The 88,161-nt window shown below is 58.7% G+C and carries 82 protein-coding genes and 1 pseudogene; 34 read left to right on the top strand and 49 right to left on the bottom strand.

Features of this window, described 5'->3' with window-relative positions:
- The 28 genes and pseudogenes from H097_RS28480 to rpmH form a co-directional block, all read right to left on the bottom strand.
- Positions 1–275 (bottom strand): hypothetical protein (locus H097_RS28480; protein ID WP_206575967.1); only part of this gene is annotated, 275 nt, incomplete at its 3' end.
- A 45-nt stretch (positions 276–320) separates the two neighbouring features.
- Entirely contained in the window at positions 321–1,994 is a 1,674-nt protein-coding gene (locus H097_RS27475) for a TniQ family protein (RefSeq protein WP_080761983.1), read from the bottom strand.
- Positions 1,995–2,310: 316 nt separating this feature from the next.
- The gene (locus H097_RS02990; protein WP_306108736.1) at positions 2,311–3,468 is read right to left on the bottom strand and encodes a TnsD family Tn7-like transposition protein; all 1,158 of its coding nucleotides are present in this window, start codon (positions 3,466–3,468) and stop codon (positions 2,311–2,313) included.
- A gap of 54 nt (positions 3,469–3,522) precedes the next feature.
- Positions 3,523–3,996 (bottom strand): annotated as a pseudogene (locus H097_RS29070) (TniQ family protein); the annotation flags it as partial.
- Positions 3,997–4,011: 15 nt separating this feature from the next.
- On the bottom strand, positions 4,012–5,481 hold the full coding sequence (locus tag H097_RS02985) for an ATP-binding protein (protein ID WP_032857199.1): 1,470 nt from the start codon (positions 5,479–5,481) through the stop codon (positions 4,012–4,014).
- A complete protein-coding gene (locus tag H097_RS02980) occupies positions 5,478–7,646 on the bottom strand; it encodes a Mu transposase C-terminal domain-containing protein (RefSeq protein WP_032857197.1) in 2,169 nt (722 codons plus the stop codon). The genes H097_RS02985 and H097_RS02980 overlap by 4 nt, the downstream gene beginning before the upstream one ends.
- Positions 7,643–8,500: a TnsA endonuclease N-terminal domain-containing protein gene (locus H097_RS02975; RefSeq protein WP_032857196.1), complete on the bottom strand. Its 858-nt coding sequence runs from the start codon at positions 8,498–8,500 to the stop codon at positions 7,643–7,645. Before H097_RS02975 ends, H097_RS02980 begins: the two co-directional genes overlap by 4 nt.
- Positions 8,501–8,781: 281 nt before the next feature.
- Positions 8,782–10,614: a glutamine--fructose-6-phosphate transaminase (isomerizing) gene (gene glmS / locus H097_RS02970; protein ID WP_032857194.1), complete on the bottom strand. Its 1,833-nt coding sequence runs from the start codon at positions 10,612–10,614 to the stop codon at positions 8,782–8,784.
- A gap of 10 nt (positions 10,615–10,624) precedes the next feature.
- Positions 10,625–11,392: a DeoR family transcriptional regulator gene (locus H097_RS02965; protein ID WP_032857193.1), complete on the bottom strand. Its 768-nt coding sequence runs from the start codon at positions 11,390–11,392 to the stop codon at positions 10,625–10,627.
- Between the two features lie 228 nt (positions 11,393–11,620).
- The gene (glmU, locus tag H097_RS02960) at positions 11,621–12,988 is read right to left on the bottom strand and encodes a bifunctional UDP-N-acetylglucosamine diphosphorylase/glucosamine-1-phosphate N-acetyltransferase GlmU (protein WP_032857191.1); all 1,368 of its coding nucleotides are present in this window, start codon (positions 12,986–12,988) and stop codon (positions 11,621–11,623) included.
- 123 nt (positions 12,989–13,111) lie between these two features.
- Positions 13,112–13,528, bottom strand: a complete 417-nt coding sequence (locus tag H097_RS02955; protein WP_032857189.1) for a F0F1 ATP synthase subunit epsilon — start codon at positions 13,526–13,528, stop codon at positions 13,112–13,114.
- Positions 13,529–13,573: 45 nt separating this feature from the next.
- On the bottom strand, positions 13,574–14,950 hold the full coding sequence (gene atpD, locus H097_RS02950) for a F0F1 ATP synthase subunit beta (RefSeq protein WP_032857187.1): 1,377 nt from the start codon (positions 14,948–14,950) through the stop codon (positions 13,574–13,576).
- A gap of 27 nt (positions 14,951–14,977) precedes the next feature.
- The gene (gene atpG, locus H097_RS02945) at positions 14,978–15,838 is read right to left on the bottom strand and encodes a F0F1 ATP synthase subunit gamma (protein ID WP_010565870.1); all 861 of its coding nucleotides are present in this window, start codon (positions 15,836–15,838) and stop codon (positions 14,978–14,980) included.
- Between the two features lie 50 nt (positions 15,839–15,888).
- A complete protein-coding gene (gene atpA / locus H097_RS02940; RefSeq protein ID WP_029290137.1) occupies positions 15,889–17,433 on the bottom strand; it encodes a F0F1 ATP synthase subunit alpha in 1,545 nt (514 codons plus the stop codon).
- A gap of 21 nt (positions 17,434–17,454) precedes the next feature.
- A complete protein-coding gene (locus H097_RS02935) occupies positions 17,455–17,991 on the bottom strand; it encodes a F0F1 ATP synthase subunit delta (protein ID WP_032857185.1) in 537 nt (178 codons plus the stop codon).
- Positions 17,992–18,003: 12 nt separating this feature from the next.
- Complete coding sequence (locus tag H097_RS02930; RefSeq protein ID WP_008439543.1) at positions 18,004–18,474, bottom strand: F0F1 ATP synthase subunit B; 471 nt, start codon at positions 18,472–18,474, stop codon at positions 18,004–18,006.
- Between the two features lie 56 nt (positions 18,475–18,530).
- A complete protein-coding gene (gene atpE / locus H097_RS02925; protein ID WP_002555987.1) occupies positions 18,531–18,788 on the bottom strand; it encodes a F0F1 ATP synthase subunit C in 258 nt (85 codons plus the stop codon).
- 133 nt (positions 18,789–18,921) lie between these two features.
- On the bottom strand, positions 18,922–19,791 hold the full coding sequence (atpB, locus tag H097_RS02920; RefSeq protein WP_032857183.1) for a F0F1 ATP synthase subunit A: 870 nt from the start codon (positions 19,789–19,791) through the stop codon (positions 18,922–18,924).
- A 16-nt stretch (positions 19,792–19,807) separates the two neighbouring features.
- Complete coding sequence (locus H097_RS02915; protein WP_010565865.1) at positions 19,808–20,215, bottom strand: F0F1 ATP synthase subunit I; 408 nt, start codon at positions 20,213–20,215, stop codon at positions 19,808–19,810.
- A gap of 148 nt (positions 20,216–20,363) precedes the next feature.
- A complete protein-coding gene (locus H097_RS02910) occupies positions 20,364–21,236 on the bottom strand; it encodes a ParB/RepB/Spo0J family partition protein (protein ID WP_032857179.1) in 873 nt (290 codons plus the stop codon).
- Between the two features lie 9 nt (positions 21,237–21,245).
- Positions 21,246–22,043 (bottom strand): ParA family protein, encoded by a 798-nt coding sequence (locus H097_RS02905; protein ID WP_005792605.1) that lies wholly within the window; start codon positions 22,041–22,043, stop codon positions 21,246–21,248.
- Between the two features lie 18 nt (positions 22,044–22,061).
- Positions 22,062–22,706 (bottom strand): 16S rRNA (guanine(527)-N(7))-methyltransferase RsmG, encoded by a 645-nt coding sequence (rsmG, locus tag H097_RS02900; RefSeq protein WP_032857175.1) that lies wholly within the window; start codon positions 22,704–22,706, stop codon positions 22,062–22,064.
- A complete protein-coding gene (mnmG, locus tag H097_RS02895) occupies positions 22,703–24,595 on the bottom strand; it encodes a tRNA uridine-5-carboxymethylaminomethyl(34) synthesis enzyme MnmG (protein ID WP_032857204.1) in 1,893 nt (630 codons plus the stop codon). Before mnmG ends, rsmG begins: the two co-directional genes overlap by 4 nt.
- Positions 24,596–25,134: 539 nt before the next feature.
- Positions 25,135–26,505 carry a tRNA uridine-5-carboxymethylaminomethyl(34) synthesis GTPase MnmE gene (mnmE, locus tag H097_RS02890; protein WP_032857173.1) on the bottom strand — a complete coding sequence of 457 codons (1,371 nt, stop codon included), beginning with the start codon at positions 26,503–26,505 and terminating at the stop codon, positions 25,135–25,137.
- 79 nt (positions 26,506–26,584) lie between these two features.
- A complete protein-coding gene (yidC, locus tag H097_RS02885; RefSeq protein ID WP_032857171.1) occupies positions 26,585–28,267 on the bottom strand; it encodes a membrane protein insertase YidC in 1,683 nt (560 codons plus the stop codon).
- A 2-nt stretch (positions 28,268–28,269) separates the two neighbouring features.
- On the bottom strand, positions 28,270–28,515 hold the full coding sequence (gene yidD, locus H097_RS27465) for a membrane protein insertion efficiency factor YidD (RefSeq protein WP_010465488.1): 246 nt from the start codon (positions 28,513–28,515) through the stop codon (positions 28,270–28,272).
- Positions 28,508–28,912: a ribonuclease P protein component gene (gene rnpA / locus H097_RS27460; protein WP_029290189.1), complete on the bottom strand. Its 405-nt coding sequence runs from the start codon at positions 28,910–28,912 to the stop codon at positions 28,508–28,510. Before rnpA ends, yidD begins: the two co-directional genes overlap by 8 nt.
- Before the next feature lie 16 nt (positions 28,913–28,928).
- A complete protein-coding gene (rpmH, locus tag H097_RS27455) occupies positions 28,929–29,063 on the bottom strand; it encodes a 50S ribosomal protein L34 (RefSeq protein WP_003213577.1) in 135 nt (44 codons plus the stop codon).
- 585 nt (positions 29,064–29,648) lie between these two features.
- Here rpmH and dnaA point away from each other — a divergent pair.
- From dnaA to gyrB, 4 genes are read left to right on the top strand one after another with little or no spacing between them, the layout of a single operon-like run.
- Complete coding sequence (dnaA, locus tag H097_RS02875) at positions 29,649–31,169, top strand: chromosomal replication initiator protein DnaA (RefSeq protein WP_032857169.1); 1,521 nt, start codon at positions 29,649–29,651, stop codon at positions 31,167–31,169.
- A 39-nt stretch (positions 31,170–31,208) separates the two neighbouring features.
- Positions 31,209–32,312 carry a DNA polymerase III subunit beta gene (gene dnaN, locus H097_RS02870; RefSeq protein ID WP_029290193.1) on the top strand — a complete coding sequence of 368 codons (1,104 nt, stop codon included), beginning with the start codon at positions 31,209–31,211 and terminating at the stop codon, positions 32,310–32,312.
- Between the two features lie 20 nt (positions 32,313–32,332).
- Entirely contained in the window at positions 32,333–33,436 is a 1,104-nt protein-coding gene (gene recF, locus H097_RS02865) for a DNA replication/repair protein RecF (protein ID WP_032857167.1), read from the top strand.
- A 4-nt stretch (positions 33,437–33,440) separates the two neighbouring features.
- Positions 33,441–35,858 carry a DNA topoisomerase (ATP-hydrolyzing) subunit B gene (gene gyrB, locus H097_RS02860; protein WP_032857164.1) on the top strand — a complete coding sequence of 806 codons (2,418 nt, stop codon included), beginning with the start codon at positions 33,441–33,443 and terminating at the stop codon, positions 35,856–35,858.
- Between the two features lie 98 nt (positions 35,859–35,956).
- Here the strand turns inward: gyrB and H097_RS02855 are convergent, their stop codons facing one another.
- Positions 35,957–36,676, bottom strand: a complete 720-nt coding sequence (locus H097_RS02855) for a response regulator transcription factor (RefSeq protein WP_032857163.1) — start codon at positions 36,674–36,676, stop codon at positions 35,957–35,959.
- Between the two features lie 199 nt (positions 36,677–36,875).
- Here H097_RS02855 and H097_RS02850 point away from each other — a divergent pair, with 199 nt between their 5' ends.
- From H097_RS02850 to H097_RS02840, 3 genes are all read left to right on the top strand, one after another.
- The gene (locus H097_RS02850) at positions 36,876–37,136 is read left to right on the top strand and encodes a hypothetical protein (RefSeq protein WP_032857161.1); all 261 of its coding nucleotides are present in this window, start codon (positions 36,876–36,878) and stop codon (positions 37,134–37,136) included.
- Between the two features lie 370 nt (positions 37,137–37,506).
- Positions 37,507–38,505, top strand: coding sequence for a FecR domain-containing protein (locus tag H097_RS02845; protein WP_032857159.1), 999 nt, complete (start codon positions 37,507–37,509; stop codon positions 38,503–38,505).
- 18 nt (positions 38,506–38,523) lie between these two features.
- Positions 38,524–40,827 carry a CHASE2 domain-containing protein gene (locus H097_RS02840; RefSeq protein ID WP_032857157.1) on the top strand — a complete coding sequence of 768 codons (2,304 nt, stop codon included), beginning with the start codon at positions 38,524–38,526 and terminating at the stop codon, positions 40,825–40,827.
- A 169-nt stretch (positions 40,828–40,996) separates the two neighbouring features.
- Here the strand turns inward: H097_RS02840 and H097_RS02835 are convergent, their stop codons facing one another.
- The 4 genes from H097_RS02835 to glyQ form a co-directional block, all read right to left on the bottom strand.
- Positions 40,997–41,767, bottom strand: a complete 771-nt coding sequence (locus H097_RS02835; protein ID WP_032857155.1) for a lysophospholipid acyltransferase family protein — start codon at positions 41,765–41,767, stop codon at positions 40,997–40,999.
- Between the two features lie 82 nt (positions 41,768–41,849).
- Positions 41,850–42,389, bottom strand: coding sequence for a D-glycero-beta-D-manno-heptose 1,7-bisphosphate 7-phosphatase (gene gmhB / locus H097_RS02830; RefSeq protein WP_169870889.1), 540 nt, complete (start codon positions 42,387–42,389; stop codon positions 41,850–41,852).
- Positions 42,389–44,443: a glycine--tRNA ligase subunit beta gene (gene glyS / locus H097_RS02825; protein ID WP_032857153.1), complete on the bottom strand. Its 2,055-nt coding sequence runs from the start codon at positions 44,441–44,443 to the stop codon at positions 42,389–42,391. Before glyS ends, gmhB begins: the two co-directional genes overlap by 1 nt.
- Complete coding sequence (glyQ, locus tag H097_RS02820; protein WP_032857150.1) at positions 44,440–45,393, bottom strand: glycine--tRNA ligase subunit alpha; 954 nt, start codon at positions 45,391–45,393, stop codon at positions 44,440–44,442. The genes glyS and glyQ overlap by 4 nt, the downstream gene beginning before the upstream one ends.
- An 81-nt stretch (positions 45,394–45,474) precedes the next feature.
- On the opposite strand from glyQ, the gene tag reads away from it, so the two are divergent.
- The gene (gene tag / locus H097_RS02815) at positions 45,475–46,032 is read left to right on the top strand and encodes a DNA-3-methyladenine glycosylase I (RefSeq protein WP_032857147.1); all 558 of its coding nucleotides are present in this window, start codon (positions 45,475–45,477) and stop codon (positions 46,030–46,032) included.
- 41 nt (positions 46,033–46,073) lie between these two features.
- Positions 46,074–46,961 (top strand): lysophospholipid acyltransferase, encoded by an 888-nt coding sequence (locus H097_RS02810; protein ID WP_032857144.1) that lies wholly within the window; start codon positions 46,074–46,076, stop codon positions 46,959–46,961.
- 62 nt (positions 46,962–47,023) lie between these two features.
- Here the strand turns inward: H097_RS02810 and H097_RS02805 are convergent, their stop codons facing one another.
- Genes H097_RS02805 through def form a run of 5 tightly spaced genes read right to left on the bottom strand, consistent with a single transcriptional unit; the run spans position 47,024 to position 51,575 of the window.
- Positions 47,024–47,335, bottom strand: a complete 312-nt coding sequence (locus tag H097_RS02805) for a hypothetical protein (protein ID WP_032857142.1) — start codon at positions 47,333–47,335, stop codon at positions 47,024–47,026.
- Between the two features lie 18 nt (positions 47,336–47,353).
- Positions 47,354–48,727 (bottom strand): Trk system potassium transporter TrkA, encoded by a 1,374-nt coding sequence (trkA, locus tag H097_RS02800; RefSeq protein WP_032857141.1) that lies wholly within the window; start codon positions 48,725–48,727, stop codon positions 47,354–47,356.
- 23 nt (positions 48,728–48,750) lie between these two features.
- Positions 48,751–50,061 (bottom strand): 16S rRNA (cytosine(967)-C(5))-methyltransferase RsmB, encoded by a 1,311-nt coding sequence (rsmB, locus tag H097_RS02795; RefSeq protein ID WP_032857139.1) that lies wholly within the window; start codon positions 50,059–50,061, stop codon positions 48,751–48,753.
- On the bottom strand, positions 50,061–51,011 hold the full coding sequence (gene fmt, locus H097_RS02790; RefSeq protein WP_032857137.1) for a methionyl-tRNA formyltransferase: 951 nt from the start codon (positions 51,009–51,011) through the stop codon (positions 50,061–50,063). Before fmt ends, rsmB begins: the two co-directional genes overlap by 1 nt.
- Before the next feature lie 57 nt (positions 51,012–51,068).
- Entirely contained in the window at positions 51,069–51,575 is a 507-nt protein-coding gene (gene def / locus H097_RS02785; protein WP_032857135.1) for a peptide deformylase, read from the bottom strand.
- A 267-nt stretch (positions 51,576–51,842) separates the two neighbouring features.
- Here def and dprA point away from each other — a divergent pair, with 267 nt between their 5' ends.
- Both dprA and H097_RS02775 read left to right on the top strand, forming a co-directional pair.
- On the top strand, positions 51,843–52,937 hold the full coding sequence (dprA, locus tag H097_RS02780) for a DNA-processing protein DprA (protein ID WP_032857134.1): 1,095 nt from the start codon (positions 51,843–51,845) through the stop codon (positions 52,935–52,937).
- A 54-nt stretch (positions 52,938–52,991) separates the two neighbouring features.
- A complete protein-coding gene (locus H097_RS02775) occupies positions 52,992–53,549 on the top strand; it encodes an L-threonylcarbamoyladenylate synthase (RefSeq protein WP_032857133.1) in 558 nt (185 codons plus the stop codon).
- 104 nt (positions 53,550–53,653) lie between these two features.
- Here the strand turns inward: H097_RS02775 and H097_RS02770 are convergent, their stop codons facing one another.
- A complete protein-coding gene (locus H097_RS02770; protein WP_032857132.1) occupies positions 53,654–54,631 on the bottom strand; it encodes an NADPH:quinone reductase in 978 nt (325 codons plus the stop codon).
- A gap of 160 nt (positions 54,632–54,791) precedes the next feature.
- Between H097_RS02770 and hemF the strand changes: the two genes are divergently transcribed.
- Positions 54,792–55,724, top strand: coding sequence for an oxygen-dependent coproporphyrinogen oxidase (gene hemF, locus H097_RS02765; protein ID WP_032857131.1), 933 nt, complete (start codon positions 54,792–54,794; stop codon positions 55,722–55,724).
- Positions 55,724–56,548, top strand: a complete 825-nt coding sequence (aroE, locus tag H097_RS02760; protein ID WP_032857130.1) for a shikimate dehydrogenase — start codon at positions 55,724–55,726, stop codon at positions 56,546–56,548. The genes hemF and aroE overlap by 1 nt, the downstream gene beginning before the upstream one ends.
- 108 nt (positions 56,549–56,656) lie before the next feature.
- Here aroE and H097_RS02755 read toward each other — a convergent pair whose 3' ends face one another.
- The 3 genes from H097_RS02755 to betC form a co-directional block, all read right to left on the bottom strand.
- On the bottom strand, positions 56,657–58,219 hold the full coding sequence (locus tag H097_RS02755; protein WP_032857129.1) for a SulP family inorganic anion transporter: 1,563 nt from the start codon (positions 58,217–58,219) through the stop codon (positions 56,657–56,659).
- Between the two features lie 127 nt (positions 58,220–58,346).
- On the bottom strand, positions 58,347–59,264 hold the full coding sequence (gene choX / locus H097_RS02750) for a choline ABC transporter substrate-binding protein (protein ID WP_032857128.1): 918 nt from the start codon (positions 59,262–59,264) through the stop codon (positions 58,347–58,349).
- A gap of 19 nt (positions 59,265–59,283) precedes the next feature.
- Positions 59,284–60,798, bottom strand: coding sequence for a choline-sulfatase (gene betC, locus H097_RS02745; protein WP_032857127.1), 1,515 nt, complete (start codon positions 60,796–60,798; stop codon positions 59,284–59,286).
- Positions 60,799–60,901: 103 nt separating this feature from the next.
- Between betC and H097_RS02740 the strand changes: the two genes are divergently transcribed.
- The 6 genes from H097_RS02740 (at position 60,902) to H097_RS02715 (ending at position 66,588) form a co-directional block, all read left to right on the top strand.
- On the top strand, positions 60,902–61,852 hold the full coding sequence (locus H097_RS02740) for a LysR family transcriptional regulator (RefSeq protein ID WP_032857126.1): 951 nt from the start codon (positions 60,902–60,904) through the stop codon (positions 61,850–61,852).
- A 31-nt stretch (positions 61,853–61,883) separates the two neighbouring features.
- Positions 61,884–62,210 (top strand): DOPA 4,5-dioxygenase family protein, encoded by a 327-nt coding sequence (locus tag H097_RS02735; protein ID WP_032857125.1) that lies wholly within the window; start codon positions 61,884–61,886, stop codon positions 62,208–62,210.
- Between the two features lie 162 nt (positions 62,211–62,372).
- Entirely contained in the window at positions 62,373–63,338 is a 966-nt protein-coding gene (locus H097_RS02730; protein ID WP_032857124.1) for a 2-dehydro-3-deoxygalactonokinase, read from the top strand.
- 1 nt (position 63,339) lies between these two features.
- Positions 63,340–63,960 carry a 2-dehydro-3-deoxy-6-phosphogalactonate aldolase gene (locus tag H097_RS02725; RefSeq protein ID WP_032857123.1) on the top strand — a complete coding sequence of 207 codons (621 nt, stop codon included), beginning with the start codon at positions 63,340–63,342 and terminating at the stop codon, positions 63,958–63,960.
- Between the two features lie 46 nt (positions 63,961–64,006).
- On the top strand, positions 64,007–65,155 hold the full coding sequence (gene dgoD, locus H097_RS02720; RefSeq protein WP_032857121.1) for a galactonate dehydratase: 1,149 nt from the start codon (positions 64,007–64,009) through the stop codon (positions 65,153–65,155).
- A gap of 116 nt (positions 65,156–65,271) precedes the next feature.
- A complete protein-coding gene (locus tag H097_RS02715; RefSeq protein WP_032857120.1) occupies positions 65,272–66,588 on the top strand; it encodes an MFS transporter in 1,317 nt (438 codons plus the stop codon).
- 117 nt (positions 66,589–66,705) lie between these two features.
- Here H097_RS02715 and trpA read toward each other — a convergent pair whose 3' ends face one another.
- Entirely contained in the window at positions 66,706–67,515 is an 810-nt protein-coding gene (trpA, locus tag H097_RS02710) for a tryptophan synthase subunit alpha (protein WP_032857118.1), read from the bottom strand.
- Positions 67,515–68,741 carry a tryptophan synthase subunit beta gene (gene trpB / locus H097_RS02705; RefSeq protein WP_032857117.1) on the bottom strand — a complete coding sequence of 409 codons (1,227 nt, stop codon included), beginning with the start codon at positions 68,739–68,741 and terminating at the stop codon, positions 67,515–67,517. The genes trpA and trpB overlap by 1 nt, the downstream gene beginning before the upstream one ends.
- Before the next feature lie 109 nt (positions 68,742–68,850).
- Here trpB and H097_RS02700 point away from each other — a divergent pair, with 109 nt between their 5' ends.
- Complete coding sequence (locus H097_RS02700; RefSeq protein WP_032857115.1) at positions 68,851–69,747, top strand: LysR family transcriptional regulator; 897 nt, start codon at positions 68,851–68,853, stop codon at positions 69,745–69,747.
- Here the strand turns inward: H097_RS02700 and H097_RS02695 are convergent.
- The gene (locus H097_RS02695; protein ID WP_003170746.1) at positions 69,744–70,070 is read right to left on the bottom strand and encodes a DUF883 family protein; all 327 of its coding nucleotides are present in this window, start codon (positions 70,068–70,070) and stop codon (positions 69,744–69,746) included. The two genes, H097_RS02700 and H097_RS02695, sit on opposite strands and share 4 nt — an antisense overlap.
- A gap of 155 nt (positions 70,071–70,225) precedes the next feature.
- Here H097_RS02695 and H097_RS02690 point away from each other — a divergent pair, with 155 nt between their 5' ends.
- Together H097_RS02690 and H097_RS02685 are read left to right on the top strand one after the other, a co-directional pair.
- Complete coding sequence (locus H097_RS02690) at positions 70,226–70,441, top strand: dodecin (RefSeq protein ID WP_032857113.1); 216 nt, start codon at positions 70,226–70,228, stop codon at positions 70,439–70,441.
- Positions 70,442–70,555: 114 nt separating this feature from the next.
- Positions 70,556–70,780: a DUF1161 domain-containing protein gene (locus H097_RS02685; protein WP_032857111.1), complete on the top strand. Its 225-nt coding sequence runs from the start codon at positions 70,556–70,558 to the stop codon at positions 70,778–70,780.
- Positions 70,781–70,838: 58 nt separating this feature from the next.
- Here the strand turns inward: H097_RS02685 and H097_RS02680 are convergent, their stop codons facing one another.
- Positions 70,839–71,840 (bottom strand): LLM class flavin-dependent oxidoreductase, encoded by a 1,002-nt coding sequence (locus tag H097_RS02680; RefSeq protein WP_032857109.1) that lies wholly within the window; start codon positions 71,838–71,840, stop codon positions 70,839–70,841.
- A 211-nt stretch (positions 71,841–72,051) separates the two neighbouring features.
- On the opposite strand from H097_RS02680, the gene H097_RS02675 reads away from it, so the two are divergent.
- Positions 72,052–72,483: an OsmC family protein gene (locus tag H097_RS02675; RefSeq protein WP_032857107.1), complete on the top strand. Its 432-nt coding sequence runs from the start codon at positions 72,052–72,054 to the stop codon at positions 72,481–72,483.
- Between the two features lie 143 nt (positions 72,484–72,626).
- Complete coding sequence (locus tag H097_RS02670; RefSeq protein WP_032857106.1) at positions 72,627–72,866, top strand: DUF1161 domain-containing protein; 240 nt, start codon at positions 72,627–72,629, stop codon at positions 72,864–72,866.
- Here H097_RS02670 and H097_RS02665 read toward each other — a convergent pair whose 3' ends face one another.
- A complete protein-coding gene (locus H097_RS02665) occupies positions 72,867–73,295 on the bottom strand; it encodes a hypothetical protein (RefSeq protein WP_032857104.1) in 429 nt (142 codons plus the stop codon).
- A gap of 87 nt (positions 73,296–73,382) precedes the next feature.
- On the opposite strand from H097_RS02665, the gene H097_RS02660 reads away from it, so the two are divergent.
- The gene (locus H097_RS02660; protein ID WP_032857102.1) at positions 73,383–74,423 is read left to right on the top strand and encodes an aminopeptidase; all 1,041 of its coding nucleotides are present in this window, start codon (positions 73,383–73,385) and stop codon (positions 74,421–74,423) included.
- Between the two features lie 85 nt (positions 74,424–74,508).
- Here the strand turns inward: H097_RS02660 and H097_RS02655 are convergent, their stop codons facing one another.
- Both H097_RS02655 and H097_RS02650 read right to left on the bottom strand, forming a co-directional pair.
- Positions 74,509–75,168, bottom strand: a complete 660-nt coding sequence (locus H097_RS02655; protein WP_032857100.1) for an HAD family hydrolase — start codon at positions 75,166–75,168, stop codon at positions 74,509–74,511.
- Positions 75,165–75,707: a gamma carbonic anhydrase family protein gene (locus H097_RS02650; protein ID WP_032857099.1), complete on the bottom strand. Its 543-nt coding sequence runs from the start codon at positions 75,705–75,707 to the stop codon at positions 75,165–75,167. Before H097_RS02650 ends, H097_RS02655 begins: the two co-directional genes overlap by 4 nt.
- 101 nt (positions 75,708–75,808) lie before the next feature.
- On the opposite strand from H097_RS02650, the gene prlC reads away from it, so the two are divergent.
- From prlC to H097_RS02605, 9 genes are all read left to right on the top strand, one after another.
- Positions 75,809–77,860: an oligopeptidase A gene (gene prlC, locus H097_RS02645; RefSeq protein ID WP_032857098.1), complete on the top strand. Its 2,052-nt coding sequence runs from the start codon at positions 75,809–75,811 to the stop codon at positions 77,858–77,860.
- Complete coding sequence (locus tag H097_RS02640) at positions 77,857–78,129, top strand: YheV family putative zinc ribbon protein (protein ID WP_032857097.1); 273 nt, start codon at positions 77,857–77,859, stop codon at positions 78,127–78,129. The genes prlC and H097_RS02640 overlap by 4 nt, the downstream gene beginning before the upstream one ends.
- Before the next feature lie 128 nt (positions 78,130–78,257).
- The gene (locus H097_RS02635) at positions 78,258–80,291 is read left to right on the top strand and encodes a M3 family metallopeptidase (protein WP_032857096.1); all 2,034 of its coding nucleotides are present in this window, start codon (positions 78,258–78,260) and stop codon (positions 80,289–80,291) included.
- A gap of 202 nt (positions 80,292–80,493) precedes the next feature.
- A complete protein-coding gene (locus H097_RS02630; RefSeq protein WP_032857094.1) occupies positions 80,494–81,246 on the top strand; it encodes a gluconate 2-dehydrogenase subunit 3 family protein in 753 nt (250 codons plus the stop codon).
- 2 nt (positions 81,247–81,248) lie between these two features.
- Positions 81,249–83,033 carry a GMC family oxidoreductase gene (locus H097_RS02625; protein WP_032857092.1) on the top strand — a complete coding sequence of 595 codons (1,785 nt, stop codon included), beginning with the start codon at positions 81,249–81,251 and terminating at the stop codon, positions 83,031–83,033.
- 12 nt (positions 83,034–83,045) lie between these two features.
- Positions 83,046–84,302 (top strand): cytochrome c, encoded by a 1,257-nt coding sequence (locus H097_RS02620; RefSeq protein WP_032857091.1) that lies wholly within the window; start codon positions 83,046–83,048, stop codon positions 84,300–84,302.
- Positions 84,303–84,397: 95 nt separating this feature from the next.
- Positions 84,398–85,456 carry a PA0069 family radical SAM protein gene (locus H097_RS02615; RefSeq protein ID WP_032857088.1) on the top strand — a complete coding sequence of 353 codons (1,059 nt, stop codon included), beginning with the start codon at positions 84,398–84,400 and terminating at the stop codon, positions 85,454–85,456.
- A gap of 198 nt (positions 85,457–85,654) precedes the next feature.
- Positions 85,655–86,386 (top strand): carbonic anhydrase, encoded by a 732-nt coding sequence (locus H097_RS02610; protein ID WP_032857087.1) that lies wholly within the window; start codon positions 85,655–85,657, stop codon positions 86,384–86,386.
- Positions 86,387–86,471: 85 nt separating this feature from the next.
- Positions 86,472–88,019: a SulP family inorganic anion transporter gene (locus H097_RS02605; protein WP_032857085.1), complete on the top strand. Its 1,548-nt coding sequence runs from the start codon at positions 86,472–86,474 to the stop codon at positions 88,017–88,019.
- The last annotated feature ends 142 nt before the right edge of the window (positions 88,020–88,161 follow it).

Below are 88,161 nucleotides of genomic sequence, written 5' to 3'. Positions count from 1 at the left end.
TATCGTAAGGGGGAAACGGTGTCCTGTCTTTCATGGGGCTCGTTCAAAAAGCTAACGTTTAGCCCTTTAGCTATGGTCTGATTTATGCCATTGCTCATGCTTGAATCCGACGTCAAAATAGATGCCGGTGTCTGCGGTACGTGAGCGATATCTGCTTCTGCGGCATAAATCCCGTATATGCGTAAACCGCTGCTATCGGTGCACATCCAATGCCCGATCAATACGCAATAGGCGTCGGTATTAACAATGACATCCAACGCCCAGCAATAAGCCACAAAAATCACCGGATCCAGAGCAACTGCGCCACGCCATAAAAATATCTACTGGAGCTTTGAATTGGACGCGATCATCTCCATGTATGCATTGCCACCCATGGGAATATCATAACCTGGTGGCCCTTCCCATTGCCGCGAGACACCGGTATTTCTAAGCATAACGTCAACCTTAATGCCGTCCTTAACCATGCTGTCTAAATCCCACTCGAAGTGATTTATGAGAGCCTGGCAGGCCACATGAGGCACTGTTGTCAATAATCTCAAGCTGGAGTTGTTTGGGGGTAACTTAAGCCTCGCGATCTCCGACATCGTCCATATAAATCTCCGTAACCTAAAATGCCAAAGAGACTCAAGATGAAGTTCAAGTTGAGCTGACAGCAATGGGAAAGACTTACGAGTCGCACGCTCCCTACTTACTTTTCGCGGCAAAAGTGCAAGCATGTTACTGATATTTACTCGCACCTGTTTTTGGGTGATGCGGTACAAGTTCTCAACGCCCTCTATAAGAATAGTTGCGTATTTTTCGTCCTCATCATTTACCACCGGCTCGACACTACTCTTCTGCATTAAGTTCCCTGTAATTTTACTCAACAACCAGTCCTTATCGTTTTCGTTGAGCCAACGGGTTACTTGATAAGCACTTACCCAAAGATAGTCCATACCAATGCCTGGCTTCACTTCAAGTAGCATTGAGATTTTTTCTCGATAAGCCTTTTTCTTATGTTCTGGCAAAGTTTTCTCTTTAAGACGGACCGTCGGGTTTGCCGAGCTAGCAAGTAGAGACTCTTCTGCCAAGCATTTCTCAAACTTTTCTGCACATCCAAAAAGATGGAGAGATATTAAAAGATGCCTTGCCAACGGCATATCAATTTGACCTCTTGTTGTCGATAGCCTAATCCATTGACTTCGAATTCCAGCTGCGTATGCCAAATCAATTTTCGAAATAATTTCATCGCTGAACTTATCACGAATACTGCTAAATAATTTAGCTGTGCCAATTAGGTTCCCATGAACAAACCCTTGCTTCTTTGCTTGACGCCGATAACAAGCAGCCAAAACCGTATATTCTATCGATGGCAGATTGCGTTGCAGAATATCATTTACAAAAACTGCAAACTCGCGCTCTTCATTTGAGGCGAGTGAGCGGTTCGTAGGTTTAACAGCGTTCCACCCGCAAGCACAATCATCGGTCAACCCCGGTAACAATCGGTTTTTACGATAGAAAGGGTGAGAGCAATTAGGGCAAGATTTAAGAAGTTCTTCACCGTGTCGCCAGCACGCTGTAACGCCCGGTACATGATGAGCTCGGTGCCAATATGCGTAGCCACACTCTATGAGGTCGGCCTGCACACAGGCCAAGCAAATTTTAGCTCTGCTATTCCTCGTACCTTCTCTCCTAGGCACTCGAGCGACATCAGATAAAACCTTGTCAAATTCCTTAGAGGATTCTTTTGATAATCCTATAAAAGGTTTGTAGGCTGGGAACGTAGTGTTAATCTCAAGCAACTCAGCCAAGTTGCCTTCTTTAACTCCCGGCAATCGAGAAGCAAGGTTTTCTAATTGCTTTGGTATGATAGATAGTTGGAATGGCGCAACGCCAAAAAGATCACGGAAAGTTTCTGCCTCGGTTTTGTTTCCGGACAAAAAATGGTATCTCGTAATACGAGATAATAGTGTCTCGTCTGGCATAGACATTGGGAAAAACAGAATACTGGACATGAGTAGCCGACTTTCTAGCGTGGGTCTGGTAGGACGCGAGTCCTGTGGATGGTGTTCTTTTATCACATATCACCGTGTACCCGGGTAAGGATTTTAAAAATGAACGCCATACAGTAGCGAACAGCCAGCAACTGTTTTATTAGAAAACAGCAGTTTTTACGCCAAAGTCAAAATACAATACACCACACATATAAATACTTTCACTGCACGCCTCGTCAAAATTCACACATCGAATCCACGCACAGCTCATATATATAGAGGCTTGTGCCGACGGCGTTACAGAGCAATATTCATACGCGGATCAGGGTGCCTTCACTCATATTTGGAGTTTTCTGAGACACGCTGTTCGATACAGCGCTGATTGAGTGATTGGCTTGCCGTCAAGTTTTAGCTTCCGCTCGGCCCAGCTCAGGCGCCGCCGATGGAATGCATCAAGGGTTTCGCATTCGGCTGCCAGTGCAGCCGCACAGTGCGGCAGCTTGTTGAGCTGCTTTTCAAACCTAGATAACACATGAAGCTCTCTGCCTATTTTTGTCCGTGAGATGCGGACAGGTTTACCTGGAAGCGCTCGTAACATTTCAGCGCATTGAACCACTTCGTTGGCAAGGTCAAGGTCGAGGTCTTTGAATCTTTCTGCCTGCTGTCCGCGCGGTCTGTGGGCTTTTCCTGGCTCTTGTGTAAGCTCGGACAGCCATTGCCGATCGTTTCGATGAAGCCACACATAATCTCGACACTCATGAGCTAGGCGAGCTCTGTATTCCCCGTCAAATCGGTTCCTCCTATCAACCAGCAGTTTCGAAAGCCTCGCCTCTTTCCATAGGTCAGGTCCATACGAAATCGCGCGTATCATTCGGTAGACGCATGTAACCGAGCTCCTTGTTTCTGACGCTATGGTCTTAGCGTTAGCCCCCATGAGCGCCAGCGTCCAGATCGTTTCAGATGCCTCACTCATATACTCATTGGTGCTTGAGCGATTGGTTGGAGATCTGTTGGCAGCTCGTCCACCAGGAGTTTCGCTATTGGCTGTTCGACTAAGCGACTCGGTAATAGGCCCGTTTGGCCGCAGTATCCTTTCCATATCGACCTTGAGCGCACAGGCCAGCAGGATGAATTTCAGCGGATGATGGGTGCCCCTCGGCTTACGCAAAAGCTTCACAATCCAGGCCGCCGGTATATCCGCAGACGACTTGCTCAGTATCGAGTATTCCCCTGAGGAGGGGAGCGCCTCAAAGAACGCAGACATGTGTCGCGCCAAAATGCCTAAGTGCAGCCGACCAGTATCGGAAGCCATTTTCAAGGCAATAGCGCTATCCAGAAACACCGAGCGAATCGCATCAGGACATAATGGCGGAACATCGGTCTCAAGCACCTGCATCGAACGCTGCGCTATTTCTTGCAGAGCACTTTGTAGATTTTGAGGGATGTCTAGCGAAATGGAGTGAGACTGAACGTCCTCATCGTCCGGTAAATGCATTCTTCGAGAGTTTCTGCTCAACCAGCGGTAATCAAGGAACCTCAACGGGGTTCCATGGTGGGGACAGATCAAAACGCCTGGAAGCTGATGCACACGGTGCCAGTACGCTGCTCCCACACAGGCCATGTCCTGTTGGACACAGTCGAAGCAAAATCGCACTCTCGAAGCAAACTCGAGTCGGCTCGCGATTAACCCCAACCTTAGCATCAACCCCTTGCCGTTTCCCGCCATCAAGATATTGGCGTCGTCCACCTGTTGCGGGGTCAAAAAAGGTTCGTAGTAGGGCAGTTGCGTATGGCGCTTTATAACAGCGGCTAGCGATAAGCCTGTATCACACGGCAGCGCCTCGACAAGCTCAGCTAGTCGACATGGAAAAGCAACGTTCTGCGAAAAGCATTTCGCGGACTGCGCTCCATCGAAAACTGCTGCGCAACTACGTACGCCACAGAGCCGGGCGTATCTTGAGAGAACGCTGTGAAGCGTCTCATCGTGGAAAACGGCCGGAAAGAAATGGAATTTGAGCCCCATTTCGTCACCCTTAATTCACCCCTTCCGATACAACGGAGAAAACTCAAAGAGATCACTGCTTATCCAACCGGCGCTCTTCAACGCCTCAATGGAGTCTTCACTTTCACTTAGCGCCTGTGCCTCTGAGGTCTCAACCGCCACCGCCGCAGGTGACTGCGATTTGACTTGGTTAACGGCCGCCACATTAGGTTTGGTAGCACTATTGTCGCTGCGACTGATGACACTGCGCAGCAATGCCAGTCGCTCCGGCCGAGCCACACCATCGAACGCCATCATGTCGCTTAGTTGGTCTTCAATCGGAAGCAAATCATCGAACTGCCGCATCCGTTTCGGATCTCGGCTTCGCAGAGCGGACAAAGCTGGCTTCAATATCTGCATCTTGGTGTTGCTCACCAACGCAATTGTCTCGGCGGTAACGCATTCCGAACCACTCTGGATCGCATACCTTTGACTGAGCACCAAAAGCTTCACCAAAAAGTCGGTGACCCCTTGTGTATGCTCATACAGCGCATCAAACACATCCTCTGTCAGTTCGACCGGCTGCTGGTACCACTGATAGCTCCAGAGGTTTTCAACAAGCATGCGCCACTCGTCATCGTCCTTCTCAAAACGTTTAAATTCGAGTACCCCGACGCCGCAGCAACGCCTTGCGTTGCGCATGACGTCCGAAAATAGGCTGATCATCGAATTTGTCCCGATGAACACCACAGGAATTCCGATGTTGTTCACTAGATGGAGGAAGAAATTCAGCATGTTGTCCTTGCCCCCAGTTTTCGCGAGGTGCAGGTTCTGAAGTTCGTCGATCAGCAAAGCTCCGATGAAAAATGTACTCGCAACCTGTTCCATTTGTTGCAACGAGTCATTGATGTTCCGAGCCCTATACCGCTTGTAGTAATCCTCATCACCTAAAGCTCGCCCGACCGCATAGAAAAATTGCTGACAGAAGCCTGCCAGCGAACCATCTCGGGGGCAGTCAAGCTTGAGCCAGGTGATCTGGGTATGAACGAACTGCTTTCCTTCATAACGCTCGTGGCGAATCGTTTGAGGGTAGAGACTCAAAATGGCTTCGAGTGCGGTGGACTTTCCAATGCCACTAAGGCCAACCAGACTGAACGTTTCGGCAGTGGACTTAAATCCATCGTGGTAGCGCTGTGCGCCCGAAAGTGAGTGAAGATGTCTGACAGTGTCTGGAGAGGTCGGGTTGCGTCCGACGTACCCACGTCGTACCAGCAATGAAAATACGGACTCCAGATCCATGTGGACCAACAAAGGCTGGACCACCGTTCTCAACCGGTCGATGCAGTGAACCCGAGTCGATCGGTCGAGGGTCAGCTCTTCTGGATCAACAGGACGGGGGAAGTTCGAGATTAGTTGCATTGCCACCTCTTCTGAGAAGATCGGTGGCAGCGCTTCGATGAGTGGATTTCCCGCGTAGTCCGCTATCGCCTGCTTCGTGTAGCTTGCGAAAACTTGGGCGCCTTTCATGAGTTTTGTCCTGGGCGCAGGCGTTTGAGCATATCGATAACCTGAGCGCTGCGAGGGCCGGCAAAGTTTTCTGAGCGATCTTGGGAGATCTCTGTCTTGAGCACAGGCGATTCAATCCTTACACCCTCTGGCACATGGGCGGTCTCACGCTCCTTGAGGCGCTCAACGGCGCGATTCTCACGAATATTTCCAATCATCTCAGCTTTGGTCGCAGGCGCTGGCTCATCATTTCGCTCAGCGATCGCACCGCTGACGACTTGATTAACTTCCTCCAGCAGCGAAATCCGACTCTCCAACTCAGCGCGTTTATGAGTCGGTGGAGTCTGGCGGTAAGCTTCGAGCAGATCGAAAATCTCATCGGATCGATAACCAGCATACTTGCTATCAGACTTACGCAAATCGCAACGGATGAACTGTTTGTTGTCTCCCCGAATCCAGATATGTGCTGAGGAATTTGGGTCATACCAACACTCTATCGACCAAACCCCGCGGCTACGGGCCTTCGCAAACCAGTTGTTCTCGATCGCTACATCACAGACATAGTGCATCCCTCGGAATAGCACACCACCCTTTTGCACCGTCGCTTGCTCGCGCGGAAGCAAATGGAGATAGACCAGCTCGTCGGGATGATTGTTTGGTTCGACATGACCATTTTCTAATGCCCAAGTCCAGATACCTGACGGCGTCGGATCGACACCGTCGTTCATCATCTCTTGAGTGAGCCTGTCGGGCTGCCTGTTGAAGCGGTTATAGTGAAGGACACACTGGATGATAATCTTGGTGAACTCTTTAATGCTCAGCGTTGCATCGAGTCGGTAATCTCGCTCGCCACGTTCCTTCTCCCTAGCAGCTACACCACCAGGAAGCCACCTGATGCCTGTCAGGTTGTTCAGGATACCGAACCGGCTCTCAACCATCGACTTCCAGTCAGGGCGGTAAGGCGGAGCGATTCCCAGCTCGATATTCAGGCCAGTGGCAAGACCCTCAGCTGCTTTCCCCAACATCTCGCCTCGATCAGCGTAGATGTGATGTGGGAGGTGATGACAGGCCCATTCCCCTGAATCGATTGTGACCCCATTGGTAGCGCAAAACTCAACCTTCGAAGTGAAAGCGTTGAAAAGCGCTTGCCTGGCTCCGTTCCAACTCGGGCCCTCTAATCCGATGTAGAGACCGACGATCATGCCGGAAAAGCTATCAATGACGACGTACACAACCGGCCGTCCAATGAGCATTCGCCTGGAGTATCCGTTCACGAGATAAATGTCCGCAATGGTGGCATCGATCTCAAACTGATGGCAGGGGCCACGAAGCCAGTCACGGACGGTTCCAGAAAGGGGGCGGCAATCTTTTAGCCACTTACGCATTCCCTTACGGCCACGTTCAGTTTCAACCTCGTCGAAATATTGCTTTCCCCAATAATCGAACTGTCTAAAGGAAGGAATTTCCGATTCGGGTAGCAAACGACCGCCTGATTCTGGATTTTTCGACAGGTCTTTCGCGGTATAGAACCTCCTGAGCATCTCAACATAGGCGTTGGTTATCGTAGAAGTCTTATCCCCGACAAATAACGAGTAGCCGATACGGATACAGCGCTTATCCACGGCATCGATAACCTTGGTCGGTGAAACGGCAATACCTTGATACCTTGGCTTCCTACCTGGGGGCTTTGCGGGATCATACTTGCGCTCAGGAACTCCGACGCCCGCATAGTTTTTCAAGAGCGCATTTCGAACTTGGCCATTGATCCAGTAACGGTACAGAAGTCGATAGATGCTCTTGCGCTGTATACCGAGCTCAACAGCTCTAGCGCCGACCATTTGACCCATCTCACCAGGAGCGAATATCTGACCTGGATAATCTGAGTCGATCAGGGGTGCGATGATGTTCCACTTTTCATCCCTTTCCCGCTTCTTTTTCTCATCCAAGTCATCCTCTAACACTAAGAGAAACTCAGGCGTAACGACCTTGGCTAGCTTCGTATCACCTGCAATGACGGATCCGCGAAGCTCCTCCAGGCCTAAACCAATCGGCTGGCGGGGCGGATCCGTTAATTGGATCAAAACGACCGCATCGTATCGCTCATTGAGGTACAAGACCCTAACGAAGCCCGGCACGACGGAAAACTCAGTAAGCGGTTCGAAACAATCATTGACTTGGACTTTCATGATAGGCCCTCCGCCGTCAGTGAAATTTTCATTGGTTTCTCAATGATTTCAAATGTTGGTAGTGGCGCAGTCATTTGAATGGGAGTACCAACCAAATCTACCTTGATCGACTTAGCCCATATCAGGTGATGATATAAAGCCCGAGAGTCTTGATAGGAGATAAATAAACGTGCGGCAATCTTTCGCAGAGATTCAGCAGTACTCCACGGGTAGGGACGACAGCTCGCTAAGTGCCCCAGAAAATCTGTGTGTAATGATGGCTCTGCCAAGGCGCGCGGCAGTTGAGCGAACTTCCTGAGTAAGCCTAAATTCTTGATCAAATCGGGGCTGAACATTTCTTCAGTGACAATGGCCCAATCAACGTGTTGGCCAGTCCAGAAACGCTTTTCGATCTCAAATTTTTCCAACGTCCTCCTGGCTTTTTTGCCTTCGAGGTCAGTGCGGTATTTAATTGTTCTGGCTACGGATTTAAAGCTGCCATCGGGCTTTTTTATCGTTAATAAAAAATCCGTGGTCATAACGTAAGGAAGCACTGTCTTCGGATACTTCGGGTATCGCACTCCCATAGAGCTCGCGATTGCTTGAGCACTTTCTCGCGGTAGCAATGGATACTGCTCGCGTATATCCACAACATTTTCCGAAAATTCACATACCAAAAAATAGGCGCGCTCTAGGTCGGAAAAGAGGTGATGGAGGCGATCGATCTTCACACCTTGGATCTTGTGGGAGCGTCCTCTGGAAGGCACGTCTTGGACGCGCAGCCACGGCAGATAACTGGCACCAGCTCCGCTACCGAATCCATTCGAAATATGCCGCTGAATATCTGTCTCAGACGAAAACCTACGACCGCGCAATGCTACCTCCTTCGTCCGCCGGGACCGCCTCTCCTCGCCCTGAAAAATAGTTATAGGAAAAAATCGCCCACCACCTGTTCATGGTACAGCCCTCTTTAGCCTACTCCCGGAGCGGAACGAAGCGGAGAATCTAGACCGATGGCTCAGCCAAAAAATGGAAAACCCCGTAAATACGGGGGTTTCGGCCTTGTGTCAATCTATGTTACGGCGTGTCAATCTTTATTGTTAAGTGTCAATCTTTATTGTTAGTAGCCACCACCCTTTCTCATTCCCGATAGACGTTACTCAACCGTCACCGACTTGGCCAGGTTACGCGGCTGGTCAACGTCGGTGCCCTTGAGCACGGCCACGTAGTACGACAGCAATTGCAGCGGGATGGTGTAGAGGATCGGTGACAGGGTGTCGTGGATGTGCGGCATGTTGATGACGTGGGTGCCTTCACCATTGGTCATGCCGGCCTTTTCATCGGCGAATACGATCAATTGGCCGCCACGGGCGCGAACTTCCTGCAGGTTGGACTTGAGCTTCTCCAGCAGTTCATTGTTCGGCGCAACGGTGACCACCGGCATGTCGTCGTCCACCAGGGCCAATGGGCCGTGCTTGAGTTCACCGGCCGGGTAGGCTTCGGCGTGGATATAGGAGATTTCCTTGAGTTTCAGGGAGCCTTCCATCGCCACGGGGTACTGTGCGCCACGGCCGAGGAACAGGGTGTGGTTCTTGTCGGCAAACAGCTCCGCGACTTTCTCTACAGTGCTATCCATAGCCAGGGCTTCGCCCAGGCGAGTCGGCAGGCGGCGCAGTTCTTCCACCAGGGTGGCTTCGACGCCTGCGCCCAATGTGCCGCGCACCTGGCCCAGGGACAGGGTCAGCAGCAGCAGGCCCACCAGTTGGGTGGTGAAGGCCTTGGTGGAGGCTACGCCGATTTCGCGGCCGGCCTGGGTCAGCAGGGTCAGGTCGGACTCACGCACCAGGGAGCTGATGCTGACGTTGCAGATCGCCAGGCTCGCCAGGTAGCCCAGCTCCTTGGCATTACGCAGGGCGGCCAACGTGTCGGCGGTCTCGCCGGACTGGGAGATGGTCACGAACAGGGTGTCAGGCTGCACCACCACCTTGCGGTAGCGGAACTCGCTGGCGACTTCGACCTGGCACGGGATGCCGGCCAGCTCTTCCAGCCAGTAACGCGCGACCATGCCGGCGTGGTAGCTGGTGCCACAGGCGACGATCTGCACATTGCGCACTTTGGCGAACAACTCGGCGGCTTGTGGGCCGAAGGCGTTGACCAGCACTTGGTTCTGGCTCAGGCGACCTTCCAGGGTGCGCTGCACCACGGAGGGTTGCTCGTGGATTTCCTTGAGCATGAAGTGGCGGAACTCACCCTTGTCGGCGGCTTCAGCGCCATCACGGTACTGCACGGCTTCGCGCTCGACAGAATTGCCGTTGACGTCCCAGATCGCCACGCTTTCACGGCGGATGTCGGCGATATCACCTTCTTCCAGGTACATGAAGCGGTCGGTGACCTGGCGCAGGGCCAGTTGATCGGACGCCAGGAAGTTCTCTCCCAGGCCCAGGCCGATCACCAGTGGGCTGCCACTGCGGGCGGCAACCACACGGTCCGGTTGGCTGGCGCTGATCACGGCCAGGCCGTAGGCGCCATGCAGTTCCTTGACCGTGGCCTTGAGGGCGGTGGTCAGGTCGTTGTGGTCCTTGAGCTTGTGGTTGAGCAGGTGGGCGATGACTTCGGTGTCGGTGTCCGAGGTAAAGACGTAGCCCAGGCCCTTGAGCTGTTCGCGCAGCACTTCGTGGTTCTCGATGATGCCGTTGTGCACCACCGCAATATCACCGGAGAAGTGCGGGTGGGCATTGCGTTCGCACGGCGCGCCGTGGGTCGCCCAGCGGGTGTGGGCAATACCCAGGCGGCCTGCCAGGGGCTCACCGGCCAGGGCCTGCTCCAGTTCGCTGACCTTGCCTGGGCGGCGCATGCGCTCCAGCTTGCCAGCATTACTGAAGACCGCGACACCGGCACTGTCGTAGCCACGGTATTCCAGGCGCTTGAGGCCTTCGAGCAAAATGGCGGTAACGTTTCGTTCAGCGACTGCGCCTACAATTCCACACATGGTTTCTCTCCTAGATGACTGCCGCGCAAATCAGCGTAATGCCGCGGGCTTGAATCTGGTCGCGGGCCTCAAGCGGCAGGCGATCATCAGTAATAAGGGTATGGACGCTGCTCCAGGGCAGTTCCAGGTTGGGGATCTTGCGGCCAATCTTGTCGGACTCGACCATCACCACCACTTCGCGGGCAACTTCGGCCATCACGCGGCTCAAACCCAGCAATTCATTGAAGGTGGTGGTGCCGCGCTGCAGATCGATGCCGTCGGCGCCGATGAACAGTTGGTCGAAGTCGTAGGAGCGCAGCACTTGTTCAGCGACCTGGCCCTGGAACGAGTCCGAGTGCGGGTCCCAGGTACCGCCAGTCATCAACAGCACGGGCTCATGTTCCAACTCACTCAGGGCACTGGCCACATGCAGGGAGTTGGTCATCACCACCAGGCCGGGCTGATGGCCCAGTTCCGGAATCATCGCGGCGGTGGTGCTGCCGCTGTCGATGATGATCCGTGCATGTTCACGCAGGCGTTTGACCGCCGCCCGCGCGATGGCGCGCTTGTGCACAGAAATCGGTTGGGCAGGATCGCCGACCAGTTCCTGGGGCATGGTGATGGCACCACCGTAGCGACGCAGCAACAGGCCGTTGCTTTCCAGCGCGGCGAGGTCCTTGCGGATGGTCACTTCGGAGGTTTCGAAACGCTTGGCCAATTCGTCCACGCTCACTTCACCCTGCTCGGTGAGCAAAGCCAGGATGTTGTGGCGTCGTTGAGGTGTATTTCGTTTCGACATGGTGATGATAAGTTTCGTTTCGAAAGATAACGAAGGCAATCAAAACCTATCGGCGGGAAATCGTCAAGCGGCGGATGCACTTTTTTGAAAACAACATAGATCCAATGTGGGAGCGGGCTTGCTCGCGAAGGCGGTGCATCAGATACACGTTCAGTGACTGGCACTCCGTCTTCGCGAGCAAGCCCGCTCCCACAATGGAATGGCGTTGCTAATGAGGTTGTGGATAATTCAGGTCTTTTTGATTTTGACCGGGCGTTTCCAACCGTCGATGTTGCGCTGGCGGGCGCGGGCCACACCTAGTTGCAAGTTATCCACATCCTGATTAATGGTGGAGCCTGCAGCCGTGCTGGCACCATCACCCACCTTCACAGGGGCAACCAGCGAGTTATTGGAGCCGATGAATACATCTTCACCCAGCACGGTCTGGTGCTTGTTGGCGCCATCGTAGTTGCAGGTGATGGTCCCTGCGCCGATGTTGGTGCGCGCACCGATAACGGCGTCGCCCAGGTAAGTCAGGTGACCCGCCTTGGCGCCCTCGCCCAGGTGGGCGTTTTTCAGTTCGACAAAGTTACCCACATGGGCCTTGGCTCCCAGCACGCTACCCGGACGCAACCGCGCGAACGGCCCGGCATCGCTGCCCTCGCCCATCACTGCACCGTCGATATGGCTGTTAGCCTTGATCACCACGCCTTTGCGCAGGGTGCTGTCCTTGATCACGCAGTTCGGGCCGATGACCACGTCATCTTCAATCACCACGCGGCCTTCGAGGATCACGTTGATATCGATCAGCACGTCGCGGCCCACGGTAACCTCACCGCGTACGTCGAAACGCGCCGGATCGCGCAGCGTCACGCCCTGAGCCATCAAGCGGCGGCCTTCACGTAGTTGGTAGTGACGCTCCAGTTCCGCCAGTTGCTTGCGATCGTTGGCGCCCTGCACTTCCATCGGGTCGTGGGGCTGCTCGGTGGCGACCACCAGGCCATCATTGACGGCCATTTCAATCACGTCGGTGAGGTAGTACTCACCCTGGACGTTGTTGTTCGACAGACGACTCATCCAGTCCGCCAAATGAGTCGCCGGCACCGCGAGAATTCCGGTGTTGCCTTCGGTAATTGCCCGTTGGGCCTCAGTGGCGTCCTTGTGCTCGACGATGGCTGTGACCTTGCCGTCGGCATTGCGCACGATACGGCCGTAACCGGTCGGGTCGTCCAGTTCGACGGTCAGCAGCCCCATCTGGCCAGGCACCACGTGTTTGAGCAGGCGCTGCAGGGTTTCTACTTCGATCAGCGGCACATCACCGTAGAGGATCAGCACGGTGTCAGCCTTGATGAACGGTACGGCTTGCGCCGTGGCATGACCGGTACCCAGTTGCTTGTCCTGCAATACGAAATTCAAGTCGTCGGCGGCCAGACGTTCACGCACCGCATCGGCACCGTGGCCAATCACCACGTGGATACGCTGTGGCGCCAGTTGCCGGGCGCTGTGGATAACATGGCCGAGCATGGAGTTGCCAGCAACCGGGTGCAGCACCTTGGGCAGGGCTGAACGCATGCGAGTGCCCTGGCCTGCGGCGAGAATGACGATTTCAAGAGACATGAATGGCTACCAATCCTGGGCGGTCCGGCTTCAGACCAAAGAAGTGTTTTGCTAAAAAAGAAAAAGGGTAGCCGAGGCTACCCTTTTTAATCAATCACACATGAAGCATGACGGCGAGGCCGCTTACTTCTTGCGGATCTGCTGGAGAGTACGCAGCTGAGCTGCGGCCTCGGCCAGACGTACTGCAGCAGCGCTGTAGTCGAAGTCTGCGCCTTTTTCGTGCAGGGCCTTCTCGGCAGCCTTGACGGCTTCCTGAGCGGAGGCTTCATCCAGGTCGCCAGCACGTTGCACAGTGTCGGCAAGCACCTTGACCATGTTCGGCTGAACCTCAAGGAAACCACTGGAGATGTAAAACACCTCACGTTCCCCGCCTTGCTTGGTCAGCGTGATCGGACCTGGCTTCAAGCTGGTAATCAGCGGCGCGTGCCCCATGGCGATACCAAGATCACCCAGAACGCCGTGCGCTGTTACAAACTCGACCAGACCGGAGAAGATTTCCCCTTCCGCACTGACGATATCGCAATGGACTGTCATAGCCATCTGATTGCCTCAACCTAAATTAGCGCCCGTTGCCGGGCGCTGGGATTACAGTTTCTTGGCTTTCTCGATCGCTTCTTCGATGCCGCCGACCATGTAGAACGCTTGTTCTGGCAGGTGGTCGTAGTCACCGTTGAGGATGCCTTTGAAGCCAGCAATGGTGTCTTTCAGGGAAACGTATTTACCCGAGGCACCGGTGAAGACTTCAGCCACGAAGAACGGCTGCGACAAGAAACGCTGGATCTTACGAGCACGGTTTACCAACTGCTTGTCGGCTTCCGACAGCTCGTCCATACCCAGGATCGCAATGATGTCCTTCAGTTCTTTGTAACGCTGCAGCACGTACTGAACGCCGCGAGCGGTGTCGTAGTGCTCCTGGCCGATCACGTTCGGGTCCAGCTGGCGCGAAGTCGAGTCGAGTGGATCGACCGCTGGGTAGATACCCAGGGAAGCGATGTCACGGGACAGTACGACGGTGGCGTCCAAGTGGGCGAAGGTGGTCGCAGGCGATGGGTCGGTCAAGTCATCCGCAGGTACGTATACCGCTTGGATCGAAGTGATCGAACCTTCCTTGGTCGAAGTGATACGTTCTTGCAGAACGCCCATCTCTTCAGCCAGGGTCGGCTGGTAACCTACTGCCGAAGGCATACGGCCCAGCAGTGCGGATACTTCAGTACCGGCCAGGGTGTAACGGTAGATGTTGTCGACGAACAGCAGAACGTCGTTACCTTCGTCACGGAACTTCTCGGCCATGGTCAGGCCAGTCAGTGCTACGCGCAGACGGTTACCCGGCGGCTCGTTCATCTGACCGTAGACCAGTGCCACTTTGTCCAGAACGTTGGAATCCTTCATCTCGTGGTAGAAGTCGTTACCCTCACGAGTACGCTCACCCACACCCGCGAACACGGAATAACCGCTGTGCTCGATGGCGATGTTACGGATCAGTTCCATCATGTTTACGGTCTTGCCTACACCGGCACCACCGAACAGACCGACTTTACCGCCCTTGGCGAACGGGCAAACCAGGTCGATAACCTTGATGCCGGTTTCCAGCAGGTCGTTACCGCCCGCTTGCTCGGCGAACGAAGGTGCTGGACGGTGAATGCCCCAGCGCTCTTCGGTGGCGATCGGGCCAGCTTCGTCAATCGGGTTGCCCAGTACGTCCATGATCCGGCCCAGGGTCGCTTTACCGACCGGTACGGAGATGGCAGCGCCAGTGTCGACAACGTCCAGACCGCGCTTCAAGCCTTCGGTGGAACCCATCGCAATGGTACGAACTACGCCGTCGCCCAGTTGCTGCTGAACTTCCAGGGTAGTTTCCGCGCCTTGTACTTTCAGCGCGTTGTAGATGCTCGGTACGCTGTCGCGTGGGAATTCCACGTCGATAACGGCGCCGATGATTTGAACGATACGTCCGCTACTCATAGCTGGATCCTCTGAATATTTGAACCGTTAAACCGCGGCAGCGCCGCCGACGATTTCCGAGATCTCTTGGGTGATCGCAGCCTGACGCGCCTTGTTGTAGATCAGCTGCAAATCGCTGATCAGATCACCGGCGTTGTCGGTAGCGTTTTTCATCGCGATCATCCGCGCCGCTTGTTCAGCTGCGTTGTTCTCGACCACCGCCTGGTACACCTGCGACTCCACGTAGCGCACCATCAAGCCGTCAAGCAGCTCTTTGGCGTCTGGTTCGTAGAGGTAGTCCCAGTGGTGCTTGAGTTCCTGATCCGGGGTCGCCACCAGTGGAATCAATTGCTCCACGGTTGGCTGCTGGGTCATGGTGTTGATGAACTTGTTGGATACCACGGACAGGCGGTCAATCCGGCCTTCCAGGTACGCATCCAGCATCACCTTCACACTGCCGATCAAGTCATTGATCGACGGCTCTTCACCCAGGTGGCTGATAGCTGCAACGACGTTACCGCCGAAGTTGCGGAAAAAGGCCGCACCCTTGCTACCAACAACACACAGATCGATCTCGACGCCGTTTTCGCGGTTTACCGCCATGTCCTTGACCAGGGCCTTGAACAGGTTGGTATTCAGACCACCGCACAAACCACGGTCACTGCTCACTACCACATAACCCACACGCTTGACTTCGCGGTCGATCATGAACGGGTGGCGGTATTCCGGGTTGGCGTTGGCCAGATGCCCAATTACCTGGCGGATACGCTCCGCATAAGGACGGCTAGCAGCCATGCGCATTTGTGCCTTGCGCATTTTGCTGACCGCCACTTTCTCCATGGCGCTGGTAATTTTTTGCGTGCTTTTGATGCTCGCAATCTTACTGCGAATCTCTTTTGCGCCTGCCATGTAACACCTATCAGGTTAGCAAGCGGGAGCCTTGCGGCTCCCGCTGCGGCTTACCAGGTTTGGGTGGCCTTGAACTTCTCGATACCGGCCTTCAGGCCAGCGTCGATTTCGTCATTGAAGTCACCCTTCACGTTGATCTTGGCCATCAAATCGGCATGATCTCGGTTGAAGTAAGCAATCAGCGCTTGTTCAAAGCTGCCGACCTTGGCGATTTCGACGTCAGTCAGGAACCCACGCTCAGCGGCATACAGCGACAGCGACATGTCAGCGATCGACATTGGCGCGTATTGCTTCTGCTTCATCAGCTCGGTAACGCGCTGACCATGCTCAAGTTGCTTACGGGTCGCTTCGTCCAGGTCAGAAGCGAACTGGGCGAATGCCGCCAGTTCACGGTACTGAGCCAGAGCGGTACGGATACCACCGGAGAGCTTCTTGATGATCTTGGTCTGAGCGGCACCACCCACACGGGATACCGAAACACCGGCGTTCACAGCAGGACGGATCCCGGAGTTGAACATGGCCGATTCCAGGAAGATCTGACCGTCGGTGATGGAAATCACGTTGGTCGGAACGAACGCGGAAACGTCGCCAGCCTGGGTTTCGATGATCGGCAGTGCGGTCAGGGAACCGGTTTTGCCGGTCACTGCGCCGTTGGTGAACTTCTCTACGTACTCTTCGGATACGCGGGATGCGCGCTCCAGCAGACGGGAGTGGAGATAGAACACGTCGCCTGGGTAGGCTTCACGGCCTGGTGGACGGCGCAGCAGCAGGGAAATCTGGCGGTAAGCCACTGCTTGCTTGGACAGATCGTCATAAACGATCAGCGCGTCTTCACCGCGGTCGCGGAAGAATTCACCCATGGTGCAACCGGAGTACGGTGCCAGGAATTGCAGCGCAGGAGATTCCGAAGCACTGGCAGCCACGATGATCGTGTTGGCCAGGGCGCCGTTTTCTTCCAGCTTGCGAACCACGTTGGCGATGGTCGATTGTTTCTGACCGATCGCTACGTAGACGCAGAAAATGCCGCTGTCTTTCTGGTTGATGATCGCGTCGATCGCCAGAGCGGTCTTGCCGATCTGACGGTCACCGATGATCAGCTCACGCTGGCCACGGCCGACAGGGATCATGGCATCGACAGCCTTGTAGCCAGTCTGTACAGGCTGGTCTACCGACTTACGCCAGATCACGCCTGGAGCAACTTTCTCGACCGCGTCGGTCTCGGTGTTGCCCAGTGGACCTTTACCGTCAACAGGGTTACCCAGTGCGTCGACAACGCGACCCAGCAGTTCCTTACCAACCGGAACTTCGAGGATGCGGCCTGTGCACTTGGCGCTCATGCCTTCAGCCAGACTGGTGTACGCGCCCAATACAACGGCACCTACGGAGTCTTGCTCCAGGTTGAGGGCCATACCGTAGACGCCGCCCGGAAACTCGATCATCTCGCCGTACATTACGTCGGCCAGACCGTGAATCCGCACGATGCCGTCAGATACGCTGACGACAGTGCCTTCGTTACGGGCTTGGGAGGTCACATCGAGCTTGTCGATGCGGCCCTTGATAATTTCACTTATTTCGGAAGGATTGAGTTGCTGCATTGCTCTGCTGCCCCTTCAAACTCAAGATTTCAATGCTTCGGCAAGTTTCGCGATTTTGCCGCGAATCGAGCCATCGATAACCAGGTCGCCGGCACGGATAACAACACCACCAATCAGGGATGCGTCCTCCGAAGCTTGCAGGCGCACTTCCCGATTGAGTCGTGCACTGAGAACCTTGGCGAGTTTGTCTTGCTGTTCTTGGTTCAATGCAAAAGCACTGGTCACTTCAACGTCTACCGACTTCTCTTGCTCGGCCTTGTACAGGTCGAACAGAGCGGCGATCTCCGGCAATAGCGGGAGACGGTCGTTTTCGGCAACGACGTGGATGAAGTTCTGTGCCTTCACATCAAACTTGTCGCCGCACACGTCAATAAACGTGGCGGCCTTGTCTGCGCTCGTCAGTCGCGGGGCCTTGAGCACGCGCTGCATGGTGTCGTCTTGCGACACTGCTGCAGCCAGGCCGAGCATGGCTGACCAAGAGGCCAGCTGCTGGTGGGCCTGGGCGTGCTCGAAGGCTGCCTTAGCGTAAGGTCGGGCCAACGTGGTCAATTCTGCCATGATCGCCCTCGCTTAAATTTCAGCAGCCAGTTTGTTTACCAGCTCCGCGTGCGCGTTTTGATCGATTGTGGCACCCAGGATCTTCTCAGCACCGCCGACGGCCAGAGCACCCAGTTGGGCACGCAGCGCATCTTTGACACCGTTCAATTCCTGTTCGATCTCGGCCTGAGCCTGAACCTTCACACGGTCAGCGTCGATACGGGCTTTTTCAACAGCCTCTTCAACAATCTGGTTACCGCGTTTCTTGGCTTGCTCAATGATTTCAGCTGCCTGAGCCTTCGCTTCGCGCAGTTGCTGACCCGCTTTATCTTGGGCCAACTCCAGGTCGCGAGCTGCTCGTGCGGCAGCGTCCAGTCCATCCGCGATCTTCTTCTGACGTTCGTGCAGAGCCGCGATGACCGGAGGCCATACGAACTTCATGCAGAAAACAACAAAAATCAAGAACGCTAAGGACTGACCAATAATGGTTGCATTAATGTTCACGCCAATACCTCGCTCGTTCGTTGCACAACACACCAATCACTCGAAAAAACGAGTGATTAACCGGCGAGTTGACCAACGAAGGGGTTCGCGAAGGTGAAGAACAGAGCGATACCAACACCGATCATGGTCACGGCGTCGAGCAGGCCGGCAACGATGAACATTTTAACTTGCAGCATTGGAACCATTTCTGGCTGACGCGCTGCGCCTTCCAGGAACTTGCCGCCCAACAGGCCGAAACCAATGGCAGTACCCAGGGCGCCCAGGCCGATCAACAGTGCAACAGCGATAGCGGTTAGACCAACTACAGTTTCCATCTTTCCTCCCGACTTTTACGTCGTATGGTTTAGGTTTTTTAGATTTTAAAGCGGTAAAACAAATCGTTTCATAGCCCTTTGGGGCCACCTTCCCGTTTCACCGGGAAGGACATCAGACTAGTCGAGACTGGTCTTAATGGTTCTCTTCGTGCGCCATCGACAGGTAGACGATGGTCAGCATCATGAAGATAAACGCCTGCAGGGTGATGATCAGGATGTGGAACACAGCCCACGCCCACTGCAGAACAATGCCCAGGCCGCTAAGCCAGAGCAGGCCGCTGCCGAACATCACAGCGATCAGAATGAACACCAGTTCGCCGGCATACATGTTGCCGAACAGTCGCAGAGCCAGGGAAATCGGCTTGGCGATCAGGGTCACGAATTCCAGCAGGAAGTTCACCGGGATCAGCAAGGCTTGAACGAAGATGTTCTTGCTGCCGAACGGGTGCAGGGTCAGTTCGCCGATGAAGCCGCCGATGCCCTTGATCTTGATGCTGTAGAAAATGATCAGCGCGAACACCGACAGGGCCATGCCCAGGGTAGCGTTCGGGTCAGTGGTCGATACCGCACGGAACGGGATGTGCGGGTCGCCGGAGATCGCCATGGCCAACTGAGGAATCCAGTCCACCGGAATCAGGTCGACGGCGTTCATCAGGAACACCCAGACGAAAATGGTCAGTGCCAGCGGTGCAATCACCGGGCTACGGCCATGGAAGCTGTCTTTCACGCTGGTATCGACGAATTCGACCAATACTTCAACGAAGTTCTGCAAAGCACCTGGCTGACCGGAAGTCGCCTTCTTTGCCGCCATGCGGAAAATCAGGACGAAGATCAGACCCAATGCGACCGACCAGCCCAGAGTATCCAGGTGGAAAGCCCAGAAGCCCATTTCTTTGGCTTCTGCTGCGGAGTGGGCAAAGCCCCAGCCGCCGTTGGGAAGCTGACCGAAGGTCAGGTTCTGCAAGTGGTGCTGGATATAGCCCGAAGCGGTTGTTTCTGCCATGGTTGCCTCAAACGCCCTAAGGTTTCGAAAGTCTTGTTTTCATTAGCAGGGGAGCGAACCAGCTGACCAGTTGGGTCAACACGAAGACGCCGAATACAGCTAGCGGCGCCAATGGCTTCACACCTGCAAAGGTCAGTGCAAACAGCACTGCCGTCAAAATCAGTTTCCCTGCCTCGCCGGCATAAAAGGACCGGACGATAGCCTGGGCTGCTCGGGCGCCGGAAAACCGAAAGGCCCTGTGAGCAAAATACATATTGGGCAGCAAGGCTATCAGGCCTCCGCAGAGTCCTGAATATCCGGCTACGACCCCATGCCAATACCAAAGCGCCAATGCGGCGATCAGCAAAATGACAAATTGGGCCAATAAAACCGGAAAAACGGCCAAGCGATGGAACGGCAACGTGTTTGGCGTGCGGGTTTCCATCACTCTTGCTCCTCAATGGTCGGCTGCCGGAAATCAATAACTTGGCATAATTTGTGCCGACAAAATGCGCGCAGAGTATAGGGGCGGTTCAGCCCCTATTCAACTGCCGGGTAGTGATTTCCGACTGCGCGCTACATAAGCAAATGTTTCAGCGGATGTGGGAAAGAACGCCCTGAAGCTCATCAAGGGAGTTATATCCGATAACCAATTGCCCTTTGCCCTTCTTGCCGTGGCGAATTTGCACCGCAGAGCCCAGCCGCTCGGCCAGGCGCTGCTCCAGACGCGCAATATCCGGATCAGTTTTGACTGTTTCGACCGGTGCAGGTTTGCCACTGAGCCACTGGCGAACCAGGGCCTCGGTCTGACGAACGGTGAGACCTCGTGCGACAACGTGTCGCGCCCCTTCAACCTGTTGATTTTCCGGCAAACCGAGCAAAGCCCGGGCATGACCCATTTCCAGGTCGCCGTGGGACAGCATGGTCTTGATCACTTCAGGAAGCGCGATCAGGCGCAGCAGGTTGGAAACCGTGACACGGGATTTGCCCACCGCATCGGCTACTTCCTGCTGGGTCAGCTTGAATTCCTGCTGCAAGCGCTGCAGGGCAATGGCTTCCTCGATGGGATTGAGGTCTTCACGCTGGATATTCTCGATCAGCGCCATGGCGATGGCCGTTTCATCCGGTACATCGCGCACCATCGCCGGGATGGTTTCCTGGCCGGCCTGCTGGCTGGCGCGCCAGCGGCGTTCGCCGGCGATGATTTCAAAGCGACCGCCGCCAATGGGGCGCACGACAATCGGCTGCATCACGCCCTGGGCCTTGATCGAATTCGCCAACTCCTCCAGCGCCTGCGGGTCCATGTCCCGGCGCGGCTGGTACTTGCCACGCTGGATCAGGTCCAGCGGCAAATGTTGCAACTCACGCGAGTCGGCCTGCACCGCCTGTTCTTCCAGCGAAGTGACAGTCGGACCACTCAGCAGTGCATCCAGTCCACGTCCGAGACCTCGTTTCTTGACGGCCATGGGGATTCCTTAAGTTGGCTGGGCTGCAGCGGTGCGTGAATTGCGACGTTGGCGACGAACCATCTCGCCGGCCAGCGCCAGGTAGGCAATGGCACCACGCGATGACTTGTCGTACGCCAGCGCGGGCATGCCATAGCTTGGCGCTTCGGCCAGGCGGATGTTGCGTGGAATCACGGTGTCGTAGAGCTGATCGCCAAAGTGCTCCTTGAGCTGCGCCGACACATCGTTCATCAGGCTCAGCCGCGGGTCATACATGGTCCGCAGCAGGCCTTCGACTTTCAGGTTCGGGTTGAGCAGCTCGGCGATGCGCTTGATGTTATCCACAAGGTCGCTCAAGCCTTCGAGGGCGAAGTACTCGCACTGCATGGGGATAATCACCCCATCGGCGGCGACTAACGCGTTGAGCGTGAGCATCGACAGCGACGGCGGGCAGTCGATCAAAATGTAGTCGTAATTCTCGCGGATCGGCGCCAGGGCGCTGCGCAGACGGCTTTCTTTCATCTGCATTTCCAGCAGCACCACTTCCGCCGCGGTCAAATCGCGGTTGGCCGGCAGCAGTTGATAACCGCCGTGCTCGGAATAGTGCATGGCCTGGGCCAGGTCGCACTCGCCAATCAGCAAGTCGTAGACCGAGTTTTCCAGGCCGTGTTTATCCACACCGCTACCCATGGTGGCGTTGCCCTGTGGATCGAGGTCGATCAACAGCACCCGACGCTTGGTAGCGACCAGGGATGCTGCGAGGTTGATGCAGGTGGTGGTTTTGCCCACGCCACCTTTCTGGTTCGCTATCGCGAATACCTTAGCCATTCTTGCTTGTGTTCCCAATCATGCCGTGCGGCGCAGTATCAGCAGATGGCGTTGGCCTTGGCAACCGGGTACGGCCAAGGCGTGTTCGCTATCGAGGTGGAAGTCTGCCGGCAATGCTAACAGCTCGTCGCTTGGATGAACGCCCTTCATTGCCAGCCAACGGGTGTTCAGGTCGCCCAGGTGGCGGGTCCAGTTGCTGAAGTTCTCCATGCTGCTGAAAGCCCGGGAAACAATTCCGTTGAAAGGCAGTTCAGGCGTGAAGGCTTCGACGCGGCTGTGGATAACTTGCAGGTTGTCCAGCTTGAGTTCGAGTTTGACCTGGGTCAGGAAGCGGGTTTTCTTGCCGTTGCTGTCCAGGCAGGTCACTTGCGACTCGGGAAACAGGATCGCCAGGGGGATGCCGGGCATGCCACCGCCACTGCCGACGTCCAGCCAGCGGCCGTTTTCGATAAACGGCATCACGCTCAAGCTGTCGAGCAGATGCCGCGATACCATTTCGTCCGGATCGCGCACCGCAGTGAGGTTGTAGGCCTTGTTCCATTTGATCAACAGGGCCAGGTAACCCAACAGCAACTCGTGCTGGGCTTCGGTCAGGTCCACGCCCAATTGGCGCGCACCTGTGGATAACTCTTCGGCGTGTTGCGAGGTGACCAACGAACTCAAGCGCTTTGCTCCAACTGACGGCCCGCGCCGCGTTTTTTCAAATGAATCATCAACAGCGAAATGGCTGCCGGGGTGACACCCGGGATACGGGAAGCCTGGCCCAGAGTCTCGGGACGAGTTATCCCCAGCTTGCTTTGAATCTCTTTCGACAGGCCGGAAATCCCGGTGTAATCGATATCCACAGGCAGCTTGGTGTCTTCACTAGCGCGCAGCCTGGCGATTTCGTCCTGCTGGCGGTCAATGTAACCGGCATATTTGGTCTTTATTTCGACCTGCTCGGCAACCTGTGGATCTTCTGCACCGCCACCAGTCACTTCGACCAGACCAGCGTAGTCGATTTCCGGACGGGACAGCAGGTTCAACAGATTGTATTCGTGAGTCAGCGGCGTGCCGAATTTTTCGGCAATCGCATCGCCCTGCTCAGTGCCCGGGCGCACCCAGGTACTTTTCAGACGCTGCTCTTCGACTTCGATGCTCTCGCGTTTTTTGCAGAACGCTGCCCAGCGTGCATCATCGACCAGGCCCAGCTCGCGACCTTTTTCGGTCAGGCGCAGGTCGGCGTTGTCTTCGCGCAGGATCAGGCGATATTCGGCCCGGGACGTGAACATCCGGTACGGTTCCTGGGTACCGAGGGTAATCAGGTCGTCAACCAACACGCCGATGTACGCTTCATCGCGACGCGGGCACCAGCTGTCTTTGCCCTGGGCGCGCAATGCCGCGTTGGTCCCGGCCAGCAAACCCTGGGCGCCGGCTTCTTCGTAACCGGTGGTGCCATTGATTTGCCCGGCGAAGAACAGACCGCCGATCACTTTGGTTTCCAGGCTGTATTTCAAGTCCCGCGGATCGAAGTAGTCGTACTCGATGGCGTAGCCAGGTCGCACGATGTGCGCGTTTTCCATGCCGCGAATCGACTGCACGATCTGGATTTGCACGTCGAATGGCAGGGAAGTGGAAATCCCGTTCGGGTACAGCTCGTGGGTGGTCAAGCCTTCCGGCTCGATGAAGACCTGGTGGCTTTCCTTGTCGGCAAAGCGGTGGATCTTGTCTTCGATCGACGGGCAATAACGTGGGCCAATACCTTCGATCACTCCGGAATACATCGGCGAACGATCAAGATTGGCCGCGATGATTTCGTGGGTCCGCGCATTGGTGTGGGTAATCCAGCAACTCACCTGTTTGGGGTGCTGCTCTTTGGAACCCATGAACGACATCACCGGGATTGGCGTGTCCCCGGCTTGCTCGGTCATCACCGAGAAATCCACAGAACGCCCGTCGATACGCGGCGGGGTCCCGGTTTTCAGACGACCGACACGCAGTGGCAGTTCGCGCAGGCGATGAGCCAGGGCGATGGACGGCGGATCACCGGCACGGCCACCCGAATAGTTCTGCATCCCGATGTGGATAAGTCCACCGAGGAACGTGCCGGTGGTCAGCACCACGGATTCTGCAAAGAAACGCAGGCCCATTTGCGTGACAACGCCGCGCACTTGGTCCTGTTCGACGATCAGGTCGTCAGCAGCCTGCTGAAATATCCACAGGTTGGGCTGGTTTTCCAGGGTTTCGCGCACCGCGGCCTTGTACAGGATGCGGTCGGCTTGTGCCCGGGTAGCACGCACGGCCGGGCCTTTGCGGCTGTTGAGCACGCGAAATTGAATACCACCCTTGTCGGTAGCCATGGCCATCACACCGCCAAGGGCATCGATTTCCTTGACCAGATGGCTTTTGCCAATCCCACCGATGGCGGGGTTGCAACTCATGGCACCGAGGGTTTCCACGTTGTGCGTCAGCAACAGGGTTTTGACCCCCATGCGGGCTGACGCCAGTGCTGCCTCGGTACCGGCATGACCGCCGCCGATGACGATCACTTCAAAACGGGAAGGGAAATCCACCACGCACCTCGTGCCTGCTTATGTAGGTAATCAGGAATTGTTTGTTGAAAGAGTTTTAGAGCTATGGCGGCAAGTATAGGGACTTAGCCCTTCCTAAAGAACCCTTTGCACAAAATTTAACCAGCTGTGGATGAATCAGAGGTAATAGAAATTAAAAGAGAGAAATTTATTAAATCTTTGTTTTTATGTTTATTTCTACTGAGCCTACTTTCTGTGGATAGATCTCTACAGGCCTTTGTTTACGTTGTGTACAGAGATTCAAAAGTCTGTGGTTAGGTGCCAATGAGGCCCTTGGATAAGTGCTCTAAGCCTGTGGATTAAACAGGTGCTTATCCACAGGTGGGTTTTTACTCATGTTTCAAGCCCTGTTATCAACCGGGCACAGGGGCGGTTATTCACAGGGCTTAATCCACAGAAACGGCAAATTTCACCCACGGCAAGGCACCTCGGTGTGAGGTAAATGTCAGGAAATACGAAGGTGTGCCCCGAAACGGGCAAAACAGACAGGCACGAACGGCCTGTCTGTGAACAACGAAGGGTTATTTACCGATGCAGAAGCTGGAAAAGATCCTGCCGAGCAGATCATCGGAGCTGAATGCCCCGGTAATTTCCCCCAGCAGTTGCTGCGCCTGCCGTAAATCTTCGGCTAGCAGCTCTCCTGCACCCGCCAGCGTCAGCTGTGCCCTACCGTGCTCAAGGGCGGCACTGGCATGGCGTAGGGCTTCAAGGTGCCTGCGACGAGCACTGAAGCTGCTTTCCGAGGTCTGTTCATAACCCATGCACGCCTTGAGATGATCGCGCAGCAGTTCCAGGCCATCGCCGGCAGACTTGGCGCTGAGGCTGATCGTGACATGGCCATCGTCGCTGACTTCCAGGGCAATGGCTTCACCCGTCAGGTCCGCTTTGTTGCGAATCAGCGTGACTTTGGCCGGGTCCGGCCGTTGTTCAAGGAATTCGGGCCACAGCGCAAAAGGATCCACGGCCTCGGGTGCTGTGGCATCCACCACCAACAGCACCCGATCGGCTTCACTGATGGCCTTGAGCGCCCGTTCCACACCGATTTTTTCTACCTGGTCATCGGTATCGCGTAAGCCGGCGGTATCGACCACGTGCAGCGGCATGCCATCAATGTGGATGTGTTCGCGCAGGATATCCCGGGTGGTACCGGCAATCTCGGTGACAATGGCGGCTTCACGACCCGCAAGAGCGTTGAGCAAACTGGACTTGCCGGCGTTGGGCCGACCAGCAATCACCACTGTCATGCCATCGCGCAGCAATGCGCCCTGCCCGGCTTCCTTCAGGACTGTGGATAACTCATCGCGGACCTTATCGAGCATGGCCAGGACATGGCCATCGGCGAGAAAGTCGATTTCCTCTTCCGGGAAATCAATGGCGGCCTCGACATAGATGCGCAAACTGATCAGTTGCTCGGTGAGGTTATGCACACGCAGGGAAAACGCCCCCTGCAGCGAGCGCAACGCATTGCGTGCGGCCTGTGCAGAACTGGCCTCGATCAGGTCGGCAATCGCCTCGGCCTGGGCCAGGTCGAGTTTGTCATTGAGAAACGCGCGCTCGCTGAACTCACCCGGCCGGGCCAGGCGGCAACCCAGCTGCAGGCAGCGTTGCAGCAACATATCCAGGACGACAGGGCCGCCATGGCCTTGCAGTTCCAGCACATCTTCACCGGTGAATGAGTTTGGTCCCGGGAAATACAGGGCCAGGCCCTCATCCAGTACCTCAAGCTCCTCGCCGAAAAAAGGCCCGTAATGCGCATACCGGGGCTTTAGCTCACGCCCGCTGATGGCTTGGGCAGCGATGCCGGCAAGCGGCCCGGAAATACGAACGATACCGACACCGCCCCGGCCTTGAGCAGTGGCGACGGCAGCGATGGTTTCACGAGGAGCGCTCATCAGCGGTTTCCCAGACAAAAGTGACAGAATGCAAAACGCCCCACGAGGGGGCGTCTTGAGTGGTTATCCACAGAGTAAGTTACGCCTCGGCTTTTTTGGCAGCCGCTTCGATCTTACGTGTGATGTACCACTGTTGAGAGATCGACAACACGTTGTTGACCACCCAGTACAGAACCAGACCAGCCGGGAACCACAGGAAGAAGAAGGTGAAGATGATTGGCATCATTTTCATCACCTTGGCCTGCATCGGATCCGGAGGAGTCGGGTTCAGACGCTGCTGGATGAACATGGTCGCGCCCATGATGATCGGCAGGATAAAGAACGGGTCTTTGATCGACAAGTCAGTTATCCACAGCATGAACGGCGCTTGGCGCATTTCCACGCTTTCCAGGAGCACCCAGTACAGCGACAGGAATACCGGCATCTGTACCAGAATCGGCAAGCATCCACCCAACGGGTTGATCTTCTCTTTCTTGTACAGCTCCATCATGGCTTGCGACATTTTCTGCCGGTCGTCGCCATGTTGCTCTTTCAGTGCAGCCAGTTTCGGTGCAACCGCACGCATACGGGCCATCGATTTGTAGCTGGCGGCCGACAGCGGGAAGAAAATCCCTTTGATCAGCATGGTCAGGAAGATGATCGACCAGCCCCAGTTACCAACGATGCTGTGGATATGTTGCAGCAACCAGAAGATTGGCTGGGCAATGAACCACAGAATGCCGTAATCCACAGTCAGTTCCAGACCTGGGGATAACTCCTTGAGTACTGCCTGGCTTTTTGGGCCGGCATACAAGGTGGCGCTGGTTTCAGCCTTGGCACCTGGCGCAACGGTCAACGCCGGGCCAGTGAAACCGATGATGTAGTTGCCCTGGTTGTCCTTACGGGTCTGAACCAGGTTGGCTTCGCCCTTGTTCGGGATCCATGCGGTTACAAAGTAGTGTTGCAGCCAGGCTACCCAACCACCTTGTACTGTCTCTTTCAGCGCGCCCTTGTCGATATCTTTCATCGACACTTTTTTGTACGGCTCGTTACTTGTCCACAGGGCGGCGCCCAGGTAAGTCGCGGTGCCAGTGGCAGTGCTGGAGGAAGGATCGGAGCTGCCATCACGCTTGAGCTGGGCAAACAAGTTGCCCGTCCAGGCTTTTTCGCTGGTGTTGTCGATCAGATAGGTGACTTTCAGATCGTACAAACCGCGAGTGAAGCTGAAACGCTTGATGTAATTGACGCCGTCGTGACTGAATTTCAGGTCGACGTTCAACTGGTTCTGGCCATCAGCCAGTTGATAAGTCTTCTGTTCGGTCGAATAAACCGGACGACCGGTAGCACGAGCATCAGGACCATCAGTCCCAGTCAGGCCGCTTTGTGCCAGATAAACACGTTCGCCACCGTTATCGAACAACTGGAAAGGAACATCCGGGTGGTCTTGGCGACGTGGATACAGTGGCAATTTCAGTTGGGCGATATCGCCACCCTGTGGATCGATCGCCAGGTCCAGTACATCCGTTTTGACGTGGATGAGGTCTTTATTGGTGATGACCGCGTTGTCTACAGGGGTGCTGGTATCGGCATTCGCGCTGGGTACATCGGCACTGGCGGAAGCATTGTTACCCAACGGTGCATCTGCAATAGCAGGAGCAGACTGATTGGTAGCAACATTCTGAGTCGGCAGGGCAGCCTGGCCATAGTCCTGGTTCCATTTCAGAACCATAACGTAGGACACGATTGCCAGGGCGACGATCAGGATCGTGCGTTTAATATCCATGATTACTCGGCCATCGAAGAAGAACGGGAGGTAGGGATAGGCGGAACCGGGTCATAACCACCGGGATTCCACGGATGACAGCGACCTAAACGACGAAAGGTCAGCCAGCCACCGCGCAGAAGGCCATGATTTTCTATGGCTTCATACGCGTAGCAGGAACAACTGGGGTAGAAACGACAGTGGCTGGCCATCAGCGGACTAATGGCATAACGGTAAAACTGGATCGGAACGAGGGCCAGTTTACGCATCAGTGCTGTCTACCCCTACAGTTTCGGGGCTGACTGCTGGGGTTGGCTTGCTGGTGCGAGCCAAACGTTTCCAGAGCTTGCCGAAATGCTGAATCAATTCGGGGTTTTCTACGTCCCCCAAGCCTTTGCGCGCGACGATAACAATATCCCAACCAACCAGAGTGTCCTGGTGGAGGCGAAACGATTCGCGCATCAGACGCTTGAGGCGATTGCGCTCAACGGAGAGCTTTACGCTCTTCTTGCCGATCACCAACCCGAGACGGGGGTGATCCAGATCGTTGTTACGCGCAAGGAGCAGGAGATTTTTCCCCGGAACCTTGCCGGTGGGGGAGTCAAAGACTGCCTTGAAATGCCGGGGGGTTAGCAGACGCTTTTCCCGACTGAAGTCCTGACTCACCACCAGTACCGGATTATCAAACTGCCAGACGCGCACGACCTTTGGCGCGGCGACGCGACAGGACAGCACGGCCGTTCTTGGTAGCCATGCGAGCACGGAAACCGTGGGTACGGGCGCGTTTGATGGTGCTTGGTTGGAAAGTACGTTTCATGGCGTGTTACCTGGTTCGTCCACAACGGGCCGGAATGGCCCCCGTTTTAAGAGACCGGGGATTCTAGAGAAAGCAAGCCTCTAGGTCAATTTCCAACCAGCTATTCCTGCAATTAGATATCTGAAGGCCTTGGGACCGATTCCGTGAGGTTCGACTTTCATGAGCAATGCCATAGATATAAAAATAAAGAAGGAAGTTATTTAAAGCTTTTCTGTAAAGCTTATAAAAGCTAGGGAGCCGATCATCTGTGGATAACTGACTTAAGGCCTTGTTCCACGTGCTGTACAGAGAATGACAACACGGGGGAGAAACGGTGCTCTGCCTGTGCTGCGCTATCGGATAAGCTGTGTGTGGAATGGGTACTTATCCACAGGCTGGTTACCCACAGACTTTCGACCCCACTTGTACAACGAGCTCAGGGGCGCTTATCCACAGAGCTTATGCACAGACCATTGGTCGCCTTTTTTATGGGTAAGGCATTGATTCTTGGTGGCCTGTGAGCAACCTACATGTGGATAAGTGGCCCGCTCGCCGCTACAATGGCGGCTGTTTTTGCCTCACCGGCTTTCAACTTAGGGGATATCCGTGTCAGTGGAACTTTGGCAGCAGTGCGTGGAGCTTTTGCGCGATGAGCTGCCTGCCCAGCAATTCAACACCTGGATCCGTCCGCTACAGGTCGAAGCCGAAGGCGACGAGTTGCGTGTCTACGCACCCAATCGTTTTGTTCTCGACTGGGTCAACGAGAAGTACCTGAGCCGCGTTCTCGAATTGTTCGACGAGCATGGCAACGGTATGGCTCCAGCCCTCTCCTTACTAATAGGTAGCAAACGCAGCTCGGCACCGCGTGCCGCTCCGAATGCACCCCTGGCTGCCGCTGCATCGCACGCCCAGGCTGCTGCGACGCCGGTCAACCACGCACCAGCACCTGCTGCGCCCGCCCCGAGCAAATCCGTGGCGCAAAAAAATGCGCCGGTCAGTGAAGAGCCGTCCCGCGACAGCTTCGACCCGATGGCAGGTGCCAGTTCGCAGCAGGCGCCAGTACGCGCCGAACAGCGCACAGTCCAGGTCGAAGGTGCGCTCAAGCACACCAGCTACCTGAACCGCACCTTTACCTTTGAAAATTTCGTCGAAGGTAAATCCAACCAACTGGCCCGTGCCGCGGCCTGGCAGGTTGCCGATAATCCCAAGCACGGTTACAACCCGCTCTTCCTTTATGGCGGTGTTGGCTTGGGTAAGACGCACTTGATGCACGCTGTGGGTAACCACCTATTAAAGAAGAACCCGAATGCCAAGGTCGTGTACCTGCACTCGGAGCGCTTCGTGGCCGACATGGTCAAGGCGTTGCAGCTCAATGCGATCAACGAATTCAAGCGCTTCTATCGCTCGGTCGATGCGCTGCTGATCGATGACATTCAATTCTTCGCGCGCAAGGAACGTTCCCAGGAAGAGTTTTTCCACACGTTCAATGCCCTGCTTGAAGGTGGCCAGCAGGTCATTCTCACCAGTGACCGTTACCCGAAGGAAATCGAAGGCCTGGAAGAGCGCTTAAAATCGCGCTTCGGCTGGGGCCTGACCGTTGCGGTAGAGCCGCCGGAACTGGAAACCCGGGTTGCGATCCTGATGAAAAAGGCCGATCAGGCGAAAGTCGATCTGCCTCATGACGCTGCATTCTTCATCGCCCAACGCATTCGCTCCAACGTGCGTGAGCTCGAAGGCGCGCTCAAGCGCGTCATCGCTCACTCGCACTTCATGGGCCGCGATATCACCATCGAGCTGATTCGCGAATCCTTGAAGGACTTGCTGGCACTGCAGGACAAACTGGTGAGTGTGGATAACATCCAGCGCACCGTGGCCGAGTACTACAAGATCAAGATTTCCGACCTGCTGTCCAAGCGCCGTTCGCGCTCGGTAGCCCGTCCCCGGCAGGTGGCCATGGCGCTCTCCAAGGAGCTGACCAACCATAGCCTGCCGGAAATCGGCGATGTGTTTGGTGGTCGCGACCACACCACGGTCTTGCACGCGTGCCGCAAGATCAACGAACTTAAGGAATCCGACGCGGATATTCGCGAGGACTACAAGAACCTGCTGCGTACACTGACCACTTGATGAACACCAGCGCAGCTTATTAAGGCAAGGGACTAGACCATGCATTTCACCATTCAACGCGAAGCCCTGTTGAAACCCCTGCAACTGGTCGCAGGCGTCGTCGAGCGCCGACAGACCTTGCCGGTGCTTTCCAACGTATTGTTGGTTGTCGAAGGCCAGCAGTTGTCCTTGACCGGTACCGACTTGGAAGTCGAACTGGTTGGCCGTGTACAGCTGGAAGAGCCCGCCGAGCCCGGCGAGATCACCGTGCCTGCGCGCAAGCTGATGGATATCTGCAAAAGCCTGCCCAATGACGCGCTGATCGACATCAAGGTTGATGAGCAGAAGCTGGTGGTCAAGGCCGGGCGTAGCCGTTTTACCCTGTCGACCTTGCCGGCCAATGACTTCCCGACGGTGGAAGAAGGTCCGGGCTCGTTGACCTGCAGCCTGGAGCAAAGCCGACTGCGTCGTTTGATCGAACGCACCAGCTTCGCCATGGCCCAGCAGGATGTGCGTTACTACCTCAACGGCATGCTGTTGGAAGTCTCCGAAGGCATCATCCGCGCCGTGGCTACTGACGGTCACCGTCTGGCAATGTGTTCGATGAAGGCCGATATCGGCCAGCCGGACCGCCACCAGGTCATCGTGCCGCGCAAAGGTATCCTGGAACTGGCGCGCCTGCTCACCGAGCCGGATGGCAATGTCAGCATCGTCCTGGGCCAGCATCACATCCGTGCGACCACGGGTGAGTTCACCTTCACATCCAAGCTGGTAGACGGTAAGTTCCCGGACTACGAGCGCGTACTGCCCAAAGGTGGTGACAAGCTGGTGATCGGTGATCGTCAGGCCCTGCGTGAAGCGTTCAGCCGTACCGCGATCCTGTCCAACGAAAAGTACCGCGGTATTCGCCTGCAATTGGCCAATGGTCAATTGAAAATCCAGGCCAACAACCCGGAGCAGGAAGAAGCCGAAGAAGAAATCAGCGTTGATTACAACGGTGGCTCGCTGGAGATTGGCTTCAACGTGAGCTACCTGCTGGATGTGCTGGGTGTGATGACGACCGAACAGGTTCGCCTGATCCTGTCCGACTCTAATAGCAGTGCTCTGGTGCAAGAATCCGATAACGACGACTCGGCTTATGTTGTTATGCCGATGCGCCTGTAATCATGCTCAGCAGAAGCTAGATGTCCCTCAGTCGCGTCTCGGTCACCGCGGTGCGCAATCTGCACCCGGTGACCTTCTCTCCCTCCCCCCGCATCAATATCCTCCACGGCGCCAATGGCAGTGGCAAAACCAGCGTGCTGGAAGCCATTCATCTGCTGGGCCTGGCTCGTTCCTTTCGCAGCGCCCGTTTGTTGCCGGTGATTCAATACGAACAATTGGCGTGCACCGTATTTGGCCAGGTTGAACTGGCGCAAGGCGGGCATAGCAGCCTGGGGATATCCCGTGATCGCCAGGGGGAGTTCCAGATCCGTATCGATGGGCAGAATGCGCGCAGTGCGGCGCAACTGGCGGAAATCCTGCCTCTGCAATTGATCAACCCTGACAGCTTCCGCTTGCTGGAGGGGGCACCCAAAATTCGCCGGCAGTTCCTCGATTGGGGAGTGTTCCACGTGGAACCGCGGTTCATGGCCACTTGGCAGCGCCTGCAGAAGGCCCTGCGGCAGCGGAACTCATGGCTGCGGCATGGTACACTTGACGCCGCTTCGCAAGCGGCCTGGGACCGTGAACTGTGCCTGGCCAGCGACGAAATAGATGAATACCGCCGCGCCTATATCAAAGCCTTGAAACCAGTCTTTGAACAGACCTTGAGTGAGTTGTTGGAACTTGAGGGGCTGACGTTGAGCTACTACCGCGGTTGGGATAAAGAGCGAGAGCTGAGTGCAGTGCTCGCAACGTCCCTGCAACGGGATCAGCAAATAGGTCATACGCAGGCTGGACCCCAACGAGCTGATCTGCGCCTTAGATTAGGTGCACATAACGCTGCGGACATCTTGTCTCGCGGTCAGCAAAAACTGGTGGTCTGTGCTTTACGTATTGCCCAGGGGCATTTGGTCAGCCAAGCCCGGCGAGGCCAATGTATTTATCTGGTGGATGACTTGCCGTCCGAGTTGGACGAGCAACACCGCCGCGCGCTATGCCGCTTGTTGGAAGACTTACGCTGCCAGGTGTTTATCACCTGTGTAGATCACGAATTATTGAGGGAAGGCTGGCAGACGGAAACGCCAGTCGCTTTGTTCCACGTGGAACAGGGCCGTATCACCCAGACCCACGACCATCGGGAGTGAAGGCATGAGCGAAGAAAACACGTACGACTCGACCAGCATTAAAGTGCTGAAAGGTTTGGATGCCGTACGCAAACGTCCCGGTATGTACATTGGCGACACCGATGATGGTAGCGGTCTGCACCACATGGTGTTCGAGGTGGTCGACAACTCCATCGACGAAGCACTGGCCGGCCACTGCGACGACATCAGCATCATTATCCACCCGGACGAGTCCATCACCGTACGCGACAACGGTCGCGGCATTCCGGTAGATGTGCATAAAGAAGAAGGCGTATCGGCGGCAGAGGTCATCATGACTGTGCTCCACGCCGGCGGTAAGTTCGATGACAACTCCTACAAAGTATCCGGCGGCTTGCACGGTGTAGGTGTGTCGGTGGTAAACGCCCTGTCGGAAGAACTGATCCTGACCGTTCGCCGTAGTGGCAAGATCTGGGAACAGACCTACGTCCATGGTGTGCCTCAGGCACCGATGGCGATCGTTGGTGACAGCGAAACCACCGGTACCCAGATTCACTTCAAGCCTTCGGCTGACACCTTCAAGAATATCCACTTCAGCTGGGACATTCTGGCCAAGCGGATTCGTGAACTGTCCTTCCTCAACTCCGGTGTGGGTATCGTCCTCAAGGACGAGCGCAGCGGCAAGGAAGAACTGTTCAAGTACGAAGGCGGCCTGCGTGCGTTCGTTGAATACCTGAACACCAACAAGACTGCGGTCAACCAGGTGTTTCACTTCAACATCCAGCGTGAAGACGGCATCGGCGTGGAAATCGCCCTGCAGTGGAACGACAGCTTCAACGAGAACCTGTTGTGCTTCACCAACAACATTCCTCAGCGCGATGGCGGTACTCACCTGGTGGGTTTCCGTTCCGCCCTGACGCGTAACCTGAACACCTACATCGAAGCTGAAGGCCTGGCGAAGAAGCACAAAGTCGCCACCACCGGTGATGATGCGCGTGAAGGCCTGACCGCAATTATTTCGGTCAAGGTTCCGGATCCGAAGTTCAGCTCCCAGACCAAAGACAAACTGGTTTCTTCCGAAGTGAAGACCGCTGTCGAACAGGAAATGGGTAAGTACTTCTCTGACTTCCTGCTGGAAAACCCCAACGAAGCCAAGCTGGTCGTCGGCAAGATGATCGATGCGGCGCGGGCTCGTGAAGCGGCGCGTAAAGCCCGTGAAATGACTCGTCGTAAAGGCGCGCTGGATATTGCTGGCCTGCCGGGCAAACTTGCGGACTGCCAGGAGAAGGACCCTGCCCTCTCCGAGCTGTACTTGGTGGAAGGTGACTCTGCTGGCGGTTCCGCCAAGCAGGGTCGCAACCGTCGCACCCAGGCGATCCTGCCGTTGAAGGGCAAGATCCTCAACGTCGAGAAAGCCCGTTTCGACAAGATGATTTCCTCCCAGGAAGTCGGCACCTTGATCACCGCCCTGGGCTGTGGCATTGGTCGCGACGAGTACAACATCGACAAGCTGCGCTACCACAACATCATCATCATGACCGATGCTGACGTCGACGGTTCGCACATCCGTACCCTGTTGCTGACCTTCTTCTTCCGTCAGTTGCCAGAGCTGATCGAGCGTGGCTACATCTACATCGCCCAGCCACCGTTGTACAAAGTGAAAAAGGGCAAGCAAGAGCAATACATCAAAGACGACGACGCCATGGAAGAGTACATGACGCAGTCGGCCCTGGAAGATGCCAGCCTGCACTTGAACGACGAAGCCCCGGGCATCTCCGGTGAGGCGCTGGAGCGCCTGGTAAACGACTTCCGTATGGTGATGAAGACTCTCAAGCGTTTGTCGCGCCTGTACCCTCAGGAGCTGACCGAGCACTTCATCTACCTGCCAGCTGTCAGCCTGGAACAGTTGGGCGATCACGCAGCGATGCAGGATTGGCTGGCCCAGTACGAAGTCCGTCTGCGCACTGTCGAGAAGTCCGGCCTGGTCTACAAAGCCAGCCTGCGTGAAGACCGTGAACGTAACGTCTGGTTGCCAGAGGTCGAACTGATCTCCCACGGTCTGTCGAACTACGTCACCTTCAACCGCGACTTCTTCGGCAGCAACGACTACAAGACCGTAGTTACCCTGGGCGCGCAACTGAGCACCCTGCTGGACGACGGCGCTTATATTCAGCGTGGCGAACGCAAGAAGCAGGTCAAAGAGTTCAAGGAAGCACTGGACTGGTTGATGGCTGAAAGCACCAAGCGTCACACCATTCAGCGATACAAAGGTCTGGGCGAGATGAACCCGGATCAGTTGTGGGAAACCACCATGGACCCAGCGCAGCGTCGCATGTTGCGTGTGACCATCGAAGACGCCATTGGCGCGGACCAGATCTTCAACACCCTGATGGGTGATGCGGTCGAGCCACGTCGTGACTTCATCGAGAGCAATGCCCTGGCAGTGTCCAACCTGGACTTCTGATAACGCCATTGCGAAACAAAAAAGGCCAACGTCAAACGTTGGCCTTTTTTATTGCCCGGATTTCAGGCCTTTTTAAAATGCTCCACGTGGAACATTAGCTATGCCGTAGCCGCGGTCACGCTCTCCAATCGATAGCCATACCCATAGATCGTCAGTAACTGCCAACCCCGTTCCGGCGTCAGTCCAAGCTTGTTTCGTAGTCGATAGATATGGGTATCCAACGGCCGCGAAGACACCATTTCTTCATGGGTCCAGAACCGTTCATAGAGATATTCCCGGGACAGCGGCCGCGCCAGGTTGGCGAACAGGCAGCGTGCCAGGCGGTATTCCCTTTCGGTCAGGTTGATTGGATCACCGGCGCGGCTGACCGTCAGCTCGGCATCGTCGAAGGTCAGGTCGTTGAAAACCAGCACTTCGGTTGCAGCAGATTTCTGCAGGCCGTGACGACGCAAGACTGCACTCACCCGGGCCTTTAGCTCGTTGGGGCGAAACGGTTTGCTGACATAGTCATCAGCGCCGCTGTTCAGTGCCTGGACGATATCGCTCTCGGCATCGCGGCTGGTCAGCATGATCACGGGAGGGGGCGCCTCCATGTGTTCACGGGTCCAGCGCAGGATCGCGATGCCGCTCAGGTCCGGCAACTGCCAGTCGAGTACCAGTAAATCGAAAGTTTCTCGGCGCAGTTGGCGCAGCAAGTCTTCGCCGCGCTCGAAGCAATGCAGCGTCCATGGCTGCTCCGAGGCACTTGGGATTTGTCGCAGTGTCTGTTCCACCCGCCGCAATTCGGCAGGTTCGTCATCCAGTATCGCGACACGCATGGGAGGGTCCTTTCTTCTTGAAGAATGTTGCAGCGGTTGAAGAGAGCGTACTAGTTCACCGTTGAATCTGAACAATTATGGCCAGTTTCTCAAGTCCCCTGAATCTCTCGGTACGCTGATATCAAATAGCCCTAAGGCCGTTAAACATCGTGTACCCAGCTGGAAAGATACCGGCTCAAGCCCCTCAGGAAAAGGATCAATGGCAATCAGGTTTTATGCGCTGTCGGGACGAGTGAGTCTCGTGCAGAAGGTCAGTGTGTGGGGAAAGATGTTGATCTTGGTGGTGGCCACAGGTTTGGGGACGGAAATGGTGGATGCCCGTAGTGCTCCTGCCGAGCCAGTTCAAGTGTACAGCGAGTCTGTAGACGCCCTTGGTTACGCTGGATTCTGGGAAGTAGATGCCCCGCAAGGTGTTCAACAAGGCAGCGTGCTTGACCAGGACCAACGCTGGATCTTTTAAATCTGAACAAATGTTGCGATGCCGCCCTATGCACCTTGCTTGTAGGTAAATTCTCTATTGCTGAGTGACCACAGGGAGGGCGCACGCGGGAAGCGCGCTCGATACAGGGACGTATCATCCGTAGTCCGGAGCTTGTTCGGGCTGCTGTCGGAGGGATGTGAGGGACAGTATTTCTTCGATGTATACCCGGTTCGGCCTTGCCGATTCGGCAGACACAGGGATGTGTCACCTTCCCCGTAAAACCCGTCATGCCTTCTACGGCTATCGAGTGCGATACGTCATCGGGTATCGTAGGCATCATTCAAGGTCCTGCCACCGCAAGACGCTTTCTGAACGTGCAGTCTGATGAACCTTTAGAACTAGACCCTTGATGAGCACCATGACTCTCTCTCCCCGTCACTATCGCTCTGCCCTTTCCTCGCTGCTGGGCTCAGGCCTGGTCCTGGCGCTCTGTATCAACAGTCCCTTGGCCTTGGCCAAAAAATCTGCACCTGTGCGTGCGCCCTACATTGATGACAACCTGCTGTGCAGGGCGCAACCGCTGCCTGCTGTAGTCCAGCACCTCAACGGTGAAGCCTGGAAGCTGGATGCCAAGGGGCGCCCCAGTGTGTTGGAAGAAGGCATGCTGATCGATGAGCAGGAAAGTGTAAAAACCTCGCCATCGGCGTTTGTCAGCTTGTTGCTGGGTGATGGCTCGCGGATTGTCCTGCCCTCCAGCTCCGAGGTGCGTTTGCACCTGGTGGAGGAGCAGGCTATACCCCAGGTAATCCTGCAACAAGGGCAAGTGGAAGCCTACGTACTCAAGCGTGCCAGCGACTATGACCGTTTTCAGATCGTGACCCCGGTGGGCGTACTGGGTGTGCGCGGTACGCACTTCCGTGTGCGTAACGACGATCAGCAATCGGTCGTCGAGGTGCTCAACGGTCAGGTAGCCGCCAGCCGTACCGAACCGCATCCGGTGGGCAAACAGCTCAAGAAAAAACCGCAGACGGGCCCGGTGGAAGGTGAGTTGAAGGTCGGTGCCCGACAAGGGGTGCTGCTCAAGACACAGGGTGAGTTGAAGACGGTCGACCTATTGCCCGCTCCGCGCCTGATGGGCCAGGACGGCCAGAAAGGCGACGCGCCGGTCTGGACGTTGATCCTGCATCCGCAACCGGGTGCCCGGCGCTATCGTGCGCAAGTGGCTACCGATACAACGTTCATGAACATCAAGCAGGAAAACTTCTCCAGTGAGCCGCGCTTGAGCTTCACTGGACTGAAGGCCTCGTTCTATCACGTTCGCGTGTCGGCCTTCGATGACCAGGGACTGGAAGGAGAAGCAGGCGTTTATGACATCTTCTATTACCCACCTGCCACCCGTGTGCAGTAGCACCGCGGCGTTCGGACGGTGAAGTGGTGGCGTCGGGCTGAACAGCGCCAGCCGACCCAGGCCCAGCGCCTGTTCAATGGCCTGGTCAGGGAATGGCTGTGGATCAGCCTGCTCCTGCTGCCGCTGACGGCCTTTCTCTCCCTGAGCCCCGGGCTTTCCCTGAATAACCTGTTGTATGACAGCCTGCGGCGCCTGGCGCCGTTACCCGTGGACTCGCGGATTCTGTTGGTGACCATTGACGACATGAGTCTCAAGGAACTCGGCCAATGGCCCTGGTCACGCCGCCTGCACGCTGATCTGCTTGACCATTTAAGTGCCGCCAAGCCTGCGGGGATCCTGTTCGATGTGATCTTCAGCGAGCCGGCGCGCGAGCCTGCCAACGACCAACGCCTGGCTCAGGCCATCTGCAATGCCGGCAATGTGTTGTTGCCTTTGATTCGCGAAGGCACGCAGCGCCTGGGGCAACCTGTGACACAGATCCTGCCCGTGCAGCCCTTGCGTGATTGCGCCAGGAGCGTTGGCCATATCAACGTTGAAGCTGACAGCGACGGCATTGTGCGTAGCCTGTACCTGCGTGAGGGGCCTCCTGGGCAACTGGTACCGCAATTGGCCTGGCTGGCGTTCGAACTGACTGGCCAGCAAACCGATATGCCCGGGTTGTCAGTGGCGTCTGGCGATACTGATTGGCAGCGGGACAATGCCATCCGTATTCCGTTTATCGCTGCCGATGAGGGCTTTCCCAGCGTCCCTTATGTCAGCGTCCTGCGCGGTGAAGTCCCGGCTCAACTGTTGCGTGATCGCGTGATTCTGGTGGGGGCTATCGCGCCCGGCATGGGTGATCGTTATGTAACGCCGCTGTCGGCCAGCGTCGGTACTACACCGGGTGTGGAGATTCAGGCCAATATCCTCAACGGGCTGCTGCAAGACCGCAGTATTACGGTGTTTCCAACGTGGCTGGCCACGCTGTTGTCCACCTCGATGGTGGCATTGCTGATGGGCTTGTTGCTGTTGCGCCCACGCTACGCGCTGTGGCTGACCCTGGCCTGCATGAGCACTGCCCTCCTCGCCTCCTGGGGCTTGTTGCGCCTGGGCCACTGGTGGTCGCCAGCCGCCACGCTGATCGGCATGCTGCTGGGCTACCTGATCTGGAACTGGCGCCGCCTGAGCGTGATCCTGGCCTATTTCGGCTGGGAACTGGCGCGTCTCGACAGCGAACCCAAGGTGTTGCCGGAACGCCGCCGTGTCCCCGTCAGTAGTGGCGACGTGTTGCAGGGCCGCATTGTGGCTTTGGAGCAAGCCGTCAGCCGTACCCGCGACACCCGGCGCTTCATGGCTGATGGCCTGGAATGCCTGGCGGTCGCTACGCTGATCACCGATCCGCAGGGCGATATCCTGCTGGCCAACCGCATTGCCCGCGATGTGTTTGGCAACGAACTGATTTCCGAAAACCTGCTGGAGCAGCTGGCGGCGCTGGGTTATCCACCGTTGCAAGGCAAGCTCGATACACCGCTGTCAGCCCTGGAAATCGTCGAATTCCGAGATATCCAGCAACGCAGCCTGCGCCTGGAGCTTGCCCCGTTGCTACCGGCTGACGGGGACATTGCACTGGGCTGGTTGCTGAGCCTGACCGACCTGAGCGTCGAACGTGATGCCCAACAGCAACGTGAAACCCTGCTGCAGTTCCTGTCCCATGACCTGCGGGCACCCCACTCGGCAATCCTGGCGTTGCTGGACGTGCAGCGGCATGAGGCCACAGACGTCACGCAGGTGTTTACCCAGATCGAGCAGCAAGTGCGCCGCGCGTTGAACTTGACCGAGTCGTTCGTGCAACTGGCCAAGGCTGAGTCCGACGGCTACCAATTCCAGCCCAGCCTGTTTGCGATGCTGGTACTCGATGCGTTTGACCAGGTGGCGTTGTTGGCCCAATTGAAAAATATCCAATTGGTCCATGACCTGGACGAGGCCGGTGAAGACATGGTCCTGGCGGATCAATCGCTGTTGACCCGTGCCTTGTTCAACCTGATCCAGAACGCGATCAAATACAGCCCATCCGGCACCACGGTTACGGTGAGGCTCGAACGTAACGACCAAGGGTTGGTGTGCCATATCCAGGATCAAGGCCCAGGTATTGCGGCTGAAGAACTACCTGAGTTGTTCAGCCAGTACCGACGCTTTGCCTCGTCTCAGGGCAGTGAAGGCTTGGGCTTGGGGCTGACGATGGTCAAGGCGGTAATGGATCGCCACGGTGGCCGTATCGGCTGTGAGAGTGTGGTGGGGCAAGGTACGGTTTTCAGCCTGCAATTGCCGGTGTGGGAAGAGTAAAAAGTTGTGCATAAAAAACCGGCCACAAGGGCCGGTCTTTAAGTGCCTGCAAAACTTATGCACGTTTTTCGCTGTTTTATTAGCTTAAGAAATATGTAATAAAATCATAAGCCTACAAGCTAAAAACTGCATTTCGCCAACAAACCGTACACAGGTTATCCACAGAACGTCAGATCACTGCCTGGTCTTCTGCAACCGGTAGTGGCGGCAGCGAACCCATGGCCCGCTGTTGCGCTTCATTCCAGGCCGCCGCGCGGTCATTGAGCGCTGCAATTGCACGCGGTCCTTCCCCTTCGGCATACATCGGCTCGCCGATCACCACGGTGATGGTGCCTTTACGCTTGGCCCAGCCTTCCTTGGGCCAGAACTTGCCAGCATTGTGAGCAATCGGCAGCACCGGCAGGTTGGCGTTGACGGCCAATGCCGTACCACCTCGTGAGAACTTGCCTACAGTGCCAAAGGGCACGCGGGTGCCTTCAGGGAAGATCAGTACCCAAACACCGTCCTTGAGCAACTCGTCACCCTTCTTCGCCACATGCTTGAGTGCGGCCTTGGGGTTGTCCCGGTCGATAGCAATCGGGCGCAACATGGCCATGGCCCAGCCAAAGAACGGTACGAACAGCAACTCACGCTTGAGCACCTGGCTCAGGGGCGAGAAGTAGGCAGAAAGGAAAAAGGTTTCCCAGGTGCTCTGGTGGTTCGACAGGATCACGCACGGCTGGTCCGGGACATTCTCGGCGCCCTTGACCTCGAAACGAATACCCAGGAACACCTTGGACAGCCACAACGCGCAGCGGCACCAATAGACGTTGATAAAGCGATAGCGCGCCTTGAATGGCAAAAAGGGCGCAATAAAAAAGCTCAGGGTGCACCAGAGAAACGAACTGGTGCCCAGTAGCAGGTAAAAGAAGAAGGTTCTGATGGCCTGCAAAATCGACATGGCAGCATTTACCGTTGCGGGACAACGCCCGCCTGTTAAAAGTGCACTCCCGAACAGTCCTTGGTCAGGAAGTCGAGGGCGACTAGTTGTTGATAAGTTCTGCGGCAACCGCCGCCAGATCGTCAAAAATCAAGGTGCCTACCGGCAGGTTTTTCGCCTGGGTCTTTTCGCCTTTTCCGGTTTTTACCAAAACTGGCTGAGAGTCGACGGCTTTGGCCGCCTCCAGGTCACCGAGACTGTCCCCGACGAACCATATCCCAGCCAGGGGCACCTTGTAATGTTCTGAAATGATTTTCAACATGCCAGGCTTGGGTTTGCGGCAATCGCAGCCCTCGTCCGGTCCATGGGGGCAGTACACAACCAGCCCCACCTCACCGCCCTGCTCTGCCACCAACGTGCGCAGGCGCGCGTGCATGGCGTCCAGGGTGGCGATGTCGTAGTAGCCGCGAGCGATGCCGGACTGGTTGGTAGCAATGGCTACCGTCCAGCCGGCCTTGCTCAACTGCGCGATGGCCTCGATCGAGCCGGGCAGCGGGATCCACTCCTCCACCGACTTGATGTAAGCGTCGGAGTCATAGTTGATCACCCCGTCCCGATCGAGAATCAGCAGTTTCAACATGATCAGCTCAGCGTCGAAATGTCAGCGATGTTGACGAACAAGCCGCGCAGGCGCGCCAACATGGCGTAGCGGTTTTTGCGCACGCCAGCATCTTCGGCATTGATCATCACCGCTTCGAAGAACGCATCCACCGGCTCACGCAAGGTGGCCAGGCGCGCCAGGGCTTCGGCGTAGTTGCGTTCGGCGATCAGCGGTTTCACTGCGTTCTCTGCCTTGGCAATAGCCGAGTTCAGCGAGAACTCCTTGGCATCGGCAAACAGGCCAGGGTCGACCTCGACAGAACCGGCGTTGTCGGCCTTGCTCAGCAGGTTCGACACACGCTTGTTCACGGCGGCCAGGGCATCGGCTTCCGGCAACTTGCGGAACGCTTGTACGGCTTGTACGCGTTGGTCGAAGTCCAGCGCCGAACCCGGTTGCAGGGCACGTACCGACAGGTAGACGGAAACGTCCACGCCTTCGTCTTCGTAGCGCGCACGCAGGCGGTCGAACACGAACTCCAGCACTTGCTCGGCCAAACCGGCTTGCTTGACCTTGCCACCGAACTGGCCAACCGCGAACACCACGGCCTGGGTCAGGTCGAGGTCCAGTTTCTTGTCGATCAGGATGCGCAGCACGCCCAGGGCCGCACGGCGCAGGGCATACGGGTCTTTGCTGCCGGTAGGCAACATGCCGATACCGAAGATACCGACCAGGGTGTCCAGCTTGTCGGCGATGGCTACGGCCGCACCGGTGAGGGTGCTTGGCAGCTCGGCACCGGCACCACGTGGCATGTACTGCTCGTTCAAGGCCAGGGCGACGTCTTCAGGCTCGCCGTCATTGAGCGCGTAGTAGTAACCGGCAACGCCTTGCATTTCCGGGAACTCGCCGACCATCTCGGTGGCCAGGTCGCATTTGCACAGCAGGCCGGCGCGCGCGGCCAGGGCAGCATCGCCGCCAATGCGTGGCGCGATGTAGGCCGCCAGCTTGGAAACCCGCACAGCCTTGTCGTAGACGCTGCCCAGCTTCTCCTGGAACACCACGTTCTGCAGGCGCAGGTTGAAGTCTTCGAGCTTTTGCTTCTTGTCTTGCTTGAAGAAGAACTCGGCGTCGGTCAGGCGCGGGCGCACGACTTTTTCGTTACCGGCGATGATCTGCTGCGGGTCCTTGCTTTCGATGTTGGCCACGGTGATAAAGCGCGGCAGCAACTTGCCATCCACGTCCAGCAGGCAGAAGTACTTCTGGTTGTCCTGCATGGTGGTGATCAGGGCTTCTTGCGGTACATCGAGGAAGCGCTCTTCAAACGAGCACACCAGCGGCACAGGCCACTCGACCAGCGCGGTCACTTCGTCGAGCAGGCTTGGCGGCACGATGGCGGTGCCTTCCTGCAGGCGGGCCAGCTCTTCGGTGCGCTTGCTGATCAGCTCGCGACGCTCGTTGGCATCGGCCAGCACATAGGCAGCGCGCAGGTCATTGAGGTAGTTGGCGGGTGCGCTGATACGCACGCTGTGCGGATGGTGGAAGCGATGACCACGGGAATCGCGGCCGGCCTTCTGGGCGAGGATGGTGCAATCGATGACGTCATCACCGAGCAGCATCACCAGCCATTGGGTCGGGCGTACGAATTCTTCTTTGCGCGCACCCCAGCGCATGCGCTTGGGAATCGGCAGGTCGTTCAGCGAGTCTTCAACGATGGTCGGCAGCAGGCTGGCGGTCGGCTTGCCGGTGATGACCTGGCTGAAACGCAGTTTCGGGCCGCTCTGGTCGATCTCGCTCAGCTCTACACCACACTTCTTGGCAAAACCCAGGGCGGCCTGGGTCGGGTTGCCGTCGGCATCGAAGGCAGCCTGGCGTGGCGGGCCGTCGAGGTTGATGCTGCGGTCCGGCTGCTGGGTTTGCAGCGCGGTCAGCAACACCGCCAGACGACGTGGCGCGGCGTAGACCTTCTTGGCTTCAAACGTCAGGCCTGCAGCCAGCAGACCTTTTTCGATACCGGCCAAAAATGCATCGGCCAGGGTGTTCAGGGCCTTGGGTGGCAGCTCTTCGGTGCCCAGTTCAACCAGGAAATCTTGAGCACTCATTGTGCAGCCTCCAGCTTAGCCAACACTTCATCACGCAAATCCGGGGTGGCCATCGGGAAGCCCAGCTTGGCGCGAGCCAGCAGGTAGGCTTGGGCGACGGCACGCGCCAGGGTGCGTACACGCAGGATGTATTGCTGGCGCGCGGTTACCGAGATGGCACGGCGGGCGTCCAGCAGGTTGAAGGTATGGGACGCCTTCAACACCATTTCATAGCTTGGCAACGGCAGCGGCTGGTCGAGTTCGATCAGGCGCTTGGCTTCGCTTTCATAGAAGTCGAACAGTTCGAACAGCTTCTCGACGTTGGCGTGTTCGAAGTTGTAGGTCGATTGCTCCACTTCGTTCTGGTGGAACACATCGCCGTAGGTCACTTTGCCGAACGGGCCGTCAGCCCACACCAGGTCGTAGACCGAATCCACGCCTTGCAGGTACATGGCCAGGCGCTCAAGGCCGTAGGTGATCTCGCCGGTTACCGGGTAGCACTCGATGCCACCGGCTTGCTGGAAGTAAGTGAACTGCGTCACTTCCATGCCATTGAGCCAGACTTCCCAGCCCAGGCCCCAGGCGCCCAGGGTTGGCGACTCCCAGTTGTCTTCGACGAAACGGATGTCGTGGACCAGCGGGTCCAGGCCGACATGCTTCAACGAGCCCAGGTACAACTCCTGGAAGTTGTCCGGGTTCGGCTTGAGGACGACCTGGAACTGATAGTAGTGCTGCAGGCGGTTGGGGTTTTCGCCGTAGCGGCCGTCAGTCGGGCGACGACTGGGCTGCACATAAGCGGCGTTCCAGGTTTCCGGGCCGATGGCCCGCAGGAATGTTGCGGTGTGGAAAGTGCCGGCGCCTACTTCCATATCGTAGGGCTGAAGTACCACACAACCTTGCTCGGCCCAGTATTGCTGGAGGGCGAGGATCAAGTCTTGGAAGGTACGCACGGCTGGCGTAGGCTGGCTCACAAAATTCACCTGTTACTTGGGCTGCGATTTAAAGGGCGGCAGTATACCCGATTCGGCCCTGCCACCACTCCCTGGAGCCTTATGCCACGCTGCTTTTGGTGTTCTGAAGATCCGCTGTACATGGCTTATCACGATCAGGAGTGGGGAACGCCGCTGCGCGATGCGCAGGGTTTGTTTGAACTGCTTTTGCTCGAAGGGTTCCAGGCAGGCCTGTCCTGGATCACCGTTTTACGCAAACGCGAGCATTATCGGAAGGTCTTGTTTGGTTTTGATGCACAGCGTCTGGCGCAACTGACTGACGCCGAGATCGAAGCATTGATGCTCGATCCGGGCATCGTGCGCAACCGTCTCAAGCTCAACGCCACCCGGCGCAATGCCGCGGCCTGGCTGGCGCTAGAGGACCCGGTGGGGTTGCTCTGGTCGTTTGTCGGCGGCGTGCCCAAGGTCAACCATTTCAAGGACCGCAGCGAAGTCCCGGCGATTACGCCACAGGCCGAGGCCATGAGCAAAGCCCTCAAGAAAGCCGGCTTCACGTTCGTCGGGCCGACCATCTGCTACGCGTTCATGCAGGCCTCGGGCATGGTCATGGACCACACTCAGGACTGCGACCGTTACGCGGACTTGGTCAACGCCGGGTAGAATGGCGCCCTTTGCGCACCGCACAACATCAGGAGTGACCTGTGGAAAAGTTAAAAGGCGCCTTGCTGGTAGGCGCTCTTCGGTTGTTTGCCTTGCTGCCCTGGCGCGCTGTCCAGGCGGTGGGCACGGCCATCGGCTGGATCATGTGGAAAACCCCCAACCGTTCCCGCGACACGGTACGGATCAACCTCTCCAAGTGTTTCCCGGACATGGACCCGGCCGAGCGCGAGCGCCTGGTGGGCCAGAGCCTGATGGATATCGGTAAGTCCCTGACCGAAAGTGCCTGCGCCTGGATCTGGCCGGCCCAGCGCTCCATCGACCTGGTGCGCGAAGTCGAAGGCCTGGAGGTCCTGCATGAGGCGTTGGCTTCGGGCAAAGGTGTGGTGGGCATCACCAGTCACCTGGGCAACTGGGAAGTGTTGAACCACTTCTATTGCAGCCAGTGCAAACCGATCATTTTCTATCGTCCGCCCAAGCTCAAGGCGGTGGACGAACTGTTGCGCAAACAGCGTGTGCAATTGGGCAACCGTGTGGCGGCGTCCACCAAGGAAGGCATCCTCAGTGTGATCAAGGAAGTCCGCAAGGGCGGCCAGGTGGGGATCCCCGCTGACCCGGAACCGGCAGAGTCGGCCGGAATCTTCGTACCGTTCTTTGCCACCCAGGCGCTGACCAGCAAATTCGTGCCGAACATGCTCGCGGGTCATAAGGCGGTGGGTGTGTTCCTGCATGCCCTGCGGCTGCCGGATGGCTCGGGCTACAAAGTGATCCTGGAAGCGGCGCCGGAAGATATGTACAGCACCGACACGGCCACGTCCTGCGCGGCGATGAGCAAGGTGGTGGAACGTTATGTCGGGGCGTACCCGAGCCAGTACATGTGGAGCATGAAACGCTTCAAGAAACGCCCGCCGGGCGAGGCGCGCTGGTACTGATTCAAGGTCGACACAAAACCAATGTGGGAGCGAGCAAGCCCGCTCCCACATTTTGATTTTGGTTAAGCCAGGCGATCGAGTTTTTTCAGGAACACCGTCATCTCTTTTTCGGCCTGCTTGTCGCCATGGGCCAGGGCCGCTGCAATCCCCTGCTCCCACGCCAGCCGCGCCGCAGCGTTATCACCCAAACCCGCATGCGCCTTGCCCAACAGCTTCCACGCCGCCGAATACTTCGGATCGAACTCGACGCATTTTTGCAAATGCTCAGCCGCTTTGGCGTTGTCTTTCAGGTCCAGGTAACCCTTGCCCAAACCAAAGCGCAGCAGTGAGTTATCCACACCCTTGGCGAGCATTTTTTCCAGGGATTCGAGCATTTCAATCACTCCGTTTGATCAGAAGAAGCTCAACCCCACGTGGAACAGCTTCTCCACATCGCGGATATGTTTCTTATCCACCAGGAACAGAATCACATGGTCCCCTGTGGCGATTACCGTGTCGTCATGGGCGATGATCACTTCTTCATCCCGAATGATCGCGCCAATGGTGGTGCCCGGTGGCAAGCCGATATCGCGAATCGCCCGGCCGATCACCTTGCTCGACTTCGAGTCGCCATGGGCAATCGCTTCGATGGCTTCCGCCGCGCCTCGGCGCAGTGAGTGCACGCTGACGATATCGCCGCGCCGCACGTGGGCCAGCAAGGTGCCGATGGTCGCCAATTGCGGGCTGATGGCGATGTCGATGTCACCGCCCTGGATCAGGTCCACATAGGCCGGGTTGTTGATGATGGTCATCACTTTCTTGGCCCCCAGCCGCTTGGCCAGCAGCGACGACATGATGTTGGCTTCGTCGTCGTTGGTCAGGGCCAGGAAGATATCGGCGTCGGCGATGTTTTCTTCCATCAGCAGGTCGCGGTCCGAGGCGCTGCCTTGCAGGACCACGGTGCTGTCGAGGGTATCGGACAGATAGCGGCAGCGTGCAGGGTTCATCTCGATGATCTTCACCTGGTAGCGGCTTTCGATGGCCTCGGCCAGGCGCTCGCCAATCTGCCCGCCGCCCGCGATGACGATGCGCTTGTAGCTCTCGTCGAGCCGGCGCATTTCACTCATCACTGCACGAATATTGGCCTTGGCGGCGATGAAGAATACTTCGTCGTCGGCTTCGATCACCGTGTCGCCCTGGGGCAGGATCGGCCGGTCGCGGCGGAAAATCGCGGCCACGCGGGTATCTACGTTGGGCATGTGTTCGCGCAGTTGGCGCAATTGCTGGCCGACCAGCGGGCCGCCGTAGTAAGCCTTGACCGCGACCAGTTGCGCCTTGCCTTCGGCGAAATCGATCACCTGTAGCGCGCCGGGGATTTCGATCAGGCGCTTGATGTAGTGAGTGACCACTTGCTCCGGGCTGATCAGCACGTCTACCGGAATCGCGTCGTTGTCGAACAGGCCGGCGCGGGTCAGGTAGGCCGCTTCACGCACCCGGGCGATCTTGGTCGGGGTGTGGAACAGTGTATGGGCGACCTGGCAGGCGACCATGTTGGTCTCGTCGCTGTTGGTTACCGCCACCAGCATGTCGGCGTCATCGGCGCCGGCCTGGCGCAATACGGTCGGAAACGAGGCCCGCCCCTGCACCGTACGGATATCCAGGCGATCGCCCAGGCTTCGCAGGCGTTCGGCATCGGTGTCGACCACGGTAATGTCGTTGGCTTCACCGGCCAAGTGCTCGGCCAGCGTGCCGCCAACCTGCCCTGCTCCGAGGATGATGATCTTCATCCGTTCACTCCCTTAAAAACCATTCAACCGCGTGCAGCGGCAATCTTGATCAGCTTGGCGTAATAGAAGCCATCGTGCCCGCCTTCCTGCGCCAGCAACTGGCGGCCATGGGGCTGCTTGATGCCGGCTGTGGTGGCGATGTCCAACTCCCGTGCGCCGCTGGTGCGGGCGAGGAAGGCTTGGATCACCTCGGTGTTCTCGGTCGGCAACGTCGAACAGGTGGCGTAGAGCAGGATGCCACCGACTTCCAGCGTCGGCCACAACGCGTCCAGCAACTCGCCTTGCAGTACGGCCAGGGCGGCGATGTCATCGGGTTGGCGGGTCAGTTTGATATCCGGGTGGCGGCGGATCACGCCGGTGGCAGAGCACGGTGCGTCGAGCAGGATGCGCTGGAACGGTTTGCCATCCCACCAGGTGGCGGTGTCGCGACCGTCGGCGGCAATCAACTCGGCTTCCAGGCCCAGGCGTGCGAGGTTTTCGCGCACACGCACCAGGCGCTTGGCTTCCAGATCCACGGCAACCACGCCGGCCAGGCCCGGCTGGACTTCCATGATGTGGCAGGTCTTGCCGCCAGGCGCGCAGCAGGCGTCCAGCACCCGTTGGCCCGGCGCCAGGTCGAGCAGGTCGGCGGCCAGTTGCGCGGCTTCGTCCTGCACGCTTATCCAGCCTTCGGCAAAGCCTGGCAGGCTGCGTACATCACCTGCCGTTTCGAGCACGATACCGTCCTGGCTGTACACACAGGTGCTGGCATTGATGCCGGCATTTACCAGCAGCGTGAGATAGGTATCGCGGCTGTTGTGGCGGCGATTGACCCGCAGAATCATTGGCGGGTGGGCGTTGTTGGCAGCGCAGATGGCTTCCCACTGCTCTGGCCAGAACGCCTTGAGGGATTTTTGCAGCCAGCGTGGGTGCGCGGTGCGCACTACCGGGTCGTGCTCCAGTTCGGCCAGCAGGGCTTCGCTTTCACGCTGGGCGCGGCGTAACACAGCGTTGAGCAGGGCCTTGGCCCAGGGCTTTTTCAGCTTGTCGGCGCAGCCCACGGTTTCACCGATGGCGGCGTGGGCCGGCACGCGGCTGTAGAGCAGTTGGTAAAGCCCCACCAGCAGCAACGCCTCGACGTCGGCATCGGCGGCCTTGAACGGCTTTTGCAGCAACTTGGCGGCCAGGGCCGACAAACGCGGCTGCCAACGCGCGGTGCCAAATGCCAGGTCCTGGGTGAAACCGCGATCACGGTCTTCGACTTTATCCAGTTGCACCGGCAGCGAACTGTTCAGGGAAGCCTTGCCATTGAGCACGGCGGCCAGGGCCTTGGCGGCGGCCAAACGCGGGTTCATCAAGCGTCCACTCCAAGGATGATGCCGGGGGCAAATTTCTCACGACGGCTGTTGAGCAAATCGCTGAAGTTCAGCGCCTTGCCGCCAGGCAATTGCAGACGGGTCAGACACAAGGCCTGCTCCCCGCACGCTACCAGCAGGCCATCCTTGCTGGCACCGATGATTTCACCGGGCGCGCCATGGCCTTCGGCCAGGTTGGCGGCGAGGACTTTCAGCGCTTCGCCATTGAGGGTGCTGTGGCAGATCGGCCACGGGTTGAAGGCACGTACCAGGCGCTCCAGCTCAACGGCCGGGCGGCGCCAGTCGATGCGCGCTTCGTCCTTGTTCAGCTTGTGGGCGTAGGTGGCGAGGCTGTCGTCCTGCACTTGGCCTTCCAAGGTGCCGGCAGCGAGGCCGGCAATCGCCTGGATCACCGCAGGCGGGCCCATCTCGGCCAGGCGGTCATGCAGGCTGCCGCCGGTGTCTTGAGCCGTGATTGGCGTGGTGACTTTAAGCAGCATCGGGCCCGTGTCCAGGCCGGCCTCCATGCGCATTACCGTCACGCCGCTTTCGGCGTCACCGGCTTGCACCGCACGTTGGATCGGTGCGGCGCCGCGCCAGCGTGGCAGCAGCGAGGCGTGGCTGTTGATGCAGCCCAGGCGTGGAATATCCAGCACCGCTTGCGGCAGGATCAGGCCGTACGCCACCACTACCAGCAAGTCAGGCTTCAGCGCGGCCAGTTCAGCCTGGGCCTCTGCATTACGCAGTGTCGGCGGCTGCAGCACGGTAATGCCGTTCTCCAAGGCCAGTTGCTTGACCGGGCTGGGCATCAGTTTTTGCCCACGGCCGGCCGGCCGATCCGGCTGGGTGTACACCGCGACGATTTCATAAGGGCTGGCAAGCAGGGCCTTGAGGTGTTCGGCGGCAAATTCGGGGGTGCCGGCAAAAACGATGCGCAGTGGCTCGGTCATGGGAAACGTCTCACAAAAGAAAAAGGCTTGCCGGAGCAAGCCTTTGAAAGAAGGGAATCAAGCTTGCTGGCGATGCTTCTTTTCCAGTTTCTTCTTGATCCGGTCGCGTTTGAGCGTGGACAGGTAATCGACAAACAGCTTGCCGTTGAGGTGGTCACACTCATGCTGGATACACACCGCCAGCAGGCCTTCGGCAATCAGCTCGAATGGCTTGCCGTCGCGGTCCAGGGCCTTGATCTTGACGCGCAGCGGGCGTTCGACGTTCTCGTAGAACTCCGGCACCGACAGGCAACCTTCCTGGTACTCGCCCATCTCTTCGGTCAACGGCTCGAACTCGGGGTTGATGTACACCATCGGTTCGCTGCGGTCTTCGGACAGGTCCATGACCACCACGCGCAGGTGCACGTTGACCTGGGTCGCGGCAAGGCCGATGCCCGGGGCTTCATACATTGTTTCAAACATGTCATCGACCAACTGACGAACCTTGTCGTCCACTACGGCCACCGGTTTGGCGATAGTGCGCAGGCGCGAGTCCGGGAATTCGAGGATGTTCAAAATAGCCATAAGCGTAATTGCTGCACATGTGAGGTAAAGGCAAATCGGCGTCGGGGTACAACCCGCATGGCCGGTGTGAAACGCTCGCAAGCCGCGAAGGCCAAGGCATTTCACGCGAACGCACATAATAAAGGAGATTGCCCCCGTGAGGAAATCGCTACTCGTCTTCAAAACGTGCCGCCAGGTTGGGCGGCAATAACCAGTTGCAATAATTAGCCTGCTAAAGAAGTTACCAACAGAGTTATCCACAGCTTGTTCCTGATCAAGGATGATCATATGTCAGTAATCCAGACCCCGGATATTTCCCCTGCCGAGCTCGAAGCCCGCCTGCGTTTGCACCGCATGCCGGAGCTGGGTCCCAGGCGTTTCAAAACATTGATCGAAGCCTTTGGCTGCGCCTCGAAAGCCATCGGCGCCCCAGCCAGTGCCTGGCGTTCGCTGGGGTTGCCGGCAGCCTGCGCCGAGGCCCGGCGCAGTGCGCAAGTGCGCGATGGCGCCAGCGTTGCATTGGCCTGGCTAGAGCGTCCGGCCCAACATTTGCTGATGTGGGACCAGCCCGACTACCCGGCGTTGCTGGCCGAGTTGGACGACGCGCCACCGTTGTTATTCGTGGCCGGAACCCCTGCCATCCTGGAAAAACCGCAGTTGGCCATGGTTGGCAGCCGACGTGCGTCCAGGCCCGGAATGGATACGGCGGCGGCCTTTTCCCGCAGCCTGGCGAGTGCCGGTTTTGTCATCACCAGCGGCCTGGCCCTGGGCATTGATGGGGCGGCCCACCAAGCGGCATTAGATGTCGGTGGTCAGACAATCGGGGTGTTGGGCACTGGCCTGGAAAATTTTTATCCACAGCGTCACCGACGGCTTGCCGAGGCGATGATTGCCCAGGGCAGCGCGGTGGTTTCCGAGTTCCCACTGGACGCCGGTCCCCAGGCCGGCAACTTCCCACGGCGCAACCGCATTATCAGTGGCCTGTCCCTGGGCGTGCTGGTGGTAGAGGCCAGTGTTGCCAGTGGTTCGCTGATCACCGCACGGCTGGCTGCCGAACAGGGGCGCGAGGTGTATGCAATACCGGGGTCGATTCATCATCCCGGCGCCAGAGGCTGCCATCAATTGATCCGCGATGGCGCAGTGCTGGTGGAAACCATCGAACACATCCTTGAAGGCTTGCGCGGTTGGCAGGCGTTATCGCGGCCTGCGCCAATGGCGGTAACCCATCCGCTGGTGGCGCTGTTGCACGCCGCGCCCCAGACCAGCGAAGGCTTGGCCATTGCCAGTGGCCAGACCTTGTCCCAGGTGTTGGCGAGCCTCACCGAACTGGAGCTTGCGGGCCGGGTGATCTGCGAAAGTGGTCGCTGGTTTGCGCGCAGTTAGGTTTTGTAACGAAGATCGGTAAACTGCGCAGAGCTTTAGTCCGGAGAGTAAGTAATGGTCAACAGGTGGCGTGTGCAACAAGCCGCACGAGAGATTCGCGCAGGCGCGGTGATTGCCTATCCGACCGAGGCCGTGTGGGGCCTGGGCTGCGATCCGTGGAACGAGGACGCGGTGGATCGTTTGCTGGCGATCAAGGGTCGCTCGGTGGACAAGGGCTTGATCCTGATCGCTGACAATATCCGGCAATTCGACTTTCTGTTCGAAGACTTCCCGGACACCTGGATCGACCGCATGGCCAGTACCTGGCCTGGGCCCAATACCTGGCTGGTGCCTCACCAGGACTTATTGCCTGAATGGATTACCGGTGTGCATGACACGGTGGCATTGCGGGTCAGTGATCATCCGCTGGTGCGCGATTTGTGCTCGCTGGTGGGGCCGCTGATTTCCACCTCTGCCAACCCACAAGGCCGACCGGCGGCGCGTTCGCGGATCCGGGTGGAGCAGTATTTCCGTGGTCAGGTGGATCTGGTGTTGGGTGGCAGCCTGGGTGGGCGCAAGAACCCGAGTTTGATTCGGGATCTGGCAACGGGCGAGGTGCGGCGCCCGTCTTGAGACCGCGGTGCAGCCATCGCGGGCAAGCCCGCTCCCACATTCGAGCGCATTCCCATGTTGGAAATCGGGCGAATGTGGGAGCGGTCTGCCAAACAACCGAGATCTTATGGCAAGAGAATGGTCGACCCAGTGGTCCGCCGCCCCGACAACTCCACCTGCGCCTTCGCCGCCTCTGCCAACGAATAACGCTGGTTGATATCAATCCGCACCTTGCCACTTTCGATCATGGCAAACAGGTCATCGGCCATGGCCTGCAGGTTCTGCGGATTGTTGGCGTAGGTCGCCAGCGTCGGCCGGGTCACGTACAGCGAGCCTTTCGCCGCCAGAATCCCCAGGTTAACCCCGTCCACCGCGCCCGACGCATTGCCGAAACTCACCAGCAGGCCACGGGGCGCGACGCTGTCCAGTGAGGCGAGCCAGGTGTCCTTGCCCACGCCGTCATACACCACCGGGCACTTCTTGCCGTCGGTCAGCTCCAGCACGCGCTGTGGGACATTTTCATGGCTGTAGTCGATGGTTTCCCAGGCGCCGAGGGATTTGGCCAAGGCGGCTTTTTCCGGCGAACTGACCGTGCCGATCAGCTTCACGCCCAGGGCCTTGGCCCATTGGCAGGCCAGGGAGCCGACGCCACCGGCAGCGGCGTGGAACAGAATGGTTTCACCGCCTTTGAGTTCATAGGTCTGGCGCAACAGGTATTGCACCGTCAGGCCCTTGAGCATGGCGCCAGCGGCCTGTTCGAAGCTGATCGCGTCTGGCAGATGCACCAGGTTGGCCGCGGGTAGCACATGCAGTTCGCTATAGGCACCCAGTGGGCCGCTGCCGTAGGCCACGCGGTCGCCGACCTTGAACTGCGTGACTTCGCTGCCCACCGCATCCACCACGCCAGCACCTTCGGCGCCCAGGCCCGAGGGCAAGGCCGGTGGTGCATACAGGCCGCTGCGGTAATAGGTGTCGATAAAATTCAGGCCAATGGCCTTGTTGCGCACACGGACCTGTTGCGGGCCCGGTTCTGCCGGCGTGTAGTCCACATACTCAAGTACTTCGGGGCCGCCGTGGGCGCTGAACTGGATACGTCTGGCCATCTGCTCTGTCCTCAAGTCAATTTCGTGAAGGGCTCCTATCGGACTCCTATGCTTGATCTTCGTCAACTGTGGCAGCGCCCGGCGCGGTGGTATCCTGTGCGCCCCTTTGCCGCCGACGCCCAATGGCCTCGCGTAGCTTTGCCCGATTCAAGGTGATGCCATGACTACCCGCACCGAGGCTGTAAAAGCCTACCTGCTCGACCTGCAAGACCGCATTTGCAGCGCCCTAGAAACCTTCGAGACGCATACCCGCTTTATCGAAGACGCCTGGACCCGGCCTGCCGGTGGCGGCGGTCGCACCCGTGTGATCGAAAATGGCGCGGTGATCGAGAAAGGCGGCGTCAACTTTTCCCACGTGTTCGGCAGCGGTCTGCCACCGTCCGCTAGCGCCCACCGCCCGGAACTCGCCGGACGCGGTTTTGAAGCCCTCGGCGTATCGCTGGTGATCCACCCGCATAACCCACATGTGCCGACGTCCCACGCCAATGTGCGATTTTTCATCGCCGAGAAGGAAGGTGAAGAACCGGTGTGGTGGTTCGGTGGTGGCTTCGACCTGACGCCCTACTACGGCAACGAAGAGGACTGCATCCACTGGCACCGCGTGGCCGAGCAGGCCTGCGCGCCGTTCGGTGCAGACGTTTACCCACGCTACAAGGCCTGGTGCGACAGCTACTTCCACATCAAGCATCGCAACGAGCCCCGTGGTATCGGCGGCCTGTTCTTCGATGACTTGAACGAATGGGACTTCGACACCTGCTTCGCCTTCATACGTGCCATTGGCGATGCCTACATCGACGCCTACCTGCCGATCGTCCAGCGCCGTCAAGCGATGGCCTACACCGAGGAACAGCGCCAGTTCCAGGAGTTCCGCCGGGGTCGCTATGTGGAATTCAACCTGGTCTACGACCGTGGCACGCTGTTTGGCCTGCAGTCGGGTGGGCGTACCGAGTCGATCCTGATGTCGCTGCCACCGCAAGTGCGCTGGAGCTATGACTGGAAGGCTACCGCCGGCAGCGAAGAAGCCCGCCTGACCGACTACTTCCTGCAAGACCGTGACTGGCTCGGCCTTGCTGCGCCCCAGGTGGCCAGCTGATGGATCGTTATGTGGTGTTCGGCAACCCCATCGGTCACAGCAAGTCGCCGCTGATTCATCGCCTGTTTGCCGAGCAGACCGGTGAGGCGTTGGACTACAACACGTTGCTGGCGCCACTGGAGGATTTCACCGGCTGCGCTCGCGAATTTTTCCAGCAAGGGCGCGGCGCCAACGTCACCGTACCGTTCAAGGAAGAAGCCTATCGCCTGGCCAATGCCCTGACCGAGCGCGCCCAGCGTGCCGGCGCGGTGAACACCCTGAGCAAGCTGGCCGATGGCAGCCTGTTGGGCGATAACACCGATGGCGCCGGCCTGGTACGCGACCTGACCGTCAATGCCGGCCTGAGCCTGGCGGGCAAGCGCATCCTGCTGCTCGGCGCCGGTGGCGCGGTGCGCGGAGCACTGGAGCCACTGCTGGCGCAACAACCCGCTTCGCTGATCATCGCCAACCGCACCGTGGAAAAAGCCGAGCTGCTGGCCGAGCTGTTCGACGACTTGGGGCCGGTGTCCGCCAGCGGTTTTGATTGGCTGAGTGAGCCGGTGGACCTGATCATCAATGCCACCTCGGCCAGTCTGTCAGGCGATGTACCGCCGATTGCCAGTAGCTTGATCGAACCAGGCAAGACCTTTTGCTACGACATGATGTACGCCAAGGAGCCGACCGCATTCTGCCGCTGGGCCACAGGGCACGGCGCCGTGGTGGCGATGGACGGCTTGGGCATGCTGGTGGAGCAGGCGGCGGAAGCCTTCTACCTGTGGCGTGGCGTGCGGCCGGATTCGGCGCCGGTGCTGGCTGAACTGCGCAAACTACTGGCGGCTAACTAATTCTAATGTGGGAGCTGGCTTGCCTGCGATAGCGGTGGGTCAGCGCCGGATGTGCCAACTGATACACCCCTATAGCAGGCAAGCCAGCTCCTACAGTGTTTGACCGTGTCAGTCTTCGAAATGGATCGGGCACTTGTCGGCCCCTTCCAGTTTCTTCAACTCCTCGACCACCTGCGGCCGCGCCCGGCGCAACGTCAGGCTACGCCCCAACCCGCGCAACCGGCGTGCTTCCTGGTGCAGCATCTCCACCCCGGAATAGTCGATAAAGTTGATCTGCTGCGCCTCGATCACCACCCGCTGGCCTTGCAGGCGCTGCAAGCGCACTTGCAGGTAATGGCTGGCGCCAAAGAAAATCGAGCCGCCGACCCGCAACACATCGTCTTCACCGTCACGCAACTGCTGGACCCGCGGCTGCGACGTCCGCTTGAGGTAGAAAAACAGCGACGCCAGCACCCCGGCATAGATCGCCGTTTGCAACTCCAGCAGCAGCGTGGCCAGGCAGGTCAGGCCCATCACCACACACTCTGCCCGGCTGACCCGCCACAACGCGCGGATGCCGCGATGATCCACCAGGCCCCAGCAGATCAACAGGATGCTGGCGGCCATGCTCGGGATTGGAATGTGCGCAATCAACGTCGCGCCGAACAGCGCAAACAGCGCGACCCACAATGCCGAAAATACCCCCGCCAGCGGCGAACAGGCGCCCGCCTCATAACTCAGGCCCGAGCGGGTGAAGGAACCGGCCGACAGGTAGCCCGAGAAAAATCCGCCGACGATGTTGGATAAGCCTTGGGCACGCACTTCCTGATTGGCGTCGAGCAATTGCTGCGAACGCGCCGACAGCGAGCGGGCAATCGACAGGCTGGTCACCAGCCCCAGCATGCCCACCGCCACGGCACTGGGCAGCAGGCGCAGGATCATGTCCACATCCAGCGGCAATGGGCTGAACGGCGGCAGTTGGCCGACAAACGCACTGACCCGCGCCACATGCCCGAACATCGCCGGCCACAACCACGCCGCCAGGCTGCCCAGGACCAGCGCAATCAGCAGGCTCGGCCAGCGCGGCGCCCAGTATTTGAGCAGCACGCCCACCAGCAAGGTGCCGAGCCCAAGGGCCAGTGAGGGGCGATCCCACTCGCCGCCGTGGTCGATCAACGCCAGCAGGCTGTTGAACGCCGTGCCCTGGCTGGGCAGGTCCAGCCCCATCAGGTTGGGTAATTGGCCCAGGGCAATGACCACCGCAGCGCCGAGGGTGAAGCCGAGCACGACGGAATGGGAGACGAAATTGACCAATGCGCCAAAGCGCAGCATGCCCAATAGCCATTGGAAGACCCCGGCCAGAAACGTCAGCAGCAGGATCAGGGTGATGTAGTCCTGGGAGCCGGGCACCGCCAGCGGACTGATACTGGCGTAGAGCACAATGGAAATCGCTGCCGTCGGGCCGCAGATCAGATGCCAGGACGAGCCCCACAGGCAGGCAATCAGCACCGGGATGATCGCTGCATACAGGCCGTATTCGGGAGGCAGGCCGGCGATCAGGGCATAGGCGATCGATTGCGGCAAGGCCAGCACCGCGCCGCTGAGGCCGACCAGCGCATCCCGGCTGACGCTGGCGCGGGTCTGGCGTGGTAGCCAGCGCAGGAATGGGAGCAGAGTGTGGGGCCGGGACATGGATCGCTCGAAATACTGTAGGAGCGAGCTTGCTCGCGAAGATGGGTAACGATAACGCGGGTTGTCTGAAAAAACGCGGCGTTTTCGAGTGCTTCGCCGGCAAGCCGGCCCCTACAGGGGATGGGTTTTAGAGTTTGGCTTTGACCGCCGCCAATGCGTCCTGGCCATCGAGGGTTTGAACCCCCTCCAGCCACGTGTCCAATACCGCCGGGTTGGCCTTGATCCACGCCTTCGCCGCTTCGCTATTGCTGACCTTGTTGTTCACCACCTCGGCCATGATGCTGTTCTCCATGTCCTGGGTAAATTTAAGGTTGGTCAGCAGTCTGGCCACATTCGGGCAGGCCTGTGCATAACCTTTGCGCGTCAGGGTGTACACGCTGCCGGTGTCGCCGAAGTATTTTTCCCCGCCCTTGAGGTAACGCATCTTCAGTTGCACGTTCATTGGGTGCGGTGTCCAGCCGAGGAAGGTGACGAAGCGCTCGCGCTTCACCGCCCGGGAGACTTCGGCGAGCATCGCCTGTTCGCTGGACTCGATCAGTTTCCACTGCCCCAGCTCAAAGTCGTTTTTCTTGATGATTTCGTGCAGCGAGAGATTGGCCGGCGCGCCGGAGCCAATGCCATAGATCTTCTTGTCGAACTTGTCGGCAAATTTACTCAGGTCGGCAAAGTCATGCACTCCGGCTTCCCACACATAGTCCGGCACCGCGAGGGTGAACTCTGTGCCTTCGAGGTTCTTGGCCAGTTGCACCACATCGCCATTGGCCACGAACTTGTCGTAGAAACCCTGCTGCGCCGGCATCCAGTTGCCCATAAACACATCCACCTGGCCGTCCTTGAGCCCACCAAAGGTAATCGGCACCGCCAGGGTGTCGACCTTGGCCTTGTAACCCATGCCGTTCAATAAAAAGCCGGTAATGGCATTGGTGGCGGCAATGTCGCTCCAACCCGGATCGGCCATCTTCACCGTCTCGCAATGGGCGTCGGCATACACCTGGGTAGCACTTAACAACAGTACGGCACTCACGGCTGTGGATAACTTTTGCATGGCCTTCCCCTCATTGGTTTTATTGGTTTTGGCAGGGTTGTGGATAACGTGCCTTGCGCTCCAGATCATCGAGGTCGATGTGGTTGCGCATGTATTGCTGGCTGGCGTCGACCAGTGGCTGGTGGTCCCAGCTCTTGAGTTTGCCCACCGCCAGCGCCTGGCTGACCAGGCGACGGCGGCGTTGGCTGGCGAGCACCTGCTGGTGGATCGCCGGGATGTCCCATTTGGCCCGTGCTTCAGCCAGGAACGCCTCAAACAGAGGGCGATGCTGTGCTGACTGGCTGAGTTCTTCCTGTTCACGCGGGTCGTTATGCACATCGAACAGCAGGCACGGATCATCCTCGCTGTAGATGAATTTGTAGGCGCCCCGGCGAATCATCATCAGCGGCCCGATGGTGCCTTCGGCCATGTATTCGCCGAACACTTCGTCATGCCCGCCCTGCCCCAGCAAGTGCGGGACCAGCGAGCGGCCGTCCAGGGGCAGGTGGGCGTCCAGTTCGCCGCCGGCCAGTTCCACCAGGGTCGGCAACAGGTCGGCGGTGGACACGGCCGCACTCACCCGCCCGGCCGAAAATTGCCCCGGCGCACTGACCAGCAGCGGCACCCGCGCGGCCATTTCAAACCAGTGCATTTTGTACCAGAGCCCGCGTTCGCCGAGCATGTCGCCGTGGTCGCCGGAGAACACAATGATGGTGTCTTCCGCCAGGCCAGTGTCCTGCAGGGTTTGCAAGAGTTTGCCGACGTTGCTGTCGATATAGCTGCATGCCCCGAAGTAGGCACGCCGCGCATCGCGGATCTTATCCACAGGCAGCGGTTTGTCCCACAGGTCGTAGACTTTGAGCAGGCGCTGGGAATGCGGGTCCAGGTCCGCCTGGGCCGGCGTTGTAGGCATCGGGATGTCGTCATCGTCGTACAGATCCCAGAACGGCTTGGGAATGGTGTACGGGTCGTGGGGATGAGTCATGGAAACTGTAAGGCAGAACGGCTGGTCGCCGTCCTCGCGAATATGGTCGAACAGGTACTGCTGGGCCTTGAACACCACCTCTTCGTCGAAATCCAGCTGGTTGGTGCGCACGCACGGGCCGGCTTGCAGCACCGACGACATGTTGTGATACCAGGTGGGGCGCACATCCGGCTCGTCCCAGTTCACCGCCCAGCCATAGTCGGCGGGGTAGATATCGCTGGTGAGGCGCTCTTCATAGCCGTGCAGCTGGTCCGGCCCGCAGAAATGCATCTTGCCCGACAGCGCCGTGCGATAGCCGAGGCGACGCAGGTAGTGGGCGTAGGTCGGTACATCGGCGGGGAAATCCGCCGCATTGTCGTAGGCACCGATCTTGCTCGGCAACTGGCCGCTGACCAGGGTAAAACGCGACGGCGCACACAGTGGGCTGTTGCAGTACGCGGCATCGAACACCACGCCTTCGGCGGCGAGGCGGCTCAGGTTCGGCAGCTTGATCGGCGAAGGACCGTAGAAGGGCAGCAACGGCGCGGCCATTTGATCGGCCATGATGAAAAGAATGTTCTTGCGCTTCATGGTTTCGCAGCATTCCATAGTCAATGTTTATGCGATTGAGCATGCGGGCCATGGAAAACGTGGTAAAGCCCATGAAAAGCAATGTCTAGGATAAGTGCCGCTTATGTATGAAACCCTGGGAAACCTGTCGCTGGACCTGCTGCGGGCCTTTGAAGCCGCCTCCCGCCATCGCAGCTTCACGGCGGCGGCGATGGAGTTGGGCACCACCCAGCCGGCCGTCAGCCAGCAGATCAAGCGCCTGGAGGAACAACTGGCGGTGCGTCTGTTTGACCGTATCTACCGAGGCATCGAATTGACGGATGCAGGCGTGTTGCTGTTCGAACACGTCCAGGCCGGCTTGCAGAGCATCAACACGGGCCTGAGCACGATCACCCAACAGGATCAGCACGAAGTGCTGCAAGTGGCCACCGACTTTGCCTTCGCCGCCTATTGGTTGATGCCGCGCCTGCATCGCTTTCACGAAGCCAACCCGCAGGTGGATGTGAGCCTGGTCACCAGCGAGCGCAATCACGCGACCTTGCGCAGCGATATCGACGTGGCGGTGCTGTTTGGTGACGGTCGCTTCAAGCAGGGCGACAGCCAGTGGCTGTTCAACGAAGAAGTGTTTCCGGTGTGCAGCCCGCAACTGCTCAAGGGCCGCACCGCGCCGTTGTCGTTGCAGAGCCTGCAAGCGTTGCCGTTGCTGCACCTGCGCCAGGAGAACAACAGTCAGTGGTTCGACTGGAGCGGCGTATTTCGCGAACTGGGGATCAGCGCCGCGCCGACCCCGGGGCCGCTGCGCTTCGACAATTACACGCTGCTGATCCAGGCGGCGATTGCCGGCCAGGGCGTGGCCATCGGCTGGCGCCACCTGGTGGATAACCTGTTGGAGCAAAAGTGGCTGTGCCGCCCGATTGGCGACACGGTGATCTCGCGCTTTGGGTATTACGTGGTATTGCCCCAGCGTAAGCGGCGCGGACAGTTGATCGAGCGGTTTGTCGACTGGCTGGTGGCCGAGCAGGCCAGCAGCGCGCAATCGCTGGCCGGGCTGGCCCTGCCGTCGATTGCGGTCTAGGATCGGCCGATCAACGAGCCCGGAGCCAGTCATGCAACGTATCAAGGGCTATCACGCCCACATCTACTTCGACGCCAGCACGATCGACCAGGCGCGCAAGCTTTGTGAAAGCGCGGCGGCCATCTTCCCGGTGCGCATGGGGCGCATGCATGAGCGTCCGGTGGGCCCGCATCCGGACTGGAGCTGCCAGCTGGCGTTCGATCCCCAATACATCGGCGTGGCGCTGCCGTGGCTGGCGCTCAATCGCAACGGGCTGGTGGTGTTCTTGCACCCCGATACCGGTGATGACCTGAAGGACCACACCGACTACGCGATCTGGATGGGCGCGATGCGGCCCTTGGATCTGTCGATTTTTTAAGCCGTTTCTGTCAGCGAATCCCCACGTTCATGTGCGATGAAAAGCACGATGGCGTGGGGATTTTCTTTGTGTTGTTCCACTATATGGGATTGATATTTATATATTGAGATATTCCTGGCCTTAGGTTTATAGTCGGCCCTCTGCAACATTTCAGGTGAAGCGATGCCGGCGCAATTGATCGCGCTCGATTGGGGAACCAGTTCCCTTCGTGCCTACAAACTCGGCTCTGGTGGCCAGGTCCTCGAACAGCGTTCGCTGGCGTCGGGGATCATGCATTTACCCAGTGAACCGCGGCTGATTGCCGGTGTTCACAGCAGCAACGGTTTTGAACTGGCCTTCGATGCGGCCTGCGGCGACTGGCTCGACGCCCAGCCCGATCTGCCGGTGATTGCCTGCGGCATGGTCGGCAGCGCCCAGGGTTGGAGCGAAGCGGCCTATCGCAATACGCCTGTCGACGTCTCCAGCCTGGGCCAGGCGCTGCACAAGGTGCGCAGCCTGCGCGGTGTCGATGTGCATATCGTGCCCGGCGTGATTGAGCAGGTCGGTTTGCCCAACGTGATGCGCGGCGAAGAAACCCAGGTGCTCGGCGTGCTGCAAAACCTGCCGGCCAGCGGTGAGTTATTGATCGGCTTGCCCGGCAGCCATTCCAAGTGGGTCGAGGTGGTCGACGGCTGCATCACCCACTTCGACACGTTCATGACCGGTGAGCTGTTCGCGGTGTTGAGCAAGCACAGCATTCTCGGACGTACGCAAAAGATTGCCGGGCAGTTCCAGGCCGACGCCTTTGATCGAGGCGTGCGTGTGGCGCTGTCACAGGATGGCCAGCGCGGTGTGCTGTCGACGCTATTCAGCGCGCGCACCCTGGGACTGACCGCCGAACTGGCCCCCGAGCAGCAGCCGGATTACCTCTCCGGCTTGCTGATCGGCCATGAACTGGCCGGCTTGCCCAACCGTGCCCGCAACACGCCGATCATTTTGGTAGGCACCAGCGCCCTCTGCGCCCGTTATCAACGCGCCCTCGCCCTGTGTGGTTTCAGCCAAGTCAGCCTCGCGCAAGAAGCGACCGAGCGCGGCCTCTGGCAATTGGCGCTGGCCGCCGGGCTCACTCAACCTGCAATCGAGGCCTGACATGCTCAAGCAAGCACTCACACACAACGGTTTGATCGCAATCCTGCGGGGCCTGCGCCCGGATGAGGCCGCAGCTGTCGGCCAAGTGTTGTACCAGGCCGGGTTCCGGGTGATCGAAGTGCCGCTCAACTCACCCGATCCCTACACCAGCATCCGCATCTTGCGTGAGACCTTGCCCGCCGATTGCCTGATCGGGGCCGGCACCGTGCTGACGCCGGAACAGGTCGGGCAGGTGAAGGCGGCCGGTGGCCAGGTCATCGTCATGCCGCACAGCGATGCCAAGGTGTTGCGTGCCGCGAAAGCCGCGGGCCTGTACCTGTCGCCCGGTGTTGCGACACCGACCGAAGCCTTTGCCGCCCTGGCCGAAGGTGCCGATGTGCTGAAGCTGTTCCCGGCCGAGCAAATGGGCCCGGCAGTGATCAAGGCCTGGCTGGCGGTGTTGCCGGCCGGCACGGTGTTGCTGCCGGTAGGCGGGATAACCCCGGACAACATGCAGGTCTTCGTCGATGCCGGGGCCAAGGGTTTTGGCTTGGGCTCCGGGCTGTTCAAGCCTGGCATGACGGTCGATCAGGTGGCGAGCCGTGCCCAGGCTTATGTCGCTGCCTGGAACGCCTTGAACTGAGTGTGCCTGGCACCCAGGCGCTGCATCCGACAAGAGAGACAAGAAGATGAAAATCACCAAACTGACCACCTTTATCGTGCCGCCGCGCTGGTGCTTCCTCAAAGTGGAAACCGACCAGGGCGTGACCGGTTGGGGTGAGCCTGTGGTTGAAGGCCGCGCCCACACCGTAGCGGCGGCGGTCGAGGAACTGTCCGACTACTTGATCGGCAAAGATCCACGCAATATCGAAGATATCTGGACGGTGCTCTATCGCGGCGGCTTCTACCGTGGCGGCGCGATTCATATGAGTGCTCTCGCTGGCATCGACCAGGCGCTGTGGGACATCAAGGGCAAGGCCCTCGGTGTGTCGGTCAGCGACCTGCTGGGCGGCCAGGTGCGGGACAAGATCCGCGTCTATTCGTGGATCGGCGGCGACCGTCCGGCCGACACTGCCCGCGCGGCCAAGGAAGCCGTGGCCCGTGGGTTTACGGCGGTGAAGATGAACGGCACCGAAGAGCTGCAGTTTCTCGACACCTTTGACAAGGTTGACCAGGCCCTGGCCAATGTCGCCGCCGTGCGCGATGCGGTCGGCCCGAATGTCGGCATCGGCGTGGACTTCCACGGCCGGGTCCACAAGCCTATGGCCAAGGTGCTGATGAAAGAGCTGGACCCGTACAAGCTGATGTTTATCGAAGAACCGGTACTGAGCGAAAACTACGAAGCGCTCAAGGAGCTGGCACCTTTGACCAGCACCCCGATTGCCCTGGGTGAGCGATTGTTCTCACGCTGGGATTTCAAGCGCGTGCTCAGCGAAGGTTACGTCGACATCATCCAGCCGGATGCGTCCCACGCCGGGGGCATCACCGAAACCCGCAAGATCGCCAACATGGCCGAGGCCTACGACGTGGCCCTGGCCCTGCACTGCCCGCTGGGGCCGATTGCCCTGGCGGCGTGCCTGCAACTGGACGCGGTTTGCTACAACGCGTTTATCCAGGAACAAAGCCTGGGCATTCACTACAACGAGAGCAACGACTTGCTCGATTACGTACGCGACCCCGGTGTTTTCGACTACGACCAGGGCTTTGTGAAGATCCCCAACGGGCCGGGGCTGGGGATTGAGATCAACGAAGAATATGTGATTGAACGGGCCGCCATCGGCCATCGCTGGCGCAACCCGATCTGGCGGCATGCCGATGGCAGCTTTGCCGAATGGTGATTTTTGCCTAATGGAACGCGGTCCGTGTGGGAGCGAGCAAGCCCGCTCCCACACGGAATACGGTTTCTTCAGTCAAATTGTTCAGACCTCAATAAACATAATAAGAGGCTCCCCCCATGCAACCTGAAACCCTCACCGGCCAGGCGTCTTTAGTCACGCCCAGCCGCAAGCGTTACTTCATCATGGTCCTGCTGTTTATCACGGTGGTGATCAACTACCTGGACCGCAGCAACCTGTCGATTGCCGCGCCGGCCCTGACCAGCGAGCTGGGCATCGACCCGGTGCATGTGGGGCTGATCTTCTCGGCGTTCGGCTGGACCTACGCCGCCATGCAAATCCCCGGCGGCTGGCTGGTGGACCGGGTGCCGCCGCGCATTCTCTACACCGTCGCCCTGCTGTTGTGGTCCATCGCCACAGTGATGCTGGGATTTGCCGCCAGCTTTATCGCCCTGTTCGTGCTGCGCATGGCAGTGGGTGCCCTGGAGGCGCCGGCCTATCCGATCAACAGCCGGGTGGTCACCAGTTGGTTTCCCGAGCGTGAACGGGCCACGGCCATTGGTTTCTACACTTCCGGGCAGTTTGTCGGACTGGCGTTCCTCACACCCGTCCTGGCCTGGTTGCAGCACCACTATGGCTGGCACATGGTGTTTATCAGCACGGGGGCGGTGGGCATTTTGTGGGCGGTGGTGTGGTACGCGGTGTACCGCGAGCCGCGCGACTTCAAGGGCGTCAACAGCGCCGAAATCGAGCTGATCCGCGACGGCGGCGGGCTGGTGGACCTCAGCGCTCAAGTGGCCAAGCGCAAGACGCCGTTCAGTTGGGTCGACCTGGGCATCGTTCTGACTAAACGCAAGCTGTGGGGCATCTACCTGGGCCAGTTCTGCCTGAACTCGACCCTGTGGTTTTTCCTGACATGGTTCCCGACCTACCTGGTGAAATATCGCGGCATGGACTTCATCAAGTCCGGCCTGCTCGCCTCGTTGCCGTTCCTTGCGGCCTTTGTCGGTGTGTTGTGTTCCGGGCTGTTTTCCGACTGGTTGATCCGCCGTGGTGCCTCGGTAGGTTTTGCGCGCAAGTTGCCGATCATCAGTGGCCTGCTGATCTCCACGGCGATCATCGGCGCCAACTTCGTCGACTCGACGCCGTTGGTGATTGCGTTCCTCGCGGTGGCGTTTTTCGGCAACGGCCTGGCCTCGATCACCTGGTCGCTGGTCTCGACCCTGGCGCCGGCGCGGTTGTTGGGATTAACGGGTGGGGTGTTCAACTTCATCGGCAATCTGGCGGCGATCACCACGCCCATCGTGATTGGCTTTCTGGCCACGGGCGATTCGTTTGCGCCGGCGATTACCTACATTGCAGTGCTGGCGCTGCTGGGGGCGCTGTCCTACATATTGCTGGTGGGCAAGGTCGAACGTATCGAACTGAAGGAATAAAGCTGTTGTAGGAGCGAGCTTGCTCGCGAAAAACGTCAAGACACCGCGTTCATCCAGGATGCCCGCGTTATCGTTGACGGTCTTCGCGAGCAAGCTCGCTCCTACAAGGGGTGGGGATTATTTACGGGCGTTGCGTACACCTTCCGACAAGGCTGCGCACAGGCTCAGCACCCCATCAATTGCTTGCTGGTCGTTGCTGGCATTGGCGATATGGTCGATCAGCGCTGAACCCACCACCACACCGTCCGCCAGGCGGGCGATGGCGGCGGCCTGTTCCGGGGTGCGGATGCCGAAGCCGATGCTGATCGGCAGGTCGGTATGGCGACGCAGACGGCCGACGGCCTCTTCCACGTGTTCCAGAGTGGCGGCACCGGCACCGGTCACACCGGCCACCGAGACGTAGTACACAAACCCCGAGCTGCCGTTGAGCACCGTGGGCAGGCGTGCATCGTCGGTGGTCGGCGTGGTCAGGCGGATAAAGTCGATACCGGCGGCCTGGGCCGGGTCGCACAGTTCGCTGTTATGTTCCGGCGGCATATCGACCACGATCAGGCCATCGACGCCGGCTTCTTTTGCGTCAGCGATAAAACGTGGCACGCCGTACATGTGGATCGGGTTGAAGTAGCCCATCAGCACCAGCGGCGTATCGTTGTTGCCCTGGCGGAACTCGCGGACCATCTGCAGGGTTTTCACCAGGTTCTGCTTGGCGGTCAGCGCGCGGATGTTGGCCAGTTGGATGGCCGGGCCATCGGCCATCGGATCGGTGAAGGGCATGCCCAGCTCGATCACATCGGCGCCGGCTGCCGGCAAGCCCTTGAGGATCGCCAGGGAGGTGTCATAACCCGGGTCGCCGGCGGTGACGAAGGTCACCAGGGCGGCGCGGTTTTGTTCCTTGAGTTGGGCAAAGCGGGTTTGCAGGCGGCTCATCAGTGTTTCTCCTGCTTGGCGGTTTCCATATGGTGCATCACGGTCTGCATGTCTTTGTCGCCACGGCCCGACAGGTTGACCACCATCAGGTGATCCTTGGGCAGGGTGGGTGCGCGCTTGAACACTTCAGCCAGGGCGTGGGCGCTTTCCAGTGCAGGAATGATCCCTTCCAGGCGGCAGCATTTGTGAAAGGCGTCGAGGGCTTCGTCATCCGTCACCGAGGTGTACTGGACGCGGCCGATATCGTGCAACCAGGCGTGCTCCGGGCCGATGCCGGGGTAATCGAGGCCGGCGGAAATCGAGTGGGCGTCGATGATCTGGCCGTCGTCGTCCTGCAACAGGAAGGTACGGTTGCCGTGCAGCACACCCGGTACGCCGCCGTTGAGGCTGGCCGCGTGCTTGCCGGTTTCAATACCGTAGCCGGCCGCTTCGACGCCGATGATTTCGACACTGGTGTCATCGAGGAACGGGTGGAACAGGCCCATGGCGTTCGAGCCACCGCCGATGCACGCCACCAGGCTGTCCGGCAGGCGGCCTTCCTGGGCTTGCAACTGGTCGCGGGTTTCCTTGCCGATCACCGCCTGGAAATCGCGCACCATCGCAGGGTATGGGTGTGGCCCGGCCACGGTGCCGATCAGGTAGAAGGTGCTGTCGACGTTGGTCACCCAGTCGCGCAGGGCTTCGTTCATCGCATCCTTGAGGGTGCCGGTGCCGGCGACTACCGGGATCACTTCGGCGCCCAGCAGCTTCATGCGAAATACGTTGGCCTGTTGGCGCTCGATATCGGTGGTGCCCATGTAGATCACACATTGCAGGCCAAACCGCGCGGCGACGGTGGCGGTGGCCACGCCGTGCATGCCGGCGCCGGTCTCGGCGATGATGCGTTTCTTGCCCATGCGCCGTGCCAGCAGGATCTGGCCGATACAGTTGTTGATCTTGTGCGCGCCGGTGTGGTTCAGCTCTTCGCGCTTGAGGTAGATCTTGGCGCCGCCGCAGAATTCGGTCAGGCGTTCGGCGAAGTACAGCGGGCTTGGGCGTCCGACGTAATCGCGCTGGAAGTAGGCCAGCTCTTCGTTGAATGCCGGATCGATCTTCGCCGCTTCGTATTCGCGGGCCAGGTCGAGGATCAACGGCATCAGGGTTTCCGCCACGTAGCGGCCGCCGAACGCGCCAAACAGGCCGTTGGCGTCAGGGCCGTTGCGTAAATCGGTCTGGGACTGAGTCATGGGACGCTCCAGGAAGAAAGTGTGGGGGAGGCAATGACGGTCACTCTACCTCTGACGCTTGACCGTGAAAACCGATAAGATCGCCACAACCTGTCAGGAAAACTCACGGATGAACCGAGACCTTCCCCCGCTTAATGCCCTGCGCGCATTCGAAGCCACTGCCCGCCTCAACAGCGTCAGCCAGGCTGCCGAGCAATTGCACGTGACCCACGGCGCCGTCAGCCGACAACTGAAAGTGTTGGAAGAGCATCTTGGGTTGAGTCTTTTCGTCAAGGATGGGCGCGGCATTAAACTCACAGATGCAGGCGTGCGGCTGCGCGATGCCAGTTTCGAGGCGTTCGAGCGCCTGCGGGATGTGTGCGGGGAGTTGACCCAAAGCAGCGCCGACGCACCGTTCGTCCTCGGTTGTTCCGGCAGCCTGCTGGCGCGCTGGTTTATTCCGCGCCTGGGTCGCCTTAACGCCGATCTGCCGGATTTGCGCCTGCACCTGTCGGCGGGTGAAGGCGATCTTGACCCACGGCGTCCGGGCCTGGATGCCTTGCTGGTGTTCGCCGAGCCGCCATGGCCGGCGGATATGCAGGTCTACGAACTGGCCAGCGAGCGTATCGGCCCGGTAATGAGCCCACGTTTTGCTCATTACGAGGCGCTGCGCGAGGCGCCTGCGCAGGCGTTGCTGGGCGAGGCCTTGTTGCACACCACCTCACGCCCGCAAGCCTGGCCCAACTGGGCCCAGCACCATGGCATCGAGGCCGGCGCGTTGAAATACGGCCAGGGGTTTGAGCATTTGTATTATTTGCTGGAGGCGGCCGTGGCGGGCCTGGGGGTGGCGATTGCGCCGCAACCGCTGGTGGCGGAGGACTTGCGCGGCGGTCGCCTGGTGGCGCCGTGGGGATTCAGTGAAACCCCGGCGCACCTGGCGTTGTGGCTACCCAAGCGCGCCGCGGATGGGCGCGCCCGGCAACTGGCGCAGTGGCTCAAGACTGAGCTTGAGCGCCAGCCGGTTTAGTCACCGCGTTTGCACAGCAGGTAGGCCGCCAGCAGGCCCAGGGCGCCCACGGCAACGCCGGCGGTGGTCCAAGGGTGCTCCTGCGCATAGTCACGGGTGGCAACTCCGGTCTCGCGGATTTTCACTTTGCTTTCTTCGTAGGCATCGCTGATCAGGTGGCGGGAGTGCTTGAGGGCATTCTCGGCATTGCTTTTGAGGGCCTTCAGGGTTTTGCGCGACTCGTCCGATGCATCGTCCTTGAGGCTCTCAAGGGATTTGAGCAGGCTCGAAATCTCGGCTTCCATGCTTTCCAATGACGCTTTGCGTAAAGAGGTGTTGGCCATGTGGGCTCTCCTGGAGTGATTGAGTGGCATGTGTTGATTCCGACTCCGAGGCTTTCAGAAAGTGCAGTAAATCTGAACTTTCAAGTGAGAAGGGTCGCCAGAAGCAGTACGAAGAATCACTGCTAGGCTTTATTCAACGACCCAGGAGAACGCTCATGTCTGATCATCACACCTACAAGAAAGTCGAATTGGTGGGCTCCTCGCCTACCAGCATCGAGGACGCCATCAACAATGCCCTGGCCGAGGCCAGCAAGAGCATCAAGCACTTGGAATGGTTTGAGGTGACCGAAACCCGTGGCCACATCAAGGATGGCAAGGCCGCGCACTTTCAGGTGACCCTCAAGGTGGGCTTTCGTATTGCCAATAGTTGATAGGCTCGGTTGAACTTGCACGCTGGCCGATTGCCATAACCTGCGCTACACCTGTGGGCGCCGATGCCAAATGCGTCGGCGTACATTTTTTGATCAGCGCAAGGAAAGTAACGGATGAAAAAGCTTCTGTTAGCGGTAGGTTTGTTGAGCCTGGCGGGTACGGCCCTGGCGGCGGGCAAACCGTGTGGCGAACTGAAAAGCGAAATCGACGCCAAGATCCAGGCCAATGGCGCCTCCGGGTACACCCTGGAAATCGTGGATAAAGGCACTGCAACCAATGGCGAAGTGGTCGGCAGTTGCGAAGGTGGTACCAAGGAAATCGTCTACAACCGCGGGTGATCCCGTGTGCCAGACATAAAAACCGACGCCAGAGCGTCGGTTTTTTTGTGCCTGTGGGTCAGCCTTTCATCACTTGCGCCAGCAGCTCGTAGGAATGAATCCGATCAGCATGCTCGTACAAGTCACAGGTAAAGATCAGCTCATCGGCACCGGTCTGCTCGATCAGTACCTGCAGCTTGGCGCGAATCTTCGCCGGGCTTCCCACCATCGCCAAGCCCAGGAAACTGCCTACGGCATCTTTCTCATGGGGCAGCCACAGGCCGTCCATGCTGTCGACCGGCGGGCGCTGCACCAGGCTCTGCCCACGCATCAGCGCGAGAATTCGTTGGTAGACCGAGGTGGCCAGGTAATTGGCCTGCTCATCGGTATCGGCGGCCACCAGTGGTACACCGAGCATCACGTAGGGCTTGTCGAGGACAGCCGAAGGCTTGAAGTGATTGCGATAGACGCGAATCGCCTCATGCATCATGCGCGGTGCGAAATGGGAGGCGAAGGCGTAGGGCAAACCGCGCTCACCGGCCAGTTGGGCGCTGAACAGGCTTGAGCCGAGCAGCCACACCGGGACGTTGGTATCGGTGCCAGGCATCGCGATCACCCGTTGCTCGGGCGTGCGTGGACCCAGGTACGCCATGAGTTCGGCCACGTCTTCGGGGAAGTCATCGGCGCTGCCGGAGCGCTCGCGGCGCAGGGCGCGGGCGGTCATCTGGTCGGAGCCGGGCGCGCGCCCCAGGCCCAGGTCGATACGGCCAGGATAGAGGCTTTCCAGGGTGCCGAATTGCTCCGCAATCACCAGTGGCGCGTGGTTGGGCAGCATCACGCCGCCTGCACCGACGCGAATGGTCGAGGTGCCGCCGGCCAGGTAGCCGAGCAGTACCGAGGTCGCGGAGCTGGCGATGCCATCCATATTGTGGTGTTCGGCCACCCAGAAGCGGGTGTAGCCGAGTTTTTCCACGTGCTGGGCCAGGTCCAGGGAATTGCGCAGCGACTGCGCCGGGCTGCCATTGGCGCGCACCGGCACCAGGTCGAGGGTCGAGAACTTCACATCGGACAGTGGTTTCATAAGCCTGCTTCTCCTAAGGGCGCAGGCTTGTGACGAACCAAAACCTGCCGCTTCATGTGCATGCTCTATGCAATGAGGGCATATACCCGAGATTCAATAGCACTCGTGAAATTTCCTACTGAGCCACTAGGTTTTTCTGATGAGGTGAACTTTGCCAGAGCTTCTATCCTCAGAACCTTACTGATGCAAAACCACTGCTTGGGAGATTGCTATGAGTATCGTGAAAAAAGCCTCCGCTCACTGGGAAGGCGACCTGAAGACCGGCTTGGGTTCTATCTCGACCGAAACCGGCGTACTGCGTGAAGCGCCCTACGGCTTCAAGGCGCGTTTCGAAGGTGGCAAGGGCACCAACCCTGAAGAATTGATCGGCGCGGCCCATGCCGGCTGTTTCTCCATGGCCTTTTCCATGATTCTCGGCGAGGCCGGGCTCAAGGCCGACAGCATCGACACTCAGGCCGAAGTCACCCTGGACCAGGTGGACGGTGGTTTTGCGATCACCGCGGTGCACCTGATCCTCAAGGCCAAGATCCCGGGCGCGAGCCAGGCGCAGTTCGATGAGCTGAGCAAAAAAGCCAAGGAAGGATGCCCGGTGTCTAAGGTCCTGAATGCGACCATCACCCTGGATGGCACCCTCATCAACTGATCTGCGCAGGTCCACTGTGGGAGCAAGCCAGCTCCCACATTTTGTTGTGCGTTAAATCAGAACTCGCGTTTCGCAAATGTGGTCTCATATCCATGCAGCCTTTGGCGCACACCCGTGCGCGATGCATTTAGGGAGCTTCACACATGAAACGTTTTGCCTTGGCGATTATCTGCGGTGCTTTGGCCACGTCGGCAATGGCCGCACCGAAAGACTGTGAAGAGCTCAGGAAAGAGATTGAAGTTGGCCTGCAGGCCAAGGCGATTCCGTCCTACACCCTGGAAATCATCACTGCCGAAGAAGCCAAGAATCATGACGAAGCCATGATCGTCGGCTCTTGCGAAAACGGCACCAAACGCATCATCTACCAGCGCAATGACGACTGATCAGGGAATACAGTTGACGCTGCGTTCCTCTGCCAGCAACTGACGCTGTGCGTTATACAGCCGGATATTCGGGGTGAAGCCCAGCGAGCGCCCTTCCAGGCGATAGCGCTGGCCGGCTTCGAATTGGTCGTATTGCACGGTGATAAAACAGGTACGGTCCTGGGGCTGGCTCAGTCCGCTGCCCAGGCCACCGCCGGCATACACCTCGAAATCAAAACGCACCATCAATTCGTGGCTACCCGGTGGCACCTGGAAGTAGCGCCCGTCGTTGAGATTTTTGCCATCCAGGCGCTGCGCCATGACCAACTTGGCGCCCGGCGTCGGGGTGGCGAAATCGACCCAGGCCTGTTGCGGGTCGGCTGGCGGGATTGGTGTGGAAGCGCAAGCGCTGAGAAAAATCGCCACCAGGGCAGGCAAGAGCTGACGCATGTTGGGCACTCTACGGTAGGAATGGTGTGAGCATAGCGCCAACAAGCCAGATAGTCTGGCAGGCCCATCACCCTGGAGCAGTTTGAAATGGCATGGCATTTATTGGCGGGGCTGATGTGTGTAGTGCTCGGCGGCTGCTCCAGTGTCAGCTATTACAGCCAACTGGCCAGCGGCCAATGGCAGTTGCTGCGCTCGCGCGAACCGGTGGCCGAGGTCATTGCTGACCCGGCGCGGCCACAAGTGCTGCGCGATCACCTGGCGCAATCCCAGAAGGCGCGTAGCTTCGCCAGCCAGCAACTGCATCTGCCGGACAACCAGAGTTACCGCTTGTATGCCGATATCGGTCGGCCGTACGTCGTCTGGAATGTCTTCGCTACCTCAGAGTTTTCCTTGTTGCCCCAGAACCATTGCTTCCCAATTGCCGGGTGCGTGGCCTATCGCGGTTATTACAGCCAGGGCGCGGCGCGTGGCGAGGCGGCGTTGCTGCAACTGCGCGGCATGGATGTGTCGATTGGCGGGGTCGAGGCCTATTCCACTTTGGGCTGGTTCGACGACCCGATCATGAGTTCGATGATGCGCTGGGGCGAAGAGCGCTTGGCCACGGTGATTTTTCACGAGTTGGCTCACCAGCGTTTTTATGTGAAGGACGACACCGAGTTCAATGAGTCGTTTGCCACCTTTGTCGAGCAGGAAGGCACCCGGCAATGGCGCGCGGCCCGTGGCCTTGCGCCTGCCAGCGAGTCGAGCCTGAAACAGCGCGACCAGTTTATCCAGTTGATTCTCGACACCCGCACCCGCCTGGAACGCCTGTATGCGCAGCCCTTGGCAGCGGATGCGATGCGTCAGGCCAAGGCGGCCGAATTCGAGCGTTTGCGCAATGATTATCGACAGATGCGCGACAACCAGTGGGCCGGCGACAAGCGTTATGACGCCTGGATCAACCAGCCGATGAACAATGCGCGGTTGTTGCCGTTTGGTTTGTACGACCAGTGGGTGCCGGCGTTTGCGGCATTGTTTGCGCAGGAAGGTGGGGATTGGCTGAAGTTCTACAGGGCTGTGGAACAGTTGGGGCGCTTGCCGGTGGAGCCGCGCAAAGTGGCGTTGCGGCAGTTGGTAGGCGGCCTTTAGGGCCTCATCGCAGGCAAGCCAGCTCCCACATTTTGATGTGTGAACACCGGCCAATGTGGGAACGGGCTTGCCCGCGATAGCGAGCTCAAACCCGCCGCAAAAACGCCTGATGCATCTCGGCCAACGTCTCAAAATGCCAGCGCGGCGCCTCGGCATTCAACTCTTCAAAACTACCAAACCCATACCCCACCGCCGCCGCATCCAGCCCATTGCTGCGCGCGCCGATCAGGTCATGCTTGCGGTCGCCGATCATCAAGGTGCTGGCCGGGTCCAGCCCTTCTTCGCGCATCAAATGGGCGATCAATTCGACCTTGTTGGTGCGCGTACCGTCCAGCTCGCTGCCGTAGATCACCTTGAAGTGCTTGGCGAAATCGAAATGCCGGGCGATCTCCTGGGCAAATTCCCACGGCTTGGAGGTGGCCACATACAGCTGGCGCCCCTGGCCATTCAACGCTTCGAGCAATGGCATGACCCCCTCGAACACGCGGTTTTCATAGAGCCCGGTGACTTTGAAGCGCTCGCGATAGAAATTCACGGCCTCCCAGGCGCGGGCCTCGTCGAAGTCATAGAACTGCATAAAGGCCTGCAGCAGCGGCGGGCCGATAAAGTGTTCGAGCTTGGTCAGGTCAGGCTCATCGATGCCCAACTTGCCCAAGGCGTACTGGATCGAACGGGTGATGCCTTCCCGTGGGTCGGTCAGGGTGCCGTCCAGGTCGAATAGAACGGTCTGGTAATCCAGGGTCATCGGTCGAATCCTTCTGCCAGGTGCAGGTCCTTGAGCTTCACGTAGTTCGCGGCGCTGTAGGTGAAAAAGGCGCGTTCTTTGTCAGTCAGCGCACGGATCTGTTTAACCGGGCTGCCCACGTACAAAAAACCGCTTTCAAGTTTCTTGCCCGGCGGTACCAGGCTGCCGGCGCCGATGATCACATCGTCTGCAACCACGGCGCCATCCATCACGATGCTGCCCATGCCGATCAGGATCCGGCTGCCCACGGTGCAGCCATGCAGCATGACTTTGTGGGCGATGGTCACGTCGTCGCCGATCAGCAGCGGGAAACCGTCAGGGTTGAAGGGGCCGGCGTGGGTAATGTGCAGCACACAGCCGTCCTGCACGCTGGTGCGTGCGCCGATGCGGATGCGGTGCATGTCGCCGCGAATCACCGTCAGCGGCCAGACCGAACTGTCTGCGCCAATTTCAACATCGCCGATCACCACCGCCGAAGCGTCGACAAAAGCCCCGGCGCCGAGGGTTGGCGCGTGATTCTGATAGGTGCGAAGGGTCACGATAGCCTCTCTCTGTTTGGTTGATAGCTGCGGTGGGCATTGATTGTAATTAAGATGGCCCCATCTTTGTCTTATCTGTTTCTTCAGCCAAGGTGCCAACCGTGAGCGCGAACAACCCTCTTTTGCAGTCCTACGACCTGCCGCCGTTCTCGGCGATCCGTGCCGAGCACGTCCAACCGGCGATCGAACAGATCCTGGCCGACAACCGGGTCGCCATCGACGGCATCCTGCAAAGCCAGGGAAAAAATCCTACCTGGGCCGGCCTGATCCTGGCCATGGACGAACTCAACGACCGCCTGGGCGCCGCCTGGAGCCCGGTCAGCCACCTCAATGCCGTGTGCAACAGCGCTGAACTGCGCGAAGCCTACGAGGCCTGCCTGCCGGCATTGAGCGCCTACTCTACCGAGATGGGCCAGAACCGCGAGCTGTTCCAGGCGTTCGAAGCCCTGGCCAGCAGCCCCGAAGCCGCCGGTTTCGATGTGGCGCAAAAAACCATTCTGGAACACGCCCTGCGCGACTTCCGCCTGTCGGGTATCGACCTGCCGCCGGAACAGCAAAAGCGCTACGCCGAAGTGCAAAGCAAGCTTTCCGAGTTGGGCAGCAAGTTTTCCAACCAGTTGCTGGACGCCACACAGGCCTGGACCAAACACGTTACCGACGAAGCGACCCTGGCCGGCCTGACCGATTCCGCCAAGGCACAAATGGCTGCCGCAGCCCAGGCCAAAGAGCTTGATGGCTGGCTGATCACTTTGGAATTCCCCAGCTACTACGCGGTGATGACCTACGCCCAGGACCGCGCCCTGCGTGAGGAAATTTACGCCGCCTACTGCACTCGTGCGTCGGACCAGGGCCCGAATGCCGGTCAGAACGATAACGGCCCGGTGATGGAACAGATCCTCGACCTGCGTCAGGAGTTGGCCCAACTGCTCGGCTTCGCCTCCTTCTCCGAGCTGAGCCTGGCCACCAAAATGGCCGAGTCCAGCGATCAGGTCCTGAGTTTCCTGCGCGACCTGGCCAAGCGCAGCAAGCCATTCGCCACCCAGGACCTGCAGCAGCTCAAGGCCTATGCCGCCGAACAGGGCTGCGCCGACCTGCAAAGTTGGGACAGCGGTTTCTACGGCGAAAAATTGCGTGAGCAACGCTACAGCGTGTCCCAGGAAGCCCTGCGCGCCTACTTCCCGATCGACAAAGTGCTGGGCGGCCTGTTTGCCATCGTCCAGCGCCTGTACGGCATCGAGATCGCCGAGCAGAAAGGCTTCGACACCTGGCACCCGGATGTCCGCCTGTTTGAAATCAAGGAAAACGGCCAGCACGTCGGCCGCTTTTTCTTCGACCTGTACGCCCGCGCCAATAAGCGTGGTGGTGCCTGGATGGACGGCGCGCGCGACCGTCGCCGCACCGTTGACGGTGTGCTGCAAAGCCCGGTGGCTAACCTTGTGTGTAACTTCACGCCGGCCGACAGCGGCAAACCTGCCCTGCTGACCCACGATGAAGTCACTACCCTGTTCCACGAGTTCGGCCATGGCCTGCACCACCTGCTGACCCGGGTTGAACACGCGGGCGTGTCTGGCATCAACGGCGTGGCCTGGGATGCAGTGGAGTTGCCGAGCCAGTTCATGGAGAACTGGTGCTGGGAGCCGGAAGGCCTGGCACTGATCTCCGGCCATTATGAAAGCGGCGAAGCACTGCCTCAGGACCTGCTGGAGAAAATGCTCGCGGCGAAGAACTTCCAGTCCGGCCTGATGATGGTGCGCCAGCTGGAATTCTCGCTGTTCGACTTTGAGCTGCACGCCACCCACGGCGATGGCCGCAGTGCGGCGCAGGTGCTTGAAGGCGTGCGTGACGAAGTCTCGGTGATGCGCCCTCCAGCTTACAACCGCTTCCCCAACAGCTTTGCGCACATCTTCGCCGGTGGTTACGCGGCGGGTTACTACAGCTACAAGTGGGCCGAAGTGCTGTCGGCGGATGCCTTTTCCAAGTTTGAAGAGGACGGTGTGCTTAACCCTGAAACCGGGCGTGCCTTCCGCGAGGCGATCCTGGCCCGTGGTGGTTCCCAGGCGCCGATGGTGCTGTTCGTCGACTTCCGCGGACGTGCACCGTCGATTGACGCACTCTTGCGCCACAGCGGCCTGAGTGAGGACGCGGCAGCATGAGTGACGGACCTGTGATCACCAAGAAGCAATTTATCGCCGGCGCCGTGTGCCCGGCGTGCAGCGAGCCGGACAAGTTGAAGATGTGGACCGAGGACAGCGTGCCGCATCGCGAATGCGTGGCCTGTGGGTATACCGACACGCTCAATGACCAGGGGTTGTCGGTGCCCAGGGAGCTGGGTACTCGGGTTAACACCTCGGCGTTGAAAGTACCGGATGCCAAAGTGCAGGCGGTGCAGTTCTTTCCCAACCCCAAGTTGAAAAAACACTGATTGACTGAAACACCCCATCGCCTTTCGCCCCTCTGCGGCGTAAGGCGATGTACATAGGTATTGCTTGGCCCGGATTGGTTTTTTTTAGACTTTCGAGTTCCACTCGAAGGACAAAAAGGAACGAACCCATGCTTGGCCACAACCCCTTGCTACAGACCGGTGAGCTACCACTGTTCTCGCAGGTCCACACCGAACACCTCGCGCCGGCGGCACAGGCATTGATTGCCGACAGCCGCCGTCAGGTGAACGAAACCCTACAAACCCAAGCGCTATTCCCTACATGGGATGACGTGGTGCTGGCCATGAGTGATCTCTACGCCCGCCTCGATGCGGCCCAGCGCATAGTCATGGTGCTGGACTCTGTAGCCATCGATGATGACTGGAGGCGCGCCGCCAGCGACTTCCATGATCAGTTGAATGCTTATAGAGCAGAACTGGCCGCCAGCCCGCAACTGCATGCTCTCTACGCAAGCCTTGGCGCGAGCCCGATAGCGCGGCTTTTCGACCCGTCGCGTCAACGCGTACTGGAAAAAACCGTGGCGCGGTATCGAAGGTCAGGCGCCATGTTGCCGGCCACGTCCCGTGAACGTCTGGCTTACCTGACAGCGGTCAATCAGCAGCTTGAAGCCGACTTTTCCTACCAACTCATTCAAGCAACTGCTGCGTGGAGCAAGCATATCCAGGATGAGACATTGCTTGAGGGCGTGCCCGCCAGCCTCAAGCACTCGATGGCGGCCAAGGCCCGCGCGCAGGGATTGACCGGATGGTTGGTCACATTGGAGGGTGAGACGGTTCGACGTTTGCTCGCGCAAGCCGCGAACCGGGGGCTACGCCAGGAGGTATGCAGTGCATTTTATAGTCGTGCTTCTGATATCGGTCCGCACGCGGGCTTGTACGATAACAGCGACCACCTGAGGGTGGTGATGGATGGGCGCCATGAGATCGCCAAACTATTGGGTTACGACAACTTTGCCCAGTTGGCGCTGGAAAACCAAATGGCTACGTCCACCGACCAAGTGCTGGCGTTTTTGCAAAAACAACTGGCAAGTGAGCAATCCACCTTTGCCAGTGACCTACTGCAACTCCAGGCAATGGCCGCTAGCCATGGGGTCTTTGATCTGAAACTGTGGGACTACGCGTTCTTCGCGCAAAGGATTCGCCAGCAAGTTGCCGGTGTTTCTGCGCAACAGTTACGTGAGTATTTTACGTTGGATGACACGCTCTTTCGGTTGTGCGAACTCTTCCAGCAATTGTTTGGCGTGCAGTTCGTTGAGCGCACGGATTTTGATCGGTGGAGTGCGTCTGTTCGTCTGTTCGAGGTGCAGGAGTTCAACGAAGTCCTTGGCTATGTGTTCTTTGAACCATTTTTGCGCGCGGGGTCGGATGAGGCTCCAAACAGCTTTGCCTTGCGCGATCGGCACAAGGATGCCGAGGGTTTACTGACGCGTCCGAGCGTTGTCTTGCAGTGTAACTTCATGCAGGAGGAGCCTGGGCAACCCTATTTGCTTGGCCACGCCCAACTGAGAGTTCTATTCCATGAGTTTGGGCACTGCTTGCAACAAGTACTGACAAGCGCCGAGCACCGTGAGGTTTCGAGTTCGTCTGGCTACGGGCGCGACACTTCGGAGTTTATTGGCGAGTTCCTTGAGCAGTGGTGCTTCCAGCCAGAAGTACTCACTTGGCTGTCCCGCCATCATCAGACGGGTGAGCGTCTGTCGGACGGCTTGGCGCATAGGCAAGTGAGCCATCTCTCCATTCAAACGTGCTGGGACACGGCCGAGTTATTGATGGCTGCCCTATTCGATTTTGAATTGCACAGGACCTGGGGCGACGGGCGCAGCATTGAGCAGGTCTTCGACGATGCCGCCGTGCAAGTCGGGTATTTGACCGAGCTGTCCGGCCTGCGCCCGGTCAATCAACTGACCCATATCATGCAAGGCTATGAGGCCAACCTATATTCCTACCGGTGGTCCGGTGTCCTCGCAAAAGAAGCTTTTTCAAGGTTTCTGCGTGAGGGGGTGTTCAGCCCACAAGCGGGGCGTGCTTTTCGGGAGACCGTATTGGCCCCAGGTAATTCGCGGCCATTGTGCGAGTCATTGCAGGTGTTTCTCGGTGTGACGCCGGGCATCTTGCTCCAGGGGCAGGAGCCACTTGCTCATTAGGCCCTTGGTCAGCGTTGTGTGCTATTTCTGGATATTTTGTGGCTGAAACGATTCGTCTGATGCTTAGGCTGCTATCATTTCGTAACTATTTATTACCGCTGCGTTCTATTTCCTAGGGTCCTTTTGGCCCAATTCGCTGCCCAAACCACAAGCCACTCCCAGAAGTGGCTAAAAAACCGTGACCACATGATGAGGTGCCACCATGTCTGATCAAGATCGAGACAACCCCCGGCGTGACTTTTTGCGCAAATCCTTGACCTTGATCCCGGTGGTCACGGTTGCCAGTACCGGCCTTGGCGGCTCGATGCTGATGGCCACGCCGGCGCCTGCCCAGGCCAGCCCGGCCAAGGCCCCCGCCAGTGAAAAGGCCTACGAGCCCAGCTACTTCACGGCTGAGGAATGGGCCTTTATCAACGCCGCCGTCGCGCGCTTGATTCCTGCCGATGCCCAAGGCCCAGGCGCCCTGGAGGCCGGTGCGCCGGAATACATCGACCGTCAGATGAACACCCCTTACGCCAGTGGTGCCCTGTGGTTCATGCAAGGCCCGTTCAATGCCGACGCGCCGCCCGAGATGGGCTGGCAGAGCAAACTGGTGCCCAAGGAGATTTATCGCCTGGGTATCGCTGCCACGGATTCCTGGTCGAAAGCGTTCAACGGTAAAGCATTTGCTGGGCAAGACAGCGCTACCCAGGATGATTTGCTACGCCGCCTGGAGGCTGGCGGTGCCGAAAGCGGCGAGCATTTCGCGGCGGTACCGCCGAAGATTTTCTTCAACTTGTTGCTGCAAAACACCAAGGAAGGGTTCTTCTGCGACCCGATCCACGGCGGCAACAAAGGAATGGTCGGCTGGACCATGATCGGCTTCCCCGGCGCCCGCGCCGATTTCATGGATTGGGTTGAACGCAACGAGCAATACCCCTTCCCGGCTGTTTCCATCCGTGGCGAGAGGGCATAAACGTGGCGACCATCATGAAGAAAGTGGATGCAGTCATTGTCGGCTTCGGCTGGACCGGCGCGATCATGGCCAAGGAGTTGACCGAAGCGGGCTTGCACGTGGTAGCGCTGGAGCGCGGCCCGATGCAGGACACTTACCCGGACGGTAATTACCCGCAAGTGATCGATGAACTGACCTACAGCGTGCGTAAGAAACTCTTCCAGGACGTCTCCAAGGAAACCGTGACCATTCGCCATAGCGTGAATGACATCGCCTTGCCCAACCGCCAGTTGGGCGCCTTTCTGCCGGGTAACGGCGTGGGCGGCGCGGGCCTGCACTGGTCGGGCGTGCATTTTCGGGTCGACCCCATCGAGCTGCGCATGCGCAGCCACTACGAAGAGCGCTACGGCAAAAACTTCATACCCAAGGACATGACCATCCAGGACTTCGGTGTCAGCTACGAAGAGCTGGAACCGTTCTTTGATTACGCCGAAAAAGTCTTCGGCACCTCCGGCCAGGCCTGGACCGTGAAAGGCCAACGGGTGGGTGAAGGCAAGGGCGGCAACCCTTACGCGCCGGATCGCTCCAGCCATTTCCCACTGGAGTCGCAGAAAAATACCTACTCGGCGCAGCTGTTCCAGAAGGCCGCCGCCGATGTGGGCTACAAGCCCTACAACCTGCCTTCGGCCAATACATCAGGGCCCTACACCAACCCCTACGGCGCGCAGATGGGGCCGTGCAATTTCTGCGGATTTTGCAGCGGCTATGTCTGCTACATGTACTCCAAAGCGTCGCCCAACGTGAACATCCTGCCGGCGTTGCGCCAGGTGCCGAACTTTGAGCTGCGGCCCAATTCCCACGTACTCAAGGTCAATCTCGACAGCACCAAGCGCAAGGCTACCGGCGTGACCTATATCGACGCCCAGGGCCGCGAGATCGAGCAACCGGCAGACCTGGTGATTCTCGGCGCGTTCCAGTTCCACAACGTGCGCCTGATGCTGCTCTCGGGCATTGGCAAACCCTACGACCCGATCACTGGCGAAGGGGTGGTGGGCAAGAACTTCGCCTACCAGAACATGGCCACCATCAAGGCCTACTTCGACAAAGACGTGCACACCAACAACTTCATCGGCGCTGGCGGCAATGGCGTGGCGGTGGACGACTTCAACGCCGACAACTTTGATCATGGGCCCCACGGTTTCGTCGGCGGCTCGCCGATGTGGGTCAACCAGGCGGGCAGCCGGCCGATTGCCGGCACCTCCAACCCGCCGGGTACACCGGCCTGGGGCAGCGCGTGGAAGCGCGCCACGGCCGATTACTACACCCACCAGGTGTCGATGGACGCCCACGGCGCCCATCAATCCTACCGGGGCAACTACCTCGATCTGGACCCGGTGTACCGTGATGCCTACGGCCTGCCGCTGCTGCGCATGACCTTCGACTGGCAGGAAAACGACATCAAGATGAACCGCTTCATGGTCGAGAAAATGGGCAAGATCGCCGAAGCGATGAACCCCAAGGCGATTGCCGTGTTCGGCAAAAAAGTCGGCGAACACTTCAACACTGCGTCCTACCAGACTACCCACCTCAACGGCGGCGCGATCATGGGCACCGACCCGAAAACCAGTGCTGTGAACCGCTATTTGCAGTGCTGGGATGTTCACAACGTGTTTGTGCCGGGCGCATCAGCTTTCCCACAAGGGCTGGGCTACAACCCTACGGGCCTGGTGGCTGCGCTGACCTACTGGTCGGCCCGGGCGATTCGCGAGCAATACCTCAAGAACCCCGGCCCGCTGGTTCAGGCATAAGGAGCGACGACCATGAAAGCATTTGTTATCGCGACCCTGGCCCTGATCAGCAGTTGCTCGGTGAGCGCCGCGCAAACGGATCTGATCAAACAAGGCGAATACCTGGCCCGCGCCGGCGACTGCGTGGCCTGCCACACCGCCAAGGGCGGCAAGCCGTTTGCCGGTGGCCTGCCGATGGAAACCCCGATCGGCGTGATCTACTCCACCAACATCACCCCGGACAAAAGCGGCCTAGGGGACTACAGCTTTGAAGACTTCGACAAGGCCGTGCGCCACGGTGTCGCCAAAAACGGTAGTACGCTTTACCCGGCGATGCCCTACCCGTCTTACGCACGCGTCAGCGAAACCGATATGCAGGCGTTGTATGCGTACTTCATGAAAGGTGTGGAGCCGGTCGCCCAGCAGAACCAGGACAGCGATATTCCCTGGCCTCTGAGCATGCGTTGGCCGCTGGCTGCATGGCGCTGGATGTTCGCACCCGAGGTGGCGGGCTATCAGGCCCAGGCCGGTGCCGACCCGGTGATCAGCCGTGGCGCCTACCTGGTGGAAGGTCTCGGCCACTGTGGCGCCTGCCACACGCCTCGGGCCTTGACCATGCAGGAAAAGGCCCTGAGCGCGTCTGAAGGTGCGGCGTTCCTGTCCGGCAGTGCGCCGTTGGAAGGCTGGATCGCCAAAAGCCTGCGCGGCGACCACAAGGATGGCCTCGGCAGTTGGAGCGAAGAGCAACTGGTGCAATTCCTCAAGACCGGTCGCAGTGATCGCAGCGCGGTGTTTGGCGGCATGAGCGATGTGGTCGTCCACAGCATGCAGTACATGTCGGAAGATGACCTGACGGCTATCGCCCGTTACCTCAAGAGCCTGCCGGCGGTGGACCCCGAGGATCAGCCGCATCAGTACGACAAACAGGTGGCCGAGGCGCTGTGGAAGGGCGATGACAGCCAGCCGGGCGCTGCGGTGTATATCGACAACTGCGCGGCCTGCCATCGTACCGATGGCCATGGCTACACCCGGGTGTTCCCGGCGCTGGCGGGCAACCCGGTGTTGCAGACGGCAGATGCCACGTCGCTGATCAATATTGTGTTGCATGGCGGCACCCTGCCGGCTACTCACGCCGCGCCTTCCACCTTCACGATGCCGGCGTTTGCCTGGCGGCTGTCGGATCAGGAAGTGGCGCAGGTGGTCAGCTTCATTCGCGGCAGTTGGGGTAACCAGGGGGCGCCGGTCAAGGCCAGCGATGTGGCAGACTTGCGCAAAAACCACAGCGAGTGACGAGCAGGTTCTGATTTGGCGTTTGCCGCCCAATGGCACTGGTCAGATGCGCTGCGCCTCGATACTGTATATAAAAACAGTATCGAGGTGCTTTTATGTCCACTCCTCTGCCGCCGCGCGGGCGAGGCACCGCCACCAACCTGCATAATCGCTTCGCACCCACGGTGAGCGTGACCGAGGATGACGGCTGGTATCAGGAAGTCCCGCCGACCCAGGGCACCGAAGTGCGCATCGAGACGGCGAAGACCATCATCACCCGCAACACCTCGCCGGACCTGCCGTTCGACCGCTCGATCAACCCTTACCGGGGGTGTGAGCATGGGTGCATTTATTGTTATGCGCGGCCCAGCCACGCCTATTGGGACATGTCCCCGGGCCTGGATTTCGAAACCAAACTGATTGCCAAGACCAACGCCGCCGATGTGCTGGAGCAGCAACTGTCCAAGCCCGGCTATACCTGTGCACCGATCAACCTGGGTTCCAACACGGATCCATACCAGCCCATCGAGCGCGAGTACAAGATCACCCGGCAAATCTTGCAAGTGCTGTTGCGCTATCGTCACCCGGTGACCATCGTGACCAAGGGCTCGCTGATCCTGCGTGACCTTGACCTGCTCACCGAGCTGGCCCGGCAGCGGCTGGTGGCGGTGATGATCAGCCTCACCAGCCTGGACGATGAGCTCAAGCGTATCCTGGAACCGCGCACGGCGGCGCCCAAGGCGCGCCTGCGGGCGATCCGGGTGATGCGCGAGGCGGGCATCCCGGTGGGCGTGCTGTGTTCGCCGATGATTCCAATGATCAACGACAGCGAGCTGGAAAGCCTGCTGGCCGAGGCTCATGCTGCCGGCGCACAGAGCGCGGCCTATATGATGCTGCGCCTGCCCCTTGAAGTGGCACCGCTGTTCGAGGAGTGGTTGGCGGCCCATTACCCGCAACGGGCGGCCCATGTGATGAGCCTGGTGCGCCAGGTGCGTGGTGGTGAAGTCTACGACAGCCGCTTCGGTGTACGCATGCGCGGCGAGGGGCCGTTTGCTGATCTGCTGGCACAGCGATTTGCCAAGGCGATCAAGCGCTTGGGGCTCGATCGGCGGGAAGGGTACAACCTCGATTGCAGTGCATTCTGTCCACCCGGCAGGCAGCTGGCTTTGTTGTAGACTGACACAAATACGTGGGTAGCCCGGCGAGGGTGGTCGCGTTTTGACATCACTGAAAGCAGCGAGCTAGAGCGGTTCATTCAGTTTGAGTTAAGTTTCGGCAGCTACCTTGTTTATCGAGTGACCCATGGGTCGGCGCTACGAATCGTGTGTCGAGCTGAACTGCAAAACTCTCCTGCGCCAACAAGAGGATGAATCATGAGTGACAAGGATAAACAGCCGTTGGCTGCGTCGGCTTCAGCCCCTTACGAGGCGGAGTCTGCCGGTGCAGCGCTGCAGCACATCGTTGACGGCTTTTTGCACTTCCATAACGAGGTCTTTCCCCAGCAGGAAGAACTCTTCAAGAAACTCGCCACGGCCCAGAGCCCACGAGCGATGTTTATCACCTGTGCCGATTCGCGCATTGTTCCCGAGCTGATCACCCACAGCTCCCCAGGCGACCTGTTCGTGACCCGTAACGTGGGTAACGTCGTACCGCCTTATGGGCAGATGAACGGCGGTGTCTCCACGGCCATCGAGTACGCGGTATTGGCCCTGGGCGTGCAGCACATCATCGTGTGCGGCCACTCCGATTGTGGCGCGATGCGGGCGGTGCTCAACCCCCAGAGCCTGGAAAAAATGCCCACGGTCAAAGCCTGGCTGCGCCACGCCGAAGTTGCCAAGACCATGGTCCAGGACAACTGCGACTGCGCCAACGAAGGTGAAAGCATGCAGGTGTTGACGGAAGAAAACGTCATTGCCCAGCTGCAACATTTGCGCACCCACCCTTCCGTGGCCTCGCGCATGGCCAACGGTCATTTGTTTATCCATGGCTGGATCTACAACATCGAGACCAGCGAAATCAAAGCCTACGATGCTGACCAGGCCACGTTCCTGCCGTTGAACGGCGTCGGGCCAATCCCTTCGGCGACGCCAAAAGCGCGCTTCTAACACATTCCCCTGCCGGGTAACGCGATGGCTGCCATGGATGCAGCCAGGCCTTGCCATGCCCGGCGAATGCCTCGGGAGAGTCATCATGCGTGCAGCTCAATTAAAAACAGTGCTGCCACGGGAGCTGTTGGCTTCGGTGGTGGTGTTTCTGGTGGCCTTGCCCTTGTGCATGGGGATCGCCATCGCATCGGGTATGCCACCGGCCAAGGGCCTGATCACCGGGATCATTGGTGGCCTGGTGGTGGGCTGGCTGGCCGGTTCACCCCTGCAAGTCAGCGGCCCGGCGGCCGGCCTGGCGGTGCTGGTGTTCGAGCTGGTGCGCCAACACGGCATGCTCATGCTCGGGCCGATCCTGCTGTTGGCGGGCTTCCTGCAATTGGTGGCCGGGCGCCTGCGCCTGGGTTGTTGGTTCCGGGTGACGGCGCCGGCGGTGGTCTATGGCATGTTGGCGGGGATTGGGGTGTTGATTGTCCTGTCGCAAATGCATGTGATGCTCGATGGCGCGCCCAAGCCGTCTGGGCTGGATAACCTTGCCGGCTTCCCCGCAGCAGTGGCCCAGGCCATTCCCAGTCTCGGCTGGCAAGCCGGTCTGCTGGGGTTGTCGACGATTCTGGTGATGTGGTTGTGGGATAAATTTCGTCCGCAAAAACTGCGTTTTGTACCGGGTGCGTTGCTGGGTGTCGGCCTGGCGACAGCAGCCAGCCTGCTGCTGGCCTTGCAGGTCAAGCGCGTGGAAGTGCCAGAAAACCTCGCCGATGCCATCGACTGGCTCCGCCCCAGCGACCTGCTGAACCTGGCCGACCCCAACCTGCTGATCGCTGCTTTCGCGGTGGCCTTTATTGCCAGTGCCGAAACCTTGCTCTCGGCGGCGGCTGTGGATCGGATGCACAACGGCCAGCGCTCGGACTTCGACAAGGAATTGTCTGCCCAGGGTGTAGGCAACATGCTCTGCGGGCTGGTGGGTGCACTGCCCATGACGGGGGTGATCGTGCGCAGTTCGGCCAACGTCCAGGCGGGCGCAACCACGCGTCTGTCGGCGATGTTCCACGGCCTCTGGCTGCTGGCCTTCGTGCTGCTACTGTCGAGCGTGCTGCAAAGCATTCCGGTGGCGAGCCTGGCGGGTGTGCTGGTGTACACCGGGATCAAGCTGGTGGACCTCAAGGCGTTCCGTGGCCTGGCGCGCTATGGTCGGATGCCGATGTTCACCTACGCTGCCACGGCCTTGGCGATCATCTTCACCGACTTGCTGACGGGTGTGCTGGTGGGCTTCGGCCTGACCCTGGTGAAACTGGCGTGGAAGGCTTCGCGCTTGAAAATCAGCCTGATCGACTTGCCCCAGGACGGTGAAATGGAGTTGCGGTTGATAGGCGCGGCGACCTTTCTCAAGGTGCCCGCATTGACCCAGGTACTGGCGACAGTGCCGGCGGGAAGCACCGTGCATGTGCCGCTCAATAACCTGAGCTATGTGGATCATTCGTGCCTGGAGTTGCTGGAGGAATGGGGGCGGGCCAATGCGGCCAAGGGCTCGAAGTTGGTGATCGAGGCGCGCGGGTTGAAGCGTCGGTTGGAAGGCCGGATACGCACCACGACCCGGATCGGCTCTGCCCCGCAGTTGGCTGACGAAACCGGCTAAAAAATGTGGGAGCGGGCTTGCTCGCGAAGGCGTAGTGTCAGTCACCAGCTACTTGGCTGACACACCGCATTCGCGAGCAAGCCCGCTCCCACATTTGTGGACTGCCCCCAAGAAGTTGGACACCAATCCAATTTCTTGGGGT

The organism is Pseudomonas sp. FH4 (genome assembly GCF_000510915.2).
GTDB classification, from domain to species: domain Bacteria; phylum Pseudomonadota; class Gammaproteobacteria; order Pseudomonadales; family Pseudomonadaceae; genus Aquipseudomonas; species Aquipseudomonas brenneri.
Note: the sequence above shows the minus strand (reverse complement) of the source record. Positions and strands in the feature narration are given on the sequence as shown.

Excerpts from the sequence above, each read along its gene's own strand:
- H097_RS02965 (WP_032857193.1), bottom strand. The coding sequence starts at position 11,392 with ATGTCGAAACGAAATACACCTCAACGACGCCACAACATCCTGGCTTTG.
- H097_RS02775 (WP_032857133.1), top strand. The coding sequence starts at position 52,992 with ATGGTCAACAGGTGGCGTGTGCAACAAGCCGCACGAGAGATTCGCGCA.
- atpD (WP_032857187.1), bottom strand. The coding sequence starts at position 14,950 with ATGAGTAGCGGACGTATCGTTCAAATCATCGGCGCCGTTATCGACGTG.
- H097_RS02665 (WP_032857104.1), bottom strand. The coding sequence starts at position 73,295 with ATGCGTCAGCTCTTGCCTGCCCTGGTGGCGATTTTTCTCAGCGCTTGC.
- choX (WP_032857128.1), bottom strand. The coding sequence starts at position 59,264 with ATGCAAAAGTTATCCACAGCCGTGAGTGCCGTACTGTTGTTAAGTGCT.
- H097_RS02620 (WP_032857091.1), top strand. The coding sequence starts at position 83,046 with ATGAAAGCATTTGTTATCGCGACCCTGGCCCTGATCAGCAGTTGCTCG.
- glmU (WP_032857191.1), bottom strand. The coding sequence starts at position 12,988 with ATGTCTCTTGAAATCGTCATTCTCGCCGCAGGCCAGGGCACTCGCATG.
- atpB (WP_032857183.1), bottom strand. The coding sequence starts at position 19,791 with ATGGCAGAAACAACCGCTTCGGGCTATATCCAGCACCACTTGCAGAAC.
- hemF (WP_032857131.1), top strand. The coding sequence starts at position 54,792 with ATGACTACCCGCACCGAGGCTGTAAAAGCCTACCTGCTCGACCTGCAA.
- H097_RS02605 (WP_032857085.1), top strand. The coding sequence starts at position 86,472 with ATGCGTGCAGCTCAATTAAAAACAGTGCTGCCACGGGAGCTGTTGGCT.
- H097_RS02990 (WP_306108736.1), bottom strand. The coding sequence starts at position 3,468 with ATGCATTTACCGGACGATGAGGACGTTCAGTCTCACTCCATTTCGCTA.
- H097_RS27475 (WP_080761983.1), bottom strand. The coding sequence starts at position 1,994 with ATGTCCAGTATTCTGTTTTTCCCAATGTCTATGCCAGACGAGACACTA.
- H097_RS02615 (WP_032857088.1), top strand. The coding sequence starts at position 84,398 with ATGTCCACTCCTCTGCCGCCGCGCGGGCGAGGCACCGCCACCAACCTG.
- trpA (WP_032857118.1), bottom strand. The coding sequence starts at position 67,515 with ATGAGCCGCCTGCAAACCCGCTTTGCCCAACTCAAGGAACAAAACCGC.
- H097_RS02630 (WP_032857094.1), top strand. The coding sequence starts at position 80,494 with ATGTCTGATCAAGATCGAGACAACCCCCGGCGTGACTTTTTGCGCAAA.
- H097_RS02915 (WP_010565865.1), bottom strand. The coding sequence starts at position 20,215 with ATGGAAACCCGCACGCCAAACACGTTGCCGTTCCATCGCTTGGCCGTT.
- betC (WP_032857127.1), bottom strand. The coding sequence starts at position 60,798 with ATGAAGCGCAAGAACATTCTTTTCATCATGGCCGATCAAATGGCCGCG.
- dprA (WP_032857134.1), top strand. The coding sequence starts at position 51,843 with ATGTCAGTAATCCAGACCCCGGATATTTCCCCTGCCGAGCTCGAAGCC.
- H097_RS02735 (WP_032857125.1), top strand. The coding sequence starts at position 61,884 with ATGCAACGTATCAAGGGCTATCACGCCCACATCTACTTCGACGCCAGC.
- H097_RS02700 (WP_032857115.1), top strand. The coding sequence starts at position 68,851 with ATGAACCGAGACCTTCCCCCGCTTAATGCCCTGCGCGCATTCGAAGCC.
- dnaN (WP_029290193.1), top strand. The coding sequence starts at position 31,209 with ATGCATTTCACCATTCAACGCGAAGCCCTGTTGAAACCCCTGCAACTG.
- atpA (WP_029290137.1), bottom strand. The coding sequence starts at position 17,433 with ATGCAGCAACTCAATCCTTCCGAAATAAGTGAAATTATCAAGGGCCGC.
- trpB (WP_032857117.1), bottom strand. The coding sequence starts at position 68,741 with ATGACTCAGTCCCAGACCGATTTACGCAACGGCCCTGACGCCAACGGC.
- H097_RS02655 (WP_032857100.1), bottom strand. The coding sequence starts at position 75,168 with ATGACCCTGGATTACCAGACCGTTCTATTCGACCTGGACGGCACCCTG.
- H097_RS02730 (WP_032857124.1), top strand. The coding sequence starts at position 62,373 with ATGCCGGCGCAATTGATCGCGCTCGATTGGGGAACCAGTTCCCTTCGT.
- H097_RS02675 (WP_032857107.1), top strand. The coding sequence starts at position 72,052 with ATGAGTATCGTGAAAAAAGCCTCCGCTCACTGGGAAGGCGACCTGAAG.
- gyrB (WP_032857164.1), top strand. The coding sequence starts at position 33,441 with ATGAGCGAAGAAAACACGTACGACTCGACCAGCATTAAAGTGCTGAAA.
- def (WP_032857135.1), bottom strand. The coding sequence starts at position 51,575 with ATGGCTATTTTGAACATCCTCGAATTCCCGGACTCGCGCCTGCGCACT.
- H097_RS02805 (WP_032857142.1), bottom strand. The coding sequence starts at position 47,335 with ATGCTCGAATCCCTGGAAAAAATGCTCGCCAAGGGTGTGGATAACTCA.
- atpG (WP_010565870.1), bottom strand. The coding sequence starts at position 15,838 with ATGGCAGGCGCAAAAGAGATTCGCAGTAAGATTGCGAGCATCAAAAGC.
- H097_RS02695 (WP_003170746.1), bottom strand. The coding sequence starts at position 70,070 with ATGGCCAACACCTCTTTACGCAAAGCGTCATTGGAAAGCATGGAAGCC.
- H097_RS02985 (WP_032857199.1), bottom strand. The coding sequence starts at position 5,481 with ATGAAAGGCGCCCAAGTTTTCGCAAGCTACACGAAGCAGGCGATAGCG.
- H097_RS02715 (WP_032857120.1), top strand. The coding sequence starts at position 65,272 with ATGCAACCTGAAACCCTCACCGGCCAGGCGTCTTTAGTCACGCCCAGC.
- recF (WP_032857167.1), top strand. The coding sequence starts at position 32,333 with ATGTCCCTCAGTCGCGTCTCGGTCACCGCGGTGCGCAATCTGCACCCG.
- H097_RS02755 (WP_032857129.1), bottom strand. The coding sequence starts at position 58,219 with ATGTCCCGGCCCCACACTCTGCTCCCATTCCTGCGCTGGCTACCACGC.
- H097_RS02740 (WP_032857126.1), top strand. The coding sequence starts at position 60,902 with ATGTATGAAACCCTGGGAAACCTGTCGCTGGACCTGCTGCGGGCCTTT.
- H097_RS02635 (WP_032857096.1), top strand. The coding sequence starts at position 78,258 with ATGCTTGGCCACAACCCCTTGCTACAGACCGGTGAGCTACCACTGTTC.
- glmS (WP_032857194.1), bottom strand. The coding sequence starts at position 10,614 with ATGTGTGGAATTGTAGGCGCAGTCGCTGAACGAAACGTTACCGCCATT.
- aroE (WP_032857130.1), top strand. The coding sequence starts at position 55,724 with ATGGATCGTTATGTGGTGTTCGGCAACCCCATCGGTCACAGCAAGTCG.
- H097_RS02955 (WP_032857189.1), bottom strand. The coding sequence starts at position 13,528 with ATGGCTATGACAGTCCATTGCGATATCGTCAGTGCGGAAGGGGAAATC.
- H097_RS02980 (WP_032857197.1), bottom strand. The coding sequence starts at position 7,646 with ATGAAAGTCCAAGTCAATGATTGTTTCGAACCGCTTACTGAGTTTTCC.
- H097_RS02660 (WP_032857102.1), top strand. The coding sequence starts at position 73,383 with ATGGCATGGCATTTATTGGCGGGGCTGATGTGTGTAGTGCTCGGCGGC.
- rsmB (WP_032857139.1), bottom strand. The coding sequence starts at position 50,061 with ATGAACCCGCGTTTGGCCGCCGCCAAGGCCCTGGCCGCCGTGCTCAAT.
- H097_RS02855 (WP_032857163.1), bottom strand. The coding sequence starts at position 36,676 with ATGCGTGTCGCGATACTGGATGACGAACCTGCCGAATTGCGGCGGGTG.
- H097_RS02690 (WP_032857113.1), top strand. The coding sequence starts at position 70,226 with ATGTCTGATCATCACACCTACAAGAAAGTCGAATTGGTGGGCTCCTCG.
- trkA (WP_032857141.1), bottom strand. The coding sequence starts at position 48,727 with ATGAAGATCATCATCCTCGGAGCAGGGCAGGTTGGCGGCACGCTGGCC.
- H097_RS02670 (WP_032857106.1), top strand. The coding sequence starts at position 72,627 with ATGAAACGTTTTGCCTTGGCGATTATCTGCGGTGCTTTGGCCACGTCG.
- H097_RS02910 (WP_032857179.1), bottom strand. The coding sequence starts at position 21,236 with ATGGCCGTCAAGAAACGAGGTCTCGGACGTGGACTGGATGCACTGCTG.
- dgoD (WP_032857121.1), top strand. The coding sequence starts at position 64,007 with ATGAAAATCACCAAACTGACCACCTTTATCGTGCCGCCGCGCTGGTGC.
- yidD (WP_010465488.1), bottom strand. The coding sequence starts at position 28,515 with ATGCGTAAACTGGCCCTCGTTCCGATCCAGTTTTACCGTTATGCCATT.
- H097_RS02680 (WP_032857109.1), bottom strand. The coding sequence starts at position 71,840 with ATGAAACCACTGTCCGATGTGAAGTTCTCGACCCTCGACCTGGTGCCG.
- H097_RS02935 (WP_032857185.1), bottom strand. The coding sequence starts at position 17,991 with ATGGCAGAATTGACCACGTTGGCCCGACCTTACGCTAAGGCAGCCTTC.
- H097_RS02835 (WP_032857155.1), bottom strand. The coding sequence starts at position 41,767 with ATGTCGATTTTGCAGGCCATCAGAACCTTCTTCTTTTACCTGCTACTG.
- H097_RS02845 (WP_032857159.1), top strand. The coding sequence starts at position 37,507 with ATGAGCACCATGACTCTCTCTCCCCGTCACTATCGCTCTGCCCTTTCC.
- tag (WP_032857147.1), top strand. The coding sequence starts at position 45,475 with ATGCCACGCTGCTTTTGGTGTTCTGAAGATCCGCTGTACATGGCTTAT.
- H097_RS02610 (WP_032857087.1), top strand. The coding sequence starts at position 85,655 with ATGAGTGACAAGGATAAACAGCCGTTGGCTGCGTCGGCTTCAGCCCCT.
- fmt (WP_032857137.1), bottom strand. The coding sequence starts at position 51,011 with ATGACCGAGCCACTGCGCATCGTTTTTGCCGGCACCCCCGAATTTGCC.
- H097_RS02905 (WP_005792605.1), bottom strand. The coding sequence starts at position 22,043 with ATGGCTAAGGTATTCGCGATAGCGAACCAGAAAGGTGGCGTGGGCAAA.
- H097_RS02725 (WP_032857123.1), top strand. The coding sequence starts at position 63,340 with ATGCTCAAGCAAGCACTCACACACAACGGTTTGATCGCAATCCTGCGG.
- H097_RS02850 (WP_032857161.1), top strand. The coding sequence starts at position 36,876 with ATGGCAATCAGGTTTTATGCGCTGTCGGGACGAGTGAGTCTCGTGCAG.
- atpE (WP_002555987.1), bottom strand. The coding sequence starts at position 18,788 with ATGGAAACTGTAGTTGGTCTAACCGCTATCGCTGTTGCACTGTTGATC.
- mnmE (WP_032857173.1), bottom strand. The coding sequence starts at position 26,505 with ATGAGCGCTCCTCGTGAAACCATCGCTGCCGTCGCCACTGCTCAAGGC.
- glyS (WP_032857153.1), bottom strand. The coding sequence starts at position 44,443 with ATGAGTGCTCAAGATTTCCTGGTTGAACTGGGCACCGAAGAGCTGCCA.
- yidC (WP_032857171.1), bottom strand. The coding sequence starts at position 28,267 with ATGGATATTAAACGCACGATCCTGATCGTCGCCCTGGCAATCGTGTCC.
- H097_RS02640 (WP_032857097.1), top strand. The coding sequence starts at position 77,857 with ATGAGTGACGGACCTGTGATCACCAAGAAGCAATTTATCGCCGGCGCC.
- H097_RS02685 (WP_032857111.1), top strand. The coding sequence starts at position 70,556 with ATGAAAAAGCTTCTGTTAGCGGTAGGTTTGTTGAGCCTGGCGGGTACG.
- rpmH (WP_003213577.1), bottom strand. The coding sequence starts at position 29,063 with ATGAAACGTACTTTCCAACCAAGCACCATCAAACGCGCCCGTACCCAC.
- H097_RS02770 (WP_032857132.1), bottom strand. The coding sequence starts at position 54,631 with ATGGCCAGACGTATCCAGTTCAGCGCCCACGGCGGCCCCGAAGTACTT.